This window comes from Acinetobacter sp. LipI_15 (assembly GCF_058242865.1).
Genome location: NZ_JBZAYN010000001.1, coordinates 2,594,479 through 2,709,821 on the forward strand (window position 1 = coordinate 2,594,479; position 115,343 = coordinate 2,709,821).

102 protein-coding genes and 1 pseudogene (2 of these 103 only partly in view) are annotated in these 115,343 nt (G+C 40.9%); 44 read left to right on the plus strand and 59 right to left on the minus strand.

What is annotated here, in order from left to right; all coding sequences use genetic code 11:
- From thrS to AC4CU0_RS12300, 5 genes are all read right to left on the minus strand, one after another.
- Nucleotides 1-277 carry the beginning of a threonine--tRNA ligase gene (gene thrS / locus AC4CU0_RS12280; protein ID WP_490743226.1) on the minus strand. The gene continues 1,646 nt to the left of window position 1, outside the view, so the window shows 277 of its 1,923 coding nt (coding positions 1-277); the start codon lies at nucleotides 275-277; the stop codon falls past the left edge of the window.
- A 270-nt stretch (nucleotides 278-547) separates the two neighbouring features.
- The gene (locus tag AC4CU0_RS12285) at nucleotides 548-1,114 is read right to left on the minus strand and encodes an IS630 family transposase (RefSeq protein WP_121533679.1); all 567 of its coding nucleotides are present in this window, start codon (nucleotides 1,112-1,114) and stop codon (nucleotides 548-550) included.
- A complete protein-coding gene (locus AC4CU0_RS12290; RefSeq protein ID WP_004973749.1) occupies nucleotides 1,104-1,559 on the minus strand; it encodes a helix-turn-helix domain-containing protein in 456 nt (151 codons plus the stop codon). Before AC4CU0_RS12290 ends, AC4CU0_RS12285 begins: the two co-directional genes overlap by 11 nt.
- Before the next feature lie 126 nt (nucleotides 1,560-1,685).
- Nucleotides 1,686-2,837: an alanine racemase gene (locus AC4CU0_RS12295; protein WP_490743506.1), complete on the minus strand. Its 1,152-nt coding sequence runs from the start codon at nucleotides 2,835-2,837 to the stop codon at nucleotides 1,686-1,688.
- A 58-nt stretch (nucleotides 2,838-2,895) separates the two neighbouring features.
- The gene (locus AC4CU0_RS12300) at nucleotides 2,896-4,176 is read right to left on the minus strand and encodes a D-arabinono-1,4-lactone oxidase (RefSeq protein WP_490743507.1); all 1,281 of its coding nucleotides are present in this window, start codon (nucleotides 4,174-4,176) and stop codon (nucleotides 2,896-2,898) included.
- A gap of 535 nt (nucleotides 4,177-4,711) precedes the next feature.
- Here AC4CU0_RS12300 and AC4CU0_RS12305 point away from each other — a divergent pair.
- A complete protein-coding gene (locus AC4CU0_RS12305) occupies nucleotides 4,712-6,352 on the plus strand; it encodes an acyl-CoA synthetase (RefSeq protein WP_490743227.1) in 1,641 nt (546 codons plus the stop codon).
- 176 nt (nucleotides 6,353-6,528) lie between these two features.
- Here AC4CU0_RS12305 and yjgA read toward each other — a convergent pair whose 3' ends face one another.
- The 9 genes from yjgA to mazG all read right to left on the minus strand — a co-directional run bounded on the left by yjgA (nucleotide 6,529) and on the right by mazG (nucleotide 13,202).
- Nucleotides 6,529-7,062, minus strand: coding sequence for a ribosome biogenesis factor YjgA (gene yjgA, locus AC4CU0_RS12310; protein ID WP_168378467.1), 534 nt, complete (start codon nucleotides 7,060-7,062; stop codon nucleotides 6,529-6,531).
- Between the two features lie 2 nt (nucleotides 7,063-7,064).
- Nucleotides 7,065-7,334 (minus strand): HPr family phosphocarrier protein, encoded by a 270-nt coding sequence (locus AC4CU0_RS12315; protein WP_067763492.1) that lies wholly within the window; start codon nucleotides 7,332-7,334, stop codon nucleotides 7,065-7,067.
- Nucleotides 7,331-8,182: an RNase adapter RapZ gene (rapZ, locus tag AC4CU0_RS12320; RefSeq protein ID WP_078189595.1), complete on the minus strand. Its 852-nt coding sequence runs from the start codon at nucleotides 8,180-8,182 to the stop codon at nucleotides 7,331-7,333. The genes AC4CU0_RS12315 and rapZ overlap by 4 nt, the downstream gene beginning before the upstream one ends.
- 22 nt (nucleotides 8,183-8,204) lie before the next feature.
- The gene (gene panC, locus AC4CU0_RS12325) at nucleotides 8,205-9,053 is read right to left on the minus strand and encodes a pantoate--beta-alanine ligase (protein ID WP_078189596.1); all 849 of its coding nucleotides are present in this window, start codon (nucleotides 9,051-9,053) and stop codon (nucleotides 8,205-8,207) included.
- A 3-nt stretch (nucleotides 9,054-9,056) separates the two neighbouring features.
- Entirely contained in the window at nucleotides 9,057-9,866 is an 810-nt protein-coding gene (gene panB, locus AC4CU0_RS12330) for a 3-methyl-2-oxobutanoate hydroxymethyltransferase (protein WP_111884734.1), read from the minus strand.
- A gap of 46 nt (nucleotides 9,867-9,912) precedes the next feature.
- Nucleotides 9,913-10,398: a 2-amino-4-hydroxy-6-hydroxymethyldihydropteridine diphosphokinase gene (gene folK / locus AC4CU0_RS12335; protein WP_168378465.1), complete on the minus strand. Its 486-nt coding sequence runs from the start codon at nucleotides 10,396-10,398 to the stop codon at nucleotides 9,913-9,915.
- Nucleotides 10,395-11,864, minus strand: a complete 1,470-nt coding sequence (gene pcnB, locus AC4CU0_RS12340; RefSeq protein ID WP_168378464.1) for a polynucleotide adenylyltransferase PcnB — start codon at nucleotides 11,862-11,864, stop codon at nucleotides 10,395-10,397. The genes folK and pcnB overlap by 4 nt, the downstream gene beginning before the upstream one ends.
- A gap of 134 nt (nucleotides 11,865-11,998) precedes the next feature.
- On the minus strand, nucleotides 11,999-12,430 hold the full coding sequence (locus AC4CU0_RS12345) for a ComEA family DNA-binding protein (RefSeq protein WP_490743228.1): 432 nt from the start codon (nucleotides 12,428-12,430) through the stop codon (nucleotides 11,999-12,001).
- Nucleotides 12,408-13,202, minus strand: coding sequence for a nucleoside triphosphate pyrophosphohydrolase (mazG, locus tag AC4CU0_RS12350; protein ID WP_180121612.1), 795 nt, complete (start codon nucleotides 13,200-13,202; stop codon nucleotides 12,408-12,410). Before mazG ends, AC4CU0_RS12345 begins: the two co-directional genes overlap by 23 nt.
- A 104-nt stretch (nucleotides 13,203-13,306) precedes the next feature.
- On the opposite strand from mazG, the gene AC4CU0_RS12355 reads away from it, so the two are divergent.
- A complete protein-coding gene (locus AC4CU0_RS12355; RefSeq protein WP_490743229.1) occupies nucleotides 13,307-14,083 on the plus strand; it encodes an SDR family oxidoreductase in 777 nt (258 codons plus the stop codon).
- Nucleotides 14,084-14,248: 165 nt separating this feature from the next.
- Nucleotides 14,249-14,668, plus strand: a complete 420-nt coding sequence (locus tag AC4CU0_RS12360; protein WP_078192655.1) for a hypothetical protein — start codon at nucleotides 14,249-14,251, stop codon at nucleotides 14,666-14,668.
- Nucleotides 14,669-14,754: 86 nt separating this feature from the next.
- Here AC4CU0_RS12360 and AC4CU0_RS12365 read toward each other — a convergent pair whose 3' ends face one another.
- A complete protein-coding gene (locus tag AC4CU0_RS12365; RefSeq protein WP_439736995.1) occupies nucleotides 14,755-15,396 on the minus strand; it encodes a 4'-phosphopantetheinyl transferase family protein in 642 nt (213 codons plus the stop codon).
- 277 nt (nucleotides 15,397-15,673) lie between these two features.
- On the opposite strand from AC4CU0_RS12365, the gene AC4CU0_RS12370 reads away from it, so the two are divergent.
- Nucleotides 15,674-16,243, plus strand: coding sequence for a hypothetical protein (locus AC4CU0_RS12370; protein WP_180124054.1), 570 nt, complete (start codon nucleotides 15,674-15,676; stop codon nucleotides 16,241-16,243).
- Nucleotides 16,244-16,319: 76 nt separating this feature from the next.
- Here AC4CU0_RS12370 and der read toward each other — a convergent pair whose 3' ends face one another.
- The 24 genes from der to AC4CU0_RS12490 form a co-directional block, all read right to left on the minus strand.
- Nucleotides 16,320-17,729 (minus strand): ribosome biogenesis GTPase Der, encoded by a 1,410-nt coding sequence (gene der / locus AC4CU0_RS12375; protein WP_180073270.1) that lies wholly within the window; start codon nucleotides 17,727-17,729, stop codon nucleotides 16,320-16,322.
- 173 nt (nucleotides 17,730-17,902) lie between these two features.
- Nucleotides 17,903-19,048, minus strand: coding sequence for an outer membrane protein assembly factor BamB (bamB, locus tag AC4CU0_RS12380; protein WP_490743230.1), 1,146 nt, complete (start codon nucleotides 19,046-19,048; stop codon nucleotides 17,903-17,905).
- Complete coding sequence (locus AC4CU0_RS12385) at nucleotides 19,045-19,743, minus strand: YfgM family protein (protein ID WP_078192660.1); 699 nt, start codon at nucleotides 19,741-19,743, stop codon at nucleotides 19,045-19,047. Before AC4CU0_RS12385 ends, bamB begins: the two co-directional genes overlap by 4 nt.
- Nucleotides 19,744-19,773: 30 nt before the next feature.
- Nucleotides 19,774-21,069, minus strand: a complete 1,296-nt coding sequence (gene hisS, locus AC4CU0_RS12390; RefSeq protein ID WP_180005380.1) for a histidine--tRNA ligase — start codon at nucleotides 21,067-21,069, stop codon at nucleotides 19,774-19,776.
- Nucleotides 21,070-21,072: 3 nt separating this feature from the next.
- Nucleotides 21,073-22,194 carry a flavodoxin-dependent (E)-4-hydroxy-3-methylbut-2-enyl-diphosphate synthase gene (gene ispG, locus AC4CU0_RS12395; RefSeq protein ID WP_180011668.1) on the minus strand — a complete coding sequence of 374 codons (1,122 nt, stop codon included), beginning with the start codon at nucleotides 22,192-22,194 and terminating at the stop codon, nucleotides 21,073-21,075.
- Nucleotides 22,195-22,217: 23 nt separating this feature from the next.
- Nucleotides 22,218-23,012, minus strand: coding sequence for a helix-turn-helix domain-containing protein (locus AC4CU0_RS12400; protein ID WP_180025979.1), 795 nt, complete (start codon nucleotides 23,010-23,012; stop codon nucleotides 22,218-22,220).
- A complete protein-coding gene (gene pilW / locus AC4CU0_RS12405; RefSeq protein WP_078189612.1) occupies nucleotides 23,003-23,806 on the minus strand; it encodes a type IV pilus biogenesis/stability protein PilW in 804 nt (267 codons plus the stop codon). The genes AC4CU0_RS12400 and pilW overlap by 10 nt, the downstream gene beginning before the upstream one ends.
- 15 nt (nucleotides 23,807-23,821) lie before the next feature.
- Nucleotides 23,822-25,057: a dual-specificity RNA methyltransferase RlmN gene (gene rlmN / locus AC4CU0_RS12410; protein WP_078189613.1), complete on the minus strand. Its 1,236-nt coding sequence runs from the start codon at nucleotides 25,055-25,057 to the stop codon at nucleotides 23,822-23,824.
- Nucleotides 25,058-25,180: 123 nt separating this feature from the next.
- A complete protein-coding gene (gene ndk, locus AC4CU0_RS12415; RefSeq protein WP_078189614.1) occupies nucleotides 25,181-25,612 on the minus strand; it encodes a nucleoside-diphosphate kinase in 432 nt (143 codons plus the stop codon).
- A gap of 109 nt (nucleotides 25,613-25,721) precedes the next feature.
- Complete coding sequence (gene iscX / locus AC4CU0_RS12420; RefSeq protein ID WP_078189615.1) at nucleotides 25,722-25,922, minus strand: Fe-S cluster assembly protein IscX; 201 nt, start codon at nucleotides 25,920-25,922, stop codon at nucleotides 25,722-25,724.
- 121 nt (nucleotides 25,923-26,043) lie between these two features.
- Nucleotides 26,044-26,595, minus strand: coding sequence for a phosphatase PAP2 family protein (locus AC4CU0_RS12425; RefSeq protein WP_180062959.1), 552 nt, complete (start codon nucleotides 26,593-26,595; stop codon nucleotides 26,044-26,046).
- A gap of 193 nt (nucleotides 26,596-26,788) precedes the next feature.
- A complete protein-coding gene (locus AC4CU0_RS12430) occupies nucleotides 26,789-28,066 on the minus strand; it encodes a glycosyltransferase family 4 protein (RefSeq protein WP_373686014.1) in 1,278 nt (425 codons plus the stop codon).
- Between the two features lie 119 nt (nucleotides 28,067-28,185).
- Nucleotides 28,186-28,470, minus strand: a complete 285-nt coding sequence (locus AC4CU0_RS12435) for a sensor histidine kinase (protein WP_168378455.1) — start codon at nucleotides 28,468-28,470, stop codon at nucleotides 28,186-28,188.
- Nucleotides 28,471-28,527: 57 nt separating this feature from the next.
- Entirely contained in the window at nucleotides 28,528-30,102 is a 1,575-nt protein-coding gene (locus tag AC4CU0_RS12440) for a 7TM diverse intracellular signaling domain-containing protein (RefSeq protein ID WP_168378454.1), read from the minus strand.
- 369 nt (nucleotides 30,103-30,471) lie between these two features.
- Nucleotides 30,472-30,882, minus strand: a complete 411-nt coding sequence (locus tag AC4CU0_RS12445) for a hypothetical protein (protein WP_078189619.1) — start codon at nucleotides 30,880-30,882, stop codon at nucleotides 30,472-30,474.
- Between the two features lie 13 nt (nucleotides 30,883-30,895).
- Nucleotides 30,896-33,205, minus strand: a complete 2,310-nt coding sequence (locus AC4CU0_RS12450; protein ID WP_490743234.1) for a fimbria/pilus outer membrane usher protein — start codon at nucleotides 33,203-33,205, stop codon at nucleotides 30,896-30,898.
- Between the two features lie 5 nt (nucleotides 33,206-33,210).
- On the minus strand, nucleotides 33,211-33,939 hold the full coding sequence (locus AC4CU0_RS12455; RefSeq protein ID WP_180005391.1) for a fimbrial biogenesis chaperone: 729 nt from the start codon (nucleotides 33,937-33,939) through the stop codon (nucleotides 33,211-33,213).
- Nucleotides 33,940-34,031: 92 nt separating this feature from the next.
- The gene (locus tag AC4CU0_RS12460; RefSeq protein ID WP_180084670.1) at nucleotides 34,032-34,532 is read right to left on the minus strand and encodes a hypothetical protein; all 501 of its coding nucleotides are present in this window, start codon (nucleotides 34,530-34,532) and stop codon (nucleotides 34,032-34,034) included.
- Nucleotides 34,533-35,369: 837 nt separating this feature from the next.
- Nucleotides 35,370-36,194, minus strand: a complete 825-nt coding sequence (locus AC4CU0_RS12465) for an XAC2610-related protein (protein WP_490743235.1) — start codon at nucleotides 36,192-36,194, stop codon at nucleotides 35,370-35,372.
- 311 nt (nucleotides 36,195-36,505) lie between these two features.
- Entirely contained in the window at nucleotides 36,506-36,901 is a 396-nt protein-coding gene (locus tag AC4CU0_RS12470; protein WP_490743236.1) for a hypothetical protein, read from the minus strand.
- Between the two features lie 48 nt (nucleotides 36,902-36,949).
- Complete coding sequence (locus AC4CU0_RS12475; RefSeq protein WP_257220830.1) at nucleotides 36,950-37,138, minus strand: hypothetical protein; 189 nt, start codon at nucleotides 37,136-37,138, stop codon at nucleotides 36,950-36,952.
- Nucleotides 37,139-37,742: 604 nt separating this feature from the next.
- Nucleotides 37,743-38,759 (minus strand): ketol-acid reductoisomerase, encoded by a 1,017-nt coding sequence (gene ilvC / locus AC4CU0_RS12480; protein ID WP_078192867.1) that lies wholly within the window; start codon nucleotides 38,757-38,759, stop codon nucleotides 37,743-37,745.
- 109 nt (nucleotides 38,760-38,868) lie between these two features.
- Nucleotides 38,869-39,360: an acetolactate synthase small subunit gene (ilvN, locus tag AC4CU0_RS12485; RefSeq protein ID WP_078189625.1), complete on the minus strand. Its 492-nt coding sequence runs from the start codon at nucleotides 39,358-39,360 to the stop codon at nucleotides 38,869-38,871.
- Complete coding sequence (locus AC4CU0_RS12490; RefSeq protein WP_168378448.1) at nucleotides 39,357-41,084, minus strand: acetolactate synthase 3 large subunit; 1,728 nt, start codon at nucleotides 41,082-41,084, stop codon at nucleotides 39,357-39,359. The genes ilvN and AC4CU0_RS12490 overlap by 4 nt, the downstream gene beginning before the upstream one ends.
- Before the next feature lie 699 nt (nucleotides 41,085-41,783).
- Between AC4CU0_RS12490 and AC4CU0_RS12495 the strand changes: the two genes are divergently transcribed.
- The 8 genes from AC4CU0_RS12495 to AC4CU0_RS12530 all read left to right on the plus strand — a co-directional run bounded on the left by AC4CU0_RS12495 (nucleotide 41,784) and on the right by AC4CU0_RS12530 (nucleotide 52,585).
- Nucleotides 41,784-42,125: a DUF4124 domain-containing protein gene (locus tag AC4CU0_RS12495; protein ID WP_249708160.1), complete on the plus strand. Its 342-nt coding sequence runs from the start codon at nucleotides 41,784-41,786 to the stop codon at nucleotides 42,123-42,125.
- A 127-nt stretch (nucleotides 42,126-42,252) separates the two neighbouring features.
- Complete coding sequence (gene leuS, locus AC4CU0_RS12500) at nucleotides 42,253-44,874, plus strand: leucine--tRNA ligase (RefSeq protein WP_490743238.1); 2,622 nt, start codon at nucleotides 42,253-42,255, stop codon at nucleotides 44,872-44,874.
- 206 nt (nucleotides 44,875-45,080) lie between these two features.
- Nucleotides 45,081-45,614 carry an LPS-assembly lipoprotein LptE gene (locus AC4CU0_RS12505; RefSeq protein ID WP_078192675.1) on the plus strand — a complete coding sequence of 178 codons (534 nt, stop codon included), beginning with the start codon at nucleotides 45,081-45,083 and terminating at the stop codon, nucleotides 45,612-45,614.
- A gap of 9 nt (nucleotides 45,615-45,623) precedes the next feature.
- Nucleotides 45,624-46,610: a DNA polymerase III subunit delta gene (holA, locus tag AC4CU0_RS12510; protein ID WP_490743240.1), complete on the plus strand. Its 987-nt coding sequence runs from the start codon at nucleotides 45,624-45,626 to the stop codon at nucleotides 46,608-46,610.
- Between the two features lie 144 nt (nucleotides 46,611-46,754).
- The gene (locus AC4CU0_RS12515) at nucleotides 46,755-48,107 is read left to right on the plus strand and encodes a MacA family efflux pump subunit (protein ID WP_180021027.1); all 1,353 of its coding nucleotides are present in this window, start codon (nucleotides 46,755-46,757) and stop codon (nucleotides 48,105-48,107) included.
- Nucleotides 48,108-48,109: 2 nt separating this feature from the next.
- Complete coding sequence (locus tag AC4CU0_RS12520; RefSeq protein ID WP_490743508.1) at nucleotides 48,110-50,089, plus strand: MacB family efflux pump subunit; 1,980 nt, start codon at nucleotides 48,110-48,112, stop codon at nucleotides 50,087-50,089.
- Nucleotides 50,090-50,099: 10 nt separating this feature from the next.
- On the plus strand, nucleotides 50,100-51,503 hold the full coding sequence (locus AC4CU0_RS12525; RefSeq protein WP_490743509.1) for an efflux transporter outer membrane subunit: 1,404 nt from the start codon (nucleotides 50,100-50,102) through the stop codon (nucleotides 51,501-51,503).
- A 131-nt stretch (nucleotides 51,504-51,634) separates the two neighbouring features.
- The gene (locus AC4CU0_RS12530; RefSeq protein ID WP_490743241.1) at nucleotides 51,635-52,585 is read left to right on the plus strand and encodes a formylglycine-generating enzyme family protein; all 951 of its coding nucleotides are present in this window, start codon (nucleotides 51,635-51,637) and stop codon (nucleotides 52,583-52,585) included.
- 28 nt (nucleotides 52,586-52,613) lie between these two features.
- Here AC4CU0_RS12530 and AC4CU0_RS12535 read toward each other — a convergent pair whose 3' ends face one another.
- The 4 genes from AC4CU0_RS12535 to AC4CU0_RS12550 all read right to left on the minus strand — a co-directional run bounded on the left by AC4CU0_RS12535 (nucleotide 52,614) and on the right by AC4CU0_RS12550 (nucleotide 61,431).
- On the minus strand, nucleotides 52,614-55,706 hold the full coding sequence (locus AC4CU0_RS12535) for a hypothetical protein (RefSeq protein ID WP_490743242.1): 3,093 nt from the start codon (nucleotides 55,704-55,706) through the stop codon (nucleotides 52,614-52,616).
- Nucleotides 55,707-55,719: 13 nt separating this feature from the next.
- Nucleotides 55,720-58,494 (minus strand): type VI secretion system Vgr family protein, encoded by a 2,775-nt coding sequence (locus tag AC4CU0_RS12540; RefSeq protein ID WP_490743243.1) that lies wholly within the window; start codon nucleotides 58,492-58,494, stop codon nucleotides 55,720-55,722.
- Between the two features lie 236 nt (nucleotides 58,495-58,730).
- Nucleotides 58,731-60,545 carry a tetratricopeptide repeat protein gene (locus AC4CU0_RS12545; protein ID WP_490743244.1) on the minus strand — a complete coding sequence of 605 codons (1,815 nt, stop codon included), beginning with the start codon at nucleotides 60,543-60,545 and terminating at the stop codon, nucleotides 58,731-58,733.
- A 115-nt stretch (nucleotides 60,546-60,660) separates the two neighbouring features.
- Nucleotides 60,661-61,431, minus strand: a complete 771-nt coding sequence (locus AC4CU0_RS12550) for a tRNA threonylcarbamoyladenosine dehydratase (RefSeq protein ID WP_180190037.1) — start codon at nucleotides 61,429-61,431, stop codon at nucleotides 60,661-60,663.
- Between the two features lie 198 nt (nucleotides 61,432-61,629).
- Between AC4CU0_RS12550 and AC4CU0_RS12555 the strand changes: the two genes are divergently transcribed.
- On the plus strand, nucleotides 61,630-62,070 hold the full coding sequence (locus AC4CU0_RS12555) for a GNAT family N-acetyltransferase (protein ID WP_490743245.1): 441 nt from the start codon (nucleotides 61,630-61,632) through the stop codon (nucleotides 62,068-62,070).
- A gap of 56 nt (nucleotides 62,071-62,126) precedes the next feature.
- Here the strand turns inward: AC4CU0_RS12555 and orn are convergent, their stop codons facing one another.
- Nucleotides 62,127-62,684: an oligoribonuclease gene (orn, locus tag AC4CU0_RS12560; RefSeq protein WP_067763591.1), complete on the minus strand. Its 558-nt coding sequence runs from the start codon at nucleotides 62,682-62,684 to the stop codon at nucleotides 62,127-62,129.
- A gap of 125 nt (nucleotides 62,685-62,809) precedes the next feature.
- On the opposite strand from orn, the gene rsgA reads away from it, so the two are divergent.
- The 4 genes from rsgA (at nucleotide 62,810) to secB (ending at nucleotide 65,140) form a co-directional block, all read left to right on the plus strand.
- A complete protein-coding gene (gene rsgA, locus AC4CU0_RS12565; RefSeq protein ID WP_078192688.1) occupies nucleotides 62,810-63,868 on the plus strand; it encodes a ribosome small subunit-dependent GTPase A in 1,059 nt (352 codons plus the stop codon).
- 93 nt (nucleotides 63,869-63,961) lie between these two features.
- On the plus strand, nucleotides 63,962-64,369 hold the full coding sequence (locus AC4CU0_RS12570; protein WP_078189639.1) for a rhodanese-like domain-containing protein: 408 nt from the start codon (nucleotides 63,962-63,964) through the stop codon (nucleotides 64,367-64,369).
- Nucleotides 64,370-64,389: 20 nt separating this feature from the next.
- The gene (grxC, locus tag AC4CU0_RS12575; protein WP_078189640.1) at nucleotides 64,390-64,644 is read left to right on the plus strand and encodes a glutaredoxin 3; all 255 of its coding nucleotides are present in this window, start codon (nucleotides 64,390-64,392) and stop codon (nucleotides 64,642-64,644) included.
- A 40-nt stretch (nucleotides 64,645-64,684) separates the two neighbouring features.
- The gene (gene secB, locus AC4CU0_RS12580; RefSeq protein ID WP_078189641.1) at nucleotides 64,685-65,140 is read left to right on the plus strand and encodes a protein-export chaperone SecB; all 456 of its coding nucleotides are present in this window, start codon (nucleotides 64,685-64,687) and stop codon (nucleotides 65,138-65,140) included.
- A gap of 163 nt (nucleotides 65,141-65,303) precedes the next feature.
- Here secB and AC4CU0_RS12585 read toward each other — a convergent pair whose 3' ends face one another.
- The 7 genes from AC4CU0_RS12585 to AC4CU0_RS12615 form a co-directional block, all read right to left on the minus strand.
- A complete protein-coding gene (locus AC4CU0_RS12585) occupies nucleotides 65,304-66,110 on the minus strand; it encodes an enoyl-ACP reductase FabI (RefSeq protein WP_078189642.1) in 807 nt (268 codons plus the stop codon).
- Nucleotides 66,111-66,261: 151 nt separating this feature from the next.
- Entirely contained in the window at nucleotides 66,262-67,083 is an 822-nt protein-coding gene (locus AC4CU0_RS12590; RefSeq protein WP_490743246.1) for a TatD family hydrolase, read from the minus strand.
- Between the two features lie 8 nt (nucleotides 67,084-67,091).
- The gene (locus tag AC4CU0_RS12595) at nucleotides 67,092-68,048 is read right to left on the minus strand and encodes an RsiV family protein (protein ID WP_490743247.1); all 957 of its coding nucleotides are present in this window, start codon (nucleotides 68,046-68,048) and stop codon (nucleotides 67,092-67,094) included.
- 74 nt (nucleotides 68,049-68,122) lie between these two features.
- Nucleotides 68,123-68,950, minus strand: a complete 828-nt coding sequence (locus tag AC4CU0_RS12600) for a hypothetical protein (protein WP_490743248.1) — start codon at nucleotides 68,948-68,950, stop codon at nucleotides 68,123-68,125.
- A gap of 106 nt (nucleotides 68,951-69,056) precedes the next feature.
- Nucleotides 69,057-70,649, minus strand: coding sequence for a peptide chain release factor 3 (locus tag AC4CU0_RS12605; protein ID WP_078189646.1), 1,593 nt, complete (start codon nucleotides 70,647-70,649; stop codon nucleotides 69,057-69,059).
- 241 nt (nucleotides 70,650-70,890) lie between these two features.
- Nucleotides 70,891-72,957, minus strand: a complete 2,067-nt coding sequence (locus AC4CU0_RS12610) for a bifunctional diguanylate cyclase/phosphodiesterase (RefSeq protein ID WP_490743249.1) — start codon at nucleotides 72,955-72,957, stop codon at nucleotides 70,891-70,893.
- A 436-nt stretch (nucleotides 72,958-73,393) separates the two neighbouring features.
- The gene (locus AC4CU0_RS12615; RefSeq protein ID WP_490743250.1) at nucleotides 73,394-75,604 is read right to left on the minus strand and encodes a carboxy terminal-processing peptidase; all 2,211 of its coding nucleotides are present in this window, start codon (nucleotides 75,602-75,604) and stop codon (nucleotides 73,394-73,396) included.
- Nucleotides 75,605-75,804: 200 nt separating this feature from the next.
- Here AC4CU0_RS12615 and nagZ point away from each other — a divergent pair, with 200 nt between their 5' ends.
- Together nagZ and AC4CU0_RS12625 are read left to right on the plus strand one after the other, a co-directional pair.
- Nucleotides 75,805-76,827, plus strand: coding sequence for a beta-N-acetylhexosaminidase (gene nagZ / locus AC4CU0_RS12620; protein WP_180034909.1), 1,023 nt, complete (start codon nucleotides 75,805-75,807; stop codon nucleotides 76,825-76,827).
- A 128-nt stretch (nucleotides 76,828-76,955) separates the two neighbouring features.
- Complete coding sequence (locus AC4CU0_RS12625; RefSeq protein WP_490743252.1) at nucleotides 76,956-77,825, plus strand: class I SAM-dependent methyltransferase; 870 nt, start codon at nucleotides 76,956-76,958, stop codon at nucleotides 77,823-77,825.
- Nucleotides 77,826-77,854: 29 nt separating this feature from the next.
- Here the strand turns inward: AC4CU0_RS12625 and AC4CU0_RS12630 are convergent, their stop codons facing one another.
- Entirely contained in the window at nucleotides 77,855-79,183 is a 1,329-nt protein-coding gene (locus AC4CU0_RS12630; protein ID WP_490743254.1) for an alpha/beta fold hydrolase, read from the minus strand.
- Nucleotides 79,184-79,486: 303 nt separating this feature from the next.
- Between AC4CU0_RS12630 and AC4CU0_RS12635 the strand changes: the two genes are divergently transcribed.
- From AC4CU0_RS12635 to AC4CU0_RS12660, 6 genes and pseudogenes are all read left to right on the plus strand, one after another.
- On the plus strand, nucleotides 79,487-80,752 hold the full coding sequence (locus AC4CU0_RS12635; protein ID WP_490743255.1) for a glutamate-5-semialdehyde dehydrogenase: 1,266 nt from the start codon (nucleotides 79,487-79,489) through the stop codon (nucleotides 80,750-80,752).
- Nucleotides 80,753-81,245: 493 nt separating this feature from the next.
- Nucleotides 81,246-82,463, plus strand: a complete 1,218-nt coding sequence (locus tag AC4CU0_RS12640; protein WP_180010213.1) for an acetate/propionate family kinase — start codon at nucleotides 81,246-81,248, stop codon at nucleotides 82,461-82,463.
- A 59-nt stretch (nucleotides 82,464-82,522) separates the two neighbouring features.
- Nucleotides 82,523-84,664, plus strand: coding sequence for a phosphate acetyltransferase (pta, locus tag AC4CU0_RS12645; RefSeq protein WP_490743256.1), 2,142 nt, complete (start codon nucleotides 82,523-82,525; stop codon nucleotides 84,662-84,664).
- A 139-nt stretch (nucleotides 84,665-84,803) separates the two neighbouring features.
- A pseudogene (locus AC4CU0_RS12650) lies at nucleotides 84,804-85,656 on the plus strand (DUF2515 family protein).
- On the plus strand, nucleotides 85,640-86,539 hold the full coding sequence (locus AC4CU0_RS12655; protein ID WP_180059543.1) for a hypothetical protein: 900 nt from the start codon (nucleotides 85,640-85,642) through the stop codon (nucleotides 86,537-86,539). The pseudogene AC4CU0_RS12650 and the gene AC4CU0_RS12655 overlap by 17 nt, the downstream one beginning before the upstream one ends.
- Nucleotides 86,540-87,188: 649 nt before the next feature.
- Nucleotides 87,189-88,715, plus strand: coding sequence for a fumarate hydratase (locus AC4CU0_RS12660; RefSeq protein ID WP_078189659.1), 1,527 nt, complete (start codon nucleotides 87,189-87,191; stop codon nucleotides 88,713-88,715).
- Nucleotides 88,716-88,844: 129 nt separating this feature from the next.
- Here AC4CU0_RS12660 and AC4CU0_RS12665 read toward each other — a convergent pair whose 3' ends face one another.
- From AC4CU0_RS12665 to tig, 4 genes are all read right to left on the minus strand, one after another.
- Nucleotides 88,845-89,558: a DUF2846 domain-containing protein gene (locus AC4CU0_RS12665; RefSeq protein WP_490743258.1), complete on the minus strand. Its 714-nt coding sequence runs from the start codon at nucleotides 89,556-89,558 to the stop codon at nucleotides 88,845-88,847.
- 163 nt (nucleotides 89,559-89,721) lie between these two features.
- Complete coding sequence (gene clpX / locus AC4CU0_RS12670; RefSeq protein ID WP_078189661.1) at nucleotides 89,722-91,032, minus strand: ATP-dependent protease ATP-binding subunit ClpX; 1,311 nt, start codon at nucleotides 91,030-91,032, stop codon at nucleotides 89,722-89,724.
- Between the two features lie 29 nt (nucleotides 91,033-91,061).
- On the minus strand, nucleotides 91,062-91,667 hold the full coding sequence (clpP, locus tag AC4CU0_RS12675; RefSeq protein ID WP_490743260.1) for an ATP-dependent Clp endopeptidase proteolytic subunit ClpP: 606 nt from the start codon (nucleotides 91,665-91,667) through the stop codon (nucleotides 91,062-91,064).
- Between the two features lie 195 nt (nucleotides 91,668-91,862).
- On the minus strand, nucleotides 91,863-93,194 hold the full coding sequence (tig, locus tag AC4CU0_RS12680; RefSeq protein WP_180050484.1) for a trigger factor: 1,332 nt from the start codon (nucleotides 93,192-93,194) through the stop codon (nucleotides 91,863-91,865).
- Nucleotides 93,195-93,468: 274 nt separating this feature from the next.
- Between tig and AC4CU0_RS12685 the strand changes: the two genes are divergently transcribed.
- From AC4CU0_RS12685 to AC4CU0_RS12735, 11 genes are all read left to right on the plus strand, one after another.
- Nucleotides 93,469-95,679, plus strand: coding sequence for a TonB-dependent receptor domain-containing protein (locus AC4CU0_RS12685; protein WP_490743261.1), 2,211 nt, complete (start codon nucleotides 93,469-93,471; stop codon nucleotides 95,677-95,679).
- Nucleotides 95,680-95,980: 301 nt separating this feature from the next.
- The gene (locus tag AC4CU0_RS12690) at nucleotides 95,981-98,269 is read left to right on the plus strand and encodes a catecholate siderophore receptor Fiu (protein ID WP_180163104.1); all 2,289 of its coding nucleotides are present in this window, start codon (nucleotides 95,981-95,983) and stop codon (nucleotides 98,267-98,269) included.
- A 97-nt stretch (nucleotides 98,270-98,366) separates the two neighbouring features.
- The gene (locus AC4CU0_RS12695) at nucleotides 98,367-99,050 is read left to right on the plus strand and encodes a Fe2+-dependent dioxygenase (protein WP_180007181.1); all 684 of its coding nucleotides are present in this window, start codon (nucleotides 98,367-98,369) and stop codon (nucleotides 99,048-99,050) included.
- Nucleotides 99,047-100,147, plus strand: coding sequence for an alpha-hydroxy acid oxidase (locus AC4CU0_RS12700; RefSeq protein ID WP_180109018.1), 1,101 nt, complete (start codon nucleotides 99,047-99,049; stop codon nucleotides 100,145-100,147). Before AC4CU0_RS12695 ends, AC4CU0_RS12700 begins: the two co-directional genes overlap by 4 nt.
- 263 nt (nucleotides 100,148-100,410) lie before the next feature.
- Complete coding sequence (leuA, locus tag AC4CU0_RS12705; RefSeq protein WP_111884051.1) at nucleotides 100,411-102,108, plus strand: 2-isopropylmalate synthase; 1,698 nt, start codon at nucleotides 100,411-100,413, stop codon at nucleotides 102,106-102,108.
- A 104-nt stretch (nucleotides 102,109-102,212) separates the two neighbouring features.
- Entirely contained in the window at nucleotides 102,213-103,373 is a 1,161-nt protein-coding gene (metX, locus tag AC4CU0_RS12710) for a homoserine O-succinyltransferase MetX (protein ID WP_168377871.1), read from the plus strand.
- Nucleotides 103,373-103,966 carry a methionine biosynthesis protein MetW gene (gene metW / locus AC4CU0_RS12715; protein ID WP_067763682.1) on the plus strand — a complete coding sequence of 198 codons (594 nt, stop codon included), beginning with the start codon at nucleotides 103,373-103,375 and terminating at the stop codon, nucleotides 103,964-103,966. Before metX ends, metW begins: the two co-directional genes overlap by 1 nt.
- Complete coding sequence (locus AC4CU0_RS12720; protein ID WP_078189669.1) at nucleotides 103,963-104,553, plus strand: tetratricopeptide repeat protein; 591 nt, start codon at nucleotides 103,963-103,965, stop codon at nucleotides 104,551-104,553. Before metW ends, AC4CU0_RS12720 begins: the two co-directional genes overlap by 4 nt.
- A gap of 92 nt (nucleotides 104,554-104,645) precedes the next feature.
- A complete protein-coding gene (locus AC4CU0_RS12725) occupies nucleotides 104,646-105,086 on the plus strand; it encodes a hypothetical protein (RefSeq protein ID WP_168377872.1) in 441 nt (146 codons plus the stop codon).
- A 76-nt stretch (nucleotides 105,087-105,162) separates the two neighbouring features.
- Nucleotides 105,163-105,786, plus strand: a complete 624-nt coding sequence (rdgB, locus tag AC4CU0_RS12730) for an RdgB/HAM1 family non-canonical purine NTP pyrophosphatase (RefSeq protein ID WP_180065187.1) — start codon at nucleotides 105,163-105,165, stop codon at nucleotides 105,784-105,786.
- Between the two features lie 65 nt (nucleotides 105,787-105,851).
- Complete coding sequence (locus AC4CU0_RS12735; RefSeq protein WP_490743263.1) at nucleotides 105,852-106,145, plus strand: hypothetical protein; 294 nt, start codon at nucleotides 105,852-105,854, stop codon at nucleotides 106,143-106,145.
- 36 nt (nucleotides 106,146-106,181) lie between these two features.
- Here the strand turns inward: AC4CU0_RS12735 and AC4CU0_RS12740 are convergent, their stop codons facing one another.
- A complete protein-coding gene (locus tag AC4CU0_RS12740; RefSeq protein ID WP_490743510.1) occupies nucleotides 106,182-107,063 on the minus strand; it encodes an AEC family transporter in 882 nt (293 codons plus the stop codon).
- Between the two features lie 141 nt (nucleotides 107,064-107,204).
- Here AC4CU0_RS12740 and tatA point away from each other — a divergent pair, with 141 nt between their 5' ends.
- The 4 genes from tatA (at nucleotide 107,205) to AC4CU0_RS12760 (ending at nucleotide 111,120) form a co-directional block, all read left to right on the plus strand.
- Nucleotides 107,205-107,426, plus strand: a complete 222-nt coding sequence (tatA, locus tag AC4CU0_RS12745) for a Sec-independent protein translocase subunit TatA (RefSeq protein WP_078189673.1) — start codon at nucleotides 107,205-107,207, stop codon at nucleotides 107,424-107,426.
- A 12-nt stretch (nucleotides 107,427-107,438) separates the two neighbouring features.
- A complete protein-coding gene (gene tatB, locus AC4CU0_RS12750) occupies nucleotides 107,439-107,915 on the plus strand; it encodes a Sec-independent protein translocase protein TatB (protein WP_347269506.1) in 477 nt (158 codons plus the stop codon).
- Complete coding sequence (gene tatC, locus AC4CU0_RS12755; protein WP_490743264.1) at nucleotides 107,912-108,682, plus strand: twin-arginine translocase subunit TatC; 771 nt, start codon at nucleotides 107,912-107,914, stop codon at nucleotides 108,680-108,682. Before tatB ends, tatC begins: the two co-directional genes overlap by 4 nt.
- A 221-nt stretch (nucleotides 108,683-108,903) precedes the next feature.
- On the plus strand, nucleotides 108,904-111,120 hold the full coding sequence (locus tag AC4CU0_RS12760) for a PhoX family protein (protein WP_168377877.1): 2,217 nt from the start codon (nucleotides 108,904-108,906) through the stop codon (nucleotides 111,118-111,120).
- A 40-nt stretch (nucleotides 111,121-111,160) separates the two neighbouring features.
- On the opposite strand, the gene AC4CU0_RS12765 is transcribed toward AC4CU0_RS12760, so the two are convergent.
- Nucleotides 111,161-111,940, minus strand: a complete 780-nt coding sequence (locus tag AC4CU0_RS12765; RefSeq protein ID WP_490743265.1) for an NRDE family protein — start codon at nucleotides 111,938-111,940, stop codon at nucleotides 111,161-111,163.
- A 93-nt stretch (nucleotides 111,941-112,033) separates the two neighbouring features.
- On the opposite strand from AC4CU0_RS12765, the gene lgt reads away from it, so the two are divergent.
- From lgt to AC4CU0_RS12780, 3 genes are all read left to right on the plus strand, one after another.
- Nucleotides 112,034-112,846, plus strand: coding sequence for a prolipoprotein diacylglyceryl transferase (gene lgt / locus AC4CU0_RS12770; protein ID WP_078189677.1), 813 nt, complete (start codon nucleotides 112,034-112,036; stop codon nucleotides 112,844-112,846).
- 156 nt (nucleotides 112,847-113,002) lie between these two features.
- Nucleotides 113,003-113,395, plus strand: a complete 393-nt coding sequence (locus AC4CU0_RS12775; protein ID WP_490743266.1) for a hypothetical protein — start codon at nucleotides 113,003-113,005, stop codon at nucleotides 113,393-113,395.
- On the plus strand, nucleotides 113,396-113,764 hold the full coding sequence (locus AC4CU0_RS12780) for a hypothetical protein (protein ID WP_490743267.1): 369 nt from the start codon (nucleotides 113,396-113,398) through the stop codon (nucleotides 113,762-113,764).
- A gap of 22 nt (nucleotides 113,765-113,786) precedes the next feature.
- Here AC4CU0_RS12780 and AC4CU0_RS12785 read toward each other — a convergent pair whose 3' ends face one another.
- Nucleotides 113,787-114,299 carry a peptidoglycan amidohydrolase family protein gene (locus AC4CU0_RS12785; protein WP_180105481.1) on the minus strand — a complete coding sequence of 171 codons (513 nt, stop codon included), beginning with the start codon at nucleotides 114,297-114,299 and terminating at the stop codon, nucleotides 113,787-113,789.
- 560 nt (nucleotides 114,300-114,859) lie between these two features.
- Between AC4CU0_RS12785 and thyA the strand changes: the two genes are divergently transcribed.
- Nucleotides 114,860-115,343: the 5' portion of a thymidylate synthase gene (gene thyA / locus AC4CU0_RS12790; protein ID WP_078189681.1), read on the plus strand. It continues 359 nt past the right edge of the window; 484 of the gene's 843 nt are visible here — the first part of the coding sequence; it begins with the start codon at nucleotides 114,860-114,862; its stop codon lies beyond the right edge, outside the window.

Here is a 115,343-nt window from a genome sequence, read left to right on the forward strand (position 1 = left end):
CCATCTTTGCTTCTGGGAACAATTGCTTAACGGCATGACCCACCAAGTGCGCACAAGAGTGACGAATGATGTGAATACCATCTTCATCTTTAGGCGTGATAATTTGTAGGCTTGCATCTTCTGTAATTAAATCACACGCATCAACTAAACGATCGTTTACACGACCCGCAACTGTATTTTTTGCTAGACCAGGACCGATGCTTTGAGCAACTTCCATCACAGACACGGCATGATCAAATTCTTTTTGATCGCCATTTGGCAAAGTGATAATTGGCATATAAAAATCCTTAAGGAGTGATGCCCCGTACAATGGAGCATGTCACCGCGAGATTATGATCGAGGGAGACCCCCCAAAAGATAAAAACGGTGGATAAATAAAATTCGACCTAAATTTTACACGCCCTGCCAACTTTAATAAACCTCTAATCCCATGGAAGTTGATTTTTCTGCCTCCTTTTACAAGACTCCTGATAATTCAAGCAGATTTCAACTGAAATGCGCTTTATGCTGTCAACATAATAATCACGTTCTCATTCATAAGCTGTCATTAAAAAGTAAACATGTATTCTTTTCCGAATTGGTTTGATACTCTCTCCACCCATTGCTCTATTTTATCAGCTGTCATGACTTGAAAATCTCGCCAATAATATTTCATCTGCTTCCATACCATCTCGATTCGATTTAACTCAGGGCTATAAGCTGGAATAAAATACAAATTCGTCGAAAAGTTACTTTTAAGTAGCTCTCTGTAATCAGCCATCTTTTTACTTCTATGAATCGAGGCATTATCAACAATAAGAACCAATGGAAGGTTATAAGTCTGTTTTACTTGTTGAGCTATTCCAGTTAAATAGGCATAAAACCAAGTGCTTGTAACTGACTCTTGTAAACAACTTGTCACCAGTTTCCCCGTTGAAAGCAAACACCCCATGACATTAACTCGTTTTAATCTTATTGCATCAACCGCATGAACATCACCTATCTTTGTCCACGCATAGCGGTTATCAGGTGTAGATGAAAACCCTGTTTCATCAACATAACCTAATATAATTTCACCACGTGCCGCTTGCTCTCGTAATTTTTCAATCTGCTGTGTTGCTTGTTCAAATGCAATCGGATCTCTTTTTTTTCAAGCTATGACGGGTACGCTTGAAGACCATACCTGAATCTCGTAAAAACTTACGAATGGTTTCAACAGACACGGACACTTCGTATTCTTCATGTAGTTTGACTCGGATTTGTTCTGCATTGAGTGGACTTGTATTGACCCAATCTAGGATTTTCGCCTGATAGTCTGAGATCAATGTATTGGGCCGACCTGAGCGATGACCTTCTTTAATCGATTCAAACTCATACAATTCCCAACGTCGGCGTTGTAGCCTTATGGTTTCTGGTATACGTTCTTGTAGAGTGGCAACTTCCGCAACACTTTTACCTTCAGAAAGCCAGAGAATAGTTTGGGCACGTTGTCTTTCACGCCAATGTTTTGCATGCTTGGCCAGAAAAATGAGTCGTTCTCGCTGTTCTAAACTAAGTGGTACAGAAACAATTCGAGGCATGTGTGAACATCTGTTAACTAAAAAAACTTTTTTCGCATGATTAGTTATTTTTGTCAACTTAACTGATGTTACGCACGTAAAAAAAAATTGCGAAACAATTGAACCAAAGAACGTAAGGACGCTTTTTTATTCTCTGAATGTCTCTAAGGCGATCAATTGATCTGATTGATACAACCAAAGCTGTGCAAATTGAGGGATGATCATTTCACTTTGCGCAGGGCGTAAAAAAATATAATCATCTATGTCTATGCTACTTGTCTGCGGAATTTGCACAAGTTCCTGATTACTACTTCGACCATATAATGCATGGGGCTGACTGCCTTGAGGATAAACATAGTCCCCTCGCCAATAGCCTCCATAAATAAACACAGCCTGAGATTTTGCCCAACGACTGAGCCATTCTAACTGTGGTAATTCAGTCCGCGGCAACACTTTTAACACTGGTGTGGCGAGCCACAAGGCACTTTGGAAAGCTTGTAAATTTTTCAGTTCAAAATCTGCGGGTTTTAATAACATCGAGCCAAACGAGACTTCGTTACAGACGCTCTGCTGATAATGAAAACTAAAACTAGGACTACCACCACCATTCCAACAGGTGTGTTCATCACATAAAGTTGGATAGCGCTGTTGTACATAAGCTTTGAATTGTTGATAACTTTGCTGTGACAGTTGATAAGTCTGTTCAGCAGATTGAATCAGTCGTGGAATCTTCGCCACATGTGCGTCGTAGCCCATCAATCCTGAAAATTTTAAATGTTGAGGATATCGAACGATTACATCCAAAATAGCCTTTAGCTCATCGATCGTTTTCAGACCACCACGGTGTAAACCCACATCGATCTCAATATTAATGCGTAGACACAGTTGATGCTGCTCAGCAAATTTGAGGTATTGGGCTAAACGCTGTTCACTATCAATCAGCCATTGCACTTGCGATTGCGTTGCCTGCAAAAACGCCTTGTCTGCATGGTTCAAGGCCTGAATCGGCATCGGTTTTCCAAACAACACATCGGTTTGCGGCATCGACTCAAAAAGTGTTTTCAGATGTGCAAAATGAAATAGCATGAAACGCTGTGTCTGAAGCTGTGTAGCACAGTGTTGAAGCAATGCCATGCAGGCCAATGATTTCACCACCAAGCGCGGATGCAGACTGTGTGGTATCTGCTGCTGAGTGATCACCAAGTTGTGATTTAATGCGTCAACATCCACGATTAACTGCGGCATCCCAGTGCCGTTTTGCTTTAGCAGCGTATTCAACTTTTGAAAATATGCATCCATGCCATCCCCTTTTTTCATATCGTTCAATTGGTCTTCAACGTTTAACTTTCCACGATGCTTATTCAATCAGTAATTGCTGTAGCTCTGGACTGAGCCACTTTTGCTGAGGATCTAATTCTTGTCGAATATTTAAAAAATCCTGCCACTTGGGGTACACATTTTGAAGCTGCCGCGCATTTAGGCTATGCAATTTCCCCCAATGCGGACGCCCGCCATATTTTAAAAAAATCGGCTCCACGAGCTTAAAGATGACTTGATAATCTTGCTTATAGAACTGATGCACCGAAATTGAGGCCGAATCTTGCTGATAAAACGGACTGAGCCAAATATCATCCCCACGTACAAGTCGATACTCTAGCGGAAAAAACATCGGAACCTTATGTCGTCGAAGGGTATGCAAAATTTCTTCTAAACAATTCATCCCGTGTTGCAGCGGAATCTGGTATTCCATCTCATTAAATTTGGTATTTCGAGCAGAAGGAAAAATTCGACTTGACCAGTCTACGCTCATCGAGGGTTTGACAAAAACACCCAATAATTTTTGTAGCCATGGATTCAGTGGTGGAAAAATTCGCGTCAATTCTGCACAAAATTTGAGTGATACATCGTCATCTAACCACTGTTCTTTCCGCGCTTGATGGTTGTCTTCTGTCTCATCCAAAGTTTTTAAAATAACCTGATCGGCATGACTAAATGCCCAGAACTCAATATGTCGATGTTCATATTGCCATTGCTGCATATTCTGCATGACGTCTTTCAGCGGACATAATCGCGTTTGTTCTTTGAGTTTATACATCGGCCGATTTTGCAGCTGTACATGCATCAGCACGCCTAAACTCCCGAGTGAAACACGCCCTGCTTGGAAAATTTCGCTGTTCTGTTCAGCACTGCATTGTATTAATTCGCCCTGCGCGGTTAATAATTCGAAACCCGTAACCAGCGCCGATAAACACGGTAATTCGAGTCCGGTACCATGTGTTCCTGTTGCGATAGCCCCAGCCAAACTTTGACGATCAATATCCCCTTGATTAATCAGTGCTTGATCAAAAGACGCGAGCTTCTCACCCAAATCAAATAATCGTGTACCAGCTTGGACGGTACTTTGGCAGTGTTCAGCATCGATATCTAGAATGCCTTTGAGATGATCTAAACGTACTAAGGTATCTGTGGTTTTTGCCAAAGGGCTAAATGAGTGCCCTGCGCCAACCAAGCGAATCTTAGGATGGTATTGCACCACATCCATTAATTGCTCAAGATTTTGCGGTTGTATAAATGACTTCGGGATCGACTTCTGAGCACCTGACCAATTTTCCCATGCAATGTCGTGTTGAATTGTCATATTCATCCTTGTCGCCATACTTTTTATTGTATTTAGCCGTATTGTTTTATTTTTGATTTCCGCTTTTGCAATGTTAATGCACAAGCCATCTTGATTTTTTACTTAGATTATACGAAGTTCAGCATCTTCTCAAACTTAAGTTTATTGTTATAAAACAGTAAATAAGCCACGATCAATTAAAGAAAAAATCATTCGTTTATACCCCCACAAAGACTATTCAAGGCGCTCTACATTATTCGTTAAGCATCATTCAAACCGAATCAACAAAGAGGATCACACACGGAAATATCTGCCAAATCAGTATAAAAAACCAACAACACCTGTATATTTTTCAACTAAATTATTTATGCTAAAAAATCAATTTTGAGAACCATAGGGTTCATTTTCTTCACCTTACTGTTTTTATTTTATTCAATTTCAATCACTTAAAAATTTAGTATAAATACTCGACTAAAGCATAAATGCAGAGAAGCTAAGGACTGAATTATTGTTAAGTCAGATTTAAAACAAATATACATGGACTTGGAGTACCACGATGGTTAGCGCATACGATGAATTGCCACGGACCCCGGCAAATTTTGTGGCACTTTCGCCTCTACGTTATTTAGAGCGTGCAGCCTATATTTATCCTGATCAGAATGCCATTATCCACGGCAATCGTCATATTTCATGGCGCCAAACGTATAACCGCTGTCGTCAATTTGCACATCAGTTGCAACAATTAGGCATTGGCAAAAACGACACCGTGTCTGTGTTATTACCGAACGTTCCAGCTATGGTTGAAGCACACTTTGCCGTACCGATGGCGGGTGCTGTACTAAATACGCTAAATACACGCCTTGATGCGAAAACCATTGCCTTCATGCTGGAACATGCTGAAACCAAAGTCCTGTTGGTTGACCCTGAATTCACTCAGGTTGCCACTGAAGCTTTAGCTTTAATCGATCAAGATATTTATGTCATTGATGTTGCAGATGCTGAATTTGAAGGTACAGCACAACCGATTGGACAAATCGAATTTGAAGACTGGTTGGCGCAAGGCGATGCCAACTTTGAATGGCACTTACCTCAAGATGAATGGGATGCGATTAGTTTAAGCTATACCTCGGGTACCACAGGGAATCCAAAAGGCGTGGTGTATCATCACCGCGGCGCATATATCAATGCAGCGAGTAACATCATTGCTTGCGGCATGACGCCACGTGCAACGTATCTGTGGACGCTTCCTCTATTCCACTGTAATGGCTGGTGCTTTGCTTGGACAATGGCAGCCAATGGCGGAACCAATATTTGTCTACGTAAAATTGACCCTGAACTGATTTTCAAATTGATTGCAGAACACAAAGTAGATTATTTCTGCGGTGCGCCAATCGTACTTTCAATGTTGATCAATACGCCTGAAGAGAAAAAAGTGCAATTTGACCATCGCGTTGAAGTGATGGTTGCTGGTGCAGCGCCACCTGCAGCGATTATTGAAGGGATGCGTAATATTGGTATTAATGTCACACATGTCTATGGTTTGACTGAAACATATGGTCCATCGGCACTTTGCGCATCGCAAGCAGGTTGGTCTGATCTTTCCATTCAAGAACAAGCACAGTTGCATTCTCGCCAAGGTGTGCCATACCCGCTTCAAGATGGTATGAAAGTCATTGATCCTGAAACCATGTTACCTGTTCCGCATGATGGCCAGACCATGGGTGAAATCATGTTCCGTGGCAACATCGTAATGAAAGGTTATTTGAAAAACCCAGAAGCAACGGCTGAAGCCTTTGCCGGTGGCTGGTTCCATACAGGTGACTTAGCGGTCTGCCAACCCGACGGTTATGCCAAAATTACTGACCGCTCTAAAGATGTGATCATTTCAGGGGGTGAAAACATTTCATCGCTCGAAGTAGAAGAAATTCTATATCAACACCCTGCTGTACTGACCGCTGCAGTGGTTGCAAAACCTGACCCTCGTTGGCAAGAAGTGCCTTGTGCCTTTATTGAATTAAAAGCAGGTAAAGAAGCAACGCCTGAAGAACTGATCGAATTCTGTAAACAACATCTTGCACGTTTCAAAGTACCTAAAGATGTAGTGATTACCGAAATTCCAAAAACCTCGACAGGTAAACTTCAGAAGTTCGTTCTCCGTGAATGGGCTAAAGAGCGCGCTGTTGGTGAATTTGGTTAATATTCAAACTCAAAAGCCAAGCTTGAATGTTGAAAAATTCAAGCCAAAAAAAGCGACCTAATCAGGTCGCTTTTTTTGATGTGAAGTCTATAACTTCACGTTTTGCTTCAATGATCAGATCATGTTGAATTATCTGATCATTGAGCTATCTAAGCACTTGGCTATCTAATCATGCATTAGTTATCAGATAATAAAGCCACTTGTTGAATGTAGTTAAACAATTTCAATTTCGACGCAGTCAGTTCTTCTTCGCTTACATTTTTGGCTATATCACGTTGAATACGCAAAATATGCTGACGAATGGGATGATGTTCAGCAGCATTATGTGCTTTCATGAACTCTTTAATGACTGGTTCACCTTGGGCAATCATACGTTCAGTCCAGCGTTGAAGCTGCGCTGTTTTTTTCGCACCTTGCTGCGGGGTTAAGTAAGATAAAATCATGGTTTCATCTTCATTACGCAGCAATTTACCTACACGTTGAAACTGACGGCGTCGCGCTTCATGTGAAGTAATGGTTTGTGCATCAAGTAGTGCTTCGATCAGACGCTCTTCTACAGGAAGATTTTTAATCTGTTTAGGATTCAGTTTTGCAAGTTCCTCGCCCAAAGCAGCCATACGTTGTACAGCTTTCTTTTGCTCAGTTTTACTTGCACGTCCTTCTAAGGATTCAAAGTCTTCTTCGGTATAGCGGTTCGGTCGACGTGCCACGTTTAATCTGCCTCGTAAAATTTTGCTGCAAACAGTGCTTGAATTTCAGACAAAGCTTTTTCTTCATCTGCACCTTCAATCACTAAGCGTAAAGTTGTGCCCTTGCCTGCGCCAAGCATCAGCAAAGACATAATATTTTTGGCATCTACTAATTTTCCACCCTTACCAATTTGAATCGACGAGCGAAATTTGGTCGTGACTTCGATTAGCTTGCCAGATGCACGCGCATGTAAACCCAGTTTATTAATTACGTCAACAGTTGTGTCGATCATGACCAGTGCTTCATTTCTCTATGTAGAACCTGAATAGACCATTTTGCCTCAAGTGCTTTTTTTAGTCTATCTACGATATATACCGAACGGTGTTGCCCACCTGTACAACCGATCGACACCGTCATGTAATGACGATGTCCTTCGGCAAATGCCGGCAGCCATTTATCCAAAAAATTATAAATATCTTGGAACATTTCATTGGTTTGTTCACTTTGTTGTAAAAACTGACGAACTGGCTCATCTAATCCTGAATACTTGCGTAATTCCATATCCCAGTGCGGATTGGGCAAATGACGGACGTCAAAAACATAATCTGCATCGAGTGGAATACCATGCTTATAGCCAAAAGACTGTAAGATCAAAATTAAATTATCTGCCTGTCCGAGTTTAGACAGCAAGGTATGTTTTAAATCATGTACGCTCTTATCAGTAGTATCAATATGTACTGTCGAGCGTAATTGAATCGGCAACAGTAAAGATTTTTCTTCCTGTATGCACTCATTTAAACTTTTGAAACGACTTGCCAACGGATGGGGACGTCGAGATGAACTGAATCGCGCAATCAATTCCTGATCACGCGTGGTCAAATAAATAATATCGACTGAGCCATGGCGTTGTAGCTGTTGAAAAACCAAATCGAACTCTTGTAAATCTGCACGTGTACTGCGGACATCCACACCCAGTGCCAATTGTTCAAGATTATTTTCTGAATCAAGTTTTTCAACAATTTCGGGGAGTAAGGCCAATGGCAAATTATCGATACAGTAATAGCCCAAATCCTCAAGTATCTGTAATGCAGATGACTTTCCAGATCCAGATTGTCCTGTAACAATTAAAATGCGCTTCATCGCTTGCTACCCCATAGCCGTTTTAAACTGCAGTATATTTAACCTGCATATTATCAATAAGACGTGTTGCGCCTAATTTAGCCGCAATAAACAACACCACATCTTGATCAAATTCTTCAATTTTCTGTAATTCAGGTGTGCGTACTTCAACATAGTCCACAACAAAACCCGCTGCTGTCAATGTTGCTTTAATATTCGCTAACACATCTGCCAGTTGAGTTCCGGCATGTAATTCTGCCTCAGCCGTTTTCAAGCTTTGGTAAATCGTTGGTGCAATCGCACGGTTTTCCGCACTTAAATAACCATTACGTGAACTCAATGCCAAACCATCTTCAGCACGAGTAATCGGCACACCAATCACTTCAAGTGGAATATTTAAGTCACGTACAAACTGACGAATCACTGCAAGTTGCTGATAATCCTTTTGTCCAAAGAATGCAAAATTCGGTTGAACAATATTAAAGAGTTTTGTCACAACAACAGCAACACCGTCAAAATGACCCGGACGTTGTTCGCCACACAAATCATTGGTAATACCGCCCACGCTAATATTGGTTAAGCGCGGTTTATTGCCATACATTTGTTCAACGGTCGGTGCAAATACAATGTCACAACCCACTTCAGCCAATAAGTGCTGATCTTGTTCCAAAGTACGTGGATAGTTGTCAAAGTCTTCATTTGGACCAAACTGAATTGGGTTAACGAAAATACTCACCACCACGACATCACACAGTTTACGTGCTTCACGAACTAAATTAAGGTGACCTTCATGCAAGTTCCCCATCGTTGGTACAAAACCAATGATTTTGCGCGCAGCACGTGCTGGATTTAGCGATGCACTTAAACCTTGAATCGTTGTTTCAGTTTTCATGTCTTACAGCTCAATTTGGAATGTATGTTCTTTGGCAGGGAAACTACCATCAAGTACGGCAGCATGATACGCCTTAAACGCATCCACAATTGCTGTTTCCCCTGCTTGCTCTTTCATAAAGTTGCGAACAAATTTCGCCACGTGACTAAACGTCAGTCCCAGCATATCTTGTTGAACCAAGACTTGAGCATCCGTTTCTGCACCGGCACCGATCCCAATCACAGGTGTATTTGGGAATAATTCACTAATTTCTTTACCCACTTGGGCAGGAACACATTCCAAAAGTAAAATTGCTGCACCTGCATCAACCACAGCTTTACAATCTGCAATGAGTTGATCCGCGGTTTCGCGTGTACGTGCTTGCACTTTATAACCGCCAAACACATGAACCGATTGCGGAGTTAACCCTAAATGCACACACACTGGAATACCATTACGGGTCAATACTTCAACTGTTTCTGACAACCATGCACCACCTTCCAATTTGACCATCTGTGCGCCTGCTTGCATCACGGTCTTTGAATTCACCAAAGCGTCATTCAAAGTGGCATAGGTCATAAATGGCAAATCAGTCAAAATAAACGCATGTTTATTGCCACGACGCACTGCAGCAGTGTGATATACCATATCTTCAACAGTGACAGGTAAAGTCGAGTCATTCCCTTGAATGGTCATCCCCAATGAATCACCAATCAGAATACTATCGACTTCAGCAACTTCCATTGCTTTTGCCATGCTCGCATCATAGCAAGTCAGGCAGGAGAATTTGCGGCCTTCCGCTTTAAATTTTTTCAAGTCACTTAGACTAATCATTTCAATATTCCTCAGATGACGGCTTTCTCAAGTGGTCATACAAAAATTAAAGATGGGCCCAGTTTCCTGCATCCAATACAGTTAAATTTGGATTATTCAAAATAGGTAAATCTTTTAATGATTGTCCTTTAATCTGTAGATTCTCATCTAAATCCAACAAAGGTTTCAACACAAAATCACGTTCTAAAACACCAACATGAGGCACCGTCAAACGTTCATTTTGAATGTGCTGTTCACCATAAATCAGTAAATCTAAATCCAGTGTACGCTCCCCCCAATGACGTAGGCGTACACGCCCCGACTCTTGTTCAAAGCGTTGCAATTCATCCAACAAGGCCAAAGGTGCTAGATCAGTTTCTAATGCAACCGCTGCATTTAAATAATTCGGCTGATCTTGTGGCCCCATTGGCGGGCTTTGATACAGTTTTGAGACTTTCACTTTTCCGAGTGTTGCAAGTTTATGCACCGCTTCACTAAGGATCTGTAGAGAATCACCTAAATTACTGCCTAAACCAATATATGTCAGCGTCATTGTGTTGGCCCAAAAATAACCTGAGTCAAATCTCGTTTCACACGTTTACGTTTTAAAATCGGATGATCTGCACCAATTTCACCACTGGCTGACGCTGCCACGATTGACACTGTCGCTGGACTGTTGGCATGTGATTTAGGCTTACGTTGACGGCGACTTCTGCTTTCTGGTTCATTCACCAGCGGTTCAATTTCAACTTGCTGATGAGTAGAAGTTTTGGCTTCCACATCTTCATGCGCCGCTTTACGACGACTCTTGGCACGTTGACGATTGTATTGGCTAATTGCCAGTTCTTTTTCGTCAGTGCTCATCTGCTGATAAGCATCCCACCACTGGCCCATACCTTGCGTGCTTGTATCGCCCGATTTTTCACGCAGAAGCAAGAAGTCAAAGCCTGCACGGAAACGCGCATGACCTGATAGTGCTTCAATTTGCTGTGGTTTTGGATTCAGCAAACGGGTTTGCATTTCCCAAACTTCACGAATAAATGTTTCTGCAAAGCGTGGAATAATGGTTCGTGTAGCCTGACGTTTCAATACATCTAAACCAGCTTGAGCACGCGCTTCAGCAGGAACTACACCTTTATTCAGATAGAACGTACAACGTTCTTGGAACGGGATCCACAATAACACGGCATAGAAAAATGCAGGGTTAATGGTTTTCCCAATCGAAATACGTTGATCGGTATTTTTTGCAGCCAACTCAATAAATGGGGTTACGACCGGTTTGATATCTGCAAATAACTGATACCAAATACCAAAATCGATCAGCATCGGTAAGACGCGATTGAGATGCCCCATGGTAAAGAGCTTTTGTGACTCATCGTATAAACGATGTGGAGACACATCACGCAGCAATTGAGTAAGTTCTGGAGTAAAGACATCCAGAATTTTTTCATCAATATTAAAGTTTAATTTGGCTGCAAAACGTAAAGTCCGAAGCATCCGCACAGGATCTTCTTCAAAACGTAATTGTGGATCACCCAATAAACGCAACGTTTTATGCTTAATGTCATCTACTGCATGACAAAAATCTAGCACTTCACCTTTGCGTGGTTGGTAATACATTGCATTGATCGAGAAGTCACGACGTGCAAAGTCTTGCTCAATCGTACCCCAATTATTATCACGTAAAATCATGCCCGCAGCAGAAGTCACGGCTTTTTTAGGCGGCGCACGGAAGGTCGCAACTTCGATCAGTTCACGTCCTGAGTAGACATGCGCCAGCTCAAAACGACGACCAATAATTCGGCAACGTCGCCCGAAGACTTCTTTCACCTGAGCTGGTGTCGCATTAGTTACGGCATCAAAATCTTTAGGTGCATGACCCAACATTAGGTCGCGGACACCGCCACCCACGATATAAGCTTCATAGCCTGCCTTAGTTAAGGCATCAATCACATCTAAAATGGAAGAAGGTAATTGTGCGGTTGATAAACCACATTTGGACGCGCGCAAAGTTTGCAAAAGACGCTGTCTCCTACGTCTGAACGTAAAATTCTTAAGATGTCGCTAATGATATCTCTAACACAATCAAAGGGCAATTTGATTATCTCGATGCTCAAGCTGAGCTTAACCTAATTCTTTTTTTTACACTTCACTTAAAGTGCCAATTTTGCTTTATTTTTAGCAAACAGCGCAGGACCGATGCCCTTAACCTGTTGAATATCATCAATGCTTTTAAATAAGCCATTACTTTTACGATATTGCACAATTGCTTCTGCTTTTTTCTGACCAATTCCATGTAATGTTTGCAGTTCATCGACTGAGGCTGTATTTAAGCGTACCTGATCTGATCGGCTATTTTGCTGAGTGCTGGGTCGTGACAAATAATAGTTGGCATTGCTGGGTGCAGTTGCCACTTTGGACTTCGAGGCCTCAGATTGCTTTTTTAATTGTTGATCTTGAGCTTGTTGCATGGCTTTCCATTCCGCGTAGCCCGAAGGGCTTTGAGCATAAGTTAAATCTGCCATTAAACTCAAAACCAAGACAAGTAATTGTGTAGAGTATTTATTCTTTAGGATGTGGTACATATTCAGCCTGTTGTTTTAATTGTTGTTTTGCCTGTTCCCATAACTGATCCATTTCAGTCAGGGACAAGTCTTCTACATGTTTTTGTTGTAATGTGGCCTGTGCTTCAATATAAGCAAAACGGCTTCTAAATTTATGAATGGTACTTAACAGTGCCATCTCACTTGAGATGCCAATCTTACGTCCAACATTCACTAGAGAAAATAAGCAATCACCAAATTCATCAAATATTTCGTCGGATTTTTTGCCTGCTAAGGCCTCTTTTAACTCCCCTAGCTCTTCCTCAAGCTTGCCATAAGCCCCTTCAATATCTGGAAAATCAAAGCCAATTTTCGCCACATTTTTTTGGATTTCATCTGCTTGGCTTAATGCAGGAGCATGTTTAACTTCATCTAATCTAGATACTGATTTCCCTGCTTTTTCTTGTTGTTTAATCTGTTTCCATAGTGTTGCCACATCATCCGCATTGAGTGCTGAGAATTGCTCTGCCTGAAACACATGGGGATGACGGCGAATTAATTTATCTGTAATGGCTTGCACCACATCTTGAAAATCAAATGCGCCTTGTTCGCTATACATCTGCGACTGAAAAACCACTTGTAGTAATAAATCCCCCAGTTCATCTCGCACATCATCACTCTGACCTGAACGAACTGCCGCTTCAACTTCATAGGCTTCTTCGATGGCATAACGAGTCAAACTTTCTGGGGTTTGCTTTTGATCCCATGGACATTTTTCACGTAATTCTTTCATCACTGCTAATAATTGTTCCATGTGAACTCCAGCTATTTACTCATCAGTACATTGTTTCGATTACAGAATTTGATATGCTCAAAATTCACTCAAGGAATGAGCAACTCAATTCAGGGAAGCATAACATGCAAAGTATTTTTATTAGCGGTGCAGGACAAGGGATTGGCGCAGCAATTGCACGACTGTTCATACAACAAGGCTATAAAGTTGGGCTCTACGACATTAACCAATCTCAAGTTACCTCCTTAGCTGCCGAACTCGGTAGCCATGCCAAAGCTGGACATTTAGATATAACACAACCAGAGCAATGGCAAAGCGCTTTAGCTGAATTTGTTGCATGGGCAGGTCAGCTGAATATCTTAGTCAATAATGCCGGAATTCTGCATTCAGGCAGCTTTGAACATACGGAACTGTCTGCACACCACCGTACGATTGATATCAATGTCAAAGGGGTGATAAACGGTTGCTATGCGGCATTTCCCTATTTAAAACAAAGCAATTTTGCTCGTGTGATTAACCTCTCTTCAGCTTCAGCAATTTATGGACAAGCTGATTTAGCCAGTTATGCCACATCTAAATTTGCTGTACGTGGGTTCACTGAAAGCTTGGATATTGAATGGCAAAAATACAATATTCGCGTTTTAGATGTGATGCCTTTATTTGTTCAAACCGCGATGGTGCAAGACATGGATGCCCAAAGCATTAAGAAAATGGGCATCAATCTTCAACCGAGCGATGTCGCTCAGCAAATTTATGCCTTGGTACAAAAAAAGGATACGGTCTTAATGGCCACACATACACCTGTGGGGATGAAAGCTAAATTTTTGTTTAATTTATCGAAGTTTAGCCCGCAATTTGTCAACCGCTTAAGTAATATTTGGATTGCACAAAAACCCAAATAGCAACGTGTTACTAATCATTTAATTTTGCAATCATATTTGTACGCAAATTACACAAAGTTACACAATTGTCACATTTTAACAGGACAAAATTCCTTTTTTTGAATAATATTCACCCGCCCATTACTTTCGGGCGTTTATTTTCTAACAATAAAAGTGAATTATTTCATGAAAAAATTACTTGTTCTTGCAACTGTTACTTCTATTTCAATTTCTGCTTTTGCTACAACTCAATTCGCATCTTCAGAATTAAAAGCGATGGATTGTGCAACTCTTGCTGTTGAAAAAGCGAATGCTAAGCGCTCTTTAGAAGCTGCTGACAAAAACATTGCAAACATCCAAGCATCTGCTCAAGCGCCAGGCAAATCATTGAGCAAATTTGCTGGTTTAGCGGGTGGCGCTCTTGCTGCTTTCGGTGGTAACTCTGAAAAAGCTGCTCGTGCAGGCAACATTGCAAACAGCTTGGCTGGTGAGCAAGATACTTCTGATGCAGGCAACCTTGAACTTCAACAAGCGAACAAATCTGCTGCTCAAGCAAACATCGACAACATTGGTATCTACCAAGGTTCTAAAAAATGCAAAATCTAATCTAAAGCCAGTTTAGATTAATTTAAAAAAAAGCCCTGTTCAGCCAGAACAGGGCTTTTTTCATGATGATTTTATTTCATACCGATTTATAAGACATTCAACTCAATATTAGGCAAATGAAAGCCTCGGCAAGATTGTTCACTTTGCCATGCCACCGTCAACATCACATGCGGCAGTTGAATATTCTGATAAGCAAAAGTGCCAATTGCGGGATGGCTACACATCCCACCATTCTGCTCAGGATGACACTGTGTATTCAGTTCATTCAGGTTCACTCGAATCCCTAAACCTGACGCTTTAAGTACCGCCTCTTTGGTGGTCCAAACTTTAAACCAAAAATCAGGATCATGCTCACAGCTCTCCCAATTAAGCAATTCTTCGGGATGAAAGCTATGTTGAGCCATCGCATCAAAACGAACTTTTCGATTTAAATCTTCAATATCCACACCAATATTGGCGATTTTTTCACTGCTGGCCAATACATAATGCTGCTGGCTATGACTATGATTAAAATGAAAGTGTGGAAAATCAGGAAGAAAAGGCTTACCAAACGCAGACTTTGAAAAATCTGAATTTTCAACTGATCTATTAAGCCGCTGCCCAAGTAATTGATTGCGATATTGGTAAATGGCTTGTTTACGCACGGCAATTACCTCTTGACGACTCAAGCCATGCGGCTCCACAAAGAAGTCAGTAATTGCACTATATTCAAGCTGAATTTTCGCCATAAGTTGTTGATCCAATATCTTTTACACTACGTCCATGACGCTATATTTTATGCGACTCTCCGACACAAAATACACCACAATACAGATGAGCGCATCGGTCCTTTGACTTATCGAGATTTTAAAACTCAGTTTAAAAATATTTCTAACCACTTAAGAAATACTTAATATTATAAATATATTCAAATACTTAAGTATAATAAATATTTTAAATACATCTTCAATTAGATAAAATACTCTAGATTCTTATAACTTTAATTTAAAACTCGGGGTAAACCAGATGCTAAGAAAAATCACCTTAATCAGTTCACTTTGTGTCCTACCATGTTTCGCTCAAGCAGGCTTATTGGATGCAGCTGTTGCAGTAATGGGTGCCAAAAATGGCGCGATTATGGACCAAGCTGAAGCTCGTATGAATCAAAGCCGTCAAGAAGCTGCTAACGCCGTGGCTCAAGCAGACCGTGGCTATGCCTCAAATTTCAATCAAGCTAATCAAACCAACAATAGTGTTTATAGCACCAGTTATTTAAAAACCTTAGATTGCACTGACCTAAGCGTTGAGCGTAAGACCTTTGAACGTACATTGGAAGCATCGCAACAGGCATTAAGCCAAGCGCCTGCACAGCAAAATAATCAAGTTTCAAAATGGGCTGGTCTTGCTGGCAACGCGCTATCCGCATTTTCAGGTCAATCTGAAACAGCGGCCCGTATGGGACAATTTGCGACAGCTTTTTCTAGCAATAAAAATACACAACAGGATAGCAGCAGCGCACAGCAAGCCATGGAAATTGCTCAAGCCAACCTGGATAATATTGATATTTACCGCCAAGCTAAAAAGTGTAAAAACTAATTTCTACATCTTTTTAGATAAATAAAGTGAAATAAAAAAGCCTGCATATCTGCAGGCTTTTTTTGTTCATCTAAACTTAGCGTTTGAATTTCTTTTCCGCCTTTTTGAACTTCTGAACATAACGACGTTTACGTGCCGCCGTACGCTCATCGATTTGCGACTTACGACCTTCAAATGGGTTATCAGAGGTTTTAAATTCAATTTTGACTGGCGTACCTTCAAGTTTATAAACTTTACGGAACACGTTTTCTAGGTAACGACGATAGTCATTTGGCGTTTTATCGACCTTGTTACCATGAATCACAATAGTCGGTGGATTTTGTCCACCAATATGCGCATAACGCATTTTGATACGACGACCTTGAACCATTGGTGGTTGGTGCGCATCAGTTGCATCATTCAAGATCTGAGTGATTTTCGCAGGTGATACTTTCAAATGCGAAGAATCATAAGCACGGTGGATCGATGGATAAAGATCACCAACACCTGTACCGTGAAGTGCAGAAATTAAGTGAATTTTTGCCCATGGAATAAAGTCAAAACGACGTTCAACATCTAATTTACACTGTTTACGGTCATAGTCAGACATGTTGTCCCATTTGTTAATGGCAATCACCATCGCACGGCCTGCTTCAAGCGCATAACCGATCAAATGCAAGTCTTGCTCAACGATCCCTTCACGTGCATCGACAACAATAACCACAACATGCGCATCTTTCATCGCTTGTAAAGTTTTCACAATCGAGAATTTCTCGATCATTTCGTCCACTTTACCTTTACGACGTACACCCGCAGTATCGATTAATGTGTATTTACGGCCATCACGTTCAAATGGGATATAAATCGAGTCACGTGTAGTACCCGGTTGGTCAAATGCAACCACACGGTCTTCACCCAACAAACGGTTCACTAAAGTCGATTTACCTACGTTTGGACGACCAATAATCGCTAAACGTAAGCCTGTGTCTTTATCGTGTTGTTCTTCACTTTCATCTTCAGGTACATCAGCCAACACTTCTTCAAGCATTTGCTGAACACCACGACCATGGCTGGCAGCCACTTGAAGTGGTTCACCCATACCCAATTTGAAGAATTCAACTAAAGCTGCTTCGGCATGTACACCATCAACTTTGTTGGCAACAAGATAAACTTTTTTACCTAGCGTACGTAAGTCACGTGCAATTTGCTCATCAGATGCCAATAAGCCTGCGCGCGCATCGACCACAAAGACAATAATATCTGCTTCATTAATGGCAGTTTTTGACTGTTCTGCCATGTACGAGTCGATACCGCCCTCAGTTTCGCCAATACCCCCAGTATCAACGACGATAAAGGATTTATTTTGATAAGTCGCGTCACCATACTTACGGTCACGAGTCAGACCTGCAAAGTCAGCAACGAGAGCATCACGGCTCTTGGTTATCTGGTTAAACAACGTTGATTTTCCGACGTTCGGACGACCAATGAGCGCAATTACGGGTTTCATAGATTAACCTTTATTCCAGATCAGCCAGTTTGGTCTGGTCTGAACATCAGAAAGCTTAGGAAGAATGGAAATAGGATAAATGCCTAAAATAAATAAAAACACGGGGCATTGATGATTCAATCCCCCGCGTTAAAAATACGGTTTGGCTTATTTTAACATAAGCCGCAGAAAAATTAACGGTTCTGCCAAATGCTTAATGCACCCTTACGTGTCGACACATATAATTGGTTGTCAATTACACGTAGTGAACGTACTTCACCACTGGTTTTAGAACGACCAACCAACTCGCCTGTCGCTGGGTTGATTAAGTGAAGTACACCATCCAGATCACCAACCACAAGGTCTTGACCTAACATCACTGGGTTACTCAAATTACGATTAAGCAATTGGTCATTTTCCCACAATGTTTGACCAGTGGTAATTTCATAAGCCACAATTTTACCATCAGTTTGTGCCACAAAGACACCATTGCCCGCAACTTCAGGACGCTGAATGCTGCTCGCATCATTGCTCCAGATCACTTGTTGTGAGGCAAGATCAAGCGCTGTCACTTGGCCTTGGTAACTGGTGGTAATTAAAAATTGACCTACTACAGTCGGTTCACCGTCAATATCAATGAGACGTTGTACATCTGAACGACCGTCTGACACTGCAACACGACGCTGCATTTTCGGAATACCGCTCAATGCATCAATCACATAGATATAGGCATTTGAAGAAGCGATGAGAACATGACGCGCATCGAGTGATACCGGTGCTGCCATACCACGTAAACTAAACTGCACATTTGGCAAGTTATAGGTCCAAGTTTGTTGGCCCGTTGCCACATCGTTTGCGTATACCGTACCATCATTGGTAACTGAAATAACGCGACCTGCTTGAATCAACGACGGTGAAAGTAACGCGCCGGTTAATTGCGCAGTCCACTTTTGTTCACCTGTTGCCTGATCTAATGCAAATAATTGACCTTTTGCATTACCAACAACCACAATTCCGTCAGCTGCTTCTACACCTGCAGTCAAACCTTGTTTAGAGATTTTCTTCTGCCATAAACGCTCTTTGCCTTTGTAGGCTTGAACTTCACCATTAGGATTTACGCTAAAAACAACGCCATTATCTGCATCCATACGTAAACGCAGTGGATCTGCTTCTTCAGTTGAAGCCACACTGTTTGAAAATACAGGTGCTAAAGTTTTTGCCTGTTCCAATTTTGGTAAAGGATTTGGTTTTACTTTTTCTACTTTTCCTTTATTTGCACAACCAGCCAAAGCAAGTGTTAAAACTGTCAGCGCACAGGTAATTTTGTATTTTCTATTCATTCAGTTGCTTCCACTTGTGTATCTATAATCGGACGTTCAATTTCAGGATCATCAACTAAAACGCCTACACTTTCGAGTTTAATTTGTAAAATTTGACGTTCTTCTTGTCGCTCAACCAAAGCATCCCATGCACTTTGATAAACTTTCTTTGCATTTTCGATATCATTTTTCGCAACATAGACGTCGCCACGGGCTTCATCTGCAGTCGCTTGAAAAGCAGGTTCTTTAACTGCTTCTAAGGTTTTTAATGCTTCATCAAATTTCTTTTGCGCCAATTGTGCATACGCCAAACGTAATTTCACCAATTGAATTAAGCCTGCATCATCAACTTTTGAATTTTCAACTTTTTTCAAAGCTTTCTCAGCATTGGCATAATCGGCTTTATCATATGCCAATTTTGCCATAAGCAACTGAGTTTGGATGGCTTGTGGCGAATCTGGCGCTTCTTTTACAATTTTATCTGCAGTCGCAGAAAGTTGTGTAAAAGCGTCGCCAGTCGCCGACTGAGCATCATCCATTAACTGCTGTACTTTGGCTGTTTGCATTTGCGATTCAGCCAAAGTTTTCTTCTGCCAGTATTCCCATCCGAAAAAGGCAATCAACGCAATTAAAATGCCGCTAACAATGGCAGAGCCATATTTTTTAGCAAACGATTTTAAATTATCAAGTTGTTCTTCTTCACTCAATGCGCTCATGAAATTACCTTTTTCCTTATGTTATAGGGATTATTTTGAAGAAATTTTTTCGATAATGAAGGCAACAAAGTCTGCCACATTCACTTCGTGTTGTTCTGCAATAGCTAGCTCTTTCACCAGCACTTGCCCTGCTGCTTGCTCACGTTCACCGTAAATCACAGCAAATAAAGCGCCCGATTGGTCGGCTTTTTTCATTTGCGATTTCATTGAACCTTGTGAACCAACTTTTAAGCGAATGTTGCTACCCGCTGCTTCAAGTTGATCACGAATTTGTTCAGCAAGTACCAATGCCTTACCTTGAGTTGCAGGATCTGAAACCAAGAATAGCTCACAGTCACGCACTGGGGTATTGTCTTCCACTTGTTCAAGTAGAAGAAGCAAACGCTCCATACCCATTGCAAAACCAACAGCAGGCACAGACTGGTCTGCTTTACCTTTAAGCTGACCGACTAAACCGTCATAACGACCACCAGCACATACCGTTCCTTGAGAACCTAAGTGTGTAGTTGTCCATTCAAAGACCGTTTTATTGTAGTAGTCGAGACCACGAACCAATTTTTGATTGATCACAAAACCAACACCAGCGTCAGTCAAATACTGCTGCAATTGAGCAAAGTGAGCCAACGTTTCTTCACCCATAAAGTCGTGAAGTTTTGGCGCATTTTCCAAAATGCTTTGTGTTTTTGCATCTTTAGAATCCAAAATACGCAGTGGATTCGTGGTTAGACGACGCTGTGAATCTTCATCTAAGTCATTTTTATGTGACTCTAAAAATTCAACCAATGCCGCACGATAGGCAGCACGTTCATCAGACTCACCTAAAGTATTAAGTTCTAATTGAACTTTATCTGCAACGCCCATGCGTTTCCACAAACGCGCAGTCATTAAAATCAATTCTGCATCTTGATCTGGTGTTGCAACACCAAAGGTTTCTACGCCAAATTGATGGAACTGACGGTAGCGACCTTTTTGTGGTTTTTCATAGCGGAACATTGGGCCGACATACCATACACGCGGTGTAGCACCACGAAGTAAGTTATGTTCAAGCATTGCACGCACACACCCTGCTGTTCCTTCTGGACGCAAAGTCAAAGACTCAGGCGGATTACCTTTGTCTAAGAATGTGTACATTTCTTTTTCAACGATATCCGTTGCATCACCAATAGAACGTTTGAACAGATGAGTCTGCTCCACAATCGGCAAGCGAATTTGCTGATAACCATAAGCATCCATCAAGCTAGATAAATGCTGTTCTAGACGTCTCCATGCAGGACTTTGCGTAGGGAGAATGTCATTAAAACCTTTGATTGCGACGATTGAACTCATGATCTACTCAGAAAAACTTGTGCGAATAATCTCTTTAGCTTTAGCGTCTTCAAGATCGCTAACACGTTGACGAACCATCGCTTCGATTTCGTCAACCAACTGATTTGTGTCAATTAAATGGCTCTTTTCGCCATTACGATACACCAGTGAACGCGGACTTGCACCTACTACACCAATATCGGCTTCTTTGGCTTCACCCGGACCATTTACTTTACAACCAATCACCGATACATCCATTGGGGTACGAATATCTTCTAAACGCTCTTCCAATGTTTGCATGACTTTGATGACATTAAATTCTTGGCGCGAACAACTTGGGCATGCAATAAAGTTAATGCCGTTTGAACGTAAGCCCAATGATTTTAAAATATCAAAGCCAATTTTGATTTCTTCTTCAGGCTCTGCGGCCAATGAAATACGCATGGTGTCACCAATGCCTTCCATCAACAAACCGCCTAAAGCGATAGCAGATTTGACTGAACCCGTGCGGTAGACACCTGCTTCAGTCACACCTAAGTGTAATGGGTTATCAATTTGTGCAGAAAGTAATCGGTAAGCATCCATAGTCAGGAATACATTGGATGCTTTGACTGACACTTTAAATTCATGGAAATTTAAACGGTCTAAAATATCAATATGGCGCATTGCAGATTCAAGCAAAGCCTGACCTGTAGGCTCACCATATTTCTTTTGAATATCTTTTTCCAGTGAACCGGCATTGACACCAATACGCATAGAGATGTCATTATGTTGTGCAGCAGCTACCACTTCACGAATTTTAGCTTCTGAGCCAATATTACCCGGGTTAATACGCAAACAATCTGCACCAAGGTCTGCAACACGTAAAGCAATTTTATAATCAAAGTGAATATCGGCAACCAATGGCACTTGCACACGTTTACGAATTTCACCAAAAGCTTCAGCAGCTTCCATACTCGGTACAGAAACACGCATGATGTCCGCACCGACGTCTACACAGCGCTGAATCTGTGCCACGGTCGCTTCGACATCACAGGTTTCAGTATTGGTCATACTTTGGATGCTGATCGGCGCATCACCACCGACATACACCGAACCTACTTTAATTTTACGCGTTGGACGGCGCTTAATTGGATTTTCAATCATTGTTCAGTCTGCTCTGTTGTCCCTTAACGTGATAAACGGAAATCTGCTTTGCCGTTTACGGTATATGGTGACAATGAAATATTTTCATTATTTAAGCTTAATGACACTGCTGTTGCATCATCCAAACGAATTTGGAATGGTGTTTCACCGTTTAAGTTGAGCGTCGATGCTTGACGACCCGTCGCCAACACCTTACCCGTCGAATCAACAATATGTACTGAAGTCGGGCTACTGAAGGTCAATGTCAATTGATCACCGCTTACCGCTGCATTTCCACCATTCATGTCGAGGACTTGAACTTCTGAAGCGACATCACTGGTCACAGCGTCTTCATTATCGCTGCCCGAGGTCATGCCCTGAATCGCTGCCACGATCGCACCAATGACCACCAACACCGCCAATGCAATCAGACCACGTTTGATCCATTTACGATTACGGTCACGGTTAGAACCGGGTAATTTACCCATAATTTTAATCGGTGAATTGTTTAACGCGTGATTTGGCAACAAACCCGTATCGTTAGCATAAATATCATCAAAACGTTGAATGATATTGGTTGCATCAACTTTTAAATATTTGGCATAAGTGCGGTAGTAACCTTTAATAAAGGTCGCTTCAGGCAATGACTTATAATCATCTTGCTCAAGTGCAGTCAGTGTTTTTAATGGAATATTGAGTTCTGATGCGACAGCTTCAAGTTCCAGTTTTTGCGTAATACGTACTTGACGTAAATACTCACCTGGGCGTTGTACATTTCCTAATGCATTTGGAGCTACGCTCGAACCATTCGATTGCGGTGAATTAGGATTTACTTCCATACGGCCTCAGTACTGTACTGTAATTGCAAATAGCGTTGGTATTCAGGACTTTCTGGGAACAAAGCACGTAACTGGTTAACCAGTACTTGCATACCCAAATTGTCGCCATTGGCACGCGCGGTTCGAATGCCAATCCAGAGTGCACGCGCACCCTGATTTTTTTGTCCTACTGCACGTACAAATTGTTCATACATTTGTGTGGCAGCAGGGAACTGCTGATTCAAATAAAAGATTTCAGACAACTCTAACATTGAAACATAGGAATCACGATTAGCCTGCAAAGCTTGTTTGAATGATTTTTCAGCATTCGCCACATCACCCACTTTCAGGTAAATTCGACCTAAATTTTCCAATGCTTTGAAACGTTGATCATAACCTAAAGTTGAACCTGCGATGCTGAACTGTTCAATCGCATCATTATAACGCTCAACTTGGTATAAATACGTACCGTAGTTGTTACGTGCTTGAGAATTTTTTGAGTCTGCTGAAATTGCACGCTTAAAATAACTATCTGCTTTTTCTAAGTTGGCTGGACTGCCTTCTCGTTGTAGTAAGACACCCATCATCATATTGGCTTGGGAATCGCGAGAATCCACCTCTAAAGCCTGATCTAATGCACGTTTAGCAGAGTCCAAATCCCCTGCTTTCAAGTGTTCAACAGCCAATTGCGTTCTGATTTTTACGGCTTTCTCTGGGTCTTTTTTCCCAATCTCAGGCGTTTGACATGCTGTTAATGCCAAAACCGATGCACATAAAGCTGAAACGAAAGTGAACTTATACGTTAACTTTTTCAATTGGCTGCCTCTTTATTATCCTTGTGAGCGCAGTATCTCATTTTGCTGCGCAACTTTCTTTTTCCATTGCTCCGCACGACGAGTACGGTCAGCAACTTGCCCCACGAGTTGTCCACACGCAGCGTCGATATCATCACCACGTGTCTGACGAATCGTACACACAAAACCGGCATCAGACAAAGTTTTTTGGAAAGAAATAATACGGTTACGGCTTGAACGACCGTATGGCGCATGCGGAAACGGGTTAAACGGAATTAAATTAATTTTGCTTGGGAGGTTTTTCAACAGCTTTAACATTTGCTGTGCATGTTCAGGATGGTCATTTACACCATCTAACATCACGTATTCAATGGTCACGTGTTTACGCGAACTTTCATTACCATCTTTGGCGATATAACGCTGACACGCTGCAATCAACTGTTCCAACGGATATTTTTTATTGATCGGAACAAGTTCGTTACGTAGTTCATCATTTGGCGCATGGAGTGAAATTGCCAAGGCTACATCAATGTCTTGTGCCAATTGGTCAATTTTAGGCACTACACCTGAGGTTGATAAAGTCACACGACGCTTCGACATACCATACGCAAAGTCATCCAACATGATACGCATTGAATTCAATACAGCATCATAGTTCAACAGTGGCTCACCCATGCCCATCATCACCACATTGGTCACTGAACGCTCACGATCAGCAACTGGCACATCTTCCATATAAGAGAAGTTTGCCATCCACAGCTGTCCAATAATTTCAGCTTGGCTCAAGTCACGTTGGAAGCCTTGTTTCCCGGTTGAACAGAATGAACAGTCCAGAGCACAGCCCACTTGTGACGAAATACACAAAGTCTTACGTGCGCCGGTTTTATCTTCTGCAGGAATCAGTACAGTTTCAACCAATGAACCTGCACCATCACCTACACGGAACACCCATTTACGAGTACCGTCTTTTGAATAATTTTTATGCACCACTTCAGGCGCTTTAATTTCACAAATCTTTTCTAGTTTTTCACGCAATTTACCAGAAATATTGGTCATTTCAGCAAAATCAGTCACGAAGAACTGATGAATCCATTTCATCACCTGCCCAGCACGGAACTTTTTCTCCCCCATTTCTTCGAAGAATTTTTCCATTTGCGGACGTGACATGCCCAGTAAATTCACTTTCTCCACAGTATTTTGCTGCGTCGGAGCGGATGGAGATTGTTGCTGTGCATCAGAAACAGCTGATGTAGCGACTACTTCAGTACTCATGTGTAATTACCTAAACCATGTCTAAAGATCAAAGGAGATGCTCAGTATTTGAGCGAAGAATTATTCAGAGAATAAAAAAACCAGACAAGCAGTATACCACTTATCTGGTTCGAATACTTCGAATTAACGAGTACGTGGAGCGATCTCAGTTTGAGCGAAGAAGTAGTTAACTTCACGATCAGCAGATGCTACAGAGTCAGAACCGTGAGCAGCGTTTTCGTCGATGCTTACAGCGAAGTCTGCACGGATAGTACCAGGAGCAGCTTCTTTAGGGTTAGTTGCGCCAAGGATTTCACGGTGAGCAAGAACTGCGTTTTCGCCTTCAAGAACTGAAACTACAACTGGACCAGAAGTCATGAATGCAACTAGGTCACCAAAGAAACCACGTTCTTTGTGCTCAGCGTAGAAGCCTTCAGCTTCAGCTTGAGTCAAGTGTTTCATTTTAGTTGCAACGATTTGAAGACCAGCTTTTTCGAAACGAGCAAAGATGTCGCCGATGTGGTTTTTAGCAACTGCGTCTGGTTTAACGATAGATAAAGTACGTTCAATAGCCATGAGAGGCTCCTTAAGTCAATTTGACGTGAAAAATTTGCCGCATTATACCGAATAATGCGCTATTTTCTGCTTTTGCTATACAAAAAAATTGCTTTTTTCGATGTAGGGATTAACTTGCCTCATCAATCCAGGCCATCTGAATTCCCTCAAGCAGACCTTCAGTCGACTTTTCGGGGTCATCAGTGAAATTTGGCAATGCACATACCCATGCATGTAGGTCAGTAAAGCGAATCCATTGCGGATCAACATCAGGGTGAGCTTCATACAGCTCAATTGCGATATCAATGGTATCTGTCCAGCGTAAACCCATGGGTCTTCCTAACATCGTCTATAGAATGATGGCTTACTTTAACAAATTTCAGCAATTCGACGTGATAAACCCTTTTAATTTTTTTATTACCAGATTTTGCAATTGAGATGTCCACATCAAACTATAAAACCAAACCGAAAAGAGGTGCACAGAGAATAATCGCCGCACCCACTGCAGCGCCTATAGCAGCACCGACAGCGACATCACTTGGGTAATGCAAACCTAAGATCATGCGAGATAATGCCACTAATAAGCTAAAGGGCAACATCAGGACCAACAGCATGGGTTGAATATAGCCCAGCACAGTTGTTGCCATGACTGCATGTAGAGTATGCCCTGATGGAAAACTAAAATGATCTAGAGGGCGTTCACCTAAGCGAATCACTTGATGCACTTGGTACGGTCTTGGGCGCACAGTTTTCTTTTTGAGGAGTTTATAGATCGAGGTGCCGACGAAACCACCCAGTAATACATAGACGATTTGTACACTGTAATACATGCCCTGCACGATCCAGACCGTCGCCAACATGACATACCAAAACACACCATCACCAAGTCGACTCACCATTTTAAATATGTCAGCGACAACTTGTTGATGCGAAAAATGATTGAGATAAATACAGCCTTTTAAATCGAGATGCAGCATTCTTGTTTTTGCATTTTTAAAATTCATCGCTAATCTCCTATCTACAGTCAAAGCCTGACTATGTTGGGGTTGAGCTAGATTTGTGTTGTTATTTTTACAAGTTGAGATCTGTGTTTGACTCAGCTTAAGTTATCTTTTTGACAGTGCAATGATGCTTTGATGACAGTTCGATGAATATTAATTTTTGAAGATGCTCAACTTTTCTATACAACCAATAGCGCTAGCTCCATTGGCTCATCATAGCTTGATCCACCACGCGATATAGCGCGTGCTCAAATTGCTGTACAGGATATTGCCAACCAATTTTAGCAGCGTCTTTTGCCGCCTCGATGCCCATGGTTTTTAATTTAGCGCGTTGCGGCAATTGCTGCATGAGACGAATAAATTCATCGGTTCGAGATAAATGACATAACCATCCCGTTTGCTGATTTCTCACGTGCAGTTGGGCACATGCAGCATTATATGCAATCACCGGCAATCCGCTAGCCATCGCCTCCAAAACCACATTACCAAAGGTCTCAACCTGACTTGCGAAAACAAAAACATCCGCACTGGCATAGGCTTCCGATAAAGCCTGACCACTTAAACTTCCCATAAAAATAACATCTAGGGATTTTGCCAGTTGCATTAGTCGTTCACGATCAGGCCCATCACCCACAATGACCAATTTCGTTCGTGCATCCATAGCCAACATCGAACGGTAGGCAGAAATCAAAACATCCACTTCTTTTTCAGGAGATAGCCTTCCGACATAGAGCATCACGCGGGTATGTTCATCTGCTTGCCACTGTTGTCTCAGTTCTGCTTGATAGTGTGAGGGAGAAAATCGACTATGGTCCACACCTCGCCCGACCACCACCAATGGGCAACTAAAACCTAATCGATGCAAGGCATCTGCAGTATCTTGGCTCGGTACACAGGTGAGTTGAGTATTGTTATGAAACCATCGTAAATAATGTTGTACGGGCTTCATTAAAAACGCTAAATCAAAGAAGCGACTAAAATCATGAAAGGCCGAATGAAAACCACTGGACACAGGAATCTGTAAAGAACGCGCCAGTTGAAGCATAGCAAAACCCAAAGGCCCTTCAGTGACTATATGCACAATGTCGACTTGGGCTTTTTTTAAAGCTTTACTGAGTTTGATCAGTTGCGGCCAGCCAAATTGTAAACCTGAATACTTAGGAATCGACTGCGCTCGAACCAAACACTCTTGATCAGGTCTGAAATCCTGACAACTTTCGGACTGTTCAGGGCGTATTAAAAATATTGAGTTGCCTTGTTGCTGCAAGCCTTTACACAACTGCAATAAAGAATGTGCAACACCATTAATTTCTGGCGCCCACGTATCTGTAACAATGGCGATTTTTAGACCTGGACGGATTAATGTTGAGACCGTTTGCACATCCATTCGTGATTGCATATGCTTAAATTGGAACTGAAATCGCGCAGGTTCATCCTGCATACGCCCTAAATTAATAGCCGATTCTGTCATGATCTTACATGCTTCTTATAAATGTATAGTCACAGTTTAAGCAGCAGTTTTTTGCATTTTGATGATTATTTGATGACAGTTTATTGAAAAAAATTGACTAATTTCTTCTACAAAATCATGATTTATCCGTAATTTTTAATCACTTTTAAAATCGTCTGACCCGCACGAGAAGTGATTTGCATATCTGCGTTCATCCGCTCTAAATGCCCACTCATACTACGAAGCCCCACACTCAAACCGGCTTGATTGACCAAATTCACATCAAACCCCACACCATTGTCTTCTACTTCCATTATCAATGCCGAGTTTTCATAATAAATCCGAATCTGCACCACGGTCGCATGACTATGCTTCACAATATTGGTTAATGCTTCTTCGGCTACACGCTGTAGGGTTAAACATTCCATTGGAGTAACATCCACTTCCCATTTTGCAGGAACTGACCATTTAGCGTGTATATCGAGCTAATCAAATAACTGATTAAAACGGTGCCTAAAGGGTGCCATCCATAACAATGGGGTTTCAGGCAGTTTGGTGCCTAAACTTGAACCGCTATCAATGATATGTCGTAAATCATCTCTTAAAATTTTCAACATCGATAAAAATTGCGAATTGGTCAGATCTTTGGAACTCTGCTCAACCGATGCCATTGAACGAACCAAGGAGCCACCTAAGCCATCATGTAGCTCATGTGCAATTTGAATACGCTCTTGCAAGCGGGTATTTTCCATTTCTAACTGATAATGATTTTGTAGGGTATGCGTCAACTCTTCCTTTACTTGAGTGACCGTTGTTGCCAACGTTTGATTAAACTTTTCAATTCGTCTCACACTTTTAGTCAAGCGTAGTGCAAAAATAATCGCCACACCCAAGGTTGTTATCGGGGAAGCATATGCCGAAATCAAATCCCCTTCATTCATCATTAAGCGCCAACCGTCATGGGCACCAATTGGGACATAAATCAACAACATAATCCCTGCCAGCAACTTGGCTTCAACTTGTCCTGATTTATAAGCAATCCACGAAAATGTCAGGCAATTCAGCATATAGCAAGCATAGCCCACCATAAAACTCAAATCTAAGACAGGTTGTACCAAAGACTGTGGTGTAAAAAAAATCAAGCAACCCAATACAAAAACAGTCATCCCCATGACTTTTTCAAGACGTGGAAATTTTCGTCCTGCAAAACGCCAAGGATAGAGACAAGTCGCTGTCGTAAAACAAAGAAAGATAAAGATATGCAAACGATAGAAATCTAGCGTTGATAGCCCCCAAAGCGTCTCGGTAGCTAAAAGTTGCCCAACGTATAGCACCCAAAGAAAACTGGTTATGGCATACCAACCAAAAGCGTTCTCTTCGCGTCGAAACAGCCAAACCAGCCCCGCAATGATCCCCAAGATAAACTCAAAAATAGTGGTGTAGCTATGCAAGCCTCGCATAGCCAACCAATGTTTTTCATACACTTTGGTATTATCGTGATAGCGGTTTAAACTAACCTCACCAAGCCCTGGATTCAGTGCATTGACGCCCACCACTCGTATCAGCACTTCATTCTGACCTTGCTTTAGGCTGTTGGGTGGAATTACCCATTGCCGAGGCATATTCCAACTTCGTGACAAAGGCTCTTGTAATGAATCATCCTGCCAAAACAGCTGACCATTCAAATACACTTGCCCTGCCATATTGATGTAACTCACCATCAAAGAAAGCGGATCTGAGCCTGCATCTTGACACGTGTATTGCCATTTCAAGCGATACCAAGCTGTGCCAGAATAATTATCCCAACGATCTTTCCAACGATCTGGTAACTTTTCTATCGTTTGCCAATGCTCATGCCCGGTCAATTCTCCGCTTGGCATCTGCGCCTGAGCGACTTCTTGACTGACTAATTTTGACTGACATGATTGGGCAATAGCTTGTGGACTTAGCCCAATTGCACCAAATACAAGACAAAGAACGGTAAATTTCAGCTTTAAAGGTTTAATTAGAGAAATGAGGACATTTAAAAATGTCAGACGTGTTTGAACGCAATACGCCAAGCACATCGAACCTTTTTTCCGACATGCGCAACTTGGAGCATTTGAATGATAGCGATTCAATACTGACCTTCCCCGTTAGCCGAAATAAAATGGCTAAAATAAAAACAAGATCACATATTAAACCTATGAACTCTAATAAGAAAAACTTTTTCTGAATTATTTATTCTTAACGCTATATCGATATTTTAACATCTCGAATACTCAAGACATTCACATCCAACTTTATATTTGCAACAGAGAATGGAGCTACTTAGATTGAAGCTAGAGACTCACATTAATATCTATACTCAAGCTTCAATCTAGCGACATGAACTTAGCACTCTGCATATAATCACCTTAACCATGAAATAAAATCACTCACTAAGCCTCTCAAAACACCATATTTACAAAGACTGTATCGCGGTAGATTCCTGCAGGTGTCGTTGCATTCACTCGCTCCACCAAACGCACAGCAATCACATAGTTATTTTTGCCAGCGCCTTGCTCTGTAGAAACATTCCACAGATTTTCCATCGCACCTGAAACAGTCATTCGTGTTTTGAGCTTAATCGGGCCATTCGTCACAAAACTACTGCCCGAAGTATCCTGCAAATTACGGCTATTAAAGCGTATGCGGTATTTACCGGAACAATCGACACTAAATGAACTCGCCGCTTGACTATTATAGTAATTCGCCAAGCGCATATTGGTTTCACTGATTCGTCCCATTTCACAACGACTCGGTGCAGCAAATGTTATTGAACTAAATAACGCTGCTGAGATGAGTAAAATACTTTTCATTGGAAATACTCCTTTATTTACACTGCAATGTAATTAATTCAGGAGTTTGGTTTTCTACCTTTTTCGGCACTGTTAATGCTGTTTGGCAAGATCGACCACCACTGGTCCTCACCGTCAACTTGTAGTAACCTTCAACCAAACCATATAACATTACCGTGCCATCTGAACCCACTGGATAAACATCAGCTTCTGGGGTATCAATTGCAACTTCACTTCCTGCAACAAATTGATGACCTTGTTCATCCAATATTTTGACCAATATTTGTTGTGTATCAAATACTGAAAAATTAATGTTATAACCACGCTGTCTTAATGCGACTAAACGATGTGCAGCATTTGGAACTTTGCTTTCGATCGGTAATTGATTTTCATCAAATGAAATATCGTAATTAATATAAGGAACGATATCGTGTACAAAGACATAGCCTTTTTTATTGGTTTTCGCGACTGGAGACATTGAACGCATGACATCAATATCTTCACGACCACCAACATTCACTAAAGCAAAGGCATTATCGACAAAACTGGTCAATGCGTATTGACCACCCAACCACACCATAGCGCCACGGTAGCCAACCTGTGTTGTTGAATCATTTTCACTATAGAGATGACTTAAGGTTAAATCACCAACATCAGTGGACAAACCACCATAGGCATTTAATACCGTTTCATCATTACGATAATCCACACCGAGCGCATAATTTGCACCATATTCACCGAATGCATTTTGAATGAAACGGACACCGCCGGATTTATTGGTACCCGCATCAGCCTGAATACGCTTACCACCACCAAAATTATAAGAAAATGTAATAAAGGCACCTGAGTCATCGCTATCTCCAAATTCTTGGAAATAGTTGGCGGTATACATTAAATTCGGTGTAATTTCGCGACTCACACCCACAGTGAGCATTTTGCGATCCTCTAACTCAAATAAAGGATCATTAGATTCATACTGGGTTTGTTCGATATAGTTCAGATTTAAATTTTGAAAGAATGGAAAATTAGCAAAACTCAAATACGCCATATTTTCAAATTTTGGAAAAATATGATTATCTTCATAACCTAACGCCCGATAATCATTTGTAGCGTAGCGTGAACTCACACCAAAATTAAGTTTCCCGAAATTACGACTGATAGCCAAACCTGCAGAATAGCCATCGTCATTATCGGTTTTACTGCCTAAAAAAATACTGTCTAAAACAAACCATCGATTGACCGCTTGCGTCCATAGCAGTCCTGCATTTTTTACTTTGTCACTATAGGTAGCACTTGCACCCAACGTGGTACGACTGGTGACACCTCTACGCCAATAGGCTGAACTGAAAAAATCGCGATAATCGCTATTTTCTTCGTCATAACTGAAGCGTAGTTTCCCTAATGATATGTTGTAATCATTTAAATTTTCTTTGAGCAATTTACTGCTAATTAACACCGGAAAACTTCGAACAGTGGTATTCCCCAATACATCTTGTACAACCATTTGCGCTGTACCAGCACTTTCAATATTGGCACCTGTTTGTAGGTTATAATCTCCAGGTGAAATCTTTTTCTGATAAATATTTACGCCATCAATATATAAATCAACAGTCGAAGGTAAAACAGCACTACCTTTTAGACTTGGAATATTCCAATACACAAAATCTGGACGTGACGTATAGTCTGTACCAAAACTCAAACCACCAAATCGCACACCATGAATTAATGCGCTATAGGCAGAGGTCGTATCACCAATAATCAGCTTGGTCGCATTTTTGGAGAAATCAAACTCAAGACTACTATTTAACCTTACAAATTTTTCTTCACGATAATCATCCCCTTTATTATTTCGATAAAAGGCATTATTTCTTAAAATCCAATTGTCTTTAAACACCCCAAGTTCAGGCAGTACACCAAAATTATTATGTTGAGTGTTATTTTCAAAGTGCATTTCATAATTGAGAAATGCACCAAAATTTGCAGGCATCGGCTGACTGATTAAGGCATCCGTTTCTAGCCCAAAGAAATATTTTGATGGAAGATTAATTTTGATAGCTTGCAATTGAGGATCAAATCCAGAATGAATATCTTGATCCGTTACCAAACAAAATGAATTTTTAATTGCATGTCGTTTCAGAATTTCTACTTTAATTTGCAGCTTATCAAGATCTGCGCACTCTATATAAAACTTGTTATTTTCAGTCAGTAATAATACTTCGCTCTTGCGGTCTACTTCGTTTACCCAAATACTGGTTGGAAATAAATCATCAGGCATATCAACAGCTTCTGCATGAGCAGAATTAGCACATAAAATACAATATAGAAGCAATGTAATTCTATTCATAGCCACTACTCAACTAAATTAAACTCCAAAGGAGTGTCACCTTTATCTGTTTCCACAACGACTTTATAATTACTAGCGCCTTGTAAAGAAACACTCCCGATGTCGTATTGGTTTTTACCTAATGCCAATAAATATTTCATATCGGAAGATTCAGCGACTGTTTTCTTGCTTTTATCGATGACATAAAGTTTTTGGATTTGAATGTGTGATTTTGCTAAATTTTCAACCTGAATAATGGTGCGACCATTCGATTTTTTAGCAATAAATTTCAAATAAGCGGGTTCTTGTTTGCCGACAAAAAATGGCACATTAATACTTAATAACAGTGCAATTTTCGATTCAGAGTTCGTCACTTGAGGTAGCTCAGTATAAAGAATACGCCATGCTTCTTCTTGTTGTAGGTTCATACTTTCTACAGATTGAGTAAAACCCACACGAACCATTTGTTTTGAATTTGGTTTTAAAATAAAGTTCTTCGGATTGATAATAATATTGGATTCAGGTGAAAGAACATCTTCCCCTGCGGCATTTTGAGTCCATTTAAATGCTTGAGCCTCAAAAATACGTGGTGTCTCATCATCCCCTTTCGACTCCAAAGTAAATGTCGCACTGCGTTGTTTAGATTTATCGGTTAAATATAACTGCACAGGGCTAATTGAAATACCTGCAAATATTTGAGGACTCAATAAGCAAGTCATTAAACTAAATGAAACGACTTTGAATAAACTTTTCATATACCCACCCCAGTACATTTAAATATTATTATCAATTCAAAAATAAAAAGAAGTTGACCCTAACTGTGTAGAATCAACTCCCTAAATTTGGATTAGTAAGCTACTTTGATATATAAAGTATCTTTGTATGTACCAGCACGTTGAGTACCTGAAATTGTATTTTTTGGAGCTACAGATACAGCAAAGTTATCAACGCTCATACCAGCTACAGGTGTAGAACCGATTGGATAATTCACACCACCTTTTGAAGTCGTGATTTTTGTAAATACTTTATCACTAGTGGTTTCATGTTTTACAAAAGTATCTGCACTTGAACCCGCGTTTAGCGTAGATAGATTTAATGTATATGGAGTGTTAGTTGTAACTGTAAAGCCACTAGCACCCGTATAACTGTCTTCAACGAGTTTGATGTCTTTACCTACCAAAAGCTCACATGCTTTAAGAATCTGTAACTCGATGTCGATTTCGCCTTCACACGGCGCACCGCCACATTGTTTAGATTCTTTTTTACCACCAGCGATTGCAGATGTTGCTGGAAGTGCTACGAACAATGTTGCAGATAGTACTGCGGTTAAAATTTTAGATGTAGACATTTCACTTCTCCATTCTCATATGAGATTTATTAGTATGTGCATCAAAGGATATTTGTTAAGAAAAACTAATTAATCTTACTTTCCCTAGGTGCTGATTCATTCTTAATCATGTGGAGAAAAAAAGAACCTAATGTGGAATATTCACACAAATATTCATGTAATATTATTTTTTACGAATATTTAAATTATGTGGCTGTAATATATTAAATATTTTTAATTTTTATATTTTTATTTAATTTTTCTCTTTATCCCAAATTTTGGGGATTTTTTTCATATCCCTATTTTTTGGTATAATATATCTTATTGTTTTTATTAAATTTAGTAACATTAAAAATAATATAGGCTGTTACATATTTCACCAAATATTTGTGAAATAGTTCAAAATAATTTTCAAACAAACCAATACTACGTGAATATTCAACTATACTAATAGTAAAGACCGATTAAATTTAAATTTTAAATAGAATCTCAAATGTATAATCACCACTTTCAGGTATGTCTTTTGAAACACAATACAAGAATTACGTCACCAAATACTGAACCTTTGTATTAAATTACAGGTTTTGAAACACGTCTTAGTTTCCAATGTTAAGCTTTTGTAAATCATATTTTCTTTCTTTAAATTTCAAATTTTTGTTTTTCAAATTTTTAGAATCTCATTTATTACATGAATTATCACGCATATTGAAATTCAGCCCCTCTCTTTCAACGCACTTTTTACTTTGATTTTTTATTCAAAATACTGACTACCTCTTTTAAAACTGCCTACATTCTTCTTTAGAAAATTCTATAAATAAAAAAAAGCCCCAAGTTATGAGGCTTTTTAAAAAATTTAACTTACTCACTGACTGGATAAAGCAATCCTTGATCGACTCGAAAGATTTGACCTGATCCAAAGTCGATCTGCTGCAACTCTCCTTTTAATTTTGGGAAGCCAGCAATTTTTTCCAATTGTGGTGAGCGTTGAAAATTTTTCATTTTAGGATTGTACATCCAATAAATAAATCGCTTATCTTCTATTTTTCGACCTTCAGAGGTATCTGAGAGTACCACATCATAGTATCCATCAAAGTTTACATCTAGGAATCCCATACTATTCCCAAAGGCATTAAAGCCTTGTAATGACTGCAAGACTTTGCCATTTGATTTATTAATCACATCTACGCGCTTTAGAGACTTACCATAAGGTTGGTCTGCGGATTGCACCCCATAAAACTTAAACAGTAGGATAGGTTTATCTACAGCTTTAAACGCAGGCTCAAACTGTAGATAACTTGTAGATGGTGGTGCCGTTTGTTCCGTCAGCTCAGCTTTAAACGAGCCTGTATTTGCATTCAATGTTCCTGCCAATCGATAAGCTGTTGCCGCATTTTGTTCAGTCCCAACATTGACTGAATTCAGATCTATAAAATCTGCTTTTTGAGTCCCTTTAAAGTTAATTTGTTTGGGCTCTTGCAGATCAGTCAGAGTCCCGTGCGGATTCCATATTCCAGCATACAAATCTAAGAAATAGCGCCCTTCAGTCGAGCGAAGCATCCGCTGCATGGATATGCGAACATCAGGTAAAGGCTTTAACTCAGACAGTGTTATATCTGCATCTTGTGCAAAACTCACCACAGGTAGACAAAGAGCGAGTAAAAGAGAGAGTTTTGATATTTTCATTGCAATTACACACTCCATGCAGCATGAATAATGCCTACTCTATCACAACCTAAATTCAACACAGATGACACAAATATAGGAGTTTTGAAACTACCTACGACTCAAACTATCAGATTAAATTGGAGTCGCTTTTAAAGCCCATGTTTCCAAATCTAATGAAATACATTTCAAACCAATATTAGATTCAACACATAGATCTTTCAGCAATTCACACTGATCTCTTATGATCAATTACTGGCTTCACAAGCTCTTGCTTTCTTCTAAGATCAATATATGCATTTTTCCCAACATATACTTCAAAAAAGGCTTCTTCAGGCAATTTTAACGTATAAATTGGACACGTTTGCAATTGGGACTCTTTGCCAAAGTTGGTCATTGATATATGCATGTGTTTTTGTAGAAAAGTGATACCCGAATTGAGCATCGCTAATATTCTTTACAATACGTACTTCCTCTTCGTATGCCCATTCCTGCATTTTATAAAGCAAACCATGCTTTATTAAAACTTCTTCATTATCCCAATTTAAAATATTTGAATTTCCTACAGACATTAATTTTTCAACACTTGCCACATTGGCCTGCTTCGGCGCTGTTTTTAAATATCCCAACTCCCCTTTTGTTGAAGGAATAATAAATTGATCACCATCTTCAAGGCCTGCTTTGCATGTGTCTATTCCGATCACGACACCTTTTTTAACTATCCCCATAATGTGGCCAGATGAGTAGATTTAAAGCAGTTCTAGTCAAACTTAAAATCACATATTTTCTAGAAAACTGATTTCGGAATGCCCTACTGCTACCGATGTCGGTACATCCAAATCATAAAAACCAAAACCAGTGCATTCAAATGGGTCATTAAAATCTTCTAAATGTGAAAAACCTAGAGATTTTGTTTTCAAAATCGTTAAAGCAGCTTCAAAACTCACATATTTATATAAAATCATTATTCTAACCCACGCTAATATTGGGTTCCTTGTATCATAAAACTCAAAAGATAATTAAATAAATTCTTTTCTTTGCTTACGATTTTGTTCGATTGGATCCAAAGTATGAACGAGTACAAAACATTGTTTTGTACGAAGTACAACGAGGCAGCACACTGTTCTGAGTGACGCGTAAGGAATGAAAGCACTACTTTTTTATTTTTAAGGCACGTAACTTTAAATATTAAAAAACCCACTCAAAATGAGTGGGTCTTCGTATTCAAATCAATTGATTCAAGAAATTAGTTTTTCTCTTTATCAACGATTTTGTTTGCTTGGATCCAAGGCGCGAAAATGATAAAAGTATCGCTTACATCATTTGAGGCTCGTAGCCTTGATGCCGTCTTTTATAAGGGATAAAAAAGCCCCTGTTAAAAACAAGGGCTTTTTGACTTAGATATCAGAACTTCGTTCTTTTCTTTGTCTACGATTTTGTTCGCTTGGATCCAAGGTACGTAAAAATAGAAAAGCATGCTTTTCTATTTTTAAGGCACGTAACTTTAGATATTAAAAAACCCACTCAAAATGAGTGGGTCTTCGTATTCAAATCAATTGATTCAAGAAATTAGTTTTTCTCTTTATCAACGATTTTGTTCGCTTGGATCCAAGGCATCATCGCACGTAACTTGTTACCAGTTACTTCGATACCATGCGCCGCGTTTTGACGACGACGAGCAGTCATAGAAGGATAGTTCAACGCACCTTCTTGGATGAACATCTTCGCGTATTCACCAGATTGAATACGTTTAAGCGCATTACGCATAGCTTCACGAGACTGTTCGTTGATTACTTCAACACCAGTTACGTATTCGCCATATTCAGCATTGTTTGATACTGAGTAGTTCATGTCCGCGATACCGCCTTCGAACATTAAGTCAACGATCAATTTAAGTTCGTGTAGACATTCGAAGTAAGCCATTTCTGGTGCATAACCAGCTTCAACAAGAGTTTCGAAGCCCATTTTAACCAATTCAACAGCACCACCACAAAGAACTGCTTGCTCACCGAAAAGGTCAGTTTCAGTTTCTTCACGGAATGAAGTTTCGATAATACCAGTACGGCCACCACCAACACCTGAAGCGTAAGAAAGCGCAACGTTACGTGCATTACCAGAAGCATCTTGGTGAACAGCGATAAGATCAGGTACACCTGAACCACGTTGGAATTCTGAACGTACAGTATGACCTGGCGCTTTTGGAGCAACCATGATTACGTCAAGGTCAGCACGTGGAACAACTTGGTTATAAAGAACAGAGAAACCATGAGCAAATGCTAGCGTTGCACCTTGCTTGATGTTTGGCTCAATTACGTCACGGTAAAGTTGTGATTGGAACTCATCTGGAGTCAAAATCATAACTAAGTCAGCTTGAGCTACAGCAGCAGGAACTTCTGAAACTTTAAGACCAGCATTTTCAGCTTTTTTCCAAGAAGTAGAACCAGCGCGTAGACCTACAGTTACGTCAACGCCTGAATCTTTAAGGTTAAGCGCATGAGCATGGCCTTGTGAACCATAACCAATGATTGCTACTTTTTTGCCTTGGATGATAGATAAGTCTGTGTCTTTATCGTAAAAAATTTGCATTGCTGTCTCCGCTAAAATGCTTTCGTTTCCTTTAACTTGATACCGTGATTCTGTTTGATTATTCACGTTTCAAGTACCTCACCCATAGGAGTGAGGTGAATATATAAAATTAGATAGTTAAAACTTTTTCACCACGTGCAATACCTGAAACACCTGAACGTACAACTTCTAGAATTGTATTTTCAGCTAAGGCATCAATAAAACCATCTATCTTTTCAGTTGTACCTGCGATTTGAATGGTATATGTCGTTGGTGTTACGTCTACGATTTGTCCACGGAAAATATCCGCAGTACGTTTAATTTCTGCGCGCGCTGAACCAAGTGCTTTGACTTTAATTAACATCAATTCACGTTCAATATGAGCACCTTCAGACAAATCAACAACTTTAACAACTTCGACAAGCTTGTTGAGTTGTTTGGTGATTTGTTCAATTTTATGCTCATCGCCATACGTGGTTAAAGTCAAACGCGAAAGCGTCGGATCTTCTGTTGGCGCTACGTTTAATGTCTCAATGTTATAACCACGCTGCGAGAATAAACCTACCAAACGTGAAAGCGCACCTGCTTCGTTTTCTACAAGTACAGAGATAATATGTCTCATTGTGTGCGCTCTCCTTTGCCTAACCACATATCTTTCATTGACTGGCCAGCAACCAACATTGGATATACATGCTCTGAACGGTCAACCATCACGTTAATAAACACACACTTGTCATTGATCGCCATCGCTTCAGCAAGCTTCGACTCGAGTTCATCTGCATGGTCAATTTGAATACCTACATGACCATACGCCTCCATTAATTTAGGGAAGTCTGGAAGTGACTCAACATACGAGCTTGAGTGACGACCTTCGTAGTTCATGTCTTGCCATTGCTTAACCATACCTAATGCACGGTTATTCAAGCATAGAATTTTTACATTCAAGCCATATTGCTTACATGTAGATAGTTCTTGGATACACATCTGAATCGATGCTTCGCCAGTAATACACACTACTTGTTGATCTGGGAAGGCAAGTTTTGCTGCCATAGCATATGGCAAACCTACACCCATGGTTCCTAGACCACCTGAGTTGATCCATTGACGTGGACGTGTGTATTTGTAGTAAAGCGCACCAAACATTTGGTGTTGACCAACGTCTGAAGTAATGATGGCTTGGCTATTGGTAATTTTATCCAACGCTTCAACAACTTGCTGTGGCTTCATTGAACCATCAGTTGGTTTGTCATAGTTCAAACCATGAACTTGACGCCATTCATTGATTTGTTTCCACCAAGCCGCGATATCTTCTGGATTTGGTTTAGACACATTCAATTGCTTTAATTGAGCCAACATTTCAGTCAATACAGGCTCTACTGCACCCACAATTGGGATGTGCGCCATAATTGTTTTTGAAATCGTTGCTGGGTCTATATCAATATGAATGACTTTCGCATTTGGACAGAATTTCGCTGGATTATTGGTTACACGGTCATCGAAGCGCGCGCCCACACACAGAATCACATCTGCATTGTGCATAGTCATATTGGCTTCGTAAGTACCATGCATACCCAACATACCGATGAATTGTTCATCATTGCCCGGATACGCACCAAGACCCATTAAAGTACTGGTTACTGGATAACCCAATAAATGTGCAAGTTCTGTCAACTGTGCAGAAGCGTTGCCTTGAACCACACCACCGCCTGAATAAATAATTGGGCGTTTAGCATGAATCAATTCATCAATTGCTTTACGAATTTGACCTGAGTGACCACGATGCGGCGGTTGATACGAACGCATTTTCACTTTTTCAGGATATTCGTAAGCAAATTTCTCTGCAGGATTCGTTGCATCTTTTGGAATATCAACGACAACAGGACCCGGACGACCACTTGAAGCGATATAAAATGCCTTCTTAATAATCGAAGGGATTTCGCTTGCATGACGTACTTGGAAGCTGTGTTTTACGATTGGGCGCGAAATACCGACCATATCCGTTTCTTGGAACGCATCCTCACCGATAAGATGGCTTGCAACCTGACCTGACAAAATCACCATTGGGATTGAGTCCATATAGGCAGTTGCAATTGGAGTTACGGTATTTGTTGCACCCGGACCAGATGTCACCAGTACGACACCTGTTTTACCTGTGACACGTGAGTAAGCATCAGCCATATGACCAGCAGCTTGCTCGTGGCGCACTAGGTAATGATTGATTTTTTCTTGTTGAAATAGCGCATCATAAATATGCAGTACTGCGCCGCCTGGGTATCCAAAAACATGTTCAACGCCTTCGTCCGCTAAAGCGCGTACGAGCATTTCACCACCAGATAAAAGTTCCAACGTGATTCACCCTAATCTTTTTTCACGCACAAATGGAGGGCATTTGTCGTGGTTAATTCATTAACTGTGTGCTCTGTTATAGCACACAAATTTCATAGTTTTCATAGCAATAAGAAAAAAATCTGACCTGCTTGCTGTTTGAGCAATATGGGGTCTAAAACATGTTGGGATAAACATATTTTGTTGGCTTTGTTCAACGTCTCGGCTAGAGAAGAAGTCCATTGCTAAAATGCACTCATTCGAAGGGTGATCGATCTAAGGCATATAAAACTAAAGACAGCATTTTTGTAGTTTCAACCATTAAAGTCAAGTTTAAAAATCGGCTTTTTTCTGATTACTTACAGACCGTTTGTTTTTTAAGCACCCTCTCTTTCTTCGTATTCTTTGTAGTTTGTTTATTTATAACCAGTTAGCATGTATTTAATAAAATACTTTTATAAATCTAATAAATAAATTAAATGAATGGATGTATGTTTTTAATTCAATTGCTTTACATTGAAGTTGCTGCATAGGTTAAATGATAAGAATCCAATATTTTTATTGCTTATAAATCCCCCAATTCATCATTCACAAAGTTATTCATCCCACGCGATGTCCCTTTTATCCTTTGTGCTAAAAAATGCATAGATTCTGCTGTCAAAAAAGCGCAAAATTTTCAGCATAATTTTGCATGATCACTCTAACTTTGGGACTGAATTTATGATGAAGACGACGATTGCTCGCACTGCCTGTATTTTATCTAGCATGGCATTTTGCCTGACCAGTTTGGACCTTTCAGCGAAAGAATATTACAAGTGGGTGGATGCAAAAGGTTCAACGCATTACACCACCACGCCACCGCCAAAAAATGCGCAGCGTAAAGGTAAAGTGAATACCTATGGTGCAACAACGACTACGCAATCAACTCCAGCAAAAAACCAAGAAGAGGTTTCACGTGAAGCCGAACAGTCGAATGAACAAAATGAGCAGCTAGCGGAACAACAACGCGAAGCCAATGCAGCGCTCCGCCAAGGTCAAGCCGTAGCCTCCGCACCACAATAATTTACGCCAAAGCCTTCAATTTTGACTTAAATTATTTACATCTACACAGCATCGCAAAATTCACTCTAGGCGTATTTTGCGCTATGCTGTAGCACAAACTTTTTAACCGTTATTTCTATTTACGTTTATGACTACTCACATTGACCCTGAATATCAAGCCAGTGCGATTGAACCTACAGTCCAACAAGACTGGGAAAATCGCAAAGCCTTCAAAGTTGCCGACCAAGTAGAAGGACCACGTCGTTATATCCTCTCTATGTTCCCTTATCCAAGTGGCAAACTGCATATGGGTCATGTGCGTAACTATACAATTGGTGACGTGATCAGCCGTTTCCACCGCTTACAAGGTGAAACTGTGCTACAACCAATGGGTTGGGATGCTTTCGGTCTACCTGCTGAAAATGCTGCAATTGCCCATCAAGTCGCTCCTGCAAAATGGACTTTTGAAAACATTGATTACATGCGTAATCAGCTTAAAAAGTTAGGTCTTTCTGTAGATTGGGATCGTGAATTTGCAACTTGCACACCTGAATATTACCGTTGGGAACAATGGTTATTCGTTCAGCTTTATAAAAAAGGTTTAATTTACCGTAAGCTTTCAACAGTGAACTGGGACCCTGTAGACCAAACTGTTTTAGCAAACGAACAAGTTGAAAATGGTCGTGGCTGGCGTTCTGGTGCATTGGTCGAAAAACGTGATATTCCAATGTACTACTTCCGCATCACTGACTATGCGCAAGAATTACTTGACGATTTAGAAACATTAAAAGACGGCTGGCCACAGCAAGTTTTAACCATGCAACGTAACTGGATTGGTCGCTCACAGGGTATGGAAATTACCTTCCCTTCAGCGAATCCTGACGTTTATGCAGATGGTTTAACTGTATTTACAACTCGTGCTGACACACTCATGGGTGTGACTTATGTTGCGGTTGCAGCAGAGCATCCAATGGCGCTTAAAGCGGCAGAAAGCAATCCTGAGCTTGCTGCATTTATCGAAGAATGCCGTATGGGTTCTGTTGCAGAAGCCGATCTTGCGACGGCTGAAAAGAAAGGCATGGCAACTGGTCTTTCTGTGAAGCACCCAGTTACAGGTGAAGAAGTTCCTGTTTGGATCGCGAACTACGTCTTGATGTCTTACGGTTCAGGCGCGGTGATGGCAGTGCCTTCACACGATGAACGTGACTTCGAATTTGCCAACAAATATGGCTTAACCATCAAGCAAGTGATTGATGCCAAAGGTGCAGACGATGCAGCCTTTGACGCAACCACTTGGCAGGAATGGTACGGTTCTAAAGAAGGCAAACTGGTGAATTCAGGCGAATTTGATGGTTTAGATTTCCAAGGCGCATTCGATGCATTCCTTGCAAAACTTGAGCCTCAAAAGCTTGCAAATGTAAAAGTTCAATTCCGTTTACGTGACTGGGGTGTTTCTCGTCAGCGTTATTGGGGTTGTCCAATTCCTATGATCAACTGTGAAAAATGTGGTCAGGTTCCAGTACCTGAAGAACAACTTCCAGTTGTATTGCCAACGGACGTGGTTCCAGACGGTTCAGGCAATCCACTCAACAAAATGCCTGAGTTCTATGAAACCACTTGCCCATGCTGTGGTGGCGATGCTCGTCGTGAAACAGATACTTTGGATACCTTTGTAGAATCATCTTGGTACTATGCACGCTATGCATCTCCAGATTTCACTGACGGTATGGTGAAACCTGAAGCGGGTCAAACTTGGTTACCTGTGAACCAATACATCGGTGGTGTTGAACACGCGATTCTGCATTTACTTTATGCACGTTTCTTCCACAAATTGATGCGTGACGAAGGCGTGGTACAAGGTAATGAGCCGTTCACTAACTTGCTCACTCAAGGTATGGTGCTTGCAGATACTTACTACCGTGAATCTGAGTCAGGTAAGAAAACATGGTTTAACCCTGCCGACATCGACTTAGAACGTGATGAAAAAGGCCGTATCATTTCTGCGAAATATCAAGGTGATGGTCAAGACGTCGTGGTGGGTGGTCAAGAAAAAATGTCGAAATCGAAAAATAACGGTATCGACCCGCAAGCGATTATTGACCAATACGGCGCAGATACTGCACGTGTATTCATGATGTTCGCGGCTCCACCAGATCAATCACTAGAATGGTCTGACGCTGGTGTTGAAGGCGCAAACCGTTTCTTAAAACGTGTATGGCGCCTAGCAACTGGTTTCCTTGAACAAGGCAACTCTGCTGCAAACATCGACAAAGCGGCACTATCTACCGCTGCACAAGACTTGCGTCGTAAAACACACGAAACCATTCAAAAAGTGGGTGATGACATTGCACGTCGTCATGCCTTCAACACCGCCATTGCTGCGATGATGGAACTTTTGAATGCCAACAATAAGTTTGAAGCAAAAGATGATAACGACGTTGCCGTTGCACGTGAATCAATCACAACCCTTCTAACTTTACTTGCTCCGTTTGCACCACATTTAAGCCAAACCTTATTGGCTGAGTTTGGTATCGAATTAACATCAGCACGCTTCCCTGCGGTAGATGAATCTGCGCTGACTCGCAATACACAAACGATTGTAGTGCAAGTGAACGGTAAACTTCGTGGCAAATTAGAAGTGTCTGTCGATGCCTCTAAAGATGACATTTTGGCACAAGCAAAAGCATTACCTGAAGTTCAGCAATTCTTGACTGGTCCAACCAAGAAAGAAATTGTGGTGCCGAATAAATTAGTGAACTTGGTGGTTTAAATTCCTTATATTTCCTTCTCCCTTTGGGAGAAGGTTGGGATGAGGGTAATTAATAAAACTCACCTCTCCCTAACCCTCTCCTATGAGGAGAGGGAACAAAAGGATTTCACAATTCCCAAACAAAGCCCGTTGCGAGTCAACGGGCTTTGACTTTACAATCCACACAGGATTTCAACATTATCCCTTCGGGAAACAGAGGACACTTTATGCACTTGGTTCAACGTGTTGCTGCAATTGTATTAACTATGGGCCTGAGCGCAGGCATGGTCGGTTGTGGTTTTCATTTAAAAGGCACCAACCCTGCTGCTGTACCTGTGGCCTATTCCAATATGCGATTGGCACTTCCTGAAGATACGGATGACTTACATGAAAAGTTAGCGATTTATTTAGGTTCTGCAGGCGTGCAATTGAGCAATAATCAAAATGCCTATGTCTTACATGTGTTGGATTACACTCCGCGACGTTTAGAACTCAATGGTAAATTGGTTGAAACTTTACTGCGCTTGAATGTGACGTTCCAAATTGAAGATGCTCAAGGCAACCCTGTGACTGAACCACGTACATTGATGGCAACACGTAGCTACCAATATGACGTTGCAACCGTCAACACTGATGACCAAGAAGAAAAATATTTAAAACAAGTGATTATTGATGACATTGCACAACAGATCGTGCGCCAAATTTCATCAAACCGCTTACCAAAAGCGAATCCACTAACTGCACCGACCAAAGCTGAGTAAGAACCATCCATGAAACTTGACTATCTTCAGGCATTAAAACGTGTAGATGAAGCGCAAGGTGCCTGGGTGCTGCATGGTCAAGAGCCTTTACTTGAACAAAATCTCCTGGATGCATTTCGTAAGAGTTGGAACGCTCGAGAAATCGAGCGTCAACGTTATGACATTAGCTCTGCGTCCGATTGGAAAAATGTCTTTAATGCGTTAAATAGTTTGTCATTATTTTCCAGTCAACTGGCAATTGAGGCACATGGCAGCATTAAACCCGATGCCAATGGGCTAAAACTGTTAAAAAGCTATTTGCAGCAAAATGAAAGCAACTTGCTGCTCGTGGTCATGCCGAAGCAAGACAGTGCGAGTTTAAAGACCAGTTTCTTCCAAACCATTGATGCCAATGGGGTCAATGTTGCACTGACTGCAAACTATCCTAAAGATCGTCAGCAAATCTTAGCCACCGAGGCGCAAAAGCTCGGTATTCAACTCGCCAATGATGCTTGGCAATGGCTAGAACAACATCATGAGCATAATTTGCTGGCTGCAAAAAATAGTTTAATGCGTGTCGCAGATACTTTTCCTGAAGCTGAAATGATTCAGATTGATCATCTGTACTCCTGCTTACAAGATCAGTCACGCTACACCACCTATGATTTAAATGATGCAATGCTGCAAGGCAATTTGGCGCAATCAATTAAAATTTTTCAATATTTGATTGCCTCTGGTGAGCCAATGTCACTCATTTTATGGAGTATCAGCAAGGAAATGCGCTTGCTTATGCAACTGTTTGAGCAACCACAAAATGCCTTACAAATTGGTATCTGGAAAACCAAAGTCGGGCTGTATCAACAAGCTTTACGCCGTTTAAATGCCAATGAGTTTTTGACTTGGCCTGCCCTACTGTTACGTTTAGATGCCTCGATCAAAGGTTTGGGACATGAAAACCCTGAGCATTTAGTGCAACAAGCGATTGCCAGCTTGTGTGGTCGAAAATTATTTTATTAAAATGTATCTTCGGTATTTTCAGCGCTGGATGCTAAAAAATAGCTAAACGAATAATTCTCATTTACATTTGTTCAAAATATTCACAATTTATCCGTATTTAAATCTTATAATTCAATCATCTTTCTAAACTTTTAACTGCCAATCATGCCAAAAATAAAACCAGCAAAATTGATCGTAGCCATCATCGTTGCTTTGGCAATCGCTGTCACTGCATGGCATTTCCTAAAACCTAAAGAAACTCAGCCGCAATATATTACTGCTGAAGTGAGTCGTGGTGACATTGAAAACTCTGTACTTGCAACAGGTGTACTTGAAGCAACCAAAATGGTGAGTGTTGGTGCACAGGTTTCTGGTCAGGTGAAAAAGATGTATGTGCAACTCGGTGATGAAGTGAAACAAGGTCAGCTGATTGCCCGTATTGACTCTGTACGTCAGGAAAATGATTTAAAAACTGCAGAAGCCAGCATCAAAAACCAACAAGCGCAATTGGCAGTTAAACAAGCAAATCTTGCAAAAGTCCAAGCTGAATATAATCGTCAACAAGCAATGTACGCTCAAGACGCGACTAGTCGTGCAGAACTTGAATCTGCGCTAGCAAGTTATAAAACTGCGCAAGCTGATATTGCAGCCATTAATGCACAAATCGAACAATCACGTTTAACTTTAGCGACTGCAAAAGAAGACTTAGGCTATACACAAATTGTTGCACCTATGGATGGAACCATCGTGGCGATTGTGACTGAAGAAGGTCAAACCGTAAACGCCAACCAAAGTGCGCCAACCATTGTGAAATTGGCAAAACTCGACACCATGACCATTAAAGCTGAAATTTCTGAAGCTGATGTGATGAAAGTCCAAGAAGGTCAAAACGTCTATTTTACAACCTTGGGCGACAGTGAAACAAAACACTATGCTACCCTGCGCCAAGTTGAACCTGCGCCAAACTCAATTAACACCGAAAGTAACAACAACACCTCTTCGTCTTCAAGTACTGCGGTTTACTACAATGCGTTATTTGATGTCCCAAATGAAGACGGTAAATTGCGTATTGATATGACTGCTCAGGTGTATATCATTTTAGATGAAGCCAAGAATGTCTTGACTGTACCTGCCGCAGCCGTTCAAACCTCGAACCGTCCACAACGTAGCCGTAATAATGCATCTGCAAATGGTGAATCTACTGATAAAAAAGCCATCGCAGAAGCTAAATCGAATAAAGATAATCCAAACCGTCCTAAACGTTTAGAACTGACTGAAGCTGAAAAAACATTGGTCAAACAAGGTAAAGCCAGCGTTGCGATGGTTCGTGTACTACAAGCCGATGGTTCAGCTCAACCACAACAGGTATTACTCGGTTTAAATAACCGTGTGACCGCACAAGTGATCCGTGGCTTAAAACAGGGTGACAAAGTCGTGATTGCCGACGGTTCAGATACCTCTAATGATTCAGCGAAACGCAGCAACCGTGGTGGTGCTGGCGGCCCAATGAGAATGTAATGATGAGTCAAAATCAGACGCCTCTACTCGAGGTCAAGAATCTGACTCGTGAATTCCCTGCCGGTGAAAGCACAGTCCAGATTCTAAAAGGGGTCAATCTTGAGATTTACCCAGGTGAACTGGTAGCAATTGTAGGTCAGTCCGGTTCTGGTAAATCTACCCTCATGAACATTTTGGGGTGTTTAGATAAACCCACAAATGGCAGCTACAAAGTCAAAGGACGCGAAACGCGTGAGCTTGAACCTGATGAATTAGCACAATTGCGCCGTGAATATTTTGGCTTTATTTTCCAGCGCTATCACTTACTCGGTGATTTGAATGCTGCTGGTAACGTCGAAGTTCCTGCAATCTATGCCGGTGCAGATGCAACCGAACGCAATGCACGTGCCAAGCAACTGCTGACTGACTTAGGACTGGGTGAAAAAACCCAAAACCGTCCGAGCCAACTTTCGGGTGGTCAGCAACAACGTGTGTCGATTGCGCGTGCCCTCATGAATGGTGGCGATGTTATTCTTGCCGATGAACCGACCGGTGCATTGGATAAGAATAGTGGTATTGAAGTGATGCGGATTTTGCGCGAACTCAATGCCAAAGGTCATACTATTATATTGGTCACTCACGATCATAATGTTGCGAAAAATGCGACGCGAATTATTGAAATTTCTGACGGTAATATCATCTCAGATCAGCCCAATGTGCCTGAAACAGATGATGAACCTTTAGAAAAACAACAACTCGTTCCAAACACACAGAAAAAAACCTCGAGCTGGCGCTCAGCCGTTGACCGTTTAGGTGAAGCCTTCCGTATGGCGATTTTAGCCATGAATGCTCACCGTATGCGTACATTTTTAACCATGCTCGGGATCATTATTGGTATCGCTTCTGTGGTTTCTGTTGTGGCTCTTGGGAATGGTTCACAAAAGCAAATTTTAGAAAATATCAGCAGTTTAGGTACCAATACCATCACGGTGTATCAAGGTCGAGGCTTTGGTGATAATTCCAGATCCTCCCAAGTAAAAACATTGGTTCCAGCCGATGCGACAGCCCTTGCTGAGCAGCCTTATGTCGATGGCGTTAGTCCTTCAGTCAATTCATCTGTTACAGCACGTTTTAAAGATACTGAGGCTTCAACCACAGTGAATGGTGTGAGTGAAGATTTCTTCTATGTCAAAGGAATGAACTTCGCTTCGGGTCAGCCTTTTGATAAAGAAAGTGTGAATGAGCAAGCGCAAGATGTGGTGATTGATAGTAATACTAAAAATACCTTCTTTGCCGATGGCACCAACCCTGTGGGTCAAGTGATTTTATTAGGCAGTGTGCCGAGCCGTATCATTGGCGTGATCGAAGAACAAAAAAGCATGATGGGCAACTCAGATAGCCTGAATGTGTATTTGCCCTATTCAACGGTCATGAGTCGTATGCTGGGGCAGTCGAACGTACGTAGCATCATTGTCCGAGTGAAAGATGAATACCCAAGTGCCGCTGCTGAAAACGCCATATTGAACTTATTGGTGCAACGTCATGGCGCGCAAGATGTCTTTACACAGAACTCCGATAGTATCCGTGAAACCATTCAACAAACCACTGCAACAATGACTTTACTGGTTTCAGCGATTGCGGTGATTTCATTGATCGTCGGTGGTATCGGGGTCATGAACATTATGTTGGTTTCTGTGACTGAGCGTACTCAAGAAATTGGTGTGCGTATGGCCGTGGGTGCCCGTCAAAGTGATATTTTACAGCAGTTCCTGATTGAGGCGGTGTTGGTGTGTATCTTAGGCGGTGTGCTTGGGGTTTTATTATCTTTAGGTATTGGACAATTGATTAGTCATTTTGCCGGTGGAACATTCCAAATGGCCTATTCAACAACGTCTATCGTTGCCGCATTTGTCTGCTCAAGTATGATTGGTATTGTGTTTGGCTTTATTCCTGCACGTAATGCCGCACAGCTTAACCCTGTCGATGCGCTTTCTCGCGAATAAGGAATTAATGATGCAAATGACCTTAACTAAACTTGCAAGTGCCTTCATTCTCGGAAGTAGCTTAGTCGGCTGTGCCGCTGTGGTTAAAACGCCGTACGAAGCTCCTGCAACACAAATCCCGACGCAATTTCAAAATGCAAAAGCCATGAGTCAGCAAGTTCATGCAGATACTTATGCTGACCAATGGTGGACATTGTTTAATGATGCTCAATTAAACCAGTTGGTGAATCAAGTTTTAGCGGCCAATACAGACCTTGCTGTAGCAGGTATTAATTTACAGCAAGCTCGACTAAAAGCTGGTTTGGCTGAGAATCAGCAAGGGCCACGCGTGAGTTCAGGTGTTTCGACTGGACATAACTTTAACCTTAACTCAGGTGATGATTCCTCAAAAGGTGTATCACTCAGTGGTGGCGTCAGTTATGAAGTAGATTTATTTGGTCGTTTGGCTAGCCAGACTGAGGCCGCAAAATGGGAAGCTTTAGCAACTGAACAAGACCTGCAAGCCACTGCCCAAAGCTTGATTGCAACAACAGCAAACCTATATTGGCAACTTGGCTATTTAAATGAGCGCTACAGTATTGCGCAGCAAAACTTAGCCAGTACGCAAAAAACCTATGACTTGGTCAAGGTGCAATATAAAGCTGGCGCTGTGTCAGGTTTAGATCTAACGCAAGCGGAACAGTCGGTCCAAAGTCAAAAAGCGACCTTAAGCCAAATTGCCCAACAAAAAGTGGAAACACGTACTGCATTGGCTGTGTTATTGCATCAACCTGTGCAACAACTGAATATTTCAGAGCCGCAGCGCCTACCTCGAATTGCATTACCGACGATTGCAGCGGGTTTACCAGCCGAGTTGTTGTCTCGCCGTCCAGATTTACAAGCGAGCGAATTAAGATTACGTAAAGCTTTGGCAAATAAAGATGCAACGAAAGCGAGTTACTACCCTTCGATTAGTTTGACTGGCAGTTTAGGCTCGAGTAGTACCTCTTTGAGTAATTTATTACAAAACCCTGCTTTGGCTTTGGGTGCAAGTTTAAGCTTGCCTTTCTTGCAATATAACGATATGAAGAAAGACCTTGCGATTAGTGATTTAGATTATGAAAAAGCCATTATTCAATATCGTCAGACCTTGTATCAGGCTTTTGCCGATGTGGAAAATGCACTGTCCAATCGTACTGAGCTCAGTCAGCAAGTTGCTTTGCAAGAACGTAATTTACAGCTTGCAGAAAAGACCGAGCGTTTAACTGAAGTGCGTTATCGCCATGGTGCGATTGCACTGAAAAACTTACTCGATGCACAAGAGACTACGCGTAATGCACGACTTTCTTTGGTTCAGACCAAGCAGAGTCAATACAATGCTTATGTAACTTTGATGCAGGCTTTGGGTGGTAGTCCGGTTCAGCAGTTGCCTTGATTTATATTAAAAAAGCCCTGAGGGGCTTTTTTTACATCTAAAGGGTTTAAATAACAAAAACTCTCTTTTTGAGATATTAAAATTGCTTTATTCTTTGGCAGTATTTTAACAACTCTATAATTTTAAAGAATATGATCAATCGAAATTTAGCCATTATTTTACTATCTACTTTTGCTTTAAGTGCTTGTGCAAAAAGTGCGAATGAGCCACAAACTCCTTCTACTAATCAAAAAAATGTTTCTCCCGAATTACAAGCACAAATTCAAAAATTGCTAGAAAAAACCAAGAAGAACATGATTTTTGTGGAAGGTGGTACTTTTATGATGGGAGATTTTGATCATTATGACAGCAAGATTGATAGCAAACCTGTTCACAAAGTAACTCTAGATAGCTTTAGCATGTCTGCTTATAAAGCCACCTATGCAGATTTAGACATATACAGCGCTGCAACCAATACCCCTAAAGTAGGTTCAACTGAATCCTTATCTTCAAAAGCAAGATATCCTAACTCGTCTGCTGGTGTCTCTTGGCAAGAGGGACGAAATTATTGCCAGTGGTTAGGTATACAGCTAAAACTTGACATAGACCTCCCGACCGAAGCCCAGTGGGAATATGCAGCCCGCAATAAAGGCAAAAAGATTCATTTTCCAACCAATACCGGTAAAATTGAAGATGGAGTAAATGTGTGGAGTTTTGAGCAACGTATACAGTTACGTAAAAAATATAAAGCACCTAAGTCACTTATCTCTGAAGTAGGACAATACCCACCTTCAGCTCTAGGTTTTTATGATTTAACGACAGACAATTACGAATGGATGCTCGACTGGTATGCAGCAGATTACTATCAACACTCCCCAGAAAAAAACCCGCAAGGCCCTAAAGCAGGAACTGAGAAAGTTCTCCGTAGTGCTAAACCTCTAGATGGCCAAACATTGCAGATGGGGGAAGGTTTAACTGTACGGCGTAGCCATGCTCACCCTAACCAACCCGTCGATTTTGACGAAGAGTTTAAAGGGGTAATCAATCCAAATTTTGAAAATTCTGTACGCTGTGTAGTAAACCAAACTAAAAAGATTCTATAGTCTAACGTAGCGTACAGCTCTATCAAACTCATGCTTGATAGAGCTGTATTTCCTGATCTTCAAATGGGGCTAAAATATCTAAATTTGTAGCTAAAATTGCGTCGTTATCTGCATAACCACCCATATAATCCAACTGCTTAAATTGCATATCATCTTGATTTTTTACAATTAAATGATTCAAAGGGTAGCCTTGTATGGGTTTTGCCTGCTTACGGTATTTAAGGTAATCTTTTAACCATTGGTTTTCTCGACCACCTGCATAGTCTCCCCCGGAATTGAGTGCAATAATAATATCTTCAGCAATACTGGCATCTTCACCATAGTTTAAAAAGCGAATAATATCCCCTTCAATTTTTTGCATATTACTTTTGGACTGGGTTTCAGCACGAGGATGCACATGTTGAATGACATTCATCCATTCCTGAGTAGAAATACAGGTTTTAAATATATTAATGATGGCATTTTTCCGTGTTACAAAACGGTTAATTTCTACATCTAAACCACTCATACTAATCGTCATATCAAACAAAGAAGCAGTGCGAGTTGTCCAGTGTGTTACCCCATAGATCAATATCCCCTTGGTTTCAGGTGAAGCAATGACTAAACCTTCTAAACCGCCGGGTGAGTTGATATTCATAGCGGCTCTATAACGTTGTTGATCGGAAGATAGACCTTCAATCCAAACATCAAATCTATTAACTAACTTATTAATATCTTGGGTTAAAGGATGATTTGCCCCTATACAATAAGCTAATATTTGCGCTAATGCAGTGAAAGCTAATTTATTAATATATACAAGTTGTTTAAATGACGCTTGTAATAATTGACTTTTTACAAACAGCGCAAAATGCCACATTTGCTTAAAATCAACTTCAAAGTCTAAAGCTCCCTTTGCCCCAATTCCCCAACATACATGCAAAGCCACACGGAATTTAAATTTTCCACCTTCAAGAAATATTTGAAATTTCCCCTCAAACCCACCGCCAATACTTCCACCCACCGTCGGTGCTGCAGAGGCCAAATTAACAAACTTAGCTGGACTCTCTGTCTTATCGTTATACCACTCTATAGAGCCTAAAGCAGTAACACCCATTTGGGCTCCACCAAATGCTTTTACTTCAGCTGTCACTTGATTTTCTGTTGTTTTGTCAAAATCTGTATCAGTAGGCTCTAAAATTCCGCGGGAAGTAGCATTAGTACGCCTCGGTGTCCGTGTCGTAGGATAAACAACTTGAGGCGCACCAACAGTCATTGGCAAATCAACCGATAAATTACCTGCCAATCCAATATTTGCACCAGCAAAACCATGTAAACTACAACCGCGAATAAAGCGAATAGTACCTAGTGCCATATCTCCGACCTCTAAATTCCAACCATTTTCACTTGGATAAAAGCTTCTCCATTCTTTTTGCTTTTCAAATAATACAAATTTTGCAGAGAGATCGCCTTTTGCTCTAATTGAAGTTCCTTTATTAGTCGCATGTATTGAAGCTTCACCTCCATTTCCAGCAACTAAGCGCATCCATTGCGATTCAACACTAACATTGACCCCATTACTATTTTTATATTGTTCTGCAATTTCTCCACCAATCCCACCTATCATGTCGTAGATAACTTTTTCATCATCACCAAATTTCTTTTTATAAATTTCTACGCTTAGTTGCTCTTTTAAATCATCGAAGCTTTTTTTCATATCGAGTAAGTCAATTTCTATATCACCATCTTCTTCATAATTCCTAGATTTAATCGCTGCAGTTTTTATTTTTATTTTTGCTTCACCATTTAGTCGCTTTGACTTTAATTGATCATATTCCTTCGCCGTTAAATATTTTCTTAATAGTTGTTTTTCCCCTGTTTTAGTATCTCCTTTTGTTTCTAAAACCAAAACTTCTCGCAAATCTGCTTTATTTCCAAATTTTTCATTTAATTTTTCTATTGCTTTTTGTTGATTAATATTTAATCTTTTTTCAATTTCTTCAATTTCAGCAGTAGACTTAGCAGTAGAGCTAGATAAATAGTTCATTTTTTCATCTAATTCATATTTTGTACGATGTATATTTTTTATAGAATCTTCTAAGTCACGCGTTATTTTTTCAAATGTATCGAAAGCATCCGGAGGTAATATTAACAATTCATCAGTATGAGGATTGACTACAATTGGTATTTTTTTAGCTTTACCTAAGCCGACAGTAGTATTTTCATTCGGGCTGCTCCCGCCCATTGCTACACCTATACGAATTTGATTAATTTGATTTTTATCAATACAAGTGATCGGGGCAAAAAATTCACTCTCTTTATCTTGATTTCCTATTTTATATTTAACCTGACTACTTTTGGTTGTGAATGCGATTCCTGTTACCCCATTTTTTTCAACACTCTTTGGAAAATTATTTAAAATTGGTTTCTTATTATTTTTCTCAAATACTTGATATTGAATATTAGATATAGGTTTTGACTGTGAATTCATAAACTGAAAAACAGAATACGTCTTCAAGAAAAATACCTTAGCTTTATAAATTTTTTTTGTACATTTCTTTTTATATTCAATATAACTATTGCCTAAATCTTTAAGTGACCGCTCAAATGGTTCAATCAAACCATTACTATTACTTAAGTTTTTATTTTTCAGTATTTCTGCAAATTTTGGATCTATTGGCTTACTACCCGATAATTCAAAAACTGATTTTTGAAAGTTAATTTTTCCAATACCATTGTTTGAAAAAATTCCCTTCGTAGAATTCTCTTTCATTACTTTTATTGTATTTCTTAATTCTTTCTTTCTTAATTCATATTTCTGTTCACTTGGAAATTTAGAGTTTTCAAGTAACTTCTCTTCATCAATGACAATAATATGACTTACATCACTTTTAGAAAATAATGGGATCATCCATTCACTTTTAGCTGAATAAGGACTCTTAAATCCATAAACAAAAAATCTTAGTTGGCAAATACTCTCTACTATTACATTTTTTGTTTGCCCATTTTCATCAGTTACATCCTGTATCTCTTTAACTACTTTGTTATTTTGTAATATTTGTACTTTGTATTTTACTTTAGAGAGCGCACCGCCACCCTGCTTATTAAGCTGAATTTTATTATCAATAACGTAATATTTATCCATTTTCTTATCCAATTTAGTTATTTTGCATAATTTTATATTTTGAAGCGTCTTTATCTGAAATATGCACACCTATTTGCTCAGGACCATCAGTTTCAAATCTTTCGGTTTTACCATTAGCATCAGTCTTACCAATTTTTTGCGTACCATCAGATTTAAAAACTACATATTCAACACCTTGTCCTGGCTTACCAAATTCATCGACAATTTCAAATGTTAAGAAACAAGGTGACGTATTTAATTTAATTGGTGGAACCTCCACCTTTTCCCCTTCCACAAACTTATGCTGCCCCGCTTTCGCCTCAAACTTCCCACTCGTAGTCGGAAACACGCCCGAACCATTCAGTTTGATCTGTGAACCACCCGCAGTTAAGTTTATTTCTTTAGGGCTGGTGATATATACCGTATCTTCGGTTGAAATAACCTGAATGCCCTTACGTGCTATCAGATCCAAGCCATCGCCCTGTGCTTGAATTTCAACTTTCCCTTTCCCTGCAAATGCACGTAAACCCTCTTGAGCAGCAAATAAACTGATTTTTTTACTTGCATGACCTATTAAAGATTTTTGCGTGGAAATATTCATACTCTCTCCCGCAGTGTGGCTCATCAAACTAACTGCTGAAATGTGTACATCTTCATTCGAACTTATCGCAATCGAATTTGGCGCAGCCAACACCATGACTGCCGACTTAAATTCAGCAGCTTTTTGCTGATCATCCTGACTTAACACCTCAATAAAGGCTTGAAGACTCTCCAATACTTCAAGCGGGTCGGTCTGTTGGTTTTTCGCTACATCACTCAGCCCTTTAGCATTATTCAATGCGCTTTCGATTTGAGTATGGGCTTCATGGCTCGCTAAATGTACCCCACCTGCTTGATTCTGCTTATGGGTCGAAAGTAATAAACCTTGTCCAGCTCGTAGCGCCCCCCATTGATCTGTCCGCAGCTCAAAACCTTCACCCCGATCTTCACTTTCTGCTTTATCTTTTGGATGACTGAGCTTACCGAGGTTCAGTTGGCTCGCACCATGACTACTTTGCAGCTGGGTACTAATTTGCCCCGTGGTGTCATCAAAGCGTAATTGACCAAAACCCTCTCCCGCCACTTCTTTGGAACGAATTCCCGCAAGTTTTTTGGTATCTGGTAATTGTCCTTTATTGTCAAATTTAGTGGGACTACGCTGCGCTTCATGAATACGACCCACGACAAAAGGTCGGTCAATATTGCCATCAAAGAAATCAACGACGACTATTTCACCAATTCGAGGTAAGAAGCGTGCGCCATAACCTTCGCCGGCCCACGGGGTCAACACATCAACCCAAGCCGAGTCTGTGTCATTATTATTCGCACCTGCACCGCCATCATGACCATGATCATCGGAACGGGTAAACAGAAAACGAACTTTTATCCGCCCCCATTCATCAACATGGATTTCTTCACCGGCAGGCCCCACAACTTTGGCACGTTGGGGATGTGTTACTGGTCGATGTGTAAGTGGATTAAATTCAGGGACGGTCGTTATATTTCGACGTTGTAAAGCCAAGGTATTGGCTTGGCGTTCATCCGCATCGCTTTGTTTGACTTGCCACTGACTTTGATGGATCAGTTGTGTAACTTGATCGGTTAAGTCTTTGGGTAAATTATTTTGATTATAAAAAGACTTAGATAAAATCAAAAACTCTTGATCTGCACCACGATGCTGGTCAATCTCTGGATGCTCATCCAATTTGAACCAATAACCAACTTGTGTATCACGCACGGTACTTTTAGCAATAAATTGTTTGGCTTGAGCCGCATAATAATCACTAAAATTTTGATTGAGACGTTCAACTTGAGCACTATTAGAGGCAGTTGCAGCATCTTCACCATTCAGATCTTGCATCCATGCAGGGCTCACATGCCATGCCTGCTCTAAGCTTAAGCTCGCATTATCTTGATTTTGACTATGTAGGTGCTTGCTTTGTACTGCACCCCCCCCCTCGTCCTGTTCAAGCACATCCGCCTGCCACCGCTGCACATGTACCGACGTCGGTTGCAAACTGCGTTGCCCAATAAAACTGGTCATGCTGTCTTGCTTTTCTGTAGCGCTGCTGCGATGAAAACGGATATTGCGACGATCTAGAGGCTGATATTGACTATTTTCATCAATTAAACGCAGCTTTTGGGCTTGGAGTGGCGCTGAAGAGGAAGAGACAAAATGCTGCGCTTCATCAACCAACCAATGAATGCCTTCACTGCGTAGTAAGCGAGTAATAAAATCATAGTCGGTTTCATTACTTTGCATCATGAATGGTCGAACGTCATACTCTTTTTTTAAGCCACTTAAGTCCAAACTTAAGCTCGCTGCAAAAAGTGGGCTCTTTTTTTGCCATTCCTTAAAAATAATCTCGACCACATCTTTGACCGATTTATTCATAAACACACGGCTATTACGACGCTTATGCCACAATGCCGTTGCATCTTCTAAGGTCAACTTATATAGCGTTAATGCACCATCACTTTGGCCTTGAAATGCTTCTGTAATGATCCCGGTAATACGAAAAAGTTGACCCGCATCGGTTACCTGATCGATTGCGACTTGTGTACCAATAAATTGTTTGAGTTCTAAGGTGGCAGAAGTTGAGAGACAGATGAGCTGAACATTCAAACCTTCACTTAAGGCATGTTCCCCATCAATACGTTGCAAGAATACTTGTTCATTCAGCGTGGTATTGGAAAATTGAATATGCAAGGCACGTTTTTGTGGACTAATGCCCAATTTCTCAAGTGCAGAATAAATATTGTTCAGCATCGTTATTATCTAAAATCAGATTTTTATAAAATATGCGGGGTATTTAATCAAAAAAACTCATATTTTTCTAGGCATAAACTGCCTGCTTTGTTGGGTTTTATGTAAGTAAAAATTCAAATTTCCACATTAATTCTTTATGTTATTTTTACTCTATTTATTTCTGCATTAAAAAAATATAGAGACCATCAAACTAAACTTCAGGTCTCTTCATACCACCTTACTGCTTTGCATCGCGATTAATTGGTATTTAAAAATGCGTGAATATTCTCCAATTGTTCTTGTGCTTCAACATAGCCTTGCAAGGCCGCTTTTTCCAAATATTGCTGTGCAATTTTAAGATCACGCTCTACGCCCATGCCATGAATATATAAATAGCCCAATCGCGTTAACGCCGCAGCACTCATCCCCTGAGCCGCTTGTGCATAATAGCTATGCGCTTGGGTTAAATCTTGCTGTACACCTAAACCATGTTCTGACATTTCACCAAGTTGGTACAAGGCAGTCACATTTCCTAATCCCGCCGCTTGCGAGAAATACTGCAACGCTTGTTGGAAATCTTGTGTTCCCCATTGTCCTTTTAAATTAACTAGACCTAGTTGCGTAAGTGCATCAGGATGACCTAATTTTGCCGCTTTCAACAATGCTCGCTGGCTTTGAGCATCATCAAATTGTAGATCAGGCAAGATATTGTCCACGGCTAAACGATAGAGATACCAAGCAGCATCCTGCGAACCTTGTTCTGCAGCTTTTTCCAGATAACTCAAACACTGATCACGATGTGGTAAAGGATATTCTGGCAATGCATAAAACCGTCCAATCACATAGTTTTGATCCGCGACACAAGTAATGGACATATTATTTAAATGCCTAGCAGCTTCAATTAAAAGTTGCTGCGCTTGCTTGATATTTCGCTCAACACCGACCCCGTGTAGATAGCATAGTGCTAAACCGACTTGGTTAATGAATAATGGTTTGAATTGATACGCTGTTTGATATAACTCAAATGCTTTTTGCGGATCATCACGAACCAAATACTTTTCAAAATACAGTGCGGCAATAAGACTAATCGCTTCAGCATCTTTAAGTTGAGCAGCTTCGGTCAGAAAGCGAAAACCTAAAGTTTCCTGCTTCTCCAAGTACCAACCATGAAAATGTGCAATACCTAATAATCGGCTGGCTGCAGCAACTTTGTGCTCTTTGGCCTGCTGCAAAAGATCATGATAAACCCGCTGACGCTGATCGACATCGATTTTACCCATCAATACTGCTTGATAATATTCATACAACTGCTGCTGGTGCCCGAGTAGCAATCCTCGCTTTAAATATTGCAATGACTTTTCATCATTTTGCGCAAGATACTTTCCTTGAGCATAGAACTGCTGCAATTGCTGAATAGCCGCCATATGATCTTGTTGGGCAGCTTTCAGTAAATATTCCAATCCCAGAGCAATATTTGGCGTGGCTTGTTTTATATAGAACTGTGCCAATTGATACTGTGAATTGGCATGTCCATTGTCCGCATTTTTTTGTAACAAATCTAAATGTTGTTGCTCGGCATGTGTCTGATCTTCTGGGTTTAGTTCGGCGAGTCGATATTGCGCATCCAAATGACCGCGTGAAATCGCATGTCGATACCAATACTGCGCTTTTTCAAGATTGGGTACACCGCCATAGATACCTTCTTCAACTTGCCCCAACACATATGCAGCATCATCACTGCCTAAACTATTGGCTTTTTCCAATAAAGCCAGCGCATTTTCCACACTGACTTCTCGGCCTAAACCTTGTAAATGCATCTGTCCCATAGCGACATAGGCCTGCGGAATTTCATGCTGTTTGGCCAAATTTTGATACAACTCATACGCCCGCGTAAAGTCGGTTGGTGCATCAAGCATTAAACGTTCTGCGAATTTCAGCTGCGCATCTAATTGGTCTATCCACAAGTCATGCCCAACCGCTTTAGCCTGATCGCGTTTCACTGGATCGGGTCTTTTCCACATCCAAAACGCAAGTGCTCCCATCCCCAACATTAGTATCAGTAAAAACCACATACTCGCCCCAAAAAAATCAATATTTTAATTATTCCAACATTGTGTCTGATTTTAATTCTATATACAAAAAAAGCACCGAATTCGGTGCTTTATTTTTTTCAAAATGAGATAGCTGTCATGCTTTTGCTCGTTTTGCATCAAGTTTTTTGAGCACCTCTGACACAGCCACCATCGCAAAGCTGGACGTCACGACTACTGCTGAACCATATCCACCACAACGTAAGCCCGCACTTGGACAAACATCAGCACTGGAAAATGGATTATCAATCGAATAAACACAGGTAATCCCAAACTTTTCTTTCGGCTTTTTACAAATGCCTTTGCCGCGTAATTGTGTCCGCAATTTGGCTAACATCGGGTCTTGCTCTGTTCTTGATAAATCTGCGACACGGATTTTCAGCGGATCAAGTTTACCCCCTGCTCCACCCGAAACGATCAACGGAATTTTATTAAAACGGCAATGTAGCATTAAGGCAAATTTGGCCTTCACATCATCAATGCAATCTAAAATCAAGTCAGGATCACCTGCCAAAATTTCTTTGACATTTTCAGGTGTGAGATAATCATCAATCAAATTTATTTTGATTCGGGGATTAATCGCACGGCAGCGCTCTGCCATCACTTCAATTTTTTCATGTCCCAGTGTCGTGCTCATGGCAGGCAATTGTCGATTAATATTCGATGCAGCAACTACATCCATATCGACCAAGGTCAGCTCACCAATACCAGTACGCGCTAAAGCTTCGACCGCCCATGAGCCTACACCACCAATCCCAATCACCATGACATGACTTTTTTCATAATGATGAAAACTTTCATCACTATATATTTTGGCTACGCCAGCAAAACGGCGGTCATATTCATCATCTTGGAGCAGTTCAGTCATAGGTTAGAAGGCTGTGTTAAATCAGCCGCCATTTTAGCAAATTCGCTACTTATTTTCTTTGATAAAACGCAATTCAGCAGACAGCACAACAGAGCGGCATTCGCATCAGGTCTAAATCCATCAAAATAAACATTTACAGCGAACGGAGATCTGCTTTAAAAATATAACCATAGATCAAAAAATCAAGTGTGTATTGCCATGAACATCCATCCTCTGCCAAATAATTTAAAAATTACCGATGACAAAAATGAAATGGATTTAGACACCGTGCATCGCTTTTTAAGCCATACCTATTGGTCAAAAGATATTCCAAAACATGTGGTGAAAAAAGCGATTGAAAACTCTTTGGCCGTGGCCTTACTTCTCGATGATGAACTCATCGGTTTTGGTCGTGCCATTACGGATTATGCAACTTTTGCTTATTTAGCCGATATTTATGTCGCCGATGAGCATCGAGGCAAAGGCTATTCAAAATTAATTGTGAGTACTTTATTTGAAAAATGTGGCGCCCCAGATCTAAGACGCATGTTACTTGCAACGGCAGATGCACATGGTTTATATCGTCAATTTGGCTTTACCGATTTGGCTCAGCCTGCAAATTTTCTCGAGATTCATCAAGCCAACATCTATCAAAGATAGAGAAAATATCTCAGATAAAAAAAAGAGGCTTTCGCCTCTTTTTCGATCTCACAACCTTAGTCTTTATTCATAATAAAGAAATATTCACGGTAGTATTTAAGCTCTGCAATGGAGTCACGGATATCATCCATTGCTAAATGCGAGGCATTTTTCTTCAAGCCCCCCATGATCTCTGGGCGCCAGCGTTTCGCCAATTCTTTCACTGATGATACATCGAGATTACGGTAGTGGAAGTATTGTTCCATTTCAGGCATTAAACGATGCAAGAAACGACGATCTTGGCAAATTGAGTTACCGCACATCGGTGATGATTTTGGATTTACCCATTTTTTCAAAAATTCTAAAGTTTGCTGTTCAGCATCTTGTGCTGTCAATTTACTACGACGTACACGTTCGATCAGACCTGATTGACCATGTTGGCGAGTATTCCATTCATCCATCGCATTGAGCACACGGTCAGACTGATGTACCGCAAGCACAGGCCCTTCCGCCAGAATATTTAAATTATCATCCGTCACAATTGTTGCAACTTCAATAATCTGGTCGTTATCTGTATCTAGACCTGTCATTTCAAGGTCAATCCAAATCAGGCGTGTATCAGGTGTGCTGCTCATAAATGTGCAATCTTATTAGGCTGTAAAAATGAACATAGTAGCAAATTTATTGGGCTTGCGCTGTAAATAGACCCTGCTTTCATGCTATTTTTGCCATCTAGTTTTCATGGTTTTTTAGGATATGAATGGCTTTAATTCGTAAGCGCCGACTGACTGAACAGCAGCAACGTCGCATTCAGAAGCAACATAAATCTCGTCAGGAAGAAATCGATACTTCTGCAGATTTGGAAGGCTTGGTCGTCCAACATTATGGTCGTCAACTTGAAGTTCAAGCGCTGTCTACACCCGACCAACATCCTGAAAAACCCATTGTGCAAGCTGGTGAACCTGAACCCCATTGGAAACCCATCGAATTAGGCAGTGTTTGGCGCTGCCATACCCGTACCAATCTCGAATTATTGGTGACGGGTGACCGTGTCAAATGGCAAGCCGACCCGATCACAGGTTTAGGGATTATTACCGCGATTCATCCACGCCAATCTTTACTGACACGCCCTGACCGTTATCACAAAGTGAAACCTGTCGCAGCCAATGTCAGCCTGATTGTGATTGTATTTGCACCGCTTCCTGAGCCAGCACCAGGCCTGATTGACCGCTATTTAGTGGCCTGTGCAGATGCCGATATTCCAGCATTATTGGTCTTAAATAAATCAGACTTACTTAAAGACAACGATCCGATCTTAACGCTATTACAAGAATATCGTGACTTGGGCTATGAGGTCATGCAAACTCAATCTGATGGTGACTTAAGCACACTTTCTGCTCGACTTTCTGGTGAAACTGTCGCATTTGTAGGTCAGTCTGGGGTTGGTAAGAGCACTTTAATTAATGCCATTGTTCCGGATGCTGCGCAAAAAACCAATATTATTTCGGAAAACTCCGCGCTCGGTCAGCACACCACCACCTCTACGCGCTTAATTGCGTTTGGTGAAGGTTCTGCATTGATTGATTCACCAGGAATCCGTGAATTTGGTTTATGGCACCTAGAATTGGAAAAAGTTCAACAAGGTTTCCCTGAGATCGAGTCACATTTGGGCTATTGCCAGTTCCGTAACTGTACGCATAAACATGAAAAGCAATGTGCGCTTAGAATGGCGGCTCAAAATGGCGAAATTTTACCGCGCCGATTAGACAGTTATTTACGTCTGATCGACGAAATCACGGAAGCGCAGCAAAAAAATTAATTTTTATTCTGTTCATGCCCTTGAAGGGGTGATTTTGATCACCATATTTATGGGCTATACTCTTGGCAATTTAAAATTGTAGTTAGGTGAATTGTGGAACGTTGGTTCGAATTTATGGGGAATCACCCCTTCTTATTTGGAACGCTGGCTGTATTGGTCGTGCTGTTCTTTATTCTTGAAGGCCAGCGTAATGGTCGCAAAATTTCACCTCAATCTTTAGGGATTTTAGTTAAAGCTAAAAATGCTCAATTGATTGACTTACGTGATGCGAAAGACTTCCGCGAAGGTCATATTAGCGGTAGCCGTAATATTCCATATAGCCAAATTACAAAACACATTGAAGAGTTAAAAACTTCTGATCGCCCGTTGGTTTTTGTATGTAACCTTGGTCAAGTGGCAGGTTCTGCATTGCAACAAGTCGGTCATGCAGATGCATACCGTTTAGACGGCGGCATTAGCAACTGGAAAGCTCAAGGCTTACCTCTAGTTAAAAGCAAATAAGCGCTTCTTAGGAGATTAACATGGCTGAAGTTACGATTTATTCAACAACTGTATGTCCTTACTGCATTCGTGCAAAACAGCTCCTAGAGCGTAAAGGCGTGGCTTATAAAGAAATTAATTTATCCAATGAAGCGCCTGAAGTACGTGTTGAATTGATGCAACGCACCAACCACCGTACCGTTCCTCAAATTTTTATTAATGATCAGTTTATTGGCGGTTTTGACCAACTTTATGCTTTAGAGCGTGAAGGCAAACTCGACGGCATGCTATCTTAATTTTAAACATAAATCGTCACCTCATATTAAGGAATAAACAATGAGTGAAGAACAACAAGCTCAACCACAATTGGCATTAGAGCGTATTTATACTAAAGATATTTCTTTCGAAGTACCTGGGGCTCAAGTATTTACTAAAGAATGGCAGCCTGAACTAAATATCAACCTTTCTTCTTCTGCAGAAAAAGTTGATCCAACACACTTCGAAGTTTCACTGAAAGTTGTCGTTCAAGCGAACAATGCGGGTGACACTGCATTTATCGTTGACGTTACTCAAGCAGGTATCTTCCTGATCGATAGCGTTGAAGAAGAACGTCTTCCGTACATTCTTGGTGCTTACTGCCCAAATATCTTGTTCCCATTCCTACGTGAAGCAGTGAACGATATGGTTACTAAAGGCAGCTTCCCACAATTATTGCTTACACCAATTAACTTCGATGCTGAATTCGAAGCGAATTTGCAACGTGCGCAAACTGCTGCTGAAGGCCAAGCTTAATTACTTGATCTCAGATATAAAAAAGACCGCTTTTAGCGGTCTTTTTTATTGCTTTATTTATCCCCTCTCCTTCTAGGAGATGAGAAACACTATTTCGCAAGGGGAGAGGTTTTTATTCCCTCACCCTAGCCCTCTCCCAAAGGGAGAGGGAACTTAAAGAGAATTATTCAGCATCTGCCATCAGATCAGCGCTCATACCTACAGTATTAAAGCCAGCATCAACATACAGAATTTCACCTGTAATACCATTTGCCCAAGGCGAGCAAAGGAACAATGCTGCATTACCGACATCTTCAATGGTGACATTGCGTTTAAGCGGTGCGACTTTTTCATTTAGGTCTAACATTTTACGGAAAGATTTAATCCCTGAAGCCGCTAAGGTACGAATCGGACCTGCTGAAATCGCATTAACACGAATACCTTCAGCACCAAGACTTGTTGCCAAATAACGTACGCCTGCTTCTAGTGACGCTTTTGCCATACCCATAACGTTATAGTTTGGCATTACGCGTTCAGAACCTTGGTAAGTCAGCGTCAATAAGCAACCTTGACGTGCAGCCAATAAAGGTTTTGCCGCACGAGCCATCGCAATAAAGCTATATGCGCTGATGTCGTGAGCAATTTTAAAACCTTCACGGTCGGTAATATCAGTGAAATCGCCATCTAAAGTATGTGCCGGTGCAAAACCAATTGAATGCACAACACCGTCTAGACCATCCCAATGTTTAGCAAGTTCAGCAAAAGCGGTATCAATTTCAGCGTCCACTGCGACATCACATGGGAAAACTAAAGTTGAACCAAATTGTTCAGCAAAATCATCTACACGTTTTTTTAATTTTTCGTTTGGATAAGTAAAAGCCAGTTCTGCACCTTCGCGATGTAAAGCTTGCGCAATACCAAATGCGATTGATAACTTACTTGCAATACCCGCGATTAAAAAGCGTTTGCCAGCCAATAGTCCTTGTGCCATGTGAAACTCACTCAAAATAATTTAACAGCATAATGCCAAGTCTAAAGCATTTTAGAAATTGCATAATGCGCCTTTTTTTAGAAAACCATCATTGCATGCACGATGCGAATGAAACTAGATTCAATCAAGCAGTGTCAATATTTATTGGCCCTTAAGCGTCCAGATGCAATGCTTCTAATGAATTACTCCATAAGATCTGTGCAATCTCAGATTCAGTACGGTTTAAGCTCTGAGCTAACCCCTGCAATACATAGGGCAAATTGACCGGCGTATTGCGAGTACGCCCTTCCGTCGAATGCTGACAACATAAGGGTGTCATATCTGGACAGTCAGTTTCTAAGACCAAATGATCTACACCCAAAGTCTGAATCACTTGATGTAATTTTTTTGCATTGGGATTGGTGATTTGCCCTGTTACACCAATTTTAAAACCTAGCTTGGTAAATGCCTTCGCTTCTTCAACACCACCACTAAATGCATGTGCAATACCACCGAGCTTAAATTGATGCTTTTTCAACATCGAAAGCACCTTCGCATGGGATTTACGAATATGCAGCAATATTGGTTTATCAAACTGCTGTGCTAATTCAAGTTGTGCGGAAAAATACTGCTGCTGCTTTTGAAAAAGTTCAGGCTGTTTATGCTGTTTCAAAAAAGTATCTAAACCTATCTCACCGACAGCAATACAATTATGCTGCTTTAGCATCTGTTCCACGTCGAGCAAATGTTCTGCACGATGTTGCTCAATATAAAACGGATGTAAGCCGGGAGCTAAATAGCTTTTGGGAGCATTGGATAAACGATCTAAAAACTCTTGGGTTTGCAGCAAATCGTGAAAACGTGACTGTACAAAACCAATCAATACTAACGCATCGACACCCGCCTGTTTGGCAGCATACGCCAACTGTTCCCGATCAGCGTCAAAATCGGGAACATCAAAATGCGTATGCGTATCAAACAGTGAGTAAGTCATTGAACTAATTAATTTGCTTTTGCGGCTGAGGCTTCAGCAGCTTCAACTGGAGGTAGATATTGCTTTTTCAATACACTTTGCAATTGATCATAAGGAATGGTCAAACGTGGTAAACCCACCACATACGGCCCAATTTCATATTCGGCATATTGCAAAATTAAACCTTGCTGACTCAGATAAAAATTATCAGACAGTTTAAATTTCCAAATCTGTTCATATTCTTGAATATTGTCTGCCAACTTGGCATCTTTCACCCAAGTTTTAAATACTTCATAGCCCCGCTTTTCAAGCTCAGCACGTTGATTTGGCAATAATATGTCGTTGAGCTGCACCAATTTTTGAGTGCTTAAATCGAAGTTATAATATTGCTGTGCAGAAGAACCATGCGCTCCACCTAAATATGAACTGGTATTTAAAACCACTGTTGCCAAGGTTTTTTCAGCATTTAATATTTTAGGTTTAATCATCAGACTGATTTGCTGATTGGCACTTAAAGATTTCAATTCTTTATCTAAATTTAAGAACGCTTGCATATAAGGCTGCGTGGCTTTTTCCAATTTTAATTTGGGCGTTTCAACCTTTGCCAAAGCAGATTTTGCTTCAGACGCTGCAGGAACTTCACTTGCAGCGGGAGCATCAGTGCTCAGCGTCTTATCTTCTAAAGGCGAAACAGACAAGATTTCGCCTAACTGTTTTAGAATTTCCGCATCAATAAATTCATCAATAAAGGCTTGATTACTGTTTAAGCGTTCAACTGAAATTTCAGGACAGACCCCGCCATCACATTCAGGTAAATTCAGTTGTAATTTTTCCGCATCACCAATCAGTTTTGCACTCAAATCTGGCTGTTCAGTTTTGGCTTGATCCGGCTTTTTTTCAGGTTCAGCTTGTTGTGGCTGACACGCCGTGAATGCAACAGAAACTGCCAATATTGAGCTTGCCCAAATTTTATTTTTTTGCACCATTGCTTCAACCTTTCATTTCGAATAATTGATATTTATCTCGGTAAATATCTCATCAAATTAAATACTTTCGTTGTTTAGAACATATGCTGATAAACGTCAGCTTTCAATACTTGTTGTGTTTGTGCTTTGCTGAGATAAATATCCAGTTGTTTACTATCTTTGATAATTTCATCTGTACGGTAATGCAAACCGACACCTTCTTGATCAAAGAACCAATCTGCTTGGCCCCAATAGAGTTTTTTCGGTGCCGTTTTTTTGACATCTACCTCTTGTTCATCTAACCATTTGCTATAGGCTTGCTGCACAATAGCATCCATATTTTGCTGTTGCTTTGCATCAATAATATCTAAAGGCTTAAGATTCTTTTTCGCACGACGGTCTGCCACAAAAAAATAATAGCGCTCTTTGACCGTGATATTTTCCTGTTTGGTATCGACACCGATTTGCAGCAGCACATATTGATTCCGTTGATATGGAATTCGTGTGTACATCGCCAATTCATAGGCTTTATTGGTTTTAAACTCGGCCTGCCAAGCATCTGATTTTTTCACATACGCATCGACAGCTTGTTGGAGATTCATATTCTGCTTTAGTGCAATCTGATCTTGTACGACGCTCGCCTGATTCTTTTCAATCCAGCTATTCAACCACGTATCTACGGTCTGAATGGTTTGTATCTCTAAATCAATACAACTTTTATTTTCACAAAACGGTTTGGCAATTTTTGCAGCTTGCTCTTGAATATTTAAATAGGGCAAAACATCTGGATTGATTACGGTCGCTTCAGAAGCACCATCATCGGCCGGCTTTGTCGCTTTGTTTTCTTTTCCTGAATCACATGCACTGAGCAGCAAAACACTCCCCAAAAGTGCAAAAACTGTAGCATCCTTGAATATTTTCATGATGTCCTAAACGACCAAATGATTGCGTAATGTATGGATTTAAAAACTCTACCACAAAATAAAACAGCTTCACGAAGAAGCTGTTTTATTTCTGTAAAAGAACAACTTAGTGTTCACGTGTATTACGGAACACGATATCCGGATAACGTTCTTGCATTAACTGTAAATTCACACGACTTGGTGCAAGATAAGTTAAATGACCACCGCCATCGACAGACAATTGGTCGTGTGCTTTTTTCTTAAATTCGTTGAATTTTTTCTCGTCATCACACGATACCCAACGTACCGTATTGATACTTACAGGCTCGTAAATACAATCAACTTTGTATTCTTCTTTCAAACGATAAGCCACCACTTCAAACTGAAGCACACCTACAGCACCCACAATTAAGTCGTTACTGTTTTGCGGCATAAAGACCTGAGTTGCACCTTCTTCTGAAAGTTCTTTTAAGCCTTTTTGTAGCTGTTTTGACTTCAATGGATCTTTTAAACGCACGCGACGGAACATTTCAGGCGCGAAGTGCGGAATACCGGTAAAGTGTAAATCTTCACCCGAAGTGAAAGTATCACCGATTTGAATCGTACCATGGTTATGCAAACCGATAATGTCACCCGGCCATGCTTCTTCAAGATGTTGACGGTCACCAGCAAGGAACGTTAAGGCATCACTAATACGCACATCTTTACCTAGACGCACATGTTTCATTTTTAAGCCTTTTTCATACTTACCTGAACAGATACGCATGAATGCAATACGGTCACGGTGTTTTGGATCCATATTGGCCTGAATTTTAAAGACGAAACCTGTGAAGCCTTCTTCAGTCGCTTCAACTTTACGGTCCTGAGTCGGATGTGCTTTAGGTTCAGGTGCGTATTGACTAAATGCATCCAAAACATGGTCTACACCAAAGTTACCGAGTGCCGTACCAAACAAGACTGGCGTTTGACGGCCTGCCAAAAATTCATCACGGTCTAAAGGCTCGTTGGCCATTTGAACCAATTCCAATGATTCTTCAAATGCAGCCCAAGCTAGATCACCGACTTTTTCACGCAAATCTGCATAGTCATAGCCATCACGGACTTCAATATCCGTAATTGTTGAACCGAAACCTGCCTTATAAACGTAGAATTTTTCTTCGAGTAGGTTAAATACACCGGCAAAGTCACGACCTGTGCCCAGTGGCCAAGTAATCGGAACACATTTAATTTTTAAAACGTTTTCGATTTCATCAAGCAGTTCTAATGGCTCACGAATTTCACGGTCCATTTTGTTGACGAATGAAATAATCGGCGTGTCGCGCATACGACACACTTCCATCAATTTGATCGTACGGTCTTCGACACCTTTTGCACCATCAATCACCATAAGCGCAGAGTCAACAGCAGTTAATGTACGGTAGGTATCTTCAGAAAAGTCTTCATGCCCTGGTGTGTCGAGCAAGTTAATCATCTTGTCTTTAAACGGGAACTGCATAACAGAAGTGGTGATCGAAATACCACGTTCTTTTTCCATTTCCATCCAGTCAGACGTTGCCGCACGATCAGATTTACGGCTTTTTACCATACCTGCAACCTGAATCGCCTGTCCCCATAACAACAGTTTTTCTGTCATTGTGGTTTTACCGGCATCGGGGTGGGAAATAATAGCGAAAGTACGTCGCTGAGCGACCTGTGTCGCTAATTCTTCTTTAAAACTCATGAAAGACACCTACTGCAAAACTCGCAGTGCAAAAGATCAGATCTGATCAATATGGAAAATTGGCGATATTGTATCAGATTGACCATTAAAAATAATCAACCACATCGGGTTGAGTCAAAATCTTAGCGTGGTGTGTCTTGATGTTTTACATTGGATGACGACCTGTTTTTATCGACGATATAACGCATTTCTCTGTCTTTTTTTTCTCACTCATTGGCAATGCGATCAGACTACGAGGCCTTTATTCAACTTTCATTTTCATGCTTTCTTCAAGCTGTGCCACTGGCATCGGCATTCCTAACAAATATCCCTGCAACTGCTGGCAACCTAAACGTTTTAAAATTTCTGCTTGTTGTTCTGTCTCTACACCTTCTGCAGTGACCGTTAAACCCAGTCGAATTGCCAAGTGAATAATACTTTCTAAAATAATTTCTTCTTTAGAACCGACGCTCAAATTGCGGATAAATTCACGGTCAATTTTCAACTCATCTACAGGCAGTTCTTTTAAATACAAGAAACTTGAATGTCCCGTTCCAAAGTCATCAATCGCAACTTTAATCCCCATCTTTCTCAAATGTTCAAAAGTTACGATACTGGCATCGATATGATGCATCGCAGTTGACTCGGTAATTTCAATAATTAAATGTGACGGGTTAATTTCATACCGTGCAAAAAGCGACTCTAAGGTACTAAATAAATGTTTATGTTCAAACTGAATCGCTGATAAATTGACCGCAATCGGATACAGCGGCATATTCAGCTTTTCCCAGTGCTGAATTTGCTTACAGGCTTCTTCAAGCGCCCAATAGCCCATGGCAATAATCAGTCCAGTTTTTTCTGCACCATTGATAAACTTATTTGGCGTCAACATACCTAGAGTTGGATGATTCCAACGAATTAAGGCCTCAACCCCACAAATTTCACGATCAGCAGCATTAAATTTTGGCTGATAAAATAAGATAAACTGTTGTTCTTCTACCGCTTTATACAAATCATTGATCAGTTTCGTCTGACTTTTTTCTTCAAATTGGTCGGCGGTATAATTAAAAAATGAATAGGTATTACGCCCCTGATACTTCGAACTCAGCATTGCGGTGTCTGCATTGATCAGTAGGTCTTGTAAGTTCGCACCATGTTCAGGGTACATCGCAATACCAATACTGCCTGAAATGTTAATTTCCTTACCTGCAATCAAAAAGCTTTCTTGCATCAATTCCAATATTTTTTCAGACATTGCTGTGGCAGAGTCATTGCTTGCTGACTCAAGCACAATCAGAAACTCGTCCCCACCGATTCGTAGCAATTTGGCTTGATCATTAATTAAACGGTGAATGCGTGTGGCAATTTGAATCAGTAGTTGATCACCTACATGGTGTCCAAACACATCATTGACCGCTTTAAAACGGTCGATATCAATATAAATAAAAGCAATTTTATCTTGTCTTAAGCGATGCTCTGTAAATAGAAAATGTGCATATTCAGCCAAAAATAGTCGATTAGGTAAACGGGTCAAATTGTCCTGTACCGCTTGATTAGCCAGTTCTCGATTTGCGCGCATCAATTGCAAACTGCGATGTTCTAAACGTTGCTCAAGTACTGCAACGCTAAAGGCCGCCATCAACAATAAACTGGTGACAAATAAGACAATAAATAGCAATAAATTATGGTTAATTTGAGCCGCAACCAATACATCCATCGAGTTTAGCGGTACAAAATCAACAGCTGCCATACCAATATAATGCATAGCAACAATGCTAAAAGTCAGCATGACCGCAACAAAAGCATTCATGATGTTACGTTTTGGCGAGTATTTATTTTTAAACGTTAGCCAAAATGCCAAACACGAGCCACAGATCGCAACTAAAATTGAACAGATAACAATTAAAGGTTCGTATCGTTGCTCATAACCCTGAACGTCTAAACTCAGCATCCCCGTGTAATGCATTCCGGAAATGCCAAGGCCCATTAATACGGAGCCTAAAATTAAACGAGGAAATGGTAGCGTCAGTCGTGTGGTTAACCACACGGCAAAAGTGGACGCGACAAAGGCGATAAAATAGGAAGTTAGGGTCAGACTGGTATCAAAACTATAATTTGAAGGCAAATGGCTGGCCATCATGCCTATAAAATGCATGCACCAAATCGCAGCACCTAAAATTGCGCCGCTGAATAATAAAATGACATTTTCATATCTTGGTCGTGTTCCACGGAACAACATTTGTTCGAGTGAAACCGCTAAGTAACAACTTAATAATGCAACTACGATTGAACCAACGACCAGATTGTAATCATAATGAATATGGGTCATATCAAGCGTTCCGCTTAGGTTATCGTGGCACTTTCTTTAACCGAATTACCCAATCTATCTCTTCCCTTTAACTTGTTACGTTTTCAATTACTTACTTATTTTCCCTTAGAATCTATTAGTCTACGATAATGGTCAAGTCTTTCTTTCAAGATTTTAAGCAACTGATTAATTTAAAAAAAGAAAGCTTGATGAAGTTCACTAAAACTTAAACTTTTGATAAAAAATGCATCAGGTGGTTTTTATTTTAGAACAGTTTCTAACCATAATAAAATGAATAAGTTAGAATCATTTATAGATTGCTTTCTAGATTTAAATCGAACACCGCCCTACTCACAAAAAAATAGCGAGCCGTAGCTCGCTATTTCTCAATGGATAAATTCATCTTTTCTGTCAAAAACTCAAGCAATCATCTCAATGTTATTTATGGATGAATTACTTACTTTTTGGCTGTTGTTGTATGCGTTTTGCCTTGTAATTTGGCATAGTCCATTAGCACGTTTGCTGCTTCCGTCACAAAGACTTCTTCTTCAGGCAGTGCTGGACGCTGGTTCGCCTTCATTTTTGCACGTGCCTCCACCAATGCATCCATAGACGCTTGGTAGCTTTCCCAATTGGCATAAGGTTTTTGACCCACCACTTTACGACGTTGGTTTTCAGCATCCAAAGACTTTTGCTCTAGTGCCAACAGCTCGGCTTTACGCTTCGCTAAGTCAAGCACCACACGCTTTTGCTCTTCTGTCTTTTTCGCAATCGCCGTACGTTGCTCTAAATATTTAAATTGCGGATCAATGCTGACACGTTGCTGAGATGACTTAATCAAATCGGGAACATAGGCTTGGATCGAGCCTTCACGTTTAAACGGTGCTGTAGGAATGGTATCCCACTGTAAAGCATTTTTCGCTTTACGTTCACCAAACTCTTCATTGTAAATATCAACCAACTTAATATCAGGCACGACTCCTTTATTCTGGGTACTGCCGCCAGTCACGCGGTAAAATTTACGTTGCGTTAAGGTTGCTTGACCATAGGCTAAAGAGTCAAGTTGTACCTGCGCTGTTCCTTTACCCGTTGTGGTGCTACCAATCACCACACCACGTTCATAGTCTTGAATCGCAGCAGAATAAATTTCACTCGCAGACGCCGAAGCCAAGTTAATCAATACTGCCAATGGACCTGCATAAGTTTGCGCGCCCCCATCATCATCTTCAAACACGCTGACATTGCCATTGCCATCACGGATTTGCACCACTGGACCTGATTTAATCACTTGACCAAGCATACGTGCCACTTCTTCAAGTGAGCCACCAGGGTTGTTACGCAAGTCAATGATGATGCCTTCAACATTTTGCGCATCTAAAGTTTTTAAAGCTTTATTGGTATCTTCCGACACAGAACGGTAATCTGTACCCGCACGACGTGCACGATAGTTTAAGTAAAACGATGGAATTTCAATCACACCAAACTTATGTTTTTTGCCATCACGCTCAATTTCAACGGTGCGTGAACGCACGCCTGCATCTTCTTCTTGAATTACATCACGTACAATCGTGACATTTCGCGCTTGATTCATGGACGCACCAGCACCCAATAAACGTAAAGTCACTTTGGTGCCACGTTTACCACGAATCAGTCCGACAATTTCATTGCTCGGCCAACCGATCACATCCACCATTTTGTCGCCATCTTGGGCAACACCAACGATACGATCGCCTGACTTGACTTGTCCTGATTTGCTAGCTGGACCACCTTCTACAATCGTTTCAATTTTAGTGTAGTCTTCGTTGCCACGTTCAGGACGAATCGACACCCCAATCCCTTCCAATTGCAACGTGGTTTGACGGTTCAATTCCATCGCATCTACAGGTGGGAAATAGTTACTGTGCGGATCATAGGTTAACATCATCGCATTAAGGGTTTTATCAAGCACATCATCGCTTTTTAAACGACTAATCCGCTCTAACTGACGCGTATAACGCTTGGTTAAAGTCTGTACAGGTGTTAAGTCTTCAGGACCTGTTAAATCTTGACCGTTTGCCAGTGTTGGGTCATCTTTCAACGCTTTTTGTTTGGCTTTCTCTTCTTCTTTGCTGATGGTTAAATTGATCAGCTGAGAGACCAACATTTTATTCCAATGCGCACGCTGCTCTTCTGTCGATTTAAAGAATGGTGCTTTTTCACGATCAGTTTCGATGTAGTTATTCGGTTGATTTAAATTCTGTGGCTTTTTCAGCTCTTCCAACATATAGGTGTAGAACTGTTTTAGGCGCTCACGATATTGAGCATGAATGGCATACGGCCCTGTTAAATTGCCCGCTTTGAGATTTGCGCCAAAAGTTGGGCCATAACGTTTTTTATAATTTTCAATGTCCGATGCCAAGAACAACGTATGTTCAGCGTCTAAACTATCAATATAAAAATCTAAAATACGGTTAGAGGTATTGGCATCTAAACGCTGATTTAAATAGTGTTGACGGTCTACCAATGTTGCAAGCTGACGTGAGACCAAGGCTTGTTCTTGTGTGGGCTGAATGGTACCCGCGCTCACTGCTTCTGTATTATTGGCAGCAATTGCGTCATTCACCACATGAGTGAAAAAGAATCCACCTGTCGCAATCGCAACGGCACAAGCTAATGTTTGAAGTTTCATAAATAATTTGTACTTCCTTGGTATTAAGACCAATATTACCGTGTTGGTTTTCGACCTGAATTGAATATATTCAAAATCTTAAACAACTTAATATGTTTATGTCGTGTAGTTTTATCATATTCTCTGCTGACAAAGTGTAGCAAATCATTGCAGAATTCAGGTATTGTTTTTCCTTAAAAATTCCAACACGGACACCGAATATGATTGGCGCATTAATGCTCGACATTGCTGGCACAGAACTCACCCAAGAAGATATTGAACTATTACAGGCACCACAAGTTGGCGGCATGATTTTATTTGGTCGTAACATTGAATCTCCTGAACAAGTTCGTGCCCTGACCGACCATATGCGTCAAATTCGTCCTGATATTTTAATTGCCGTCGATCAGGAAGGTGGTCGTGTACAACGCTTAAAACAAGGCTTCACACTCCTACCAGCTATGGGTAAGTTTGGAGAACTTTACTTAACTGAACCTGAAAAAGCTGTTGAACTGGCTGAACAATGTGGCTGGTTGATGGCAGCTGAAGTCCTTGCGGTCGGCATCGATTTCAGTTTTGCACCTGTGCTGGATTTAAATGATGTTAGTGATGTGATTGGTGACCGTGGTTTTGCCAAAAATATGCAAGATATCATTCCACTGGCAAGTGCTTTCTTAAAAGGTATGAAACGTGCAGGAATGGCATCTACAGGTAAGCATTTCCCAGGCCACGGTTCAGTGAAAGCAGACTCACACGTCGCTGCTGCTATTGACCATCGTAGTTATGAAGAGATCTATCAAAAAGACATGCAAAGCTTTATTCAACTGCAACCACAGCTTGATGCCTTAATGCCTGCGCATGTGATTTATGAAAATATTGATCCTAATCCTGCTGGATTTTCACCGTATTGGATACAGAAAGTCTTACGTCAAGAGCTCCAATTTGATGGCGTTTTATTCTCCGATGATTTAAGCATGCAAGCTGCTTGTGTCGCTGGCGGCGCAGATGCTCGTATCCAAGCAGCATTAAATGCAGGTTGTGATATGGGCCTTGTATGTAATAACCGTGAATCTGCATGCATTGCACTTGATGGCATTCAAAACTTGGCTCTTCCAAATCAAGAACGCCTAGAACGTATGCGCGGTAAAATCCCACAAATTGAGATTGGGCAAAGCATTGAACTCGGGGCGGACTGGCAAAACGTGCGTAACCGTATTGTGGATTTTAAAAATCAATACTGCTAATCCACAACCTTTAAAATCATAAAAAGGAGCACGACAAGGTGCTCCTTTTTGATTTATGATGAAGTCAAAATAAGTGCTTCGGTGCTATACAAAAATTGCCAATAAAAACAACATTAGGTCAGGACGACATGACACAAAGTTTATCGGAACATCGACACATTTCCTTTACTGCACATTACACCGGCTATATTTGGTACAGCATGGGGATTTCACATCCCGTTTTTGCTACGCGTAAAGGCAAATTTTTAGCACGTTTAGTCCACCCCTTAGAAAGCTGGGCAGAAAAGAATGTGGGCGGTAGCATGCGCTCGACGCTCAAACAGCGCCATGCCATGATCGATCAACATTTAGATCAACTCATTGCCCAACACCCGCAGCTACAAGTCCTTGAAATTGCTTGTGGCCTCTCCCCGCGCGGTTGGAATTTTCGCACCAAGCATCCTGAAATTGACTATCGTGAACTCGACTTGCCAGATATGGCAAAGATCAAAACACAAGCACTCAAACAGATTGACCCGCATGCCCCTGAGGTCTTAACAGGCGACATTTTCACACAAGATTTTGAACGTATTTTTCAGAGTTTCAACCCTGAACGTCCTTTGGTGGTGATTAGTGAAGGGCTAATTAATTATTTTGATCAAACGCTACTGAATAAGTTATTGCAAGGGATCACCGAATATGGCGCCTCATTTCAGGAATTACATTATCTGACCGACATCTATCCTGAACCCGTCAAGAACCGTTTAGCACGTTTTATTTGGGCCAGTAGTAAATTACTCAAAGTCATGTCTCGCAGCGCTTTTACTTTTCATTTTCAATCCCCTGCTGAATTACAGCAGTTTTTCAGTCATACAGGATTTGAAGAAGTAGACGTCGTTCAGCCGGCCTTATACTTTCCACAACAGCAACAAGATCAAGTGATTCCATTTCACGATGCAGAGCAGCACTGTGGAGATTTGGTTTGGATGGTCCATGCCAAAACAAAAAAACAGCGCTAACGCGCTGTTTTTTTTTACTTGTTCATGTTTTAACTTACGGCTTCTAATAACAACACATCTTCTTTTTGGCGTTGTACAAAGCGCAATAGACGCTCTGCCAACTCAAAACTACCATGCTTAAACAAAGCTCGAACCTGCGTATCCACAACGTCAAAGATGAGACATTCAATTTTAAACTCACCTTCTTCATCTTCTAGATGTAATGCCAAATCCCGTGGATATGCGTGCATGCAGTCCAACATTTCAGCCTGTACATTCAGCAACACGCCGAAATAATTTAAATCCGTAATTTGAGTTTCAACCACGAGGTCTGAATGGCGATGAGATAAATGCGTGAATGGCTGTTGTACACTTACACGCGCTTCGCCACGGCGTTCAATATTTTGCATTTGCTCTCGGCTCATTGGAATGATTCCTTCCAACTGCTGAATAGACTCACCGCGTAGATAAGTTGCAAACAAATTCATGGTTTCCTTACGGCGTTGCAACTGCGGTAAATGATCCGCATTGGCAATCATGGCAAATTGCATATTCGGACATTGCAAGGCAAAGCCTGCATTTTCATGTGGCAAAGTAAAACTGTCATACTGCCCGCATGACACCAAAACATCACACTGTGGAATCGGCACGTCTTGCAAACGCAGCAAACGATTACAGTTAATATCATAACGCTCTTGTTCGGTATTGGTGAATTCAGCCATTTGTCTAAAGAACAAACGCTTCGCTGTCGGCGACATCCGCGTCACATCCAGTTTGGCATGATTGACCAAATATAAAATCACCGCTTGACCAAATTCATCCATGCGCTGTTCTTTCATCAAATGCAAGGATTCTTCAAGCAACATGCGCCAGCTCTTGCGCGTTTTTTGCATTACGCCCATTAAAATCATGCGGTCAATCAATTCAGGACGTTGATCCGCCAGTCCTGCAGCCACCACTGAACCGAGCGACATCCCCATCACGGATACTTTTTCTAGCCCGACGATATCCAACCAAACGCCTAACATCTGTGCCAGATCACCCAACTCTAAAGTCCCTGCTGACACCGCAGTATCGACATTGGTAATTTGCTGGTTTGAGCCCATGGAGGGTAAATCAATTAAAATAATAGGGCCTGCCGCAAATAGTTGTTCGACACAATATTTGTAGGAATTAAAGTTTTGAAATGCCCCACCAATAATAACAATCGGTGTGCGATGAATGGTTTCAGGTTGTGCAATGGCCATATATTCGACCTTCCAGCCATCAATCCATGTTGTTCTGGCAGGCTGTTTAAAGCTTTGCTTGTCATACAGATCGAAAAAACTGTAATGCGTACTTTCCTGTACGGTGGGATCCATTTGGATAATGGAATTCATATTCCTTTCCTCCATTCCTGCCTTATTTTTATTGTCAGGAATTCATTTAGAGACTCTGCTCGACTTAGCGTCCTGCTCTTTAATCGTTATTTGTACGACTTCAATGTCGCTATTGTTTCATTCTATACAGAGGTTCATTTTACAAGCAACTGATATCCCCGCCGCTTATCTACTTTTGTTCTAAAAACAATTTCAAAATGTTAATTCTGGTCAATATGAGTAACCGAATATGCACTTAAGTGCTTCATTGTTCAGTCACAGGCTGTTAATATCGAGTTGAAATTTCTAAGTGATCAAACCGCTATGCAAGAGTCTATTGAACAATATATGCAAACGGTAGGACAGCAAGCACGCACAGCATCACGTGTGCTCGCAGGGGCTTCTACCCAGACTAAAAATAATGCCTTATCAGCAATTTATACTGCTTTACAAAACAGTGAAACTGCAATTTTGGCAGCTAACCAAGTGGATATGACCAAAGCGCATAACAACAACTTGGATAGTGCTCTACTTGATCGCTTAGAACTTACCCCCACACGCTTTAAAGGCATGCTCCAAGGTCTAAAAGATGTGATCGCACTGACTGACCCGATTGGCGAAATAACCGATATGGCCTTTCGTCCGACAGGTATTCAGCTTGGCAAAATGCGCGTGCCGCTAGGCGTTGTCGGCATGATTTACGAATCTCGACCGAATGTAACGCTTGAAGCCGCATCTTTAGCACTTAAATCAGGCAACGCGATTATTTTACGTGGTGGTTCTGAAGCTTTGGAATCTAACCAAGCGATTGCGGCTGCGATTCAGCATGGCTTAACTGCCGCAGGTGTGCCTGAACATGCCGTTCAAGTGATTAATACCCCAGACCGTGCTGCGGTTGGTCAATTAATTACTATGCCTGAATATGTCGATGTGATCGTACCTCGTGGTGGCAAAGGCTTAATTGAACGTATCACCAATGATGCACGCGTGCCTGTTATCAAACATCTTGATGGTAACTGCCATGTTTTTGTAGAAGCTCAAGCTGATTTGCAAAAAGCATTACCTATTGCGCTCAATGCCAAAACACACCGTTATGGCGTATGTAATGCCATGGAAACCTTGCTCGTCGATGAAAATGTCGCTGAAGAATTTTTACCACGCATTGCTGAACTCTATGCTGAGAAAAAAGTAGAACTACGTGGCTGTGCTGAAACGCAGCGCATCTTGGGTGAATCGATTGTTCCTGCGATTGAGGAAGATTGGTACACCGAATACTTAGGCCCGATTTTGGCGGTGAAAGTCGTTACAGGCTTAGATGAAGCGATTGAGCACATCAACAAATATGGCTCACACCATACCGACTCAATCATTACCGAAAACTTTAGTCTGGCTCGTCATTTCTTGGCGCGTGTAGATTCAAGTTCAGTGATGATCAATGCCTCGACTCGTTTTGCAGATGGGTTTGAATATGGTCTTGGTGCTGAGATCGGTATTTCAACCGATAAAATCCATGCACGTGGGCCAGTCGGTCTTGAAGGTCTGACTTCTCAAAAATGGATTGTGTTTGGTGATGGTCAAATTCGCCAATAACACCCAATAAGACAATGAAAGCTGTGCTTTTCTGAGTAAAGGCACAGCTTTTTTTATTGCGATTTAAAAAACTAGACCCAGGGTTCACATATTGAAATATAATCCTGCAAACACACAGGATTTAGAATCGAAAACAGATTTTTTGACAATTAAATGCTTAAGAAGAATAAGAAAAGTTCAATTTACCTGCTTTTTTGCAACAATTTTAGGATTACAGCGCAGCAACCGCATGTTATGTTCTATGTATATCTCTTAAATCGTATAAATTTTGAGGATTATTTTATTAATAAATGAAAACTATGAACTGATAAATTTTAATTATTATTGTGCTCAGGGTCGATAGTGCTTAAGTCTAATCTCCTAAAGTCTATCTAGGACGATAAAAAAACCCATGATAAAACATCATCACAGATCTAAATTGCATCAATCAATACAACTGCAATCAGATCAACATTATGGATAAGTATTTCAATTAGAATTCGGGTATTTAAACGTGTCTACATCAGTATTAGTAATTAACTGCGGATCTTCTTCTATCAAATATGCGTTAGTTTCTGAGCGCCGTGAAGATCGTATTTTTGGTCTGGCCGAGAACCTAGGTTCTGCTGATGCACGTATTAAAGGGGTCACTACGGGTGGTGCTGCGCTTGAGCTGTCTATTCCACATGCTGACCATGAAAAAGCCCTCGAAACTATTTTAGAGCGTTTGGCTCACCATAATCCTCAAGCGATTGGTCACCGCGTGGTACACGGCGGTACATTAACCAAAGCTGAGCTATTAACACCAGAAATTATTGAACGTATTCGTGAAGCTACACCGCTTGCGCCATTGCATAACCCTGCTCACTTGGTGGGTATCGAAGCAACCATGCGTTTGTTCCCTGAACTTCCGCAAGTAGCCGTATTCGATACAGCATTCCACCAAACAATGCCGTCTCATGCATACCGCTATGCATTACCAAAATTCTTGTACACACAGCATAACGTACGTCGTTATGGCTTCCACGGTACTAGCCATGCCTACGTATCTGAGCGTGGCTCAATGTTGGCAGGCAGCTTTAAACAAGGTGGCTGGTTAACTGCTCACTTAGGCAATGGTAGCTCGACTTGTGCGATTTGGAATGGTCAATCTGTAGATACGTCAATGGGTCTAACACCACTTGAAGGTGTGGTGATGGGCACACGTAGTGGTGATGTTGACCCAAGTATTCACAGCTTCCTTGCGAGCAACTTAGGTTGGGATATCTACAAAATCGACAAAATGCTGAACAGCCAATCAGGCCTACTCGGTTTGTCTGATCTATCAAATGACATGCGTACATTGATCGAAGCATCAGAACAAGGTAACGAAGATGCCGCGCTTGCCATTGAAGTATTCTGCTACCGTTTAGCAAAATCTTTAGCAGGTCTCAGCTGTGGTCTACCACGTATTGACGGTTTATTCTTTACCGGTGGTATTGGTGAAAACTCTGCCTACATTCGTGAAAAAACGGTTTCATACTTACCGCACTTTGGTTTCAACCTTAGTAAAGAATTAAATGACAACTTAAAACGCGGTACGGAAGGTCGTATTGACCACGGAACTGGCCCACAAATTTGGGTTGTTCCAACCGATGAAGAAGGCCGTATTGCCAAAGAAACTGAGCATGTTGTAGACGAGGTGACAGCGTCTGCTACAAAAAAGTCTGATGCTGAAGCTGCGATTGCATAAGCAATCGCATCAGCCCCTTCGCCTTCAATATTAATTTTTAGCTTTAATTTAGACACCGTATGAAAACAATTTTACTCGTGCCAACTGGGGAAGGTGTAGGTTTAACATCTGCATGCTTAGGTTTAATTTATGCTTTGGAATGCCAAGGGGTCAAAGCAGGTTTTCTGAAACCATTTTCACAGGAAAATGTCGCAGATACCGTGGACCGTACAACGGCTCTTTATCGTCATTTATTTAATAGTGAAACGGTAGAACCTATTCATCATGCCACCATCGTGAAGCAAATCAGTCATGATGAAAGTGATGAACTGCTCGAAGAAGCGGTTCGTTTGCACCGTGAAATTGCAAAAAAGCATGATCTGATTATTGTTGAAGGCTTGGTTCCAAACAGCCGAGATAACTTTGCCTCAGAACTCAACGCAACTTTAGCAAAAGCTCTTGATGCTAAAGTAATTATTGTCAGCACAGCAGATATTCAAAATGCCACGAAAACGGCTGAGAAAATTGACAGTTCACTACGCCAATTTGGTGGTGCTGCATCTGAACGTACTGCGGGTGTTTTGTTTATGCGCACACGTGGCTTGCCAGAAGAGTCTGCGCAAATTCCTGTCACACTTGATCCAAATCTGCGTTTAATTAGTGACACCAATAAATTTGTACTCGAATTACAACAAAGTAATCCGCAAATTGGTTCTACACAGCTACCTGTTATTGGCCTCGTTCCATTTAGTAATACGCTCAGCGTACCGCGCATGTCTGACTTGGCGACGCATATTCAAGCGGAATGGATCAACCAAGGCGATGCTGCTCATCGCCGTGTACTACATAGCAGCTTAGTTGCGTCGAATATTGAACATGAACTTCACAAATTTGTGGCAGGTGAACTGATTATCAGCGCCTCTGACCGTATTGATGTGTTGTTGGCTTCTAGCCTTGCAAGTAGCAATGGTATTCCACTTGCCGGTTTGGTTTTGACTGAACATCATCAACCGAACCCGCAAGTTTTGGATTTCTGCCAAACCGCGATTAAGCAAGGCTTACCGATTTTACATACGCCTTTAAGCACTTTTGAAACGGCACAACAACTTTCAAATTTAGGCAATGAAATTCCTGTCGATGACGTAGAACGTGCAGAGCAAGTGACTCGCTTTGTTTCAAGCCACATTAATGCTGAGTGGATTACTGAAGTATTGAATGGTTCGTATCAACCACGCTTGTCCCCTTCTGCATTCCGTCATGAATTGGTACAAAAATCCATTGCTGCGAAAAAACGGATTGTTCTACCTGAAGGTGATGAACCACGGACCATTCAAGCGGCTGCCATTTGTCAATCACGTGGCATTGCACACTGTATTTTATTGGCAAAACCTGAAGCCGTGATTGAAGTTGCAAAAGCACGTAATATCGAACTTCCTCATGATTTGGAAATCATTGATCCAGACCTGATTCGTGAAAACTATGTGCCGAAAATGGTTGAGCTGCGTAAAGGCAAACTCAATGATCTACAAGCACGCGAACAGCTACAAGACACCGTGGTTTTAGGCACCATGATGCTTGCACTCGATCAAGTGGATGGCCTTGTATCTGGTGCAGTACATACTACGGCGAATACAGTGCGTCCAGCATTCCAATTGATTAAGACTGCACCTGATTATTCATTGGTTTCTTCTGTATTCTTTATGCTGTTACCAGATGAAGTCTATGTCTACGGTGACTGTGCCATTAATCCAGATCCAAATGCAGAACAGCTTGCAGAGATTGCGATTCAATCTGCAGATTCAGCGAAAGCTTTTGGTATTGACCCACGTATTGCGATGATTTCATATTCAACAGGTACTTCAGGTGCAGGAGCAGATGTCGAAAAAGTGGCTGAAGCAACACGCATTGCCAAAGAACGCCGTCCAGATTTACTCATTGATGGCCCGCTTCAATACGATGCTGCATCGGTGGAAAGTGTGGGACGTTCTAAAGCACCTGACTCTAAAGTGGCTGGTCGTGCCAATGTGTTTATTTTCCCTGATTTAAATACAGGTAATACAACCTATAAAGCAGTTCAACGTTCTGCAAATGTAGTCAGTGTTGGCCCAATGCTGCAAGGTTTAAACAAGCCTGTAAATGACTTGTCTCGTGGCGCATTGGTCGATGACATCGTGTTTACCATTGCATTAACGGCGATTCAATCCGAACAACAAGAAGCTTAATTTTAGTTTCGAGTTCTTAACCACCCTTTCGAAAGACTGGGTGGTTTTTTGTTTTGTATAACTGCCATTATGTTGAAAAGACTCAGAATTAGTAGAAATTTCTTTTAAATTCTATGGCTGAATTTTGAGTATTTGGTACATGACCAATAATGTATTCATTCTTCGCTTGAAAAAAGCAATCAAAGCTCTGATACACATATCTAATTTAAAAAATAAAAGGAAAAATTTACATAAATTAGAGCCTGGATATGAAGCTAGGGCGTGACGTCTTGCTTCAGTTTATGCCAATATTTATCTAGAAAAAGAAAAACATGGAAACAAGGATTTAGTTGGTCGTTACTATTGGATGGGCTTAGGTGCATTTGCTTCAAATAATCTTAGCTGCCATTGTTAAACATGGTTTAACTGCATGGGGATATAAATGGATTCCACTAGGGGTAATTCGTGATCCTGTACATACTTTTGCAAAAGGTAACTTATGGCTATTTATGGATATTGCACCTTGGCATTATGCTTTGAGCATGTCTTCATCCTCTTTTAATCAATGCCGAACTCAACGTGATGTTTCCAAATTTACTCATATTAAAGAAGAAGTTATAAACATTCCTTGGTCAAATTGTTTACCCATAATTAAAAACTTAAAAGCACTTTAGAAATTAAAAGTGCTTTTGAATATCTACCAAAAATTGAAAAGTATTCTGCCGAGTTCTTATAATATCAAAAACATGGAAAGAGAATATCAGGGGCGACACGCCGGTGTACTTGATAAGGTACCAGAAACAGTATACAGCGAACCATTATCAAACACTAAAGTCGCCAATTATGATAGCCGTATGGAATGGATTAATAAAGCAGCAGAAAAATATCATCGTTTAATGCAAAGTGATAAAGGAAGATACTTTTTAGAAGAAGAACTAAAAATTATTGCGAAATGGGGCGATAGCAAAGCTAATTTTACAGTTGGAAAGGATAGTAATGATGGAAAAATTTAATTACTGCATTGTTATTTTTATGGTGGGTTATCTCCTTTCAGCTTGTCAACCTAGTGCAAAAAATACAGAGAATAATGTCATGAATCAACTGCGTTTTAGTTTACATTTAGGCAAACAAGGATTTAAAGATTTTTCTCAACATAATCTTGGGCATCCCGATAGTCATCCATCTGGAGCAGGTTTTAAAGAGTTAGATTTTACACCGCCCAACTTAGGTCAGATTAAAGTTGAAAATGGTGAGAATAGCTTAGTGATAGATCATGTATTTTCAGTTCTAGGAACATCGTTTAATAATGAGGATGGAATACAAGGGCTTGATGTTAATGCAGGGCTAAACAAAGAAGAATTTGTACGTCCTGAACAAGCCCACCAAGCTTATGTTGACTTAATGAAACGTATAAATCAGGCCGAATGGAAAAATTATTTCTATCGTTTTTCTGCACGAATAGCAAAGGAAGATAATATTCGATATCTAATGAAATCAGGTGATGTCATTGACCCGACTTATATCTTTAATTATGAAGAATGGAAAAAAATAATCAATACAGTTGGAGGGAACTCTATTGGCTACCGATTATATGCCAATGGTATCCTTTTGGATCTGAGTATAAAACAAACTCAAAAAACTGAAGATGGTAAAGAACAATATATGGTTCGTTATGCTTTCAATACGATTCGTTATGATGAAAGAAATTCAATGGATGATTCAGAGAATAATATTGATACTTACAAAATGACCTCAAAAGAGTTAGAACAAGCATTTGCAAATGAGCTGATAAGAAATAAAAAATCAAGAGAAATTGATGAAAAAGAAGTTATAGTACAAGGCTACCGTATCGATGAAAATTATGAAGATCCTGATGTTTGGCAATATGTTAAATAATCAAATGTTGTCGCGTTTAGACTCAATTTTAAAGCACTTTTACACAAAATTGATCATTGAAACTAAAGATTTGAAGATTTGAAGATTTGAAGATTTGAAGATTTGAAGATTTGAAGATTTGAAGATTTGAAGATTTGAAGATTTGAAGATTTGAAGATTTGAAGATTTGAAGATTTGAAGATTTGAAGAAGAATATTATTTTTATAAAATTTAAAGCAAAAAAAGAAGATAAAGCTTTAGGCTTGATCTTCTTGTTGACCGTAGAACCAAGTTGCTGCGATAAACAGAGAAAAACCAATAACTGACAACACTGGAGTAACCATATATTTCACACTCTAACTTTGATGACGTCATTATGTAAAAGTTTTATGACAGTTATATGACAAATATGAAATATCCAAAAATAATAAATATTATTTAATTTCATAATCTTAGAAACAAAAACAAATCTTCTCCTCTAGTTATGTGACAAATATTTCATGAAATATGACAGTGAAAACGTCATTTTTAGGATATTGATGACAGCGAAACATGGCGCTGTTTAAGCCTATTAAACTTTCGGCCAAAGATTAAGCGAAATACCCACACAACTGTATTTTTGTCTTATAATTTAGCCCGCTAGCTATCAGCCCGCTCAAGAGATATTTGTATGACAACTATTATCAAGCAAGATGACTTGATCACATCGGTAAAAGATGCGCTTCAGTTCATTTCTTACTATCACCCACAGGACTTCATCCAAGCGATGAGCCGTGCGTATGACCGTGAAGAAAACAAAGCCGCAAAAGACGCGATTGCACAAATTTTAATTAACTCTCGTATGTGTGCAGAAGGCCATCGTCCTATCTGTCAAGATACGGGTATTGTGAACGTATTTCTTGAAGTGGGCTTAGACGTTAAATTTGATTTAACCATGAGCCTAGACGATGCAATTAACGAAGGTGTACGTCAAGGTTATCTTGAAAACTCAAACATTCTTCGTGCATCAGTATTAGCTGATCCTGCTTTTGGTCGTAAAAATACCAAAGACAACACCCCTGCTGTAATTCACTACAAACTCGTTCCGGGTAATAAAGTTGATATTACTGTTGCTGCTAAAGGTGGTGGTTCAGAAAACAAATCTAAACTTGCAATGCTTAACCCTTCTGACTCTATCGTAGATTGGGTACTTAAAACTGTTCCAACAATGGGTGCAGGTTGGTGTCCTCCTGGTATGCTCGGTATCGGTATTGGTGGTACTGCTGAAAAAGCCATGATGCTTGCAAAAGAAGCATTGATGGAAGAAATCAACATGGACGAACTCCTTCGTCGTGGCCCACAAAACCAAATCGAAGAACTTCGTATCGAAATCTTCGAAAAAGTAAATGCTTTAGGTATTGGTGCTCAAGGTCTTGGCGGTTTAACGACTGTTCTTGATATCAAAATCAAAGACTACCCATGTCACGCTGCGGGTAAACCAGTAGGTATGATTCCTAACTGTGCTGCAACTCGTCATGCGCATTTCCAATTAGACGGTTCAGGTGTAGCGCATATTCAAGCGCCTAGCCTTGAAGACTACCCTGCGGTAACTTGGGATTCATCAACGTCTAAACGTGTTGACTTAGATAACATCACTCAAGAAGAAATGAACTCTTGGCAACCTGGTGACACACTGCTTCTTAACGGTACAATCTATACAGGTCGTGACGCTGCGCACAAACGTATGGTTGACATGTTAAACAAAGGTGAAGAACTTCCAGTTGACCTAAAAGGTAAATTTATTTACTACGTTGGCCCTGTTGATCCAGTCGGTGACGAAGTTGTTGGTCCAGCTGGCCCAACAACTGCAACACGTATGGATAAGTTCACACGTCAAGTGCTTGAAGCAACTGGCATGTTCGGTATGATTGGTAAAGCGGATCGTGGTCCTGCTGCTGTTGAAGCAATCAAAGACAACAAAGCAACTTACCTCATGGCTGTTGGTGGTGCTGCTTACTTAGTATCGAAAGCGATTCGTGAAGCTGAAGTGGTTGCTTTCGCTGACTTAGGTATGGAAGCGATCTACAAATTTGTTGTAAAAGACATGCCTGTATCTGTAGCTGTTGACGTAAATGGTACTTCTGTTCACGCAACTGCACCAAAAATCTGGCAAGCAAAAATTGGTAAAATCCCAGTAGTTGATGCTGCTGCGAACTAATTTCGCCACATTCAAGATCTAAAAAAGCACCCCATCGGGTGCTTTTTTTAATGTCAATATTTAGGCTGTTTGTCGAATGACATTCGCTATTTAATATTTTCACACACTCAAAAACACGAGCTAATTACATTACCAAGTTAATGGATTCCACAGTTTAAAAGGCTTGGTCAACTGCACATCTTCCGCAGGATCATAATGAGGTACTTTCAACTTCTGCGCACTTTTCCGCACTTTTCCAGTGTTTTGATCTTCTGCCACAAAGTTAAAACTGTTGGATTTCAACTCTGTAAATGCGATTTCATTTCGACCAATTTTTTCAGGCATGAGCAGCAATGGCCCTGAAACCGTTCTTTTACTGGATAAATTCTCTTCATCATATTTAATGAAGTAAGTTTGACCTGCTTCAACATCAAAGTCTAAATATTTAGGCTTTTGAAAATGATTCACCCCCAAAGGGCGACTGGACGATAAGCGGTAATTCCCTGCCGGTAACTCCACCCAGTAATAATGATTATTCAATAAACTTGGAATACGCTCACTGTTCAGAAATAAGCTGCTGGCCACAATTTCTTGACGATTCCAGTTACTGTCTGGACGATATAAATACACGATCGCTGCTTGATCATGCTGAGCTTTTACTTCTTGAAAATGTCGGCCTTGTTTCTGATTGACCCAACCACCAATGGTAAACATACCCAATCGATATTGCTCAATATGACCCGGTGTACTTTCAGGATCCACAGGCTTTAATGTCGAAGCCAATGACGTTTGCTCAACGGCTGATTTTCCATGACAACCCAGCAGCGCTACACTGCTTAAAAGTAGAATTGCAACTTCACGCATGATTATCCCTCACTGCGTCTTTTTTTATTTTTACACTTTTGTTTTCAGTTTTTTACATTCAGGCATCCACGCCATCCTGCTGAGATTAACATTCTGCTTTTATTTTTGGAAATAAAAAACGTGTGCAAATCTTGGATTTACACACGTTTCAGACGAATAGCGCTTAAGCAGATTTAGAGTTCACAACTTTTAAATCTGACTTCGGTGCAGCTTCTTCAGTTTTCTTTGGTTGACGTTCTGATTTAAATTCAGGTTCCGCTTCACCATTAATCACCGCTTCATTGACGACAACCGTACCCACATCTGAACGACTTGGTAGATCATACATCGTTTCAAGCAATGAATTTTCTAAAATCGAACGTAGACCACGTGCACCCGTATTACGGTCAAGGGCTTTTTTAGCCACGGCACGCAATGCTGAGTCTTCAAATACGAGGTCAACATTTTCCATTTCAAATAAATATTGGTATTGACGTGTCAATGCATTTTTTGGTTCAGTCAGAATCTGCATCAATGCTTCTTCGTCGAGTTCTTCCAAGGTTGCAATGACTGGCAAACGACCAATAAATTCAGGAATCAGACCGAATTTAACCAAATCTGTCGCTTCAACTTGGCGGAATAAGTCAGATAATTTTTTAGTTTCATCTTTCTTACGCACTTCAGCCGTAAAGCCAATACCACCTTTTTCCTGACGCTGCTGTACGATTTTCTCTAGACCAGAGAATGCGCCACCACAGATAAACAGAATATTTGAAGTATCAATTTGAATAAATTCTTGCTGCGGATGCTTACGACCACCTTGAGGCGGAATCGACGCAACCGTACCTTCGATCATTTTCAATAACGCTTGCTGAACACCCTCACCCGATACATCACGAGTAATCGATGGGTTTTCAGACTTGCGGGTAATTTTGTCGATTTCATCGATATAGATAATGCCTTTTTGTGCTTTTTCTACATCGTAATCGGCTTTTTGAAGGAGTTTTTGAACAATGTTCTCAACGTCTTCACCCACATAACCGGCTTCAGTTAAAGTCGTTGCATCTGCCATCGCAAATGGCACATCTAAAAGACGCGCAAGTGTCTGAGCAAGCAGCGTTTTACCTGAACCTGTTGGTCCAACCAACATAATGTTACTTTTCGAAATCTCTACTCCGTCTTCTGGTTTTTTACCACTGGTGCCAACTTTTAGGCGTTTATAGTGGTTGTATACCGCAACAGAGAGGGTCTTTTTCGCAACATCTTGCCCAATCACATATTGGTCAAGCGCAGCACGGATTTCATGCGGTTTTGGTAAAGGACGAGTTGCCCAGTCATTTGATTCAACTTGCTGACTGGTCTGAACTAGGTCAAGACATACGTCCACACACTCATTACAGATGTACGCGTCCTCACCTGCAATCAGTTTCCCGACTTCAGACTGCGTTTTACCGCAAAATGAACAATGCTTTTGTCCTTGAGGATGTTCGGACATATTCACTCCAATAATTAATTCTTTAAAACTTATGGGCGTTTAGATAAAACTTCGTCCACAAGACCGTATTCTTTCGCAGCTTGCGCTGTCATAAAGTTGTCACGGTCAGTATCTCGAGCAACAGTTTCGTAGTCTTGACCACTATGCTCTGCCATTAAACGATTTAAACGTTCTTTGATGAATAGAATTTCACGTGCATGAATTTCAATGTCAGATGCCTGACCTTTGAAACCACCCAAAGGCTGGTGAATCATGACACGGGCATTTTCAAGACAGTAACGTTTGCCTTTAGCACCGGCGTTAAGCAGGAATGCACCCATCGATGCTGCTTGCCCCATGCAGTAAGTCACAACATCAGGTTTAATAAATTGCATGGTATCGTAAATCGCCATACCCGCAGTAACCGAACCGCCTGGTGAGTTGATATATAAATGAATATCTTTATCTGGGTTTTCTGCTTCTAAGAACAACATTTGGGCAACAATCAAATTTGCCATGTTGTCTTCAACTTCACCGGTTAAAAAAATCACACGTTCACGCAAAAGGCGTGAGTAAATATCAAAAGAACGCTCGCCACGAGATGACTGTTCTACCACCATTGGCACTAATGCGTTTTCAATTGTTGGAACATACATACGTTATTTATTCCTAAATTTTTCTGACTCAACCCATAATTCACAATATGAGGGATATTTGTCGAAATTGCAAAAGATTCCCAATTAAATAACAGATATTTTTTTCATAAGCATTGTGAAATCAGGACAACTTATTTGGGGGCAAAAATCCGATAAAAAAAGGCGCTTAACGCGCCTTTTTTTGAAAGCTAGAAATTAGCCTTGTTGACGAGCTTGTTGCTCTTTCAATAAGTCTTCATAGCTCACAGTTGTATCCGTTACTTTAGCAGAAGCTAAGATGTGATCTACAACTTGGTCTTCTAGAATAACAGCTTCGATTTGAGCACGTTGCTGTTTATCGTTGTTGAAGTATTCAATCACTTCTTTAGGATCTTCGTAAGAAGAAGCCATGTCTTCGATGTAAGCATCAACACGTGCAGCATCAACTTCAAGTTTAGCTTCAGCCAATACTTTGCTTACTAATACGCCAAGTTTAACTGATTTTTCAGCTTGCTCTTTGAATAGGTCATCTGGAAGCATGCTTGAATCAAACGCTTTAGCGCCTTGAGCACCAAACTGTTGAGTGAATTGTTGAATCATTTGTTGACGTTGACGGTCAATTTCTTGAGCAACCATTGCTTCTGGAAGTTCTACTTCGTTTGCAGCGACAAGCGCATCAAAAGTTGCACCTTTCACTTGGTTACGAAGACCGTTTTTCACTTCACGTTCCATGTTTTTACGCACGTCAGCTTTCAGTTTTTCAACGCCTTCTTCTTCAGTTAGACCGAAGATTTTTAAGAATTCAGCATCAACTTCTGGAAGTTTTTGTTTTTCAACAAGCTTAACAGTGATTTTGAACTGAGCAGCTTTACCAGCAAGGTTTTCAGCTTGGTAGTCTTCAGGGAAAGTTACATCGATAACTTTCTCTTCGCCTTTCTTCATACCAACGATGCCGTCTTCGAAGCCAGGGATCATACGACCAGAACCAAGTACGAGTTTAAAGTCTTCAGCAGCGCCGCCTTCAAACTTCTCGCCATCAACAGTACCTTCAAAGTCGAACGTTACTTGCATGTCTTTTTTAGCCATGCCTTTAGTTTCAGCCCATGAAGCACGTTGTTTTTGAAGATTTTCAATCATCTTCTCAACGTCTTTGTCGTCAACTGAAGTTGCTTTACGTTCAACTTCTAGGCCTTCGAACTTAACTTCAACTTCTGGATAAACTTCTACAGTTGCTTCATAAACTAAAGCATCATCTTTCATTTCAGTTTTTTCAATGTTTGGCATACCAACAGCATTGATTTTTTCTTGTTGGATCGCTTCGAATACTGTGTCACGAATGATGTCGTTTACAACTTCTTGATAGATACCAGCACCGTATTCACGACGAACAACGTTTACAGGTACTTTACCTGGACGGAAGCCGTTGATCTTCACAGTTTTGGCAGTGCGTTTCAAGCGAGCTTCAAACTGCTCGTTAATACGGCTCGTCGGTACAGATACATTTAAACGACGGGCAACGCCCGAAACCGCTTCAGAAGTTACTTGCATGGCTTCCTCGATAATTTGTTAGTTAAAACAGTTTTAAAAAAAAGTGCCACATTATATGACAACAATTAAAGATATACAAAAATGGATTATAACACTATAAATTCAGGCATGGATGCCCTTCTTATTTTTAGAATTTTTCAGCTTTTCTTGCATAAATTTTGATTATTTTTTAACTCATCATTGCAAATGAGAAACTTTCTCACTATTATTCTTAATGCTACATTTTTTTAATTTATTTTCATATATTTATCTCGTCCATATTTGGAATTCTTTTATGAGTAATTTTAATCTCAATCCACTTTCCGCTGCTTTAATTGGGGCAATTGTAACCACTGCGAGTTTCACACATGCTGAAACGGCCGAATCTCAAGCTCAACAGATGGAGACCATTGTTGTTTCTGCAGCGGGATTTGAACAAAAGATCAAGAATGCTCCTGCTTCAATTACCGTGATTACGGCTGAAGACTTAAAAAATAAACGAATTACATCCGTTGCAGATGCATTAAGTGATGTAGAAGGTGTCGATATTAGCCCTACAGCAGGGAAAACCGGCGGATTAAATATTCGTATTCGTGGTATGGACGCCGAATATACCTTGGTTTTAATTGATGGCCACCGACAAAATAGTACAGGTGACATTGCCCCTAATGGATTTGGTGAGTCGAATAATAGTTTTATCCCCCCTGTTTCGGCTATCCAACGCATCGAAGTCATCCGCGGACCAGCTTCTACTTTATATGGTTCTGATGCAATTGGTGGTGTAGTCAATATCATTACCAAAAAAGTTTCACCAGAATGGACAGGTTCGGTCACGTTAGAAGGCACAGTACTGCCAAATCACTCAGACTTTGGTAACCAACGCGCTGTCGATGCATTTTTAACAGGGCCAATCATTCAAGATTTATTGGGCTTACAAATCCGTGCACGTAAAGCGGAACGTGATCAATCAGATTTAATACGTAGTGATGACGATGATACTGGTGCTGAACTTAGTGGCGGAAATAGCCCAACTAAATCTGATCTAGAAACTATCGGTGCTCGCTTAACCCTGACACCGCACAGCGACCATGATATTTCAGTTGAATATGAAAAAACTGAACAATGGTATGACAATAGCAAAGGTCAATTAGGGACGCTTGGCGCAAACGGTGGTTATGGTGATGCTCAAGAATATAACCGTGAGAAAATGATCCTCGCACATACTTGGAATAATGCTATTGGTAAACTTGAGTCAAGTATTATCAATACTCAAACAGAAACGGTTGGACGTTTAATTCCTGCACGTGCACAAGGGATGTCAACAGCCATCACTCCTCGTGTGTTAGAAAGTGAAGATACGATTTTTGATACTAAATTTACCACTCAACATTTTGAAGACCACCGTATTACTCTAGGCGGTCAATGGTGGGAAGCCAGTATCAGTGATGGTTTACGTGTAAAAAAAGAAGTTTCTTTTGAGCAATTGGGTCTATTTGCCGAAGATACTTGGTCGCTGAACGACAATCTAGCATTAACAATTGGTCTTCGTTATGACGACCACGATACGTTTGGTGATTTTTGGACGCCACGTGCATATTTGGTATGGAATGCACATGAAAACTGGACCTTCAAAGGCGGATATAGTGAGGGTTATAAAGCCCCACGTTTGGAACGCTTAACTGACGGTGTGGTCAATGTCAGTGGTCAGGGTCGTACACCAACTTTTGGTAACCCAAATCTAAAACCTGAAACCAGTAAAAACTTTGAATTTGGTACATATTTCTCAACCAATCATAATTTTGACTTCAACGTTACGGCTTTCTTTAGTCAAATCGAAGATAAGATTATGACGGGTAATAAGGAAATTAGCTGTAATACTGATAACACAACGACTTCGGGTATTAATTGGTCTAAAGCTGACTGTGAAGCTTTCATGGCATCGGTTGGAACGCCATGGGTGATGGATTATAACCGTGGCACAGCAGACTCATGGAATGTGACTCGCCCTGTGAATGCCGAAGAAGCTGAAGTCTATGGTATTGAAGCTGGTTTAAACTGGGCATTTGCCGATAATTGGAAATTTGGACTGAACTACACGTGGACTGAAACTGAAATTAAAGATAGCAGTTTAGGCAATCCTGTACTTAATGACACACCAGAACACATAGTTAATGCGTCGCTTAAATGGCAAGCTGCTGACTTTATGAATTTATGGGCGCGTGGTGAGTATCGAAGTGAACGTGCACGTTTCACCTCAACCTATGACAATCTAACTGCAGCGAATCAACAGGTTTATGATGCCCTTGGTGACTACAAGGAATACGCATTATTACATGTCGGTTCAAACTTTAATGTCACGCCAAACTGGGATATTGGTGTTGCTCTGTACAATGTCTTTGATAAAGACTTTAACGATTATGAGAAAGTCGCAAATAGCTATTACAACCGTTATAGCAATACTCAAGAAGGCCGCCGCGTACAATTAAGTACAACCTTTAAATTCTAAATAACACTTTATAAAAAAACCTGCTTCGGCAGGTTTTTTTACATCAACAATTTACGATTTATTCTTATTTAATTCATAATCATGGCTATATTTGTAATCTCAATCAATTACAAACCAATAATATGTTTTATCAATACTTAATAAAAAACAGATACTTAATTAATACTTGTTATATCATTACATTAAATAGGGCTATCACGATACGATTATTTATCGTGAATAACAATTACATAAAGATGTAAGAACAAATAAGAATCATTATTATTCGCATACAAATTCACTACTCCGAATCGGGTTCGAAATGGCCTTCATTAAAACACGTAAGAAAATTGTTTCTACAGCGATTGCTTCATCACTTTCAATCATTGCAGGCAATGTAATGGCTGAAGAAAAAGCTGTCCAACTCGAGACGATTAATCAAACTGTAAATAAAGAGAATTATAAAGTAGAAAAAGCGTCTTCAGATAAGTTTACGCAATCTCAACTAAATACGACTCAGACTATGGCCATTATCCCTGAGAAAGTATTAAAAGAACAAAATGCAACGACCCTAACAGAAGCACTTCGAAACGTTCCTGGTGTCGGCACATTCTCCCTAGGTGAAAACGGACGAATGAATACTGGTGATGCTGTTACCATGCGTGGATTTGATACAGCAAATAGTATCTTCATCGATGGAGTACGTGACTTGGGTAACGTTACTCGAGACATGTTTAATTACGAACAAATTGAAGTATTTAAAGGCCCTGCTGGTACAGATAATGGTCGTACAGCTGCCTCAGGTTCAATTAATTTATCAACAAAAGAAGCAAAACTTCAAGACGCTAACAATGCAACTCTTGGTTTCGGCTCAGATGAATATTACCGAGCAACTGCGGATATTAATAAAGCAATAAACGATACAACGGCCATCCGTTTTAATGCCATGGGTGAAAACTCAGACGGTATTGGTCGTGACGGTGTTGAAAATGAAAAATGGGCTGTTGCACTTTCAGCAGGCTTTGGTTTAGGCACAGATCTTCGCTTTTTCTTAGACTATCTACATATTGAACAAGACAATGTCTTGGATGGTGGTATCCCAACTGTAGGTTTACCAGGGTTTGATGCAAATAAAAGTACGAATGCAAGTATTAAAAGTCTTGCGCCATATCTAAATAGCCATAAAGTTGATACTTCAAATTATTATGGTGCACCTGAAGATTTTGATGATGTCACTGCGGACATGGCAACTGCTCGTTTAGAGTATGATTTATCAGAAAATACGAAAATCAAAAATACTTCTCGTTGGGGCAAAACAGAGCATCAATATTTAACGACATTCTCAGGTAATGCCTTCACTACAACGTCAACTGACCTGAATGATCCTACTGCGATGCGCGTTTCAGGCAGTGCAAATAATAGTGATACTGAAAATGAAATTATAACTAACCAAACTAGCTTGGTTACAAGTTTCAATACAGGTCGCTTAAAACATGATGTCAGTACAGGGGTTGAATTTACACGTGAAGAAATGAAAACACGTGGTTGGACTGCTACGGTTACCGGTACAAGTTCATTGTATAACCCACAAGGCACTGTACATACCGCTTTAGTCAGAAATACCAATGGTAATGGTGATTCTGAAGCTCAAATGGATACCTACTCTATTTTTGCCTTCGATACTATTGAAATTTCACCACAATTTTCTGTGAATGGTGGCGTTCGTCTAGATCGTTATAAACTTGATGCCGATACATTTGTGAATACGGCTGCTTCAGGTCAACCGGCAAATTATGTTGCACAAAGCTTTAAAGATGACGGCAACCTATTCAACTGGAAAGTTGGGGCACTATATAAACCAACTGAAAACGGTGGCTTGTATGCTAACTACGCCATCCAACAACAAGCACCGGGTACTATTACAGGTGGTGACGGTATTGGTAATGCCAATGCATTTGCCCCATCTGGTTCAGCGAGCAGCAATAACAACTTAGATCTTGATCCTCAAGAAATTGAAACCATTGAAGTTGGTGCTAAATGGGAATTTTTTGACAACCGTTTACTCTTAACAGGTGCACTTTTCCAAACTGAACTCACAAATGAGTTGGAAAAAGATGGTGAAGAATACTACCAAACTGGTGAAAAATCAGTTAAAGGTGTTGAACTTGGCGTGATTGGTAACTTAAATGACAATTGGCAAGTTATTGCTGGTTATACACATCAAAAAACAGACATTAAAAATGTAACCCAAGCTGCGAGTAACCAGCAAGTTTCAGCAGATGGTTCAAGTAATATGCCATTTACGCCTTCTGATGCATTCACATTGTGGACGACCTACAATATGGATAAATGGAGCATTGGTAGCGGCGCGCGTTACAATGGTGAAATGACTAAAAACAAAGATGGCAATCAGGTCGGTCCTGCTGTCATCCCTGACTACTGGGTATTTGACTCAATGGTTAGTTACCAAGCAACACCAAATGTAGGGATTCAATTCAACATCAACAATTTATTTGATGAAGACTACATTAACAGCATCAACCGTGGTGGATTACGTTACATCGCAGGTGCTGAACGTAACTATCGCTTAACATTTAATTTTAAGTTCTAAATTAAATATTCTAAAAAAAGCCTTAATCTTGTATTAAGGCTTTTTTATTTATGCTTATCTTATGTAGATTTGATTAAAATTAGATTAAGGTTAAATTATGCTTCTTCATGTCCCTCATGTCCTTTCAAAGCAACACGTTCAAAGCATCAGACAAGCGATGAACCAAGATAATCAGTGGGTTTCAGGAAAAAGTTCGGCCGGAGCACAAGCTCAAAACATCAAAAAAAATTTACAAATCAATTCAAACAGTCAGCTCTATCAGCAGTTAAGTCAGCAAGTATTACCGCAAATTAAAGAAAGTCTGCTCATTCAATCTTTTGCATTACCTAAAGAAATCTTGCCTCCGCTTTTCAATTGCTACCAAGATACCGGTCACTACGGTAATCATGTCGATAATGCAATCCATTACTATCATGAAAAAAATATAACTGTGCGTACAGATGTCTCAATGACCATTTTTTTATCAGAACCCGATGAATATGAAGGTGGTGAACTGATCATTGAGGATACTTATGGTGAACATGAAGTTAAGTTAGATGCTGGCGATGCAATTATTTATCCAGCGACCAGTCTACATCGTGTTGAACCTGTGACTTCAGGCTCCCGTATAGCAGCTTGTACTTGGGTACAAAGCATGGTCAAAGATGATTGGCAAAGAAGCATGCTTTTTAATTTAGATCAGACCATTATGCAATTACGACAAAATTTAGGCGATAGCAAAGAAATATTACAACTGACGAATCACTACCATAATCTTTTACGTCAATGGGCAGTTCTATGAGTCAACATTCTCCATTGCAACCACTGACTCAGATTCCTGCTCATTTACAAACCATTGCCGATTACGAAAAACAGGCTGAACTGCACCTGTCACACATGGTGTGGCAATACCTACAAGGTGGTTCTATGGATGAACACAGTGTACGTGGCAATTTGTCTCAGTTTGAACAGATACAACTTCTACCACGTATGCTCAGAGATCTGACCCAAGGTCATACCCAAATCGAAATCTTAGGGCAACGTTTCCCGCACCCTATTTTTGTTGCCCCGATCGGACATCAACAACAATTTCATCCTGATGCTGAAGCTGCAACAGCCCTCGCCGCCGAAGTCCTTGGCAGCAATATGATCCTCAGTACGTTTACCAATACAGATATGCGTGAGTTAAAGCAGGGCAATCCATTCAAATGGTTCCAATTGTATTGGCAAGGTGAGCGCGAAAAGTCATTATCACTGGTCAAAATGGCAGAAGCACATGGTTTTAAAGCGATTGTGGTGACCGTTGATTCTCCACATTCAGGAATTCGTGACCGAGAGAGACATGCGTTTTTTGAACTTCCTAAGTATGAACCGCAGCCTCATCATTTTATTCAACAACCTCAAAGCAAGCAAAATGAACACCCATTATTTCAAGGTCTGATGAAAATCGCGCCGACATGGGCGGATATCCTTTGGCTCAGTCAAAACACCTCATTACCGATTATTTTAAAGGGCATTGTTAGTCCACATGATGCTGAACTTGCCCTGCAACACGGCGTACAGGGCATTATTGTGTCGAATCATGGTGGTCGAGTACTGGATGGTTGCATTCCCCCACTCATCGCCTTAGAACTGATTAAAAAAGTTGTGCCTCAGGATTTCCCAGTTTTATATGATGGTGGTATTCGTCGTGGTTCAGATGTGTTTAAAGCGATAGCCTTGGGTGCATCTGCCGTATTAGTTGGACGTCCTTGCATTTATGGTTTAGCTACAGCGGGCGCTTTAGGTGTTGCCCATGTACTCAAAATACTGAAAGAAGAATTTGAGATTACGATGGCATTGATGGGAACAGCCACCGTCGATGAGATTAATAAAGATTATATTTTTCAAAAAAGCTAATTTTATAGAAAAATATTTTCCAGTAATGGCATCTTGACGCAAAAATAGGAAATTATTTCCGGAATATATGGACTAATATTTAGTTATACATTTACGAGCTTACGGTAAAGCTAAGTCATGTGAATCTTTACAGATTTATTTCGACTTTCGACTAAAGACTCCGAAATTAAACTTGTAAATTGCTAGAATAGACACAATCTATATAAGTAGTACCTTGCCGTTTATCCACGACATTTATCCACGGTGCTATAAGGAGTTTTCACATGATGTTGGCAGATCCAAGCAAAAAATACCGTCGCATGTACCAACGTGTAGACTTACCAGACCGTCAATGGCCAAATAACGAAATCAATAAAGCGCCGATCTGGATGAGTACCGACCTTCGTGACGGTAACCAAGCGATCTTCGAGCCAATGAACATTGAACAAAAGTTCAAAATGTTCCAAATGCTTGTGAAAATTGGTTTCAAACACATTGAAATCGGCTTCCCTTCTGCATCACAAATCGACTTCGATTTCACGCGTTTGTTGATCGAAGGCGGCCATATTCCTGATGATGTGTACATCGAAGTTTTGGTTCAAGCGCGTGATCATCTGATTCAACGCACATTTGAATCATTGCAGGGCGCAAAACGCGCAATCGTGCATATCTACAACTCAAATTCTCCAACTTTCCGCAATAAAGTGTTGAATGTTGATGTTGCTGGTGCAAAACAATTAGCGATTAATGCCGCAACGAAAGTCAAAGAATACGCTGCAAAACAGCCTGAAACTGAATTTGTATTCCAATACAGTCCAGAGTGTTTTACTGCAACAGAATTAGAAGTTGCTAAAGATGTCTGTGATGCGGTCACTGAAATTTGGGAAGCATCTCCAGAGAACAAAGTGATTTTAAACTTGCCTGCAACGGTTGAAGTTTCAGGTCCGAACGTCTATGCAGACCAAGTGGAATGGATGCACCGTAACATTCAACGCCGTGACGGTGTGATTATTTCTGTGCACTGTCATAACGACCGTGGCTGTGGTATTGCCGCTTCTGAGTTGGCCATTATGGCTGGTGCTGACCGCGTCGAAGGCTGTGTGTTTGGTAACGGTGAACGTACAGGTAACGTGGACGTTGCAGCGATTGCATTGAACATGTATACCCAAGGTGTTGCGCCAAACTTAGATTTCTCAAACATTAACGAAATCATTTCAATCATTGAAGAATGCACAGGCTTGCCGGTACACCCTCGTCATCCGTATGCTGGTGATTTGGTCTTCACCGCGTTCTCTGGCTCACACCAAGATGCCATTAAAAAAGGTTTCGAGTTCCAAAAGAACGAAGAAATGTGGGATATGCCTTATTTGCCAATCGACCCGAAAGACTTGGGCCGCGACTATGATGCCGTGATTCGTGTCAACTCACAGTCTGGTAAAGGCGGTATTGCGTACTTGTTAGAATCAAATTACAACGTGGTGTTGCCTCGTCGTATTCAAATTGAGTTCTCGCAAATCGTACAGCAAAAAACAGATGAAGACGGTACCGAGATTTCTGCGCAAGCAATCTGGTCTTTATTTAAAGACACGTATGTGGCTGCCAAAGACACGCATTATGCGGCGAAAAACTACCGCTTACATGATGAAAATGGCAAACAAGTCATTGAGCTTGATGTCGAAGTGAACGGTGAGATCCAGCAATTACGTGGTGAAGGCAACGGCCCAATCTCTGCTATCTTAAATGCCTTGCAGTTACCGATTGATGTCTTGAACTATGAAGAACGTAGCATCAGTTCAGGCGCACATGCTAAAGCCTTAGCGTTGATTGAGCTTCAAGTGAAAGGTACAGGTAAGTCTGCATTCGGCGCAGGTGTGCATGACAACATCGTGACCGCATCTATCGAGGCGATTATTGCCAGCACTAACCGTTTAATTGAACAAGGTGTTTTGAGTACTGAACAAGTGATTGCTGCTGCAGTCTAATTCAATGCTATAAATATCAAATAGCAATAAAATGACTTTAGAAGGATACCCTCAAGTGGTATCCTTTTATTATTCATACTAAAGATTTAAGGCGAATTATTCCTGTGTCTTTTCCAGCTGACTCAGTGGGCTTAGTTACCCCACAAAAGTTTATTTTTGAAGAGCCGTTAGAGCTCGAATGCGATCGCATACTCCCACGTTTTGAGCTCATGGTTGAAACTTATGGCGAACTGAATGCAGACAAATCTAATGCAATTTTGATTTGTCATGCACTGTCAGGCCATCACCATGCAGCAGGTTATCATCATGAAGATGACCGTAAGCCGGGTTGGTGGGACGCATGTATTGGACCAGGCAAAGCCATTGATACGTCAAAATTCTTTGTCGTAGCACTAAATAATATCGGCGGCTGTAGCGGTTCTACTGGACCGACCTCTCCAAATCCTGAAAATGACAATCGCCCTTATGGTCCTGATTTCCCATTAGTCACTGTACGTGACTGGGTCAAAACCCAAGCCATGTTATCTGATCGTTTAGAGATTCAGCAGTGGTATGCGGTGATTGGCGGCTCTTTAGGGGGCATGCAAGCTCTACAATGGTCTGTGGACTATCCAGATCGTTTACAAAAGTGCGTGATTATTGCCAGTACACCAAAACTGTCTGCGCAAAACATTGCCTTTAACGAAGTGGCGCGTCAGTCGATTTTGTCTGACCCTGATTTCCATGATGGTCGCTATTTAGAAAATGACAGTTATCCTAAGCGAGGTTTGATCTTGGCCCGTATGGTCGGTCATATCACTTACCTCTCTGAAGAAGCCATGAAACAAAAATTTGGCCGTGACTTAAAGTCAGGTAAATTTATGTATGGCTTTGACGTCGAATTCCAAGTCGAAAGTTATTTGCGTTATCAAGGTGAGCAATTTAGCCGTAACTTTGATGCCAATACCTATTTGATCATGACCAAGGCTTTAGATTATTTCGATCCATCACGTGAATATGAGCAATCATTAAAAACCGCGATGTCTAAAACCAAGTGTCAATTTTTAGTTGTTTCATTTACAACGGACTGGCGTTTTACCCCTGCTCGTTCGCAAGAAATTGTAGATGCATTAATTAGCAATCATAAGCCTGTGAGCTATGTCGATATTGATGCTGAACAAGGCCATGACTCTTTCTTGTTCCCGATTCCTTTATATGTGAAAAGCTTACGTGCATTCCTAGGCGGTGTAAAACACCTGCAAGAAACACCGAAGGAGACCAACTAATGCGTATTGATCATCAACTTGCTGAACGTTGGATTAAACCAGATTCAAGCGTACTCGATTTAGGGTGTGGTGACGGTGAACTGCTTGCACATATGAGCAAAAAGCACAATATTCGTGCATATGGCTTAGAAATTGATCAAGAAAAGATTGCAATTGCAGTCAGTCGCGGGTTAAATATCATCCAACAGGACTTAAACTTAGGTTTAAGTCGCTTTGCCGACCAGTCTTTTGACTATGTGGTTATGGCACAAGCCTTGCAAGCTGTAGATGCACCAGACGTTCTCTTAAGAGACATGGTGCGTGTGGGGAAACAGGCCATTATCACCTTTCCAAACTTTGCACATTGGAAGACTCGTTCTTTCCTTGCATTAAAAGGAATGATGCCTGTTTCAGACGCGTTACCCTATATGTGGTATAACACGCCCAATATTCATTTATGTACTTTCCGTGATTTTGAAGCGCTGTGTGCTGAAAATAACATCCGGATTATTAACCGACTTGCCGTGAATGGGGATCAACAAGATAGTTTACTGAGTAAACGTCTCCCAAATCTATTTGGTGAAGTCGCAATTTATCGAGTGAGCGCTCTATGAAAAAATTATTATTAAGCACGACGCTACTGATTGGACTTTTTAGCATACAAGCCCATGCGGATTATGTTGCTCCATCATCTTCAGTTTCTAGCCAAGCTGCACAATATTCAATTATGGATATTCACAGCTTAAGTAAAGCTGCTAAAGCAGGTCAGCCTGGTGCTCAGTTTTACTTAGGCACTAAATATCAACAAGGTAAAGACGTTGCAAAAGATGAACGTCAAGCTTTTGCATGGTACAAAGCTGCTGCCGATCAAGGTTTATCTGCAGCTCAGCTCAATGTGGGTCGTATGCTCGCTGATGGCATTGGGACTAAAAAAGATGAAGCGCTTGCTCGTCAATATTTCGAAAAAGCAGCCAGCCGTGGTGATAACCGCGCAAGCTTTAACTTAGCCATGATGGAAGAGCAAAAGAAAAACTACATGGGTGCATACCAATGGTATGAGCTTTCTACCCGTGATGGCATGCTCGACAACAAAGTGATTAGCTTGTCTGAAGGCAAAAAAACCGCTTTAGCAGCGAACTTAAGCCAAGACCAAATCCGTCAAGCACGTGACCGTGCGGACAAATGGATTCAAGCACAATAAGTTTTTGAATCTTAAAAAGCACCTTCGGGTGCTTTTTTATTAAATATATACTTCTAAAATAACCCATATTTTTAAAATTATAAGGGCAATACATGAAAATAAATTTTGAAGTCATTCAATATTCAAGTGGATATTATTCTGGATTAAACATACAGATTATTCCTTTTAACCTTGATCAAAATCCAAACTTGCAAAACTCTATCGTTATTGATGAACTCGCTTTTTCACTTATCGAAAAATTCTTCTTTGAACATGAAAGCCCTTGGTCACACTGGGGACCAACTTATGTTTATCCTGAAAAAATCACTACAATTATTGAAAGGCTGAATCATTATAAAAACTATCTAAATGAAAAAAAAATTTTAACTTATAAAGATAATGTTCAGCTTCTCTTTAAAAAAGAAACAAAAAATTTTAGGAAGAAATTCCCTAAATATAAAACTAAAGTAATCACTATGATTAACCAAGTCATTGGATTTTTAAAAAACATTCAAATCAACAAAATTGATGGTATTACAGTAATAGGAGTCTAAAGCACATTTAACTTCAACCAGATACGTTAAATCCGTTAAAATACTTTTCAATATTCAACATAAAGAGCGATTCTGCATGGCTTCATCTAATTGGTTATCTCAAGGCACTTTGGTTCTGGCGAGCAACAACAAAGGTAAAATTGCAGAATTTGAAAAAATGTTTGCCGAGCTTAATCTTCCTGTTGAAGTGATTCCTCAAGGTCAATTGAACATAGAAGATGCCATCGAAGACGGCCTAAGCTTTGTTGAAAATGCCATTATTAAAGCGCGTCACGCATCGAAAATTTCAGGCAAGCCAGCCATTGCAGATGATTCTGGCATTTGCGTTCCTGTACTCGGTGGCGCACCAGGGATTTACTCTGCGCGCTATGCAGGTGAACATGGCAATGATGCCGCTAACAATGCCAAGTTGCTTGCTGACCTCAAACCGCTCCGCAAAGAGGGTGAAGCCATCGAAGGGATGTTTGTATGTGTCTTGGCTTTGGTCCAACATGCAGAAGACCCACTCCCACAAATTTTCCAAGGGATTTGGCGCGGTGAAGTGATGGAAGCAGCACGTGGTGAAAATGGCTTTGGCTATGACCCACTGTTTTGGCTGCCAGAACTGAATGTTTCTAGTGCTGAATTATCAAAAGAAGAAAAAAATAAAATCAGCCATCGTGGTCAGGCGATGAAATTATTTAAAGCAAGTTTGAAATAATTTGCATTGGAGTTAATCTTAATGCCAAAGATTAACTCTAATCCCTGAATAAAAATAGAATAATTATGGAAATTCAACCGATACAGATCATATGCAACGCTTGCCATCACACTTCAACTGAAATCCCAACACGCTCTTTTCTTGGTTTTCAAAAAATAAGCTGCCCTCATTGCCATGCGCAACTAACCTACCCGCTCACCTCAGGCTTTCGTACCACTTACGTTATTTTTGCAGTGGTGATCGTGCTGTCGATCATGCTTAATCTGTCGCAAGGTCAAATTGGATTTCCAGGCCTGATAGGTATCGCGATGATATACGCCCTCGTGCGTGATTGGCAGATTCGTAAACAGCTCAAGTAGTCGCCCTTTACGGGCATCTATAATTCACTTTTCATTTTAAAGCGAAAAAAGATGCAAAATTAACCCATAAAAACTGACGACGATGCAGCTCATAATCGTGCCTGAAGCAATATAACGCGCCGAAGTGCCTGTTCCTTGATAATGCGTTTCTAAAGCCACAATATTCGCTGCAGGGGGTAAGCAAAAGAGCATAAACATCACCCCAATATATTTCTCGATCTGGGGAATTGGAAGAAAGGCATAACTCAAACTACAGATCACCGCGCCAACGGTGAGTTTCATCGCATAAATACGACTACTGTTAATCAGATCATGCCACTGTACCTTAGTTTGGCGCAGCCACATGCCTAAGACGCACATCCCTGTGAAACTCATTCCAATTTTTGCAGCCTGATACAGCCAATCTAAGATCTGATGTTCTTCTAAATGCTGCAGTCCAACTATTCGACAGACACCTGCAATCATCAAGGCAAATACAGGCGGTGACATCGCCACTTTTTGAATCACGCTCGACCATGGGAGTTGGGCTGAACTGACGGCTGTCACGGCCCACATATTGCCAAAGATAGAGCCACCGACATACAGAGCCACCATCGCTGCACTAATTTCAGGGCCAAACAGTGCTAAGGCAAAAGGAAAACCCAGCCAAGCCAAGTTCAAATAACTGACACACAAGGCACGTAAACTATCTTTTAATAGCCAGCGAAATAAATAAAACATCAGCACGGCAACACTAAAGCTAAAGAGCATGAGCGCTAAACTGCCTGCTTGATAGAACACCATGTTGTAGATGATCACGGCTGGAATAAAACAGCGTGCAAGTAAGCTAGAGAAAATCGATTTGAGCGATGCGGTTCCTGATAAAGATGCCAATCCGAGGCCACTTAAAAAACCCAATATCGGAAGAAGAAACGCCACTACACCACCCTCACTGCTCAATCCAAGCATAGTAACACTGAACATAAGCTTCGCGGCTGTCTTTAAACTGCAACATCTTGGTCACTTCACTGTCATCTACAACTGCTGAAATGTTGTGCAGACCAACAAGAGGATAACAAGATGGCTGGACTATCGATTTGGCATGTACTGATTTTTGCAATTGTGGTGATTTTACTCTTTGGTACATCAAAACTAAAAAACTTGGGCAAAGATGTCGGCGGCGCGGTCAAAGATTTCAAAAAATCGATGCGTGATGAAGACGCAGCAAATACACAGCTTAATGAGCCTCGCACGCTAGAGCATGAAGCTCAAAATAAAACCAACTCCTCAGTTCAAAGCTAAGGGGTTGTCATAATGCTTAATATTGGTATTAGCGAATTACTGGTGTTCAGCATTATTGCGCTGATCGTACTCGGCCCAGAAAAACTGCCTGAAGGTATCCGCTTTGCAGGTAAATGGTACGGGAAAGTTAAACGACTGATCAGTAACGTGCAAACAGATATTGACCGTGAACTTCGCATGTCCGAACTTCGTGAAGAAATGCAAAAAGAAATGCAACGTATTCAACAGCTCGAAGCGCGTATGCAGGCGCAGATGAATGAATTGCAACAAACGCAACATCCCATAGAACAGACTGCGCAAAAACAACAAGAAGCCGTCCTACCTGACAATAAAAATTTATCCCCACGTTATCAATACATCGAACGTGGTCAGAGCACGATCTTTGCCATGGTTACACCCCAAATGAAAATAAAGCACGAAATTAAAACAGATCAATCTGCTGCATTAAGCTCGACCGATGCATTAGCAGAATATCAGGTGGCCGTATGACAGATCTTTCACTAAATAATTCACAGAACACTGTGCCTGATTTGGAAGAAATGCCGATCACCAAACATTTGGTGATTTTGCGTCGGCATTTGATCAAAATTACAGGACTTATTTTGATTCTGTTCTTTTGTTTACTACCCTTTGCCAATCAAAGCTATCAATTGATGTCAGAGCCACTGCGTGCGCAGTTACCGATGACCTCATCCATGATCGCAACGGATGTGACCGCCACCTTTATGGCGCCGTTCAAGTTGAATTTCTTTGTCGCGCTTATGCTCGCGATGCCTTTCGTGATTTATCAACTTTGGGCCTTCATCAAACCTGCACTGTATAAAAAAGAGCGGCATTTGGCGATGCCCTTATTATTCGGCAGTATCGTCCTCTTCTATGCCGGAATTGCATTTGCCTATTGGGTTGCCCTACCATCCATCCTGCATTTTTTTATGAGTGTTTCCCCTGAAACAGTCGCTCCAATGACGGACATCAATAGTTATTTAAGTTTCTGCTTAAAGCTTTTTTTAGTGTTTGGGCTGACCTTTGAAATTCCTATCATCACATTAATTTTGATTTTGATCGGGGTGGTATCTACTCAAACCTTGGTAGAGAAGCGTCGTTTTATTATCGTCGGCTGTTTTTTTGTCGCCATGTTTGCCACGCCACCCGATGCGCTTTCGATGATCATGCTGGCCATTCCCATGTGGATGCTGTTCGAGCTGGGTTTGTTCTTTGGCAAGCTGATTGAAAAACGACGTGCATCTGCACCTTAAACAAACTTATTTTTCGACAATTTTGGTGAGTTTTACACCTAAGAGGCTGAGATAGCCTCTTTTTTTTATGCACCCATTTAATGTTTTGCAATTTACATGCAGGGAAATCTAAACGCCTATTTCATCAGTTTGCAACATTAGCTTCAAAGCATTGTCATATTTTATCGATAGTTTTATGTGATCAACTTTTACCCAGCACACCTTTGCCAGGATTTAAATTCATGACAAACATGCCATATAACGAAGATCAAGAACTTGATAACAACACTTCGGATAACCTTCATTTTCGTGACATTTTAGAACAGCGCATCAGCCGTCGTAGCTTGATTACCAAGACTGCGAGTGGTGCAGTCGCACTTGCATTGGCATCTTCATTAACGGGGTGTAATGATGACAATGACTCAGGTTCAAATAGCAATACCAAACCACCAGTTACTGATCCAAATCAAAAACCGACCAAGTTCAATTTCACACCAGTGAAAAAGAATTTAGAAGATATTGTGACTGTTCCTGAAGGCTATCAAGCGCATGTGCTATATGCGATGGGTGACTCGATTAACCCTGCATACCCAGCATGGGATGATAACAATGTTCCTTCTGGCCCGAGCTTCCAATTCCGCTCTGGTGACTGCCATGACGGTATGAGCTTCTTTGGTTTAAATATCACCTCTGGACGTTATGATGCCAAACAGTCTGACCAAGGTTTGTTGGTGATGAACCATGAATACATCAATCCAACCTTCTTACACCCACAAGGCCCAACCAAAGTAGATGGCCGTCGCCCTGAAGATGAAGTTATCCGTGAAGTCAATGCACACGGTGTTTCTGTGATTCAAATTGAAAAAGACAGCAAGACTCAAGCCGTTAAACTGGTACAAAACTCTCCATTTAACCGTCGTATTACCGCATCGACCGTAATGGACTTTAAAGGCCCTGTTGCAGGCTCAAGCTTAGTCAGTACGAAGTTTTCAGCCAATGGTCAACAAACCCGTGGTACACACAACAACTGTGGTAATGGTTATACCCCTTGGGGCACTTACCTGACGACAGAAGAAAACTTCATTGGTTACTTCGCTCGTGCGAAAGCAGATGATGCCAAACGTAGTCCTGCTGAAATTGTGGCACTCAACCGTTATGGCCTAAAAGCGGGTGCAAACTCACGCTATGGTTGGGAAACGGCGATTGGAAGTAATGAGTCACAAGATTTATATGACCGTTGGTCAGCGAATGTTACCGGTACTCAGGCAGCAGAAGATTATCGTAATGGTCCAAACACCTTTGGTTGGATTGTCGAAATCGACCCATTTGACCGTCGTGAAAACCCCGTAAAACGTACAGCACTGGGTCGCTTTGCACATGAAGACTGCCGTGCAAGTCGCTTACGTGAAGATGACAACCTTGCGTTTTACATGGGCGATGACTCGCGCGGTGAATACATCTATAAATTTGTATCAGACCAAAAATGGAATAAAAAAGATGTCAACGGTGGCTATGCCGCGGGCGACAAATACATGAACAACGGTAAGTTATACGTCGCCAAATTTAACAATGACGGCAAAGGTCAATGGATTGAATTGAGCTATAACGTCAATGGTTTAAACCAAAGCAACAGCGTGTATCCTTTTAGCTCACAAGCAGATGTTCTGACCTTCGCACGTCTTGCCGCAGATGCTGTCGGTGCTACCAAAATGGACCGTCCTGAATGGGTCGCTGTACATCCAGACAATGGTGAAGTCTATGTGACCCTCACCAATAACTCGAACCGTGGTACGACGCATGCACTAGATGCTGCCAACCCACGTAACTACACCGACCCTGAAGGTGGTAAAGGCAACGTCAACGGTCATATTATCCGTTTCCGTGAAGATGGTGATACAACCACAGCTCTCAGCTTTACTTGGGATATTTACCTGTTTGGTGCTGAAGCAAAAATGGCGAGCAACATTAACTTATCTGGTTTAAATGACAATAATGACTTGTCATCACCTGATGGGATGTGGTTCGACCCACGTGGTGTGTTATGGATTCAAACCGATGACGGTGCTTATACCGATACCACCAACTGTATGATGCTTGCTGCGCTACCAGGTCAAGTCGGTGATGGCACAAAAGCCACGACATCATCGGGTCAAGAAACCATTGTGGGTGCAAAACTGAATGATGAAAACTTACGTCGCTTCCTGACTGGACCAAAAGAGTGTGAAATCACAGGTGTGACGATGACACCTGACTACAAAGCGATTTTTATCAATGTGCAACATCCCGGTGAAGATTCAGTATCCTATACTGAGCCGACCAGCCACTGGCCTGCATCACAAACCAATGCAGCAGCGACTTCACGTCCTCGCTCAGCGACCGTAGTCATCACCCGTAAAGATGGTGGTGTGATTGCTGGCGAAGCGGTAGAACAAGCTCAGCCAACGCAAAAAACCGCATAAGACATCTCTAAAAAAAAAGCCGACGAATCGTCGGCTTTTTTTATGGCTTTAAATGCACTTCTATCTGGGTGATCTGTCCTTGTTGCTCACCCTGCTGCTGTTTTTCCTGCCAATGCCACTGTGAATCCCGCATACATAATAAATTTGAACAGCGGGTGCCATACACTGGACTTTGAATAAAGGTTGAAGACAGCAAATGTTCCATCTCTGCCTGAATCCCAGTATTGGGTAACAATGCTGGAATGATTTTACGTTCATCTTCCAAAATATCCCACGCAGCGACATCTATGTCCGCCTGTGGTTGCTGGCTTTGTAGCATCGGCAAAAATTCTTGCGTGAAACGTTTACGTAAATGTCGGGTCTTTTCCCAATGTTCAGTCATTAAACCATTGGATGTGACATACACCCCTTTGGCTAAGACTTGTGGTGCTTCGCCGCGATTACTCATATAAACGGCTTGAGTAGCGTCGCCAACGAATAAATTAAAGCCGGCATAATTACATTGGATTTGCTCAAGTGCTTGTGCAAACCGAATGGGCGTTTGCTCAGATTCTAAAAATTGCTGAATCAAAGCGCCACGTGAAGTGGGATATGCAGTCTGATCACGACCATCACGAAAATTGGTGACAATCGCCCAACGCCCTTGAGCGGTTATCCCCATCCATGTTCCACCAGACTGTAAGTCCTGCCCTGCAATAATCGGACTATCTACCCATTGCTTTAGGCCTGCCGTCGGTCGATGATAAAACTCATCACGATTCGAAATCAGGCAGAGTGGCATGTCATCCAAGACCTGCCAAGCAAAAGCCACAATGCACATATTCAACTCTCAATATCTTTACACATTGAATGTACAACATTTTTCAGCACATTCAGCTAAAATCTGTGCAAAACATAATGACAAGGAACAGCAATGCTGACATATCCAAATATCGACCCTGTGGCGATATCACTGGGGCCACTACAAGTTCACTGGTATGGTCTGATGTATTTATTGGCCTTTTTATTTGCATGGGGCTTGGCAACCTACCGTGCAAAACAACGTGACGGCTGGAACGCAGAAATGGTCTCTGACCTGATTTTCTACGGTGCATTGGGTGTCGTGATTGGTGGACGCTTTGGCTATGTCTTCTTTTATGGTTTCGATCAATTCCTTGCCAACCCACTGTGGCTATTCCAAGTTTGGACAGGTGGCATGAGCTTCCATGGCGGTTTCCTTGGGGTCATGATTGCCATGTTACTGTGGTGCAAGAAATATAAAATGACCTGGTTCCAGACCCTCGACTTTATTGCACCCTGCGTTCCGACAGGCTTGATGTTTGGTCGTATTGGTAACTTTATTGGTGGCGAACTGTATGGTCGTGCAGTGACCGATCCTAATTTTGCTTTCGGCATGATCTTCCCGACCGATCCACTTCAGTTGGTGCGCCATCCGTCGCAACTCTATCAAGCACTCTGTGAAGGTTTAATTCTGTTTATCGTGCTGTGGTGGTTTAGTTCAAAACCTCGCCCACGTTATGCCGTTTCAGCCCTGTTCCTCATCGGATATGGAATCGCACGCTTCACCGTTGAATTCTTCCGTGAGCCGGACAATGGTCAACTGTTCATCGGATGGATGAGTAAAGGTCAGTTCCTGACAGTTCCGATGATTCTGATTGGACTATGGATGATGTGGTATGCCTACCAGAAAAAAATCTATGACTGGGGTCCACAAAAAAATCATTAATATTTGATAATTGTCTTTAAGCAAGCGAGGTTTAAGCCTCGCTTTTTTATGCGCTGAAATTTATTCCTTCATACGCATTTACTGCACATGAAGTGACTGAATTAGACAACTGATCTGTGCTAAAGTTTATTCAGCTTATTTTTAAACTATCGATCCATGCTTGAATTTTGGTTTAACCCCAGCATTTCTGTACTTAAAAAAATCCTGTTTTTTATTGCGATGACCATACTGACAGGTGCTCTGTATTGGATGGAACCCTTAACACTTCAAGCCATTCTCATGTTCATGGGTACAGGCGTGATTTTCCTGATTTGTCGTTATTGCAAGATTCATTTTGCAGCAAAAAACCCAACTGGTTTGCTCTATCGTTTATTGACGTGGATACCGATTGCACTGCTGTTGGCATTGGTTTTTATCAACATGAATAAGGGTGAAATTCTGATTCCGGGTGCTCAAGGCATTGGCTTTATGGCTTTGGCGATCTGCCTGCTCTCCCCGATTTCACTGCTGAATAAAAACGAGAAAACTTCATCCGAAGGTAAAGTTTAAATGCTGACGTTTTGGTACTCTGAGCGCTGTAACCGACAAATCAAGCTCATCATTTGTATCAGTACCTGCGTGCTAATTTTTCTATGTGCAGAACAAAAACAACTTGATCCCCGCTTTGCGGGCATAAGTTTAGCGATTGGTTTGATGATTGATCTGCTTTATAAGCTCAGACAAGACAAACTAAAAACACTGTCTCCGTCATTAAAATGCGGTTTGGCTACTTTGCCAATTTTATGTTTAGTGTGCTTAATTTATTTTCTACCCGATGAGCAACGCTGGATTTTAGCGCTGCAATGTGTGGGCTTTACTGCAATTGGATTATTTATTGTCTCGATCTACAGTCAGCGTGCAAAAAGATTTGAAGACTAACCTTTTATTCAGCCACGGGCTGTTAATCTGCTAAGCGATAATAGCTATATTTCACATTTGGAGTTCGATAGACCGCATAACCCGCTTGACGATAATCAGACACCCAATCCTTACCTGAATATGCTGCGATATGACCATAACGGCTACTTTGATTGCGGTCGATAATATAGATATCGCCTTTCTTAGGACGATCAAACGCTAAATTAATTTTTTGATAACCAATTTTTTGTAATGTGCTGCCCCAGTCTGCTGCGGCAACGGGGTGACCGTTAAAACGTGCCCCTGCGGACTCAAGTGCTAGACGAACACTGCGGGCACATTTCTGAGTACTGCTTTGGCGGGTAATGCCTTGTAAAAATCCAGTCAAACGATCGATATCGATACGCTGACCATTGCGGGATACCACATTTTTAGTTGCTGCTTTTTGAGTGCTATTGGACTTGCCCGTATTTTTACTCGCCTGAGAACGAATTATGATATTTGCCTGAACTGGAGCATGCACTTCACTCAAGTTTACATTGTGATCATAAGCCATTCTTTAACCCACACTCCCGCCTGTATTTAGGCATTCAAAAATTTTAACGAGGGTGATAGTACCGCGTAAATCATGTTTTTTCATGTAAAAAATGTAAGATTTCTTAAACAAATCTTCACATTTAAATACGACCGTCTATTTTTAATTCAAATATATTTATTTTTGATATCAAACTCTTATTCAGAAATAATAGCCCAAAATCATCTCTTCACAATGAGAAAAATCACGTTTATTTTTTAATCAAACTTATCTGTATTTTTTTCAACGCTGCGGATGAAGCATCGCTTAATATGTAAACAATAGAGCTTAAGTTTTCTAAGCTCATGTTTGATTTAGCAGACATATTGTCTCGTTAACACTTGATGTAGTTGTTATAAATAGACGTCTTCAGTTCAGGTAACTCAGCGCTTGTTGCCTGCAAAATTTGGTCATCACCAAATGAACACCGTATGTTTTGGATTTTTTAAACCTGACCATATTCAAGCGCCCATCGCAGTTTCTTCCTCACGCAAAACAAGCTAATATGTGCCACAAGAAATTTAGCAAATTATGAGAGAGACATGCGCCAGTATTTAGACCTTTTACAACACATTCTCGACAACGGCGGCGACAAGGGCGACCGTACGGGTACGGGAACACGTTCTGTATTTGGTCATCAAATGCGCTTCGATCTTTCTCAAGGTTTCCCTTTACTCACCACCAAAAAAGTTCATTTCCGCTCTATCGTGATTGAACTGTTGTGGTTCCTTAAAGGCGATACCAATGTTCAATATTTGCAAGACAATAAAGTTTCCATTTGGGATGAATGGTCTACAGCAGAACAAACTGCGCGTTTTGGTCGTCCTGCTGGCGAATTAGGTCCTGTTTACGGTCATCAATGGCGTAATTTCGGTGCAACCAAAAAAGCCGATGGCCTATATGAACAAGATGGTTTTGACCAAATTAAATGGTTGGTCAATGAAATCAAAACCAATCCTAACTCTCGTCGTCTAATCGTGTCTGGTTGGAACCCAAATGAGGCAGGTAATGTTGCATTGCCACCAT

What these genes read in the sequence shown, in the direction of transcription:
- AC4CU0_RS12290 (WP_004973749.1), bottom strand. Translation starts at nt 1,559, where the DNA reads ATGCCTCGAATTGTTTCTGTACCACTTAGTTTAGAACAGCGAGAACGA.
- AC4CU0_RS12295 (WP_490743506.1), bottom strand. Translation starts at nt 2,837, where the DNA reads ATGGATGCATATTTTCAAAAGTTGAATACGCTGCTAAAGCAAAACGGC.
- AC4CU0_RS12300 (WP_490743507.1), bottom strand. Translation starts at nt 4,176, where the DNA reads ATGACAATTCAACACGACATTGCATGGGAAAATTGGTCAGGTGCTCAG.
- AC4CU0_RS12305 (WP_490743227.1), top strand. Translation starts at nt 4,712, where the DNA reads ATGGTTAGCGCATACGATGAATTGCCACGGACCCCGGCAAATTTTGTG.
- AC4CU0_RS12315 (WP_067763492.1), bottom strand. Translation starts at nt 7,334, where the DNA reads ATGATCGACACAACTGTTGACGTAATTAATAAACTGGGTTTACATGCG.
- rapZ (WP_078189595.1), bottom strand. Translation starts at nt 8,182, where the DNA reads ATGAAGCGCATTTTAATTGTTACAGGACAATCTGGATCTGGAAAGTCA.
- panC (WP_078189596.1), bottom strand. Translation starts at nt 9,053, where the DNA reads ATGAAAACTGAAACAACGATTCAAGGTTTAAGTGCATCGCTAAATCCA.
- panB (WP_111884734.1), bottom strand. Translation starts at nt 9,866, where the DNA reads ATGATTAGTCTAAGTGACTTGAAAAAATTTAAAGCGGAAGGCCGCAAA.
- folK (WP_168378465.1), bottom strand. Translation starts at nt 10,398, where the DNA reads ATGACGCTGACATATATTGGTTTAGGCAGTAATTTAGGTGATTCTCTA.
- AC4CU0_RS12345 (WP_490743228.1), bottom strand. Translation starts at nt 12,430, where the DNA reads ATGTACCACATCCTAAAGAATAAATACTCTACACAATTACTTGTCTTG.
- mazG (WP_180121612.1), bottom strand. Translation starts at nt 13,202, where the DNA reads ATGGAACAATTATTAGCAGTGATGAAAGAATTACGTGAAAAATGTCCA.
- AC4CU0_RS12355 (WP_490743229.1), top strand. Translation starts at nt 13,307, where the DNA reads ATGCAAAGTATTTTTATTAGCGGTGCAGGACAAGGGATTGGCGCAGCA.
- AC4CU0_RS12360 (WP_078192655.1), top strand. Translation starts at nt 14,249, where the DNA reads ATGAAAAAATTACTTGTTCTTGCAACTGTTACTTCTATTTCAATTTCT.
- AC4CU0_RS12365 (WP_439736995.1), bottom strand. Translation starts at nt 15,396, where the DNA reads ATGGCGAAAATTCAGCTTGAATATAGTGCAATTACTGACTTCTTTGTG.
- AC4CU0_RS12370 (WP_180124054.1), top strand. Translation starts at nt 15,674, where the DNA reads ATGCTAAGAAAAATCACCTTAATCAGTTCACTTTGTGTCCTACCATGT.
- der (WP_180073270.1), bottom strand. Translation starts at nt 17,729, where the DNA reads ATGAAACCCGTAATTGCGCTCATTGGTCGTCCGAACGTCGGAAAATCA.
- bamB (WP_490743230.1), bottom strand. Translation starts at nt 19,048, where the DNA reads ATGAATAGAAAATACAAAATTACCTGTGCGCTGACAGTTTTAACACTT.
- AC4CU0_RS12385 (WP_078192660.1), bottom strand. Translation starts at nt 19,743, where the DNA reads ATGAGCGCATTGAGTGAAGAAGAACAACTTGATAATTTAAAATCGTTT.
- hisS (WP_180005380.1), bottom strand. Translation starts at nt 21,069, where the DNA reads ATGAGTTCAATCGTCGCAATCAAAGGTTTTAATGACATTCTCCCTACG.
- ispG (WP_180011668.1), bottom strand. Translation starts at nt 22,194, where the DNA reads ATGATTGAAAATCCAATTAAGCGCCGTCCAACGCGTAAAATTAAAGTA.
- AC4CU0_RS12400 (WP_180025979.1), bottom strand. Translation starts at nt 23,012, where the DNA reads ATGGAAGTAAATCCTAATTCACCGCAATCGAATGGTTCGAGCGTAGCT.
- rlmN (WP_078189613.1), bottom strand. Translation starts at nt 25,057, where the DNA reads ATGAGTACTGAAGTAGTCGCTACATCAGCTGTTTCTGATGCACAGCAA.
- ndk (WP_078189614.1), bottom strand. Translation starts at nt 25,612, where the DNA reads ATGGCTATTGAACGTACTTTATCTATCGTTAAACCAGACGCAGTTGCT.
- iscX (WP_078189615.1), bottom strand. Translation starts at nt 25,922, where the DNA reads ATGGGTTTACGCTGGACAGATACCATTGATATCGCAATTGAGCTGTAT.
- AC4CU0_RS12425 (WP_180062959.1), bottom strand. Translation starts at nt 26,595, where the DNA reads ATGAATTTTAAAAATGCAAAAACAAGAATGCTGCATCTCGATTTAAAA.
- AC4CU0_RS12435 (WP_168378455.1), bottom strand. Translation starts at nt 28,470, where the DNA reads ATGGAATGTTTAACCCTACAGCGTGTAGCCGAAGAAGCATTAACCAAT.
- AC4CU0_RS12445 (WP_078189619.1), bottom strand. Translation starts at nt 30,882, where the DNA reads ATGAAAAGTATTTTACTCATCTCAGCAGCGTTATTTAGTTCAATAACA.
- AC4CU0_RS12450 (WP_490743234.1), bottom strand. Translation starts at nt 33,205, where the DNA reads ATGAATAGAATTACATTGCTTCTATATTGTATTTTATGTGCTAATTCT.
- AC4CU0_RS12455 (WP_180005391.1), bottom strand. Translation starts at nt 33,939, where the DNA reads ATGAAAAGTTTATTCAAAGTCGTTTCATTTAGTTTAATGACTTGCTTA.
- AC4CU0_RS12460 (WP_180084670.1), bottom strand. Translation starts at nt 34,532, where the DNA reads ATGTCTACATCTAAAATTTTAACCGCAGTACTATCTGCAACATTGTTC.
- AC4CU0_RS12465 (WP_490743235.1), bottom strand. Translation starts at nt 36,194, where the DNA reads ATGAAAATATCAAAACTCTCTCTTTTACTCGCTCTTTGTCTACCTGTG.
- AC4CU0_RS12470 (WP_490743236.1), bottom strand. Translation starts at nt 36,901, where the DNA reads ATGGGGATAGTTAAAAAAGGTGTCGTGATCGGAATAGACACATGCAAA.
- AC4CU0_RS12475 (WP_257220830.1), bottom strand. Translation starts at nt 37,138, where the DNA reads ATGATTTTATATAAATATGTGAGTTTTGAAGCTGCTTTAACGATTTTG.
- ilvC (WP_078192867.1), bottom strand. Translation starts at nt 38,759, where the DNA reads ATGCAAATTTTTTACGATAAAGACACAGACTTATCTATCATCCAAGGC.
- ilvN (WP_078189625.1), bottom strand. Translation starts at nt 39,360, where the DNA reads ATGAGACATATTATCTCTGTACTTGTAGAAAACGAAGCAGGTGCGCTT.
- AC4CU0_RS12495 (WP_249708160.1), top strand. Translation starts at nt 41,784, where the DNA reads ATGATGAAGACGACGATTGCTCGCACTGCCTGTATTTTATCTAGCATG.
- leuS (WP_490743238.1), top strand. Translation starts at nt 42,253, where the DNA reads ATGACTACTCACATTGACCCTGAATATCAAGCCAGTGCGATTGAACCT.
- AC4CU0_RS12505 (WP_078192675.1), top strand. Translation starts at nt 45,081, where the DNA reads ATGCACTTGGTTCAACGTGTTGCTGCAATTGTATTAACTATGGGCCTG.
- holA (WP_490743240.1), top strand. Translation starts at nt 45,624, where the DNA reads ATGAAACTTGACTATCTTCAGGCATTAAAACGTGTAGATGAAGCGCAA.
- AC4CU0_RS12515 (WP_180021027.1), top strand. Translation starts at nt 46,755, where the DNA reads ATGCCAAAAATAAAACCAGCAAAATTGATCGTAGCCATCATCGTTGCT.
- AC4CU0_RS12520 (WP_490743508.1), top strand. Translation starts at nt 48,110, where the DNA reads ATGAGTCAAAATCAGACGCCTCTACTCGAGGTCAAGAATCTGACTCGT.
- AC4CU0_RS12525 (WP_490743509.1), top strand. Translation starts at nt 50,100, where the DNA reads ATGCAAATGACCTTAACTAAACTTGCAAGTGCCTTCATTCTCGGAAGT.
- AC4CU0_RS12530 (WP_490743241.1), top strand. Translation starts at nt 51,635, where the DNA reads ATGATCAATCGAAATTTAGCCATTATTTTACTATCTACTTTTGCTTTA.
- AC4CU0_RS12535 (WP_490743242.1), bottom strand. Translation starts at nt 55,706, where the DNA reads ATGGATAAATATTACGTTATTGATAATAAAATTCAGCTTAATAAGCAG.
- AC4CU0_RS12540 (WP_490743243.1), bottom strand. Translation starts at nt 58,494, where the DNA reads ATGCTGAACAATATTTATTCTGCACTTGAGAAATTGGGCATTAGTCCA.
- AC4CU0_RS12545 (WP_490743244.1), bottom strand. Translation starts at nt 60,545, where the DNA reads ATGTGGTTTTTACTGATACTAATGTTGGGGATGGGAGCACTTGCGTTT.
- AC4CU0_RS12550 (WP_180190037.1), bottom strand. Translation starts at nt 61,431, where the DNA reads ATGACTGAACTGCTCCAAGATGATGAATATGACCGCCGTTTTGCTGGC.
- AC4CU0_RS12555 (WP_490743245.1), top strand. Translation starts at nt 61,630, where the DNA reads ATGAACATCCATCCTCTGCCAAATAATTTAAAAATTACCGATGACAAA.
- orn (WP_067763591.1), bottom strand. Translation starts at nt 62,684, where the DNA reads ATGAGCAGCACACCTGATACACGCCTGATTTGGATTGACCTTGAAATG.
- rsgA (WP_078192688.1), top strand. Translation starts at nt 62,810, where the DNA reads ATGGCTTTAATTCGTAAGCGCCGACTGACTGAACAGCAGCAACGTCGC.
- grxC (WP_078189640.1), top strand. Translation starts at nt 64,390, where the DNA reads ATGGCTGAAGTTACGATTTATTCAACAACTGTATGTCCTTACTGCATT.
- secB (WP_078189641.1), top strand. Translation starts at nt 64,685, where the DNA reads ATGAGTGAAGAACAACAAGCTCAACCACAATTGGCATTAGAGCGTATT.
- AC4CU0_RS12585 (WP_078189642.1), bottom strand. Translation starts at nt 66,110, where the DNA reads ATGGCACAAGGACTATTGGCTGGCAAACGCTTTTTAATCGCGGGTATT.
- AC4CU0_RS12590 (WP_490743246.1), bottom strand. Translation starts at nt 67,083, where the DNA reads ATGACTTACTCACTGTTTGATACGCATACGCATTTTGATGTTCCCGAT.
- AC4CU0_RS12595 (WP_490743247.1), bottom strand. Translation starts at nt 68,048, where the DNA reads ATGGTGCAAAAAAATAAAATTTGGGCAAGCTCAATATTGGCAGTTTCT.
- AC4CU0_RS12600 (WP_490743248.1), bottom strand. Translation starts at nt 68,950, where the DNA reads ATGAAAATATTCAAGGATGCTACAGTTTTTGCACTTTTGGGGAGTGTT.
- AC4CU0_RS12605 (WP_078189646.1), bottom strand. Translation starts at nt 70,649, where the DNA reads ATGAGTTTTAAAGAAGAATTAGCGACACAGGTCGCTCAGCGACGTACT.
- AC4CU0_RS12610 (WP_490743249.1), bottom strand. Translation starts at nt 72,957, where the DNA reads ATGACCCATATTCATTATGATTACAATCTGGTCGTTGGTTCAATCGTA.
- AC4CU0_RS12615 (WP_490743250.1), bottom strand. Translation starts at nt 75,604, where the DNA reads ATGAAACTTCAAACATTAGCTTGTGCCGTTGCGATTGCGACAGGTGGA.
- nagZ (WP_180034909.1), top strand. Translation starts at nt 75,805, where the DNA reads ATGATTGGCGCATTAATGCTCGACATTGCTGGCACAGAACTCACCCAA.
- AC4CU0_RS12625 (WP_490743252.1), top strand. Translation starts at nt 76,956, where the DNA reads ATGACACAAAGTTTATCGGAACATCGACACATTTCCTTTACTGCACAT.
- AC4CU0_RS12630 (WP_490743254.1), bottom strand. Translation starts at nt 79,183, where the DNA reads ATGAATTCCATTATCCAAATGGATCCCACCGTACAGGAAAGTACGCAT.
- AC4CU0_RS12635 (WP_490743255.1), top strand. Translation starts at nt 79,487, where the DNA reads ATGCAAGAGTCTATTGAACAATATATGCAAACGGTAGGACAGCAAGCA.
- pta (WP_490743256.1), top strand. Translation starts at nt 82,523, where the DNA reads ATGAAAACAATTTTACTCGTGCCAACTGGGGAAGGTGTAGGTTTAACA.
- AC4CU0_RS12655 (WP_180059543.1), top strand. Translation starts at nt 85,640, where the DNA reads ATGATGGAAAAATTTAATTACTGCATTGTTATTTTTATGGTGGGTTAT.
- AC4CU0_RS12660 (WP_078189659.1), top strand. Translation starts at nt 87,189, where the DNA reads ATGACAACTATTATCAAGCAAGATGACTTGATCACATCGGTAAAAGAT.
- AC4CU0_RS12665 (WP_490743258.1), bottom strand. Translation starts at nt 89,558, where the DNA reads ATGCGTGAAGTTGCAATTCTACTTTTAAGCAGTGTAGCGCTGCTGGGT.
- clpX (WP_078189661.1), bottom strand. Translation starts at nt 91,032, where the DNA reads ATGTCCGAACATCCTCAAGGACAAAAGCATTGTTCATTTTGCGGTAAA.
- clpP (WP_490743260.1), bottom strand. Translation starts at nt 91,667, where the DNA reads ATGTATGTTCCAACAATTGAAAACGCATTAGTGCCAATGGTGGTAGAA.
- tig (WP_180050484.1), bottom strand. Translation starts at nt 93,194, where the DNA reads ATGCAAGTAACTTCTGAAGCGGTTTCGGGCGTTGCCCGTCGTTTAAAT.
- AC4CU0_RS12685 (WP_490743261.1), top strand. Translation starts at nt 93,469, where the DNA reads ATGAGTAATTTTAATCTCAATCCACTTTCCGCTGCTTTAATTGGGGCA.
- AC4CU0_RS12690 (WP_180163104.1), top strand. Translation starts at nt 95,981, where the DNA reads ATGGCCTTCATTAAAACACGTAAGAAAATTGTTTCTACAGCGATTGCT.
- AC4CU0_RS12695 (WP_180007181.1), top strand. Translation starts at nt 98,367, where the DNA reads ATGCTTCTTCATGTCCCTCATGTCCTTTCAAAGCAACACGTTCAAAGC.
- AC4CU0_RS12700 (WP_180109018.1), top strand. Translation starts at nt 99,047, where the DNA reads ATGAGTCAACATTCTCCATTGCAACCACTGACTCAGATTCCTGCTCAT.
- leuA (WP_111884051.1), top strand. Translation starts at nt 100,411, where the DNA reads ATGATGTTGGCAGATCCAAGCAAAAAATACCGTCGCATGTACCAACGT.
- metW (WP_067763682.1), top strand. Translation starts at nt 103,373, where the DNA reads ATGCGTATTGATCATCAACTTGCTGAACGTTGGATTAAACCAGATTCA.
- AC4CU0_RS12720 (WP_078189669.1), top strand. Translation starts at nt 103,963, where the DNA reads ATGAAAAAATTATTATTAAGCACGACGCTACTGATTGGACTTTTTAGC.
- AC4CU0_RS12725 (WP_168377872.1), top strand. Translation starts at nt 104,646, where the DNA reads ATGAAAATAAATTTTGAAGTCATTCAATATTCAAGTGGATATTATTCT.
- rdgB (WP_180065187.1), top strand. Translation starts at nt 105,163, where the DNA reads ATGGCTTCATCTAATTGGTTATCTCAAGGCACTTTGGTTCTGGCGAGC.
- AC4CU0_RS12735 (WP_490743263.1), top strand. Translation starts at nt 105,852, where the DNA reads ATGGAAATTCAACCGATACAGATCATATGCAACGCTTGCCATCACACT.
- tatA (WP_078189673.1), top strand. Translation starts at nt 107,205, where the DNA reads ATGGCTGGACTATCGATTTGGCATGTACTGATTTTTGCAATTGTGGTG.
- tatB (WP_347269506.1), top strand. Translation starts at nt 107,439, where the DNA reads ATGCTTAATATTGGTATTAGCGAATTACTGGTGTTCAGCATTATTGCG.
- tatC (WP_490743264.1), top strand. Translation starts at nt 107,912, where the DNA reads ATGACAGATCTTTCACTAAATAATTCACAGAACACTGTGCCTGATTTG.
- AC4CU0_RS12760 (WP_168377877.1), top strand. Translation starts at nt 108,904, where the DNA reads ATGACAAACATGCCATATAACGAAGATCAAGAACTTGATAACAACACT.
- AC4CU0_RS12765 (WP_490743265.1), bottom strand. Translation starts at nt 111,940, where the DNA reads ATGTGCATTGTGGCTTTTGCTTGGCAGGTCTTGGATGACATGCCACTC.
- lgt (WP_078189677.1), top strand. Translation starts at nt 112,034, where the DNA reads ATGCTGACATATCCAAATATCGACCCTGTGGCGATATCACTGGGGCCA.
- AC4CU0_RS12775 (WP_490743266.1), top strand. Translation starts at nt 113,003, where the DNA reads ATGCTTGAATTTTGGTTTAACCCCAGCATTTCTGTACTTAAAAAAATC.
- AC4CU0_RS12780 (WP_490743267.1), top strand. Translation starts at nt 113,396, where the DNA reads ATGCTGACGTTTTGGTACTCTGAGCGCTGTAACCGACAAATCAAGCTC.
- AC4CU0_RS12785 (WP_180105481.1), bottom strand. Translation starts at nt 114,299, where the DNA reads ATGGCTTATGATCACAATGTAAACTTGAGTGAAGTGCATGCTCCAGTT.